The 110,234-nt window shown below is 69.1% G+C and carries 108 protein-coding genes, 1 tRNA gene and 7 pseudogenes (1 of these 116 running past the window's edge); 44 read left to right on the forward strand and 72 right to left on the reverse strand.

What is annotated here, in order from left to right; translation table 11 throughout:
• Nucleotides 1-742 precede the first annotated feature (742 nt).
• A complete protein-coding gene (locus AC1RRV_RS17105) occupies nt 743-1,174 on the forward strand; it encodes an RrF2 family transcriptional regulator (RefSeq protein WP_492860856.1) in 432 nt (143 codons plus the stop codon).
• Nucleotides 1,175-1,255: 81 nt separating this feature from the next.
• Here the strand turns inward: AC1RRV_RS17105 and AC1RRV_RS17110 are convergent, their stop codons facing one another.
• Together AC1RRV_RS17110 and AC1RRV_RS17115 are read right to left on the reverse strand one after the other, a co-directional pair.
• Nucleotides 1,256-1,687: a CBS domain-containing protein gene (locus AC1RRV_RS17110; protein ID WP_492860857.1), complete on the reverse strand. Its 432-nt coding sequence runs from the start codon at nt 1,685-1,687 to the stop codon at nt 1,256-1,258.
• A 55-nt stretch (nt 1,688-1,742) separates the two neighbouring features.
• Nucleotides 1,743-2,396, reverse strand: coding sequence for a rhomboid family intramembrane serine protease (locus AC1RRV_RS17115; protein ID WP_492860858.1), 654 nt, complete (start codon nt 2,394-2,396; stop codon nt 1,743-1,745).
• 149 nt (nt 2,397-2,545) lie between these two features.
• On the opposite strand from AC1RRV_RS17115, the gene hfaA reads away from it, so the two are divergent.
• From hfaA to hfaD, 3 genes are read left to right on the forward strand one after another with little or no spacing between them, the layout of a single operon-like run.
• Nucleotides 2,546-3,004 (forward strand): holdfast anchoring protein HfaA, encoded by a 459-nt coding sequence (gene hfaA, locus AC1RRV_RS17120; protein ID WP_492860859.1) that lies wholly within the window; start codon nt 2,546-2,548, stop codon nt 3,002-3,004.
• Nucleotides 3,001-4,014, forward strand: a complete 1,014-nt coding sequence (gene hfaB, locus AC1RRV_RS17125) for a holdfast anchoring protein HfaB (RefSeq protein WP_492860860.1) — start codon at nt 3,001-3,003, stop codon at nt 4,012-4,014. Before hfaA ends, hfaB begins: the two co-directional genes overlap by 4 nt.
• Complete coding sequence (hfaD, locus tag AC1RRV_RS17130; RefSeq protein WP_492860861.1) at nt 3,932-5,179, forward strand: holdfast anchor protein HfaD; 1,248 nt, start codon at nt 3,932-3,934, stop codon at nt 5,177-5,179. Before hfaB ends, hfaD begins: the two co-directional genes overlap by 83 nt.
• Here the strand turns inward: hfaD and AC1RRV_RS17135 are convergent.
• Nucleotides 5,176-5,502, reverse strand: coding sequence for a cupin domain-containing protein (locus AC1RRV_RS17135; RefSeq protein WP_492860862.1), 327 nt, complete (start codon nt 5,500-5,502; stop codon nt 5,176-5,178). The two genes, hfaD and AC1RRV_RS17135, sit on opposite strands and share 4 nt — an antisense overlap.
• A 377-nt stretch (nt 5,503-5,879) precedes the next feature.
• Between AC1RRV_RS17135 and AC1RRV_RS17140 the strand changes: the two genes are divergently transcribed.
• Nucleotides 5,880-6,077 carry a hypothetical protein gene (locus AC1RRV_RS17140; protein WP_492860863.1) on the forward strand — a complete coding sequence of 66 codons (198 nt, stop codon included), beginning with the start codon at nt 5,880-5,882 and terminating at the stop codon, nt 6,075-6,077.
• Between the two features lie 171 nt (nt 6,078-6,248).
• On the opposite strand, the gene AC1RRV_RS17145 is transcribed toward AC1RRV_RS17140, so the two are convergent.
• The 3 genes from AC1RRV_RS17145 to AC1RRV_RS17155 form a co-directional block, all read right to left on the reverse strand.
• Complete coding sequence (locus AC1RRV_RS17145) at nt 6,249-6,689, reverse strand: DUF1801 domain-containing protein (protein ID WP_492860864.1); 441 nt, start codon at nt 6,687-6,689, stop codon at nt 6,249-6,251.
• Between the two features lie 183 nt (nt 6,690-6,872).
• The gene (locus tag AC1RRV_RS17150) at nt 6,873-7,298 is read right to left on the reverse strand and encodes a DUF1801 domain-containing protein (protein WP_492860865.1); all 426 of its coding nucleotides are present in this window, start codon (nt 7,296-7,298) and stop codon (nt 6,873-6,875) included.
• 67 nt (nt 7,299-7,365) lie between these two features.
• On the reverse strand, nt 7,366-9,240 hold the full coding sequence (locus AC1RRV_RS17155) for an ATP-binding protein (RefSeq protein ID WP_492860866.1): 1,875 nt from the start codon (nt 9,238-9,240) through the stop codon (nt 7,366-7,368).
• A 267-nt stretch (nt 9,241-9,507) separates the two neighbouring features.
• On the opposite strand from AC1RRV_RS17155, the gene AC1RRV_RS17160 reads away from it, so the two are divergent.
• The 10 genes from AC1RRV_RS17160 to AC1RRV_RS17205 all read left to right on the forward strand — a co-directional run bounded on the left by AC1RRV_RS17160 (nt 9,508) and on the right by AC1RRV_RS17205 (nt 23,743).
• The gene (locus tag AC1RRV_RS17160) at nt 9,508-11,349 is read left to right on the forward strand and encodes an ABC-F family ATP-binding cassette domain-containing protein (RefSeq protein WP_492860867.1); all 1,842 of its coding nucleotides are present in this window, start codon (nt 9,508-9,510) and stop codon (nt 11,347-11,349) included.
• Between the two features lie 118 nt (nt 11,350-11,467).
• Nucleotides 11,468-13,549 (forward strand): ATP-binding protein, encoded by a 2,082-nt coding sequence (locus AC1RRV_RS17165; protein WP_492860868.1) that lies wholly within the window; start codon nt 11,468-11,470, stop codon nt 13,547-13,549.
• Between the two features lie 332 nt (nt 13,550-13,881).
• The gene (locus AC1RRV_RS17170; protein ID WP_492860869.1) at nt 13,882-15,957 is read left to right on the forward strand and encodes an MASE1 domain-containing protein; all 2,076 of its coding nucleotides are present in this window, start codon (nt 13,882-13,884) and stop codon (nt 15,955-15,957) included.
• A gap of 62 nt (nt 15,958-16,019) precedes the next feature.
• Nucleotides 16,020-17,009 (forward strand): ABC transporter substrate-binding protein, encoded by a 990-nt coding sequence (locus AC1RRV_RS17175; protein ID WP_492860870.1) that lies wholly within the window; start codon nt 16,020-16,022, stop codon nt 17,007-17,009.
• Nucleotides 17,010-17,017: 8 nt separating this feature from the next.
• Nucleotides 17,018-17,251, forward strand: a complete 234-nt coding sequence (locus AC1RRV_RS17180) for a hypothetical protein (RefSeq protein ID WP_492860871.1) — start codon at nt 17,018-17,020, stop codon at nt 17,249-17,251.
• A gap of 4 nt (nt 17,252-17,255) precedes the next feature.
• Nucleotides 17,256-17,996 carry an ABC transporter ATP-binding protein gene (locus tag AC1RRV_RS17185; protein ID WP_492860872.1) on the forward strand — a complete coding sequence of 247 codons (741 nt, stop codon included), beginning with the start codon at nt 17,256-17,258 and terminating at the stop codon, nt 17,994-17,996.
• A complete protein-coding gene (locus AC1RRV_RS17190; RefSeq protein WP_492860873.1) occupies nt 17,993-18,751 on the forward strand; it encodes an ABC transporter permease in 759 nt (252 codons plus the stop codon). The genes AC1RRV_RS17185 and AC1RRV_RS17190 overlap by 4 nt, the downstream gene beginning before the upstream one ends.
• Before the next feature lie 62 nt (nt 18,752-18,813).
• Entirely contained in the window at nt 18,814-19,488 is a 675-nt protein-coding gene (locus AC1RRV_RS17195) for a hypothetical protein (protein ID WP_492860874.1), read from the forward strand.
• Nucleotides 19,488-20,576 (forward strand): DUF2336 domain-containing protein, encoded by a 1,089-nt coding sequence (locus tag AC1RRV_RS17200; protein ID WP_492861132.1) that lies wholly within the window; start codon nt 19,488-19,490, stop codon nt 20,574-20,576. The genes AC1RRV_RS17195 and AC1RRV_RS17200 overlap by 1 nt, the downstream gene beginning before the upstream one ends.
• Nucleotides 20,577-20,812: 236 nt before the next feature.
• Nucleotides 20,813-23,743, forward strand: coding sequence for a M16 family metallopeptidase (locus AC1RRV_RS17205; RefSeq protein ID WP_492860875.1), 2,931 nt, complete (start codon nt 20,813-20,815; stop codon nt 23,741-23,743).
• Between the two features lie 166 nt (nt 23,744-23,909).
• Here AC1RRV_RS17205 and AC1RRV_RS17210 read toward each other — a convergent pair whose 3' ends face one another.
• A complete protein-coding gene (locus AC1RRV_RS17210; RefSeq protein WP_492860876.1) occupies nt 23,910-24,860 on the reverse strand; it encodes a hypothetical protein in 951 nt (316 codons plus the stop codon).
• 172 nt (nt 24,861-25,032) lie between these two features.
• On the opposite strand from AC1RRV_RS17210, the gene AC1RRV_RS17215 reads away from it, so the two are divergent.
• Entirely contained in the window at nt 25,033-25,578 is a 546-nt protein-coding gene (locus AC1RRV_RS17215; RefSeq protein WP_492860877.1) for a PAS domain-containing protein, read from the forward strand.
• A 56-nt stretch (nt 25,579-25,634) separates the two neighbouring features.
• On the opposite strand, the gene AC1RRV_RS17220 is transcribed toward AC1RRV_RS17215, so the two are convergent.
• Nucleotides 25,635-27,302: a choline dehydrogenase gene (locus AC1RRV_RS17220; RefSeq protein ID WP_492860878.1), complete on the reverse strand. Its 1,668-nt coding sequence runs from the start codon at nt 27,300-27,302 to the stop codon at nt 25,635-25,637.
• 305 nt (nt 27,303-27,607) lie between these two features.
• Nucleotides 27,608-28,144 carry a gamma carbonic anhydrase family protein gene (locus AC1RRV_RS17225; RefSeq protein ID WP_492860879.1) on the reverse strand — a complete coding sequence of 179 codons (537 nt, stop codon included), beginning with the start codon at nt 28,142-28,144 and terminating at the stop codon, nt 27,608-27,610.
• Between the two features lie 327 nt (nt 28,145-28,471).
• Here AC1RRV_RS17225 and AC1RRV_RS17230 point away from each other — a divergent pair, with 327 nt between their 5' ends.
• The 4 genes from AC1RRV_RS17230 (at nt 28,472) to AC1RRV_RS17245 (ending at nt 32,349) form a co-directional block, all read left to right on the forward strand.
• Nucleotides 28,472-29,275 carry a PhoH family protein gene (locus AC1RRV_RS17230; RefSeq protein ID WP_492860880.1) on the forward strand — a complete coding sequence of 268 codons (804 nt, stop codon included), beginning with the start codon at nt 28,472-28,474 and terminating at the stop codon, nt 29,273-29,275.
• Nucleotides 29,276-29,406: 131 nt separating this feature from the next.
• Entirely contained in the window at nt 29,407-29,751 is a 345-nt protein-coding gene (locus AC1RRV_RS17235) for a hypothetical protein (protein WP_492860881.1), read from the forward strand.
• A gap of 43 nt (nt 29,752-29,794) precedes the next feature.
• Nucleotides 29,795-30,118: a hypothetical protein gene (locus tag AC1RRV_RS17240; protein WP_492860882.1), complete on the forward strand. Its 324-nt coding sequence runs from the start codon at nt 29,795-29,797 to the stop codon at nt 30,116-30,118.
• Nucleotides 30,119-30,369: 251 nt separating this feature from the next.
• Nucleotides 30,370-32,349, forward strand: coding sequence for an OPT family oligopeptide transporter (locus AC1RRV_RS17245; RefSeq protein ID WP_492860883.1), 1,980 nt, complete (start codon nt 30,370-30,372; stop codon nt 32,347-32,349).
• Nucleotides 32,350-32,411: 62 nt separating this feature from the next.
• Here AC1RRV_RS17245 and AC1RRV_RS17250 read toward each other — a convergent pair whose 3' ends face one another.
• Nucleotides 32,412-33,095, reverse strand: a complete 684-nt coding sequence (locus AC1RRV_RS17250; RefSeq protein WP_492860884.1) for a GNAT family N-acetyltransferase — start codon at nt 33,093-33,095, stop codon at nt 32,412-32,414.
• A 95-nt stretch (nt 33,096-33,190) separates the two neighbouring features.
• Here AC1RRV_RS17250 and AC1RRV_RS17255 point away from each other — a divergent pair, with 95 nt between their 5' ends.
• Complete coding sequence (locus AC1RRV_RS17255) at nt 33,191-34,036, forward strand: hypothetical protein (protein ID WP_492860885.1); 846 nt, start codon at nt 33,191-33,193, stop codon at nt 34,034-34,036.
• On the opposite strand, the gene AC1RRV_RS17260 is transcribed toward AC1RRV_RS17255, so the two are convergent.
• Complete coding sequence (locus AC1RRV_RS17260) at nt 34,021-34,635, reverse strand: TetR/AcrR family transcriptional regulator (protein ID WP_492860886.1); 615 nt, start codon at nt 34,633-34,635, stop codon at nt 34,021-34,023. The two genes, AC1RRV_RS17255 and AC1RRV_RS17260, sit on opposite strands and share 16 nt — an antisense overlap.
• Nucleotides 34,636-34,732: 97 nt before the next feature.
• Here AC1RRV_RS17260 and AC1RRV_RS17265 point away from each other — a divergent pair, with 97 nt between their 5' ends.
• Entirely contained in the window at nt 34,733-36,001 is a 1,269-nt protein-coding gene (locus AC1RRV_RS17265; RefSeq protein ID WP_492860887.1) for an MFS transporter, read from the forward strand.
• Between the two features lie 25 nt (nt 36,002-36,026).
• On the opposite strand, the gene AC1RRV_RS17270 is transcribed toward AC1RRV_RS17265, so the two are convergent.
• On the reverse strand, nt 36,027-36,233 hold the full coding sequence (locus tag AC1RRV_RS17270) for a DUF3126 family protein (protein ID WP_012640547.1): 207 nt from the start codon (nt 36,231-36,233) through the stop codon (nt 36,027-36,029).
• 15 nt (nt 36,234-36,248) lie between these two features.
• On the reverse strand, nt 36,249-37,217 hold the full coding sequence (locus AC1RRV_RS17275; protein WP_492860888.1) for a LysR substrate-binding domain-containing protein: 969 nt from the start codon (nt 37,215-37,217) through the stop codon (nt 36,249-36,251).
• A gap of 72 nt (nt 37,218-37,289) precedes the next feature.
• Here AC1RRV_RS17275 and AC1RRV_RS17280 point away from each other — a divergent pair, with 72 nt between their 5' ends.
• Complete coding sequence (locus AC1RRV_RS17280; RefSeq protein ID WP_492860889.1) at nt 37,290-37,466, forward strand: hypothetical protein; 177 nt, start codon at nt 37,290-37,292, stop codon at nt 37,464-37,466.
• A 189-nt stretch (nt 37,467-37,655) separates the two neighbouring features.
• Here the strand turns inward: AC1RRV_RS17280 and AC1RRV_RS17285 are convergent, their stop codons facing one another.
• The 3 genes from AC1RRV_RS17285 to AC1RRV_RS17295 all read right to left on the reverse strand — a co-directional run bounded on the left by AC1RRV_RS17285 (nt 37,656) and on the right by AC1RRV_RS17295 (nt 40,035).
• Nucleotides 37,656-38,438 (reverse strand): glutaminyl-peptide cyclotransferase, encoded by a 783-nt coding sequence (locus AC1RRV_RS17285; RefSeq protein WP_492860890.1) that lies wholly within the window; start codon nt 38,436-38,438, stop codon nt 37,656-37,658.
• Nucleotides 38,439-38,441: 3 nt separating this feature from the next.
• Nucleotides 38,442-39,272 (reverse strand): serine O-acetyltransferase, encoded by an 831-nt coding sequence (gene cysE / locus AC1RRV_RS17290; protein ID WP_492860891.1) that lies wholly within the window; start codon nt 39,270-39,272, stop codon nt 38,442-38,444.
• 142 nt (nt 39,273-39,414) lie between these two features.
• Complete coding sequence (locus AC1RRV_RS17295; protein WP_492860892.1) at nt 39,415-40,035, reverse strand: NUDIX domain-containing protein; 621 nt, start codon at nt 40,033-40,035, stop codon at nt 39,415-39,417.
• Between the two features lie 109 nt (nt 40,036-40,144).
• Here AC1RRV_RS17295 and AC1RRV_RS17300 point away from each other — a divergent pair, with 109 nt between their 5' ends.
• Together AC1RRV_RS17300 and AC1RRV_RS17305 are read left to right on the forward strand one after the other, a co-directional pair.
• On the forward strand, nt 40,145-40,762 hold the full coding sequence (locus AC1RRV_RS17300) for a nitroreductase family protein (RefSeq protein WP_492860893.1): 618 nt from the start codon (nt 40,145-40,147) through the stop codon (nt 40,760-40,762).
• A 37-nt stretch (nt 40,763-40,799) separates the two neighbouring features.
• The gene (locus tag AC1RRV_RS17305; protein WP_492860894.1) at nt 40,800-41,102 is read left to right on the forward strand and encodes a hypothetical protein; all 303 of its coding nucleotides are present in this window, start codon (nt 40,800-40,802) and stop codon (nt 41,100-41,102) included.
• A 200-nt stretch (nt 41,103-41,302) separates the two neighbouring features.
• On the opposite strand, the gene AC1RRV_RS17310 is transcribed toward AC1RRV_RS17305, so the two are convergent.
• From AC1RRV_RS17310 to queF, 3 genes are all read right to left on the reverse strand, one after another.
• A complete protein-coding gene (locus tag AC1RRV_RS17310; protein WP_492860895.1) occupies nt 41,303-42,064 on the reverse strand; it encodes a LytR/AlgR family response regulator transcription factor in 762 nt (253 codons plus the stop codon).
• On the reverse strand, nt 42,064-43,191 hold the full coding sequence (locus AC1RRV_RS17315) for a sensor histidine kinase (RefSeq protein ID WP_492860896.1): 1,128 nt from the start codon (nt 43,189-43,191) through the stop codon (nt 42,064-42,066). Before AC1RRV_RS17315 ends, AC1RRV_RS17310 begins: the two co-directional genes overlap by 1 nt.
• 339 nt (nt 43,192-43,530) lie before the next feature.
• Entirely contained in the window at nt 43,531-43,986 is a 456-nt protein-coding gene (queF, locus tag AC1RRV_RS17320; protein ID WP_172272006.1) for a preQ(1) synthase, read from the reverse strand.
• Nucleotides 43,987-44,054: 68 nt separating this feature from the next.
• Between queF and AC1RRV_RS17325 the strand changes: the two are divergent.
• Nucleotides 44,055-44,875, forward strand: a pseudogene (locus AC1RRV_RS17325) (SDR family NAD(P)-dependent oxidoreductase).
• Between the two features lie 355 nt (nt 44,876-45,230).
• Nucleotides 45,231-45,923 carry a TorF family putative porin gene (locus tag AC1RRV_RS17330; protein ID WP_492860897.1) on the forward strand — a complete coding sequence of 231 codons (693 nt, stop codon included), beginning with the start codon at nt 45,231-45,233 and terminating at the stop codon, nt 45,921-45,923.
• 66 nt (nt 45,924-45,989) lie between these two features.
• Here the strand turns inward: AC1RRV_RS17330 and AC1RRV_RS17335 are convergent, their stop codons facing one another.
• From AC1RRV_RS17335 to AC1RRV_RS17350, 4 genes are all read right to left on the reverse strand, one after another.
• Entirely contained in the window at nt 45,990-47,267 is a 1,278-nt protein-coding gene (locus AC1RRV_RS17335; RefSeq protein ID WP_492860898.1) for an MFS transporter, read from the reverse strand.
• Between the two features lies 1 nt (nt 47,268).
• The gene (locus AC1RRV_RS17340) at nt 47,269-49,668 is read right to left on the reverse strand and encodes a TonB-dependent siderophore receptor (protein WP_492860899.1); all 2,400 of its coding nucleotides are present in this window, start codon (nt 49,666-49,668) and stop codon (nt 47,269-47,271) included.
• A gap of 272 nt (nt 49,669-49,940) precedes the next feature.
• Nucleotides 49,941-50,672 (reverse strand): GntR family transcriptional regulator, encoded by a 732-nt coding sequence (locus tag AC1RRV_RS17345; protein ID WP_492860900.1) that lies wholly within the window; start codon nt 50,670-50,672, stop codon nt 49,941-49,943.
• Nucleotides 50,673-50,852: 180 nt separating this feature from the next.
• A complete protein-coding gene (locus tag AC1RRV_RS17350) occupies nt 50,853-51,671 on the reverse strand; it encodes a MetQ/NlpA family ABC transporter substrate-binding protein (RefSeq protein ID WP_492860901.1) in 819 nt (272 codons plus the stop codon).
• A gap of 139 nt (nt 51,672-51,810) precedes the next feature.
• On the opposite strand from AC1RRV_RS17350, the gene AC1RRV_RS17355 reads away from it, so the two are divergent.
• A complete protein-coding gene (locus tag AC1RRV_RS17355; protein ID WP_082009197.1) occupies nt 51,811-52,059 on the forward strand; it encodes a hypothetical protein in 249 nt (82 codons plus the stop codon).
• A gap of 15 nt (nt 52,060-52,074) precedes the next feature.
• On the opposite strand, the gene AC1RRV_RS17360 is transcribed toward AC1RRV_RS17355, so the two are convergent.
• The 4 genes from AC1RRV_RS17360 to AC1RRV_RS17375 form a co-directional block, all read right to left on the reverse strand.
• Nucleotides 52,075-52,434 (reverse strand): hypothetical protein, encoded by a 360-nt coding sequence (locus AC1RRV_RS17360; RefSeq protein ID WP_492860902.1) that lies wholly within the window; start codon nt 52,432-52,434, stop codon nt 52,075-52,077.
• A gap of 8 nt (nt 52,435-52,442) precedes the next feature.
• Complete coding sequence (locus AC1RRV_RS17365) at nt 52,443-53,102, reverse strand: methionine ABC transporter permease (protein ID WP_492860903.1); 660 nt, start codon at nt 53,100-53,102, stop codon at nt 52,443-52,445.
• On the reverse strand, nt 53,099-54,109 hold the full coding sequence (locus tag AC1RRV_RS17370; protein WP_492860904.1) for a methionine ABC transporter ATP-binding protein: 1,011 nt from the start codon (nt 54,107-54,109) through the stop codon (nt 53,099-53,101). The genes AC1RRV_RS17365 and AC1RRV_RS17370 overlap by 4 nt, the downstream gene beginning before the upstream one ends.
• A 129-nt stretch (nt 54,110-54,238) precedes the next feature.
• On the reverse strand, nt 54,239-56,698 hold the full coding sequence (locus AC1RRV_RS17375) for an alpha/beta hydrolase family protein (RefSeq protein WP_492860905.1): 2,460 nt from the start codon (nt 56,696-56,698) through the stop codon (nt 54,239-54,241).
• A gap of 220 nt (nt 56,699-56,918) precedes the next feature.
• Between AC1RRV_RS17375 and AC1RRV_RS17380 the strand changes: the two are divergent.
• Nucleotides 56,919-57,028: pseudogene (locus AC1RRV_RS17380) on the forward strand (hypothetical protein); the annotation flags it as partial.
• Between the two features lie 26 nt (nt 57,029-57,054).
• On the opposite strand, the gene AC1RRV_RS17385 reads toward AC1RRV_RS17380, so the two are convergent.
• Complete coding sequence (locus AC1RRV_RS17385) at nt 57,055-58,335, reverse strand: Xaa-Pro dipeptidase (protein ID WP_492860906.1); 1,281 nt, start codon at nt 58,333-58,335, stop codon at nt 57,055-57,057.
• A 62-nt stretch (nt 58,336-58,397) separates the two neighbouring features.
• Complete coding sequence (locus tag AC1RRV_RS17390) at nt 58,398-58,694, reverse strand: hypothetical protein (protein WP_492860907.1); 297 nt, start codon at nt 58,692-58,694, stop codon at nt 58,398-58,400.
• 186 nt (nt 58,695-58,880) lie between these two features.
• Between AC1RRV_RS17390 and AC1RRV_RS17395 the strand changes: the two genes are divergently transcribed.
• Both AC1RRV_RS17395 and AC1RRV_RS17400 read left to right on the forward strand, forming a co-directional pair.
• A tRNA-Leu gene (locus tag AC1RRV_RS17395) sits at nt 58,881-58,967 on the forward strand.
• Between the two features lie 272 nt (nt 58,968-59,239).
• A complete protein-coding gene (locus AC1RRV_RS17400; RefSeq protein ID WP_492860908.1) occupies nt 59,240-59,638 on the forward strand; it encodes a helix-turn-helix domain-containing protein in 399 nt (132 codons plus the stop codon).
• Nucleotides 59,639-59,652: 14 nt separating this feature from the next.
• Here AC1RRV_RS17400 and AC1RRV_RS17405 read toward each other — a convergent pair whose 3' ends face one another.
• The gene (locus AC1RRV_RS17405) at nt 59,653-60,420 is read right to left on the reverse strand and encodes a competence/damage-inducible protein A (protein WP_492860909.1); all 768 of its coding nucleotides are present in this window, start codon (nt 60,418-60,420) and stop codon (nt 59,653-59,655) included.
• A 51-nt stretch (nt 60,421-60,471) separates the two neighbouring features.
• Between AC1RRV_RS17405 and sfsA the strand changes: the two genes are divergently transcribed.
• The 8 genes from sfsA (at nt 60,472) to AC1RRV_RS17445 (ending at nt 66,851) form a co-directional block, all read left to right on the forward strand.
• Entirely contained in the window at nt 60,472-61,176 is a 705-nt protein-coding gene (gene sfsA, locus AC1RRV_RS17410) for a DNA/RNA nuclease SfsA (RefSeq protein ID WP_492860910.1), read from the forward strand.
• 55 nt (nt 61,177-61,231) lie between these two features.
• Complete coding sequence (locus AC1RRV_RS17415; RefSeq protein ID WP_492860911.1) at nt 61,232-61,711, forward strand: YbjN domain-containing protein; 480 nt, start codon at nt 61,232-61,234, stop codon at nt 61,709-61,711.
• An 83-nt stretch (nt 61,712-61,794) separates the two neighbouring features.
• Entirely contained in the window at nt 61,795-62,187 is a 393-nt protein-coding gene (locus AC1RRV_RS17420; protein WP_492860912.1) for a hypothetical protein, read from the forward strand.
• Between the two features lie 104 nt (nt 62,188-62,291).
• On the forward strand, nt 62,292-63,119 hold the full coding sequence (map, locus tag AC1RRV_RS17425) for a type I methionyl aminopeptidase (protein WP_492860913.1): 828 nt from the start codon (nt 62,292-62,294) through the stop codon (nt 63,117-63,119).
• A gap of 149 nt (nt 63,120-63,268) precedes the next feature.
• Complete coding sequence (radC, locus tag AC1RRV_RS17430) at nt 63,269-64,033, forward strand: RadC family protein (RefSeq protein WP_492861133.1); 765 nt, start codon at nt 63,269-63,271, stop codon at nt 64,031-64,033.
• A 72-nt stretch (nt 64,034-64,105) separates the two neighbouring features.
• Nucleotides 64,106-65,347, forward strand: coding sequence for a dipeptidase (locus tag AC1RRV_RS17435; RefSeq protein ID WP_492860914.1), 1,242 nt, complete (start codon nt 64,106-64,108; stop codon nt 65,345-65,347).
• A gap of 154 nt (nt 65,348-65,501) precedes the next feature.
• The gene (locus tag AC1RRV_RS17440; RefSeq protein ID WP_492860915.1) at nt 65,502-66,164 is read left to right on the forward strand and encodes a lysozyme inhibitor LprI family protein; all 663 of its coding nucleotides are present in this window, start codon (nt 65,502-65,504) and stop codon (nt 66,162-66,164) included.
• A gap of 3 nt (nt 66,165-66,167) precedes the next feature.
• Nucleotides 66,168-66,851 carry a lysozyme inhibitor LprI family protein gene (locus AC1RRV_RS17445; RefSeq protein WP_492860916.1) on the forward strand — a complete coding sequence of 228 codons (684 nt, stop codon included), beginning with the start codon at nt 66,168-66,170 and terminating at the stop codon, nt 66,849-66,851.
• Here the strand turns inward: AC1RRV_RS17445 and msrQ are convergent.
• The 8 genes and pseudogenes from msrQ to AC1RRV_RS17485 form a co-directional block, all read right to left on the reverse strand.
• Complete coding sequence (gene msrQ / locus AC1RRV_RS17450; protein ID WP_492860917.1) at nt 66,848-67,468, reverse strand: protein-methionine-sulfoxide reductase heme-binding subunit MsrQ; 621 nt, start codon at nt 67,466-67,468, stop codon at nt 66,848-66,850. The genes AC1RRV_RS17445 and msrQ overlap by 4 nt on opposite strands.
• Before the next feature lie 135 nt (nt 67,469-67,603).
• On the reverse strand, nt 67,604-68,521 hold the full coding sequence (gene msrP / locus AC1RRV_RS17455) for a protein-methionine-sulfoxide reductase catalytic subunit MsrP (protein WP_492860918.1): 918 nt from the start codon (nt 68,519-68,521) through the stop codon (nt 67,604-67,606).
• Nucleotides 68,522-68,592: 71 nt separating this feature from the next.
• Nucleotides 68,593-69,270, reverse strand: coding sequence for a periplasmic heavy metal sensor (locus AC1RRV_RS17460; RefSeq protein ID WP_492860919.1), 678 nt, complete (start codon nt 69,268-69,270; stop codon nt 68,593-68,595).
• Entirely contained in the window at nt 69,267-69,704 is a 438-nt protein-coding gene (locus tag AC1RRV_RS17465; protein WP_492860920.1) for a hypothetical protein, read from the reverse strand. Before AC1RRV_RS17465 ends, AC1RRV_RS17460 begins: the two co-directional genes overlap by 4 nt.
• Before the next feature lie 13 nt (nt 69,705-69,717).
• Nucleotides 69,718-70,290, reverse strand: coding sequence for an RNA polymerase sigma factor (locus AC1RRV_RS17470; protein ID WP_492860921.1), 573 nt, complete (start codon nt 70,288-70,290; stop codon nt 69,718-69,720).
• Nucleotides 70,291-70,316: 26 nt separating this feature from the next.
• Nucleotides 70,317-70,724 carry an EF-hand domain-containing protein gene (locus tag AC1RRV_RS17475; protein WP_492860922.1) on the reverse strand — a complete coding sequence of 136 codons (408 nt, stop codon included), beginning with the start codon at nt 70,722-70,724 and terminating at the stop codon, nt 70,317-70,319.
• A gap of 95 nt (nt 70,725-70,819) precedes the next feature.
• Nucleotides 70,820-70,918: pseudogene (locus tag AC1RRV_RS17480) on the reverse strand (hypothetical protein); the annotation flags it as partial.
• Nucleotides 70,919-70,954: 36 nt separating this feature from the next.
• The gene (locus AC1RRV_RS17485) at nt 70,955-73,852 is read right to left on the reverse strand and encodes a bifunctional [glutamine synthetase] adenylyltransferase/[glutamine synthetase]-adenylyl-L-tyrosine phosphorylase (RefSeq protein WP_492860923.1); all 2,898 of its coding nucleotides are present in this window, start codon (nt 73,850-73,852) and stop codon (nt 70,955-70,957) included.
• A 176-nt stretch (nt 73,853-74,028) separates the two neighbouring features.
• Here AC1RRV_RS17485 and AC1RRV_RS17490 point away from each other — a divergent pair, with 176 nt between their 5' ends.
• Nucleotides 74,029-74,919, forward strand: a complete 891-nt coding sequence (locus AC1RRV_RS17490) for a M56 family metallopeptidase (RefSeq protein WP_492860924.1) — start codon at nt 74,029-74,031, stop codon at nt 74,917-74,919.
• 7 nt (nt 74,920-74,926) lie between these two features.
• Here the strand turns inward: AC1RRV_RS17490 and AC1RRV_RS17495 are convergent, their stop codons facing one another.
• The 18 genes and pseudogenes from AC1RRV_RS17495 to AC1RRV_RS17580 all read right to left on the reverse strand — a co-directional run bounded on the left by AC1RRV_RS17495 (nt 74,927) and on the right by AC1RRV_RS17580 (nt 97,935).
• Nucleotides 74,927-76,063, reverse strand: coding sequence for a threonine aldolase family protein (locus tag AC1RRV_RS17495; RefSeq protein WP_492860925.1), 1,137 nt, complete (start codon nt 76,061-76,063; stop codon nt 74,927-74,929).
• Nucleotides 76,064-76,202: 139 nt separating this feature from the next.
• Entirely contained in the window at nt 76,203-77,609 is a 1,407-nt protein-coding gene (gene uczS, locus AC1RRV_RS17500; protein WP_492860926.1) for a two-component system sensor histidine kinase UczS, read from the reverse strand.
• Between the two features lie 34 nt (nt 77,610-77,643).
• Nucleotides 77,644-78,315 carry a two-component system response regulator UczR gene (uczR, locus tag AC1RRV_RS17505; RefSeq protein ID WP_492860927.1) on the reverse strand — a complete coding sequence of 224 codons (672 nt, stop codon included), beginning with the start codon at nt 78,313-78,315 and terminating at the stop codon, nt 77,644-77,646.
• A gap of 194 nt (nt 78,316-78,509) precedes the next feature.
• A complete protein-coding gene (locus tag AC1RRV_RS17510; protein ID WP_492860928.1) occupies nt 78,510-80,093 on the reverse strand; it encodes a Do family serine endopeptidase in 1,584 nt (527 codons plus the stop codon).
• 183 nt (nt 80,094-80,276) lie between these two features.
• Nucleotides 80,277-80,729 (reverse strand): cytochrome c-type biogenesis protein, encoded by a 453-nt coding sequence (locus AC1RRV_RS17515; protein WP_492860929.1) that lies wholly within the window; start codon nt 80,727-80,729, stop codon nt 80,277-80,279.
• Nucleotides 80,726-82,705, reverse strand: coding sequence for a heme lyase CcmF/NrfE family subunit (locus AC1RRV_RS17520; RefSeq protein WP_492860930.1), 1,980 nt, complete (start codon nt 82,703-82,705; stop codon nt 80,726-80,728). The genes AC1RRV_RS17515 and AC1RRV_RS17520 overlap by 4 nt, the downstream gene beginning before the upstream one ends.
• A gap of 110 nt (nt 82,706-82,815) precedes the next feature.
• Nucleotides 82,816-83,292, reverse strand: a pseudogene (ccmE, locus tag AC1RRV_RS17525) (cytochrome c maturation protein CcmE); the annotation flags it as partial.
• Complete coding sequence (gene ccmI, locus AC1RRV_RS17530; RefSeq protein WP_492860931.1) at nt 83,289-84,398, reverse strand: c-type cytochrome biogenesis protein CcmI; 1,110 nt, start codon at nt 84,396-84,398, stop codon at nt 83,289-83,291. The gene ccmI and the pseudogene ccmE, both read right to left, overlap by 4 nt.
• A gap of 93 nt (nt 84,399-84,491) precedes the next feature.
• The gene (locus AC1RRV_RS17535; RefSeq protein WP_492860932.1) at nt 84,492-85,823 is read right to left on the reverse strand and encodes a hypothetical protein; all 1,332 of its coding nucleotides are present in this window, start codon (nt 85,821-85,823) and stop codon (nt 84,492-84,494) included.
• A 201-nt stretch (nt 85,824-86,024) separates the two neighbouring features.
• Entirely contained in the window at nt 86,025-87,416 is a 1,392-nt protein-coding gene (locus AC1RRV_RS17540; RefSeq protein ID WP_492860933.1) for an ATP-binding protein, read from the reverse strand.
• A 4-nt stretch (nt 87,417-87,420) separates the two neighbouring features.
• Nucleotides 87,421-88,098 (reverse strand): response regulator transcription factor, encoded by a 678-nt coding sequence (locus tag AC1RRV_RS17545; RefSeq protein ID WP_492860934.1) that lies wholly within the window; start codon nt 88,096-88,098, stop codon nt 87,421-87,423.
• 18 nt (nt 88,099-88,116) lie between these two features.
• Nucleotides 88,117-88,443 (reverse strand): PepSY domain-containing protein, encoded by a 327-nt coding sequence (locus AC1RRV_RS17550; RefSeq protein WP_492860935.1) that lies wholly within the window; start codon nt 88,441-88,443, stop codon nt 88,117-88,119.
• Nucleotides 88,444-88,568: 125 nt separating this feature from the next.
• Nucleotides 88,569-91,130, reverse strand: coding sequence for a TonB-dependent receptor (locus tag AC1RRV_RS17555; RefSeq protein ID WP_492860936.1), 2,562 nt, complete (start codon nt 91,128-91,130; stop codon nt 88,569-88,571).
• 224 nt (nt 91,131-91,354) lie between these two features.
• Complete coding sequence (locus tag AC1RRV_RS17560; RefSeq protein ID WP_492860937.1) at nt 91,355-92,290, reverse strand: DnaJ C-terminal domain-containing protein; 936 nt, start codon at nt 92,288-92,290, stop codon at nt 91,355-91,357.
• 91 nt (nt 92,291-92,381) lie between these two features.
• Nucleotides 92,382-96,107 carry a baseplate multidomain protein megatron gene (locus AC1RRV_RS17565; protein WP_492860938.1) on the reverse strand — a complete coding sequence of 1,242 codons (3,726 nt, stop codon included), beginning with the start codon at nt 96,105-96,107 and terminating at the stop codon, nt 92,382-92,384.
• Between the two features lie 9 nt (nt 96,108-96,116).
• Nucleotides 96,117-96,644 (reverse strand): C40 family peptidase, encoded by a 528-nt coding sequence (locus AC1RRV_RS17570; protein WP_492860939.1) that lies wholly within the window; start codon nt 96,642-96,644, stop codon nt 96,117-96,119.
• A gap of 26 nt (nt 96,645-96,670) precedes the next feature.
• On the reverse strand, nt 96,671-97,303 hold the full coding sequence (locus AC1RRV_RS17575; RefSeq protein WP_492860940.1) for a phage/gene transfer agent baseplate hub protein: 633 nt from the start codon (nt 97,301-97,303) through the stop codon (nt 96,671-96,673).
• Nucleotides 97,303-97,935 carry a phage distal tail protein, Rcc01695 family gene (locus tag AC1RRV_RS17580; RefSeq protein ID WP_492860941.1) on the reverse strand — a complete coding sequence of 211 codons (633 nt, stop codon included), beginning with the start codon at nt 97,933-97,935 and terminating at the stop codon, nt 97,303-97,305. The genes AC1RRV_RS17575 and AC1RRV_RS17580 overlap by 1 nt, the downstream gene beginning before the upstream one ends.
• A 148-nt stretch (nt 97,936-98,083) precedes the next feature.
• Here AC1RRV_RS17580 and AC1RRV_RS17585 point away from each other — a divergent pair, with 148 nt between their 5' ends.
• The gene (locus AC1RRV_RS17585) at nt 98,084-98,548 is read left to right on the forward strand and encodes a DUF805 domain-containing protein (protein WP_492860942.1); all 465 of its coding nucleotides are present in this window, start codon (nt 98,084-98,086) and stop codon (nt 98,546-98,548) included.
• A gap of 167 nt (nt 98,549-98,715) precedes the next feature.
• Here AC1RRV_RS17585 and AC1RRV_RS17590 read toward each other — a convergent pair whose 3' ends face one another.
• The 12 genes and pseudogenes from AC1RRV_RS17590 to AC1RRV_RS17645 all read right to left on the reverse strand — a co-directional run bounded on the left by AC1RRV_RS17590 (nt 98,716) and on the right by AC1RRV_RS17645 (nt 104,349).
• Nucleotides 98,716-99,222: a phage tail tape measure protein gene (locus tag AC1RRV_RS17590; protein ID WP_492860943.1), complete on the reverse strand. Its 507-nt coding sequence runs from the start codon at nt 99,220-99,222 to the stop codon at nt 98,716-98,718.
• A complete protein-coding gene (locus AC1RRV_RS17595; RefSeq protein WP_492860944.1) occupies nt 99,219-99,398 on the reverse strand; it encodes a phage tail assembly chaperone in 180 nt (59 codons plus the stop codon). Before AC1RRV_RS17595 ends, AC1RRV_RS17590 begins: the two co-directional genes overlap by 4 nt.
• Nucleotides 99,395-99,679, reverse strand: a complete 285-nt coding sequence (locus tag AC1RRV_RS17600; RefSeq protein ID WP_492860945.1) for a GTA-gp10 family protein — start codon at nt 99,677-99,679, stop codon at nt 99,395-99,397. The genes AC1RRV_RS17595 and AC1RRV_RS17600 overlap by 4 nt, the downstream gene beginning before the upstream one ends.
• Before the next feature lie 26 nt (nt 99,680-99,705).
• Nucleotides 99,706-99,812, reverse strand: a pseudogene (locus AC1RRV_RS17605) (NlpC/P60 family protein); the annotation flags it as partial.
• Complete coding sequence (locus AC1RRV_RS17610; RefSeq protein ID WP_492860946.1) at nt 99,811-100,227, reverse strand: phage major tail protein, TP901-1 family; 417 nt, start codon at nt 100,225-100,227, stop codon at nt 99,811-99,813. The pseudogene AC1RRV_RS17605 and the gene AC1RRV_RS17610, both read right to left, overlap by 2 nt.
• 16 nt (nt 100,228-100,243) lie before the next feature.
• Nucleotides 100,244-100,642: a DUF3168 domain-containing protein gene (locus AC1RRV_RS17615; protein WP_492860947.1), complete on the reverse strand. Its 399-nt coding sequence runs from the start codon at nt 100,640-100,642 to the stop codon at nt 100,244-100,246.
• Nucleotides 100,639-100,923, reverse strand: coding sequence for a head-tail connector protein (locus AC1RRV_RS17620; protein WP_492860948.1), 285 nt, complete (start codon nt 100,921-100,923; stop codon nt 100,639-100,641). Before AC1RRV_RS17620 ends, AC1RRV_RS17615 begins: the two co-directional genes overlap by 4 nt.
• Before the next feature lie 17 nt (nt 100,924-100,940).
• A pseudogene (locus tag AC1RRV_RS17625) lies at nt 100,941-101,067 on the reverse strand (NlpC/P60 family protein); the annotation flags it as partial.
• A 3-nt stretch (nt 101,068-101,070) separates the two neighbouring features.
• Nucleotides 101,071-102,294, reverse strand: a complete 1,224-nt coding sequence (locus AC1RRV_RS17630; RefSeq protein WP_492860949.1) for a phage major capsid protein — start codon at nt 102,292-102,294, stop codon at nt 101,071-101,073.
• A gap of 138 nt (nt 102,295-102,432) precedes the next feature.
• Nucleotides 102,433-102,843 (reverse strand): HK97 family phage prohead protease, encoded by a 411-nt coding sequence (locus tag AC1RRV_RS17635; protein ID WP_492860950.1) that lies wholly within the window; start codon nt 102,841-102,843, stop codon nt 102,433-102,435.
• Nucleotides 102,833-103,084, reverse strand: coding sequence for a hypothetical protein (locus AC1RRV_RS17640; protein WP_492860951.1), 252 nt, complete (start codon nt 103,082-103,084; stop codon nt 102,833-102,835). Before AC1RRV_RS17640 ends, AC1RRV_RS17635 begins: the two co-directional genes overlap by 11 nt.
• A 125-nt stretch (nt 103,085-103,209) precedes the next feature.
• Nucleotides 103,210-104,349, reverse strand: a complete 1,140-nt coding sequence (locus AC1RRV_RS17645; RefSeq protein ID WP_492860952.1) for a phage portal protein — start codon at nt 104,347-104,349, stop codon at nt 103,210-103,212.
• Between the two features lie 149 nt (nt 104,350-104,498).
• Here AC1RRV_RS17645 and AC1RRV_RS17650 point away from each other — a divergent pair, with 149 nt between their 5' ends.
• On the forward strand, nt 104,499-104,900 hold the full coding sequence (locus AC1RRV_RS17650; protein ID WP_492860953.1) for an endonuclease domain-containing protein: 402 nt from the start codon (nt 104,499-104,501) through the stop codon (nt 104,898-104,900).
• Here the strand turns inward: AC1RRV_RS17650 and AC1RRV_RS17655 are convergent.
• The 3 genes and pseudogenes from AC1RRV_RS17655 to AC1RRV_RS17665 all read right to left on the reverse strand — a co-directional run.
• A pseudogene (locus tag AC1RRV_RS17655) lies at nt 104,863-104,984 on the reverse strand (NlpC/P60 family protein); the annotation flags it as partial. The gene AC1RRV_RS17650 and the pseudogene AC1RRV_RS17655 sit on opposite strands and share 38 nt — an antisense overlap.
• Nucleotides 104,985-104,987: 3 nt before the next feature.
• On the reverse strand, nt 104,988-106,235 hold the full coding sequence (locus AC1RRV_RS17660; protein WP_492860954.1) for a DNA-packaging protein: 1,248 nt from the start codon (nt 106,233-106,235) through the stop codon (nt 104,988-104,990).
• Entirely contained in the window at nt 106,123-106,572 is a 450-nt protein-coding gene (locus AC1RRV_RS17665; protein ID WP_492860955.1) for a hypothetical protein, read from the reverse strand. Before AC1RRV_RS17665 ends, AC1RRV_RS17660 begins: the two co-directional genes overlap by 113 nt.
• Nucleotides 106,573-106,761: 189 nt before the next feature.
• On the opposite strand from AC1RRV_RS17665, the gene AC1RRV_RS17670 reads away from it, so the two are divergent.
• Nucleotides 106,762-107,520 (forward strand): SDR family NAD(P)-dependent oxidoreductase, encoded by a 759-nt coding sequence (locus tag AC1RRV_RS17670; protein ID WP_492860956.1) that lies wholly within the window; start codon nt 106,762-106,764, stop codon nt 107,518-107,520.
• 142 nt (nt 107,521-107,662) lie between these two features.
• Here the strand turns inward: AC1RRV_RS17670 and AC1RRV_RS17675 are convergent, their stop codons facing one another.
• Complete coding sequence (locus tag AC1RRV_RS17675) at nt 107,663-108,550, reverse strand: oxygenase MpaB family protein (protein ID WP_492860957.1); 888 nt, start codon at nt 108,548-108,550, stop codon at nt 107,663-107,665.
• A 115-nt stretch (nt 108,551-108,665) separates the two neighbouring features.
• Between AC1RRV_RS17675 and AC1RRV_RS17680 the strand changes: the two genes are divergently transcribed.
• Nucleotides 108,666-110,234, forward strand: partial view of an aldehyde dehydrogenase (NADP(+)) gene (locus AC1RRV_RS17680; RefSeq protein WP_492860958.1) — the 5' portion only. It continues 24 nt past the right edge of the window; 1,569 of the gene's 1,593 nt are visible here — the first part of the coding sequence; it begins with the start codon at nt 108,666-108,668; its stop codon lies off the right edge, out of view.

Raw genomic sequence — 110,234 nt, forward strand, 5'->3', positions numbered from 1 at the left:
GGCCAGCCCATCGTTTAGCGCCCGATGTCGGCGGAGGCGGCTATCTATCCAACCTCGTTTTCCGTGTCAAATCGTTTCTGCAAGAAACTTTCTGACCCAGTCCAGCAAACCCGGGAAATCCCGGAGCCGCCAGAGCCGGCAGCTTCTAGAGAAGCCACCGAACCCAGTCAAGCGTCTTTTTCAAAAGAAAGAGAAGCTTTCCTGGAGTGAAATACTTGGAAACTCTTGCGAGCCTCTTTGTATTTCTGGGAGCGCGGCTTCTAACGAAGCAGACTTCCCGGGTCAACCGCCCTTTTCATTTTTGTTTTCTTGGCGACCAAGGCCGCTTCAGAGCGCAAAAACCGACCGAGGCGCGCCGCTTGGGAGCGCCGTAAGTCAGAAGAGATTCGATTGAGGCTGCGGAACTTAGCGATCCACTTTCCAAAACGCAAGCCCGAAGGCCAAGGTTTTGTCCGGCGGGCCGTGGCCCCGAAGCGAGGGGCGGCTTCTAGAGGCCCAATCCCGACCTCGCAAGCGGGGAATCGCGATTTCATCCCCAGCCCGGCCATTCCTCTGTGCACGAACGGCGTGACGCGGGCCAACCAGGCCTTCCGCCTCTGATATTAAGGGCCCGATCGGTGGTCTCGGATCTCCGGTCGAAACGGACAAGCCCTTGCACGACGCCCTCGCCTCGCTCAGAAGGCTGAGCACTTCGAAAGCGCGGCCTCATGGGATCCGCGCTTATATAAGGTGACCAGCGTCCATGTTGTCCCAGAAGGCCCGTTACGCCCTGCGCGCGATGATCGAGCTGGCGCGCGCCGAAAACCAGGTGACGGCCGGCGAACTGGCCGAGCGCGCCGATGCGCCGCGCAAGTTCCTGGAGGCCATTCTTCTATCCCTGTCGCGCGAGGGGCTGGTCACCAGCCGGCGCGGCAAGTTCGGCGGCTATGTGCTGGGCCGTTCGCCGCGGGACATCAGCTTCGCCGAGATCATCCGCTTGGTCGACGGCCCCCTGGCCCTGACCCCATGCGTCAGCCGCACGGCCTTCCGCCGCTGCGAGGATTGCCGGGACCTGGCCACCTGCGCCCTGCGCGAGGCCCTGCTGCGCGCCCGCGACGCCACCGCCGCGGTGCTGGAAGGCTACAGCCTGGCCGACGCCGCCCAGGGCGTCGGCGCCGAGCTGATCGGGAGCTGAGCCTCTCTTGTATATATGGAGAGCCCTCGCTACCGCTTCGCTGCTTGAGCGAGGCTTCTCCTAGTATAGAGCGCCCGCTCCTCAGCCGGCGGCGATATAGGCCTTGAGGCCGTCGGCCTCGGCCTGGGCCTCATTGATCTTGTACTTCACCAGATCGCCGATCGAGATGATCCCCGCCAGACGCTCGCCCTTCACCACCGGCAGGTGGCGGATCCTGCGATCGGTCATCCGCTCCAGCAGGGCGTCGATCGTCTCGTCGGGCTGGGCGAAGATCACATTGGTGCTCATGCAGCCGCTGATGGGCTTGGACAGGGCGCCGGCCCCCTCCTTGGCGATCATCCGGACGATGTCCCGCTCCGAAAGGATGCCGACCACGGCTTCCTTGTCGTCGACCACCACCATGGCCCCGACTCGCCGGGTGTGCAGAAGCGCCGCCGCGGCGCCGACGGTCTCCTGCGGGGAGGCCGTGAACACGAGATCGCCCTTGTCTTTGAGGATCTGAGAAACCAGCACTGCGCGTTCTCCCTTGTTCTTCAGGAACCAAGGGTCTCGCAAAGCGGCGAAGGGATCAATGGGGATCGGCGGCTTCGGCGCCGGCGCCGGCCCAGCGAGCGCACGGTCCGATCAGCAGAACGCCGGCGGCGAAGCCGATCAGGTGCGCCTCCCAGGCGATCTCGCCCGCCCCCAGGGTCAGCAGCCCCCCGGTGACGGCCATGATCAGATTGACGATCAGCCAGCCCAGTCCCAGCGACAGGACGCGCGGACCGAACATTGGCCCCACCTGTCCTGGCGGGCTGTCCATGCCGCGGGCCGCCGCGCCCATCAGGCCCGAAATCGCGCCCGAGGCGCCGACGACCGGGCCCATCGAGTCCGGGTGGATCGCCGCGAAGCCGATTGCCGAGACCACGCCGCAAGCCAGGTAGAACAGGCAGAAGATTCCCCCTCCCCGGCTGTTCAGTCCCAGCGTCCGCGCCACGGGTGCGCCAAACGCCAGGGCGAAGGCGGTGTTCAGCAGGGCGTGCAGCCAGCCGCCATGCACGAAAAGCATGGTCACCGCGCCGGTCCAGGCGCCGTTCCAGAAGTCCTTGGGGACCAGGGCGAGGCTGTACGCCGCCTCGGGTCCGGCCTTCAGCAGAAGGAGGTAAGGGACAATAACCGCCGCCGCGACCAGCAGGGCCGGCCAGGGGGCGTTGAAGACGGGCTCGGGGCGCGGGTCGCTCATGTCCTTCTATTTAGGGCGTTCCGCGACGATTCGAACCAATGGCGGGCGCTTAACCATTTTTTCTCGACCTTCGCGCTAGACCTGAGGCTGTACCTTTCTGGCACGAGGGTTGCTTGCCCTTCCGTGTCGACAGTTCGCGGAGCCGTTTTATGGCCTGGCATCGGAAAAAACCTCGCAGCGTCGTGGCGGCTCTCGCTGTCGTCGCGCTGGGCGCCTCTTGGACTCTGGGAGGCGGCTCGGCCGCGGCCCAGTCGATGTCGACCAACTCGGCTTCGTTCAACGCGGGCTATGGCCGCTCGGCCGGCCAGGAGAGCCGCATGGTCGAGTATTCGACCCGCGACGTGAACGGCAACCGGGTGGTGGTCGACGGCGTCATGCTGACCGGCGCCGATCAGAGCGTTTATTCGTCGAGCCGCAGCTCGGGTTCGCTGGACGCCTATTCGGGCGTCGGCGGGATCGGCGGCTATGCCGGCTCGACCGCGATCGGCAACAACCTGACGGTCATTACCCAAGGCAACAACAACACGGTCATCGTCAATTCCAGCCAGGTGAACAACGGCAACGTCACCGCGGGCGCGAATGTGGTGAAGGCGGGGACGCCGCAATGATGCTCAAACGAACAGCTCTGGTTCTGGCCCTGCTGAGCACGGCCGCCCTGAGCGCCTGCGGCAGCGTTCCGACGGCCTCGACGGCCGGGAACTACGCCACGCCGATCGGCACGGCGCCGGTCACGGCCAATCCCACCGACTATTCGGCCGCCCTGGTCTGCCTGAACCAGTATGCCCGCGCCAACCGCGTGGCCGCCCCGCGCATCGCGATCGGCCGTATCGCCGACTACACCGGCAAGGAAGAGTCCGACGGCTCGGGCCGCAAGGTCACGCAAGGCGCCTCGCTGATGGCCTTCTCGGCCTTCGCCAAGGCCGGCATGCCCATGGTCGAGCGCTTCGACACCTCGGTGTCGGAGTTCGAGCTGAAATACGCCAACAACAAGCTGATCTCGGACCGTCCCAACGCCGCGCCCGACGCGCCGGCGGACTACCGCAAGATCCTGGCCGGCCAGGTGCCGGGTTCGGACTTCTATGTGGTCGGCGGCATTACCGAGCTGAACTACAACATCCGTTCGTCGGGCGTGGACGCCTATGCGGGCGACAAGGACACCGACGGGCTGAAGGGCAACTTCCGCCGCCGCGTCTTCGTCATGAACATCGCCCTGGACCTGCGGCTGGTGAACACCCGCACGCTCGAGGTTGTCGACGTCATTTCGTACCAGAAGCAGGTCGTCGGCCGTGAGGTCAGCCTGGGCGTCTTCGATTTCCTGAACGGCAACCTGTTCGACATCTCGGCCGGCCGCGGGGCGCTGGAGCCCATGCAGCTGGCGGTGCGCGCCCTGATCGAGCGCGCCACCGTCGAAATGTCCGCCAACCTCTATGGCATGCCCGGTCCGCAAAGCTGCCTGCGCTACGACCCGTTCGGCGACGCCACGGTCGGTCAGACGGGCGCCTTCGTGCCGGCCTACAACAACCTGGGAACCAACAATGCGCAAACCCGCGATGACCCGTCTCGCTGGAACGCTAAGCGTGATCCCGATATTCGCGATGCTCAGCGGGGTCGCTACTAGCCAGACGCTCACGCCGAGTCCGGTTCTCAACAACCAGATCAATCTCGGCGAGATCTTCTCGGAGCAGACCCTGAACGTCCAGACGGTGTCCGAGGGCGTCACGGCGAGCACGACGGCCCAGGCCAATGGCGTCTCGGTCGGCGTGACCAACGCCGACGCCGCCGTGACCTCGTACCAGGACAACCAGGGCAAGGTTTACGGCCACACCATCATCGACGTCGGCGCCAACGCCGGCGCGACCAGCGCCGTGCGCAGCACCGCGGTCGGCAATTCCGCTTCGCTCTCGGCCTCCAACGGCACGATCTCGGCCTTCGCCGTCCAGGCCAATTCGGCCGAGGTCACGGCGCGCGGCCAGGTCGAGGCGGCCAACGCCGAAGCCAATGACCTGACGGTCTCGACCCTGGCCATGGGCAACAGCGCCGGCGTCAATCTGGACAACAGCTCGGCCGGCGCCCGGATCAGCCAGTCGACCACGGCCAATGTCCTGGCCGACGGAGGGGCCATCGTCGGCCACGTCACCGGGACCAGCGCGATCACCGCGACCACGGCGGGCAACAACATCAATATCGAGGGCGCCAACCAGTCGGCGGGCCGCTACATCACCGACCAGGCCAACACCGCCCAGGTGACCCAGGCCAGCAAGTTCACCGCCTATGGCAACAGCTACCTGACGGCGACGACCGCGACGGCCACCGGCAACAACCTGTCGGTCCAGAACGAAGGCCCGCTGGCGGACGTGAAGTCGAACCAGTGGAACGACTCCTATGTACGCGGGCAGGCTGAGGGGACCTCGTACCTGTTCGGCGCGGCCCAGACCAACGCCTACGCGGCCGGCAACTCGTCGCAGGTCGTCAATGTCGGGACCGAGATCGTGCTCGACAACCTGCAGACCAATACCGGCGGCGGCGTCGAGGCCACGGCCAGCTTCTCCGGCAATGACGGCTATGACGCGGTGACCACCGCCACGGCCATGGGCAACGCGGTGACCGGCTCGGTCTGCGCGCAATGCAACGGTCGGATGACGGTGACCAACAACCAGTCCAACAACGCCGACGTCGGCGCCCGGTCCAGCACCACGATCGCGGCCGGCGGCCGCCAGGTCACGGGCGTCTCGACCGCGATCGGCAACAACGCCAGCTTCAACGTCAGCGCGCCGGGCTACTAAGGACCCTTGGCCGGGCTGGCTTTCAGCTCGACGGCGATCACCCGTAGCTCACCATCGCCCACATTCTCCACGTAGTGGGGCGGAAGCGGCGGAGACCACAGGGCCGAGCCGGCCGTCGGCCGACTGGCCATCTCCCGGGAATCGACCAGGACGTTCCCGTCGGCGTCGTACCGCACGAAGTCGCTCCAGCTGACCACATAGAGCGTGCTTGGCCACTCGTGCGCATGCACCTGCGTGCGCTGGCCGGGTCCGATCCAGGTGTCGAGCACCCTGACGGCCTCGTTCTCCAACATGACGGCATGGTTGTCCTTGGACGCGCTCATGGCGTCGAGGGGATGGTCCGCTGTCTTCCCTGTGAACGGTTCGGCTGTCGCTCGCACAATGTCCCCCTGCCCCACGGCCGGCGCCTACTCTCGCCCGAAAAGCGTCCGCTTTCGAGCCAAAGCCGACGTTTGATCGGTTTGCAAATCGATCAGGAGTTAGACGTTCAAGCTCGGACTTGACCTGGATCACCTGACGACGCCCCGCCGCGGACGTTGATCATCGTCAGAAGGGCTGGCTCGGCGGCTGGGAGGACCGAACACTCAACGGAATCCGCCGGTCTCGCGTCACCAGCCTCCACAGCAACCGCCACGCTCCGCTCGCGTTAAGGTCAAGCTCGTAGCCGGCCTTCGCCGGGTGGGGCCTAAGGATATTCCCCATGGCTGTTCGTCGCGTCGGTCTGCCCCTTACCGCTCCCTCCGTACCCCTGTTCGCCATCGCGGTGGTGCTGGCTGTTCTGGCCATGCTGGTCCAGTACGGCGGCATCGACATCCCGTTCGTCAGCAAGCACGTGTTCAACACCCTCGCCGTGGCCTTCGCGATCCTGACCGCCGGCGTCCTGCTGCGCGGAGCCTGATGGAGCGCGGCTGCTGAAAGCCCGTCCTACTGCAACTCGACCGAGGGCTCTGTCAGCGCAACCTGATGGCCGATGCCGCCTGGGCGACCAGCCTCGTCGGCATGGCAGTGTCCGCTCTTAGGGCGAAGGCAAATGATCGTTTTCCACCCCAGCCGACGTCTGGACGCTTCCCTAGGACGACGCGCTCACCGCCCCCAAGGCCAGGGCGTCCGCGACGAGTTCCTCGAGCACGCCCAGATCCACGTCCTTCGTGGATTTGAAGCTGATGCAATAGCCGGTGACCTTGGCCTTCCCGAGCCGTGATCCATAGGTCTCGGACAGGTATTTCTTGTCCTTGAGACCCATGACGTAGACCGATAGCCCGGACGTATTGGCGCTCAGGCCGATCTTGTAGAACGCTCTGGAATCCCCGGAGGCATAGCTGAGCGTCTCCACGCCATATCCAATGTTCGGATTGGAAACGACCTTGCCGTCATCGTTCCGGCCATCCAGGAACCACAGTTGGGCGTCGGGCGAGATCTCCAGGAAGCGCCGGTGGAGATCCCGCAATTCCTCGCGCTTCGCCGGAGGCTGATCGCCGATGTATTTGTCGATCTGCTCGCGCACGCTCATGCCACAGGCCTCCCTCTTCGTTGTCACGAGGCCGCGACGCGCACCGCGAACGTCAGCCTCTCATCAGGAGGACGATCGAACTTGCCTGAACCCTACAAGGTCGGCTGACTTTCTTCGATTTTCGGGGCCGCGCCAGCCCTGGCGGGTCTTTCCACCCAAGTCGACATCTCGAGGGCCTAACCCTCAGCAGACCGGGCAGTGGTCGGCGTTCTCGGTCGTCGCATAGGTGCGCCGGACAATCTCTTCCAGCACGTCCAGGTCCACGTCGGCCAGCTTGTTCAGATAGAGGCAGGCCTTGGAACACTTGTGCTTGCCGAGCTTGGCGAGCAGCGCCTCGTAGTCCGGAAAACCGCCGACATAGAGCACCAGATTGGCCGAGCGCGGCGAGAAGCCGATCCGGCACATGTCGCCCTCGTGGCCGCTGTCGTAGCGGTAGTGATACGCGCCGAAGCCGACGATCGTAGGTCCCCACATCACCGCGGGCTCGCCGGTGACGCGCTGCATCATCGCGCGGATCGTCTGGCCGTCGGCGCGACGGACGGGATGCTCGACGGCCTCCAGAAAGGCGTCGACGCTGACATCGGTGGGCTTGGTCTTGGTCTCGGCCACGCTCTATCCCCAGCTTCCGCGATCGCCTGAACGTCGATGCCGTTCTTACCACCGCTCAGCCGGGCCGTCAGGCCTGCGCGCCGTCCGTTGCGCGCCCTGCCTGCTCATCCTCGCGGCTCTCGCCCCACAGCGCGATCTTCGCCACCAGCTCGCGAGGGCTGATCGGCTTGCCGACGTGGTCGTCCATGCCGCTGGCGCGGTAGAAGGCGATCTGGTCGGGGAGGACGTTGGCGGTCAGGGCGATGATCGGCGTCAGCGCCGCCTCGCCCTCCATGGCGCGGATCGCCCGGGTGGCCGACAGGCCGTCCATGCGCGGCATCTGGACGTCCATCAGCACCAGATCATAGCCGCCCGAGCCCACGGCCTCGACCGCCGCGCAGCCGTCGGCGACGACATCGACCTCGTGGCCCATGGCGCGCACCAGCGTCCCGATCAGCTCGCGATTGGCCTCGTTGTCGTCGGCGACCAGCAGTTTCAGCGATCGGGCCGACGTCCGCGAGGCCTCGGGCTCAAGGCGCTCGGGCGCGGCGATCACCGGCAGCTCCAGCACGCACCAGAAGCGCGAGCCATGGCCATCGACGCTGTCGACGCCGATCTCGCCGCCCATCAGCTCGACGATCTCCTTGCTGATCGCCAGGCCCAGCCCCGTGCCGCCGAACTTGCGCGACACCTCGGGCCCGGCCTGGGCGTAGCGCTCGAAGACGGTGTCCAGCATGGCGGCCGGAACGCCGACACCGGTATCAGAGACGGCCAGTTCGAGGCGCGCCACGCCGGGCCGATCGCCCTCCTGGCAGGTCGCGCTCAGCGTCACGGAACCCGCGCCGGTGAACTTCACGGCGTTGCCCAGGAAGTTGACCAGAACCTGGCGCAGGCGCTCGCCGTCGCCCTCAAGCCATTCCGGGCAGGCGGGGTCGACACTCAGAGTCAGCTCCAGCCCCTTGGCCAGGGCCTGGGCCTCGACCATGCCCGCCGCCTTGGCCAGCAGGGCCCGCAGCTCGAACGGCCGCAGCTCCAGGTCCACGCCGCCCGCTTCCAGCTTAGAGAAGTCCAGGACGTCGTTGAGCGTCTCCAGCAGCACCGTCCCGGCGTCGCGGATGCGCGCCAGGCGGCGACGCTGCTCTCCATCCAGCGTCGAAGACCCCAGGAGGTCCGTGAAGCCCAGGATGCTGGTCAGCGGCGTGCGCAGCTCGTGACTCATATTGGCCAGGAAGTCCTGGCGCGCGGCCATGGCGCTCTCCGCCCGCTCGCGCGCATCGGCCAGGGCGGACTGGGCCTCGACCTCTTCAGTAATGTCGGTCTCGTTGACGAGGACGCAGGGCTCGCCGGTCACCGGGTCGGGCGTGCGGCGAGCGGCCAGGCCGTGCCAGCGCTCACCCTGGGCCGTGATCACCCGATAGGCCCCCTCCACCGGCTCGCCGTCCTGGACCGAGGCCCAGAGCGCGCCGCCGGCGTCACCCTCTGCAAAGATCTCGGCGAAGCGCACACCGGCCCCCGGATAGCTGGCCAGGGCCGCGGGGTTGCCGAAGACGCGGAAGCCATCGGCGTCGTACAGCGAGACCAGCGCGCTGGTGTGGCGCAAGGCCTCAATCGCCCGCTGCTCGTCGGCTGCGGCGGCGACCAGCACGCCCTCGAACAACAAAGCGTCGCGGCCATCGGGCAGGACAATGCGCGAGATCGTGGTGTTCACCGCGACGGGCGCGCCGTTCGGATAGAAGGTCCAGCGCTCCTCGACGGCGGCGCCGTGCTCGACCCTGGCGGCGATGTCCTCCATGCGCACGCGCACGGCCGGGGACTGGTCGGAGAAGTCGCGGGCCAGCAAGTCTTCCAGCGTCGCCGCGCCCCATAGCTCCAGGGCGGCGCGGTTCGCATAGACCTTGCGCTTGCGCGTATCGTCGAACACCCAGATCGGGCGGCGCAAACGGTCGAAACCCAGGCCGAGCAACGCGGGAACATCAGAAGCAGCAATGTTTTCCGCGTACGACGTCAAGGCGAGTACTTGTGCTCCGTAAGGCCAGGTTCGTAGCAAGGTCAGGCTTGGCGCCCCGTTAACACGCAAATTTGTCGCGCCCGCGACGGGCCTGTCCTTGACCCAGCGCAACCGCACTGTGGTTGGAGATTTTGACGTTTCCTCGGCGCCTTGCCTGCTATACGCCCCTCACCTCCGCGACATTCCGCCGCCCCAGATCCGACGACAGTATCCAAGAACGACATGGCTTCTCCGACCCGCGCGCCCGTACTCGCCCTCAAGGACGTCCGTCTCGCCGACGGCGCCAAGCCGCTGTTCGACGGTGTCGACCTGGCCCTGGAGCCGCGCGTGCGCGCCTGCCTCGTCGGCCGCAACGGCGCGGGCAAGTCCACGCTCCTGAAGATCCTGGCCGGCCAGGGCGTCGAGGCCGACAGCGGCGAACGCGCGGTGCAGCCCGGCGCCAAGATCATCTTCGTCAGCCAGGAGCCGGAGATCACCGGCGACACCCTGCTGGACTATTGCACCGCCGGCGGCGCCGAGGACTACGAGGCCCAGGCCGCCCTGGCCGACTTCGGACTGGATCCCGAAAAGAGCTCGCAAGGCCTGTCGGGCGGTGAGAAGCGCCGCGCGGCGCTCGCCAGGGCCTTCGCCGAGCAGCCCGACGTGCTGCTGCTGGACGAGCCGACCAACCACCTGGACATCTTCGCGATCCAGACCCTGGAAGAGGAGTTGGCGAACTCCAAGTGCGCGGCCCTGATCGTCAGCCACGATCGCGCCTTCCTGAACCGGGTCACCCAGCGCACCTTCTGGCTGGAGCACCGCAAGGTGCGGCGTCTGGACAAGGGGTTCGGCGAGTTCGAGATCTGGAGCGAGCAGGTGCTGGCCGCCGAGGCCGACGAAGAGCGCCGCCTCAACAAGGTGCTGGAGCGCGAGAACGCCTGGCTGGCGCGCGGCGTCCAGGGCCGTCGCGCCCGCAACGAAGGCCGCCGCCGCGCCCTGATGGACCTGCGCGCCCAGAAGAAGGACCTGCAAGGCGACAAGCGCGGGTCGATCTACATGGCCGTCGAGACCGCCGCGACCTCGGGCAAGAAGGTGATCGAGGCCAAGCATCTGTCCAAGGCGTTCGGCGATCGCACGATCGTCCAGGACTTCTCGACCCGCATCCTGCGTGGCGACCGCGTGGCCCTGGTGGGTCCCAACGGCGCCGGCAAGACCACCCTGGTCCGGCTGCTGCTGGGGGAACTCGAGGCCGACGCCGGCACGGTGAAGCTCGGCACCAACCTGGAAGTTTCCCATATCGACCAGGGCCGCATGGCGCTGTCGGACAAGATCACCCTGTGGGACTTCCTGACCCCCGGCGGCGGCGACTCCATCCTCGTGCGCGGCCAGCCCAAGCACGTGGCCGGCTACGCCAAGGACTTCCTGTTTACCGAGGCCCAGCTGCGCCAGCCGGTGACCAGCCTGTCGGGCGGCGAGCGCAACCGCCTGCTACTGGCCCGGGCCCTGGCCAACCCCACCAACCTGATGGTGCTGGACGAACCGACCAATGACCTGGACATGGACACGCTGGACCTCCTGGAGGACCTGCTGGCCGACTTTGACGGCACCCTGATCCTGGTCAGCCACGACCGCGACTTCATCGATCGCCTGGCGACCTCGACCATCGCCATGAACGGTCATGGCAAGGTGCTGGAAACCCCGGGCGGCTGGAGCGACCTGATCGACCAGAGCCCCGATTTCTTCAAGGGCGCGCGCGGCGCCTCGGTCGGCGCCTCTTTCACGCCGGTGGCCCGCGCCACCAAGGCCGCACCCACGCCAGCTCCCGCCCCGCCTCCACCGAAGAAGACCGGCAAGCTGACCTTCAAGGACCAGCGCCGTCTGGAAGAGTGCGAGGCCCTGATCGCCAAGAGCCCGGCGATCATCGCCAAGTTCGAGCAGACCCTGGCCGATCCGAACCTCTACAGCCGCGACCCGGCGGCCTTCGACAAGACCATGAAGGCGCTCGACAAGGCCCGCGCCGATCTGGAGCAGGCCGAGATGGAGTGGCTGGAGCTGGAAGAGAAGAAGGAAGGTCTGGCCGGCTGATCCCGCCAGGCCCGCCTTTGCGGCGCAATGTCACATGGCGCTTCGGCTTGGCCCGCTCTTAACCGTTGCGGGCGTCAGGCTCCGCCCTTGCGCGTGAAAACGCGAGAGCTTGGGGACCATGACAGCAGCGACGGACGCCATATCGCCGGCGACGCGCGACGACCGCAGGCAGAACGGGCTGCTGGTCGGCCTGACCGTGGCCTATATCGCCTGCCTCTTCTTCAGCGACCAGTTGACCCGCGACGCCCAGGGCATGCCCGCGTTCTGGCCGGTCAACGCCATCGCCGCCGCTGGTCTTCTGCACCTGAACCGCGCCCGCCAGACCACATTCTGGCTCTTCTGCATCGCGGCGCGTCTGATCAGCCATCGCCTGGCCGGAGACGCCTGGCCGCAGGTGCTGATCTATCTCCTCATCGACTCAACCGAGGTGGTGCTGATCTCGATGATCGTCCACCGGGCCACCCGGGGGCGGGCGACCGTCCGCAGCGTACGCCAGGCCCTGGTTCTGATCGCCTCGGTGTTCCCCGCCACCCTGTCCACGGCGCTGATCGGGGCGGGCCTGAGTAACTTGATGGAGGGGGTCGCCTTCGTCCCCTTCTTCCTCAGCTGGCTGTTCTGCACCACGCTAGGGATGGCCATCGCATTGCCCGCGACCCTGCTCATCATCGAGCCGGTCCGGCGCTCGTACTTCCGCGAGCCGCCCCTGGCGGGCCGGGTAGCGCTCTATGGCCTGGTGGCCGGGGTGGCCGCCCTGGCCTTCTCGGCCCGCACGACGCCGATGCCGTTCCTGATCTTCCCGGCGGGCATGCTGCTGGCCTTCCAACTGGGCCCGCGCGGGGCCGCCTGGAGCGCGGCGATCGTCATCGCCGTGGCCGCGCCCCTGACCGTCGCCGGCTACGGCCCCACCACCATCAACCCGGCCTGGAGCGACGCCGAGCGCATCCGCATGGTCCAGGCCTTCGTCACGACCCTGTTCATGACCTGCCTGGCCTCGGCCCTGTCGCTGTATCGGCTGAACCGCCTGCGCCAGCTGATGGCCAGGCGCAGCGCCCACGCCCGCGCCGCCCGCGCCCGCGCCCAGGCGGCCAGCCAGGCCAAGAGCGAATTCCTGGCCACCATGAGCCATGAGATCCGTACGCCGCTGAACAGTATCCTCGGCTTCGCCAGCCTGCTCGGCGTGACCGAGACCCTGTCGCCCGATGGCAGCCGCAAGCTGGACCTGATCGCCGGCGCCGGCCAGTCGCTGGTCACCCTGGTCAACGACATCCTCGATTTCTCGCGCCTGGAAGCGGGAAGCATCCAGCTGGATCCGCATCCGATCTCGCCCGCCGCCCTGCTGCGCGAGACCGTCGCCATCGTCGCCCCCGACGCCGAGGCCAAGGGTCTCTCGCTGACCGTCGAGATCGAGGCCGACGACGCCGCGCTCCACGCGCTGGACGAAAACCGGCTGCGCCAGGTGCTGCTGAACCTGCTGAACAACGCGGTGAAGTTCACGCCTTCGGGCCTGATCGTCGCGCGGCTGACGACACAGGCGGGCGATGTCCTGCGGTTCGAGGTGACCGACAGCGGGATCGGGATCTCGCCCGACCATCAGGCCAAGCTTTTCCAGCGCTTCACCCAGGCCGACGGCTCGATCAGCCGCAGCTTCGGCGGCGCGGGCCTGGGCCTGGCGATCTGCAAGGCGTTGGTCACCCTGATGGACGGCGAGATCGGCCTGATCAGCGCCGCGGGCCGGGGTTCGACCTTCTGGCTGACCCTGCCGGCTCCCGCCATGCCGGCCCCCGCCATGCCCGAGACCCGGGACGAGCGGACCACCGCCGCCCGCGTGCTGCTGGTCGACGACCATCCGATGAACCGCGAGCTAGGCGAGGCCATGCTGGTCCTGGCGGGCTGCGAGGTCACCGTGGCCGAGGACGGCGACGAGGCCGTGCGCCTGGCCGCCGAATACGACTTCGATGTGATCCTGATGGACGTGCACATGCCGCGCATGGACGGGCTGGCCGCCACCCGGGCCATTCGCGCCCTGGACGGCCCGCGTGGCGCGACGCCCATCATCGCCCTGACCGCCGACGTCATGCCCCAGCAGATCGAGCGGTGCCGTCGGGCGGGCATGGTCGACCACATCGCCAAGCCCATCGATCGCGACACCCTCTACCGGGTCGTCGATCACTGGCTGTCGCGCGACAGCGTCGCGGCCTGAGGCGAATGCAACCCTGAGCCCGGCGGCGCCCTCTTGAATTGTGGGCGAGGCCATGCATTGTCTGCGCCCGTCCGACCTTGAAGCCTGCTGAAAAAACAAGTGTTTAGGGCTCGTTTCGCCTGGTGGGCGTCCTGCGGCGAAACGACACATCGAGCAGTATGCGGGCAACTCGGGAGCTCGCGGGCGTATTGATGGTAACGCTGTTCTTCGTCGCTTCCGGGCGCGCGGACAGACGAAAGTCTTGGCGCGGTCTCCCGAACCCAGTTCGGCCGCCCGTCGCCTGACCGGTCACGTCGCACAACGAAGTGCGACTGAATGGGGGACGGAAAACGATGCCGCACGGGCTGGCCCTGCACGAGGAAAGACGACAGACCGCCCTGCTCCTGGGCCTGTCGATCGCTGTCGCGGCCAGCATGCTGTTCAGCGAGTATTTGACCCGCACCGTCCTGGGCGTCGCCGCCTTCTGGCCCGCCAACGCCCTGCTGGCGGCCGGGCTGATCGCGCTGAACGGTTCACGCCGCATTTCCCTCGCGATCGTCTTCGGCGTCTTCCACTTCTCGATCGCCCTGCTGGTCGGTGACAGCCCGGTTCGCGCCCTGCTCTACACGGCGGTCGACGCGCTGGAGGCGGTGGCGATCTGGACCGTGTGCCTGCGTATCTGGCGCGGCGCGCCGCGCATCCGGTCCCTCCGCTCGCTGGCCTTGCTGCCGGCGGTCACCACGCCGGTCGCGGCGGCCGCCAGCCTGCTCTGCGCCGGCGTGCTGGCCGTCGGCTTCTCCGAGCCCTTCTGGCCCAGCCTGCTGGACTGGTTCCTGCGCGGAGCCCTGGGCCTGGCCATCGCCCTGCCCGCGACCCTGGTGCTGATCGACGCCGAGCACCGCCGCTCGTTCCATCGGTCCTGGCGCGAACGTTCTCTGCTGATGTTCGCCATCGCCACCATCACCCTGCTGTGCGCGCATCCCGCCTCTAGCGCGCCGCCGTTCCTGATCTTCCCCGTCGCCCTGGCCATCGCCTATCGCCTGGGCGCGCGCGGCGCCGCCATGGCTTCACTGATCGTGGCCGTCGTCACCCTGCCGCTCGCGATCTCCGGGACCTCGCCGCGCTTCAACGGCGTCATGGGCGCCGTCGCCCAGACGCGGACGATCCAGGTCTTCATCGTCACGCTGTTCTACACCTGCCTGGCGACCGGCCTGGCCCTGGCCCAGCAGGACCGCCTCAAGCGGCTGCTTCTCCGCCGCGAACAACTGACCCGCGCCGCCCGCGGCCGGGCCCTGGCCGCCACCGAGGCCAAGACCGAGTTCCTGGCCACCATGAGCCACGAGATCCGCACGCCGCTGAACAGCGTGCTTGGCTTTGCTCAGCTGCTGGCGACGCGAGAGGATCTGCCGCCCGACGCCCGCCGGCAGGTCAATCTGATCGACAGCGCCGGCGCGGCCCTGCTGACCGTGGTCAATGACATCCTCGACTTCTCGCGGGTCGAGGCTGGCCAGATCGAGCTCCTGCCCCAGCCGACCTCGGCGGCGGCCTTGATCCGCGACACCGTGGCGATCATGGCGCCCGAGGCCCGCGCCAAGGGGCTCACTCTGGATCTGGAGATCATCGACCCGGTCGACGCCCTGCACGACCTGGACGCCGATCGCCTGCGCCAGGTGCTGATCAACCTGCTCAACAACGCCGTGAAGTTCACCGAGGAGGGCCGCATCGACGCGCGGCTGATCGTCGAGCCCGGCGACGTCGAGGATCGCCTGCGCTTCGAGATCATCGACACCGGCGTCGGCATCGAACTGGACAAGCAGGCCCTGCTGTTCCAGCGGTTCTCGCAGGCCGACAGCTCGATGAGCCGGCTGCATGGCGGGGCCGGCCTGGGCCTGGCCATCTGCCGCGCGCTGGTCGACGTGATGGGCGGCAAGATCGGCGTCGACAGCGTGGCTGGGCGCGGCTCGTGCTTCTGGGTCGAGTTGAATGCCCCGACCGCCGAGCCGATCGCCGTCCCCGAGCGACCCAAGACCACCACACCCGGCGCGGCCAGGATCCTGATCGTCGACGACCACCCAATCAATCTGGAGATCGGCGCGGCCCTGCTGACCCTGGTCGGCTGCGAGGTCGACGTGGCCGAGAACGGCAAGCAGGCTGTCGAGCGGGCCGAGTCCGGCGACTACGACATGATCCTGATGGACATCCACATGCCGCAGATGGACGGGCTGCAGGCGACCCGGGCGATCAAGGCCCTGCGCACGCCGGCCGGCAAGGTCCCGATCATCGCCATGAGCGCCGATGCCCTGCCCCGCCAGGTCGAGCGCTGCTACGCCGCCGGCATGGTCGACCATATCGCCAAGCCCATCCAGCGCGAGGTGCTCTACGCCAAGGTCGAGCGCTGGCTGAACCACCGCGCGACGGCGGAAGCGTAACCGGGCTAGCGGTTCACCGAACTCCTGCTTAACTTCCCCGCGAACAACCGGGGAGTTCCTCCATGCAGCGCCGTGCCTTTGCCGCCTTGAGCTTCATGGCCCTCTTGGCCGCCTGTTCGCCCGCGAAGAAGGAAACCGCCGCCCCGGCCGGCGAGACCAAGCTGAAGCTGGCCACCGACTGGCGGGGCGAGGCCGAGCTCGGCGGCTACTACCAGGCGCTGGCGACCGGCGAGTACAAGAAGCGCGGCCTGGACGTCACCCTGATCCAGGGCGGCCCGGCGGTAAACGTGCCCCAGCTCTTGGCCACCGGCGCGGTCGATGTCGGCGTCGGCTCCAACAGCTTCATCGTCATGAACCTGGCCAAGGAGAACGCGCCGGTGAAGGCCGTGGCGGCCTTCATGCAGAAGGACCCCCAGGTCCTGATCGCCCATCCCGACCAGGGCATCAACGGCATCGCCGACATGAAGGGCCGGCCGATTCTGCTGTCGGACGCCTCGATCACCGCCTTCTGGGTCTGGCTGAAGGCCAAGTACCAGTTCACCGACGACCAGGTGCGCAAGTACAACTATTCCAGCGCCCCGTTCCTGGCCGACAAGCGCGTGGTCCAGCAGGGCTATGCCACTAGCGAGCCCTACCTCATCGAGAAGGAAGGCAAGATCAAGCCGGCGGTCTTTCTGCTGGCCGACAGCGGCTATCCCGCCTACGCCTCGATGGCCCTGGTCCCCGACAGCCTGATCGCCAAGAACCCCGCGGCCGTGCAGGCCTTCGTCGAAGCCACGGCGGCGGGCTGGAAGTCCTATCTCTACGGCGATCCCAAGCCGGGCGACGCCGCGATCCTCAAGGACAATCCGGAGATGACCCAGGACGTCCTCGACCAGGCTCGGGAGAAGATGCGCGGCTACGGCATCGTCGGGAAGGACGGCGAGATCGGCCAGATGAGCGACGCCCGGTGGGCCGAGTTCTTCAAGGTCGCCTCGGAACAGGGCGTCTATCCGAAGGACATGGACTTCCGGAAGGCCTACACGCTGCAGTTCCTGCCTAAGGGCCAGTAGCCGTCGTCATGGACGTCAAACCCCCGCACGATTACAACGCCCCTTGGTACGAGATGGCCATGTCCATGGTCCTCTGGGCGTTGTTCTTCGCCGCGCTGCGGACCGGCGCCGTCTGGCTGCCAGTCGCGGGTGTGGTTCGGCGGAGAGAGCGGCCTTGGGCGTTCTGGAGCGTCAGCGGCGTCCTGCTGTTACTGGCCCTGTACAAGCTGAACCTCTTCTTCGAAATGCAGCCTCGGATCTGATGTCGTGATCGCCAGCCTGTCCGGCGTCGAGGTCGACTACGCGCGGGGCCGCGCCCTGGGGCCGGTCGACCTGAGCCTCGCGTCCGGCGAGATCGTCGCCCTGGTCGGTCCATCGGGTTGCGGCAAGTCCACGGCGCTGCGCCTGCTGGCGGGCCTCGAGGTGCCGACGCGCGGGACCGTGACCCGCGCCGCCGGCAAGGGCCAGACGTCCGTCGTCTTCCAGTCCCACACCCTGGCGCCATGGCTGTCGGCGCGGGACAATGTCGCCCTGCCGCTGGAGCTGGCCGGCGTTTCAAAGGGGGAGGCCCGCGCCGCCGCCGAGGAGGCGTTGCGCAGGGTCGGCCTTGGCCAGGCCCTCGCCGCCCGTCCCGCCCAGCTGTCGGGCGGCATGGCCATGCGCGCGTCGCTGGCCCGCGCCCTGGTCACCCGTCCGCGCCTGCTGCTGCTGGACGAGCCGTTCGCCGCCCTCGACGAGATCACACGCCGGGCCCTGGCCGACGACGTCCTGGCTCTGGCCGCCGAGCTTTCGCCCGCCGTCGTCTTCGTGACCCACAATGTCGAGGAGGCCGTCTACATGGCCCGCCGCGTCGTGGTCATGACCCCTGGGCCCGGGCGCATCGCTGGCGAGATCGCCATCGACGGTCCGATCATCCGTCCGCCCGGCTTCCGCACCACCGAGTCCTTCCGCGCCGCCGCCGAGACGGTCTCGACACTGCTGGCGACCGCGACGGAGCGCGCGGCGTGAAACGGATCCTCGCGCCCTTGATCCTGATCGCCGTCCTGCTGGGCGGCTGGGAGATCGCCTGCCGCGTCCTGGCGGTTCCGTCCTATCTGCTGCCCGCGCCCAGCGGCGTCTGGACCGCTTTGCTGCAGGCCTGGCCACTGCTGCTGGCCTCGGCCTGGGCGACGCTGTCGACCGCCCTGCTGGCCCTGGTGATTTCCAGCCTCGTCGCCTGCGCCCTGGCGCTGGCCGTCAGCCTGAACGGCCTCCTGGAAGACGCCGTCCGCCCGATCGCGGTGACCCTGCAAGTCACACCGCTGGTCGCGATCGCGCCGCTGGTCACCATCTGGGCCGGTATCGATCATCCAGAGCGCGCGGTGATCGGCCTCGCCGCCGTGGTCGCCTTCTTTCCGATCTTCTCGGGCGCCCTGACCGGACTGAAGGCCGTCGATCCCGACCTCGCGCGGCTCTTTGACCTCTATGGCGCGACGCCGCTTCAGCGCCTGGTCCGGCTGCGCCTGCCATCCGCCGTCCCGGCCCTGCTGGAAGGACACAAGGTCGCAGCGGGCCTGGCGGTGATCGGCGCCGTGGTGGCCGAGTTCGTGGCCGGCTCCGGCGGCGCCCAGGGCCTGGCCTGGCGCATTCTCGAAGCCTACAACCGGCTGCAGACGGCCAAAGTTTTCGCCGCCCTTCTGACCCTGGCCATCCTCGGCGTCGTCCTCCACACGGCCATGGAGTGGTTGGAGCGTCGACTTCTGGACTCTTGGCGCGGTCGTTAGCCCAAGATTAAGCGGCGCAGCCTAGGACAGAAGATCAACAGGTTTCCGTCCGGATCGGCCCCATGCGTTCCGCCGCCTTTATCGTCGCCCTGACCTGCGCCACCGCCGCGCATGCGGACGGCGTGCGCGAGAGCCGCTACGGCCCCCAACCCGATCGACCGCCGACGCCGTTGGCCAGCGGCGCCCCCGGTTTCGCCGGCGCGACCTATGACGGCCGCCTGCTCGGCTGGGGCGGCAAACGCGAGACGATCATCGCGCCGCAGGACCAGGTCCAAGCCGTGCAGCAGCCCTGGTGGGCGCAGCAGCAGGCGCCTCAGCCTGTCGCGCAGCAAGCTCCCCGCTACGCGCCCCAGCCGCGGGCCGAGCAGATCCAGCCCCAGCCTGCCCACGCTGAACCAGCCTACGCCCCGGCGACCTATGCCCCGGCGCCGCGCGCCGTGCAGCGCAGCCTCTACGAGGCCGCCCCCCCGCAAGCGGCCGCGCCCGCGCCGATCCAGGCCGCCTATGCCGCGCCCGTCCAGCCCGCGCCCCAGCCGGCCAGGCTGCAGCCCGGCCAGGTCGGGGCTCGCACCTATTCCGTCGGCCGCCAGTTCGGCATGCAGCCCGACCCCATTCCCGCCGCCGGTCCGCCGCGCATGGTCCTGATCGCTCCGCCGGCCTCCGCGCCCGAGGATGAGGACAAGCCGCGCGAAGACGGCGAATGGTCCGCCAAGCCTGAAAAGGAAGGCGCTCAATGATGCAGTCGCGTCTCAACGACCTGATCGCCCTCGCCAACGAGCCTTCAAGCACCAAGCGCCGCGAGCTGTTGCGGGGCGTCACCGACATGTTCTTCGAGGGCGAAGGCCATAGCGGCGTCGAGATGGGCCTGTTCGACGACGTCATGAGCCAGCTGGCCGGCGACATGGAAGAGGCCGTGAAGGCCGAGCTGGCGGAGCGCCTGAGCGATGCCGCCGCCCCGCCGCGCGGCCTGTCGCGCGCCCTGGCCTCGGACTCGATCACCGTGGCCGCCCCGATCCTGCGCAACTCCAGCGCCCTCACCGACGAGGACCTGCTGCACGTGGCCCGCACCCAGGGCCAGGACCACCTGCGCGCCATCTCACAGCGGACCAGCGTCTCCAGCGCCGTCTCGGACGCCATCGTGGCGCGCGGCGACGACGACACCCTGGGCGTCCTGCTGCGCAACGACGGCGCGGTGCTGTCGCGCGAGGCGCACGAGACGGTGGTCGACCGCGCCGCCGCCAACCCGGCCCTGCACGAGGCCGTAATCGACCGTCAGAGCCTGCCGGTCGACCTGCTGAACGAGATGTATTTCGTGGTCGAGGCGCGCCTGCGCGACCGCATCATGGAGCGCAACGCCGACGTCGATCCGGCCATGCTGGAGGCCGCCCTGGCCGCCGGCCGCAAGCGGGTCGCGACCGAGGACGGGGCCCTGCCCCCCGACCACGCCCAGGCCGAGAAGGAATTCCGCACCCTGCGCGGCAAGGGTCAGGTCTCGCCGCAGGTGTTGGCGAACATGCTGCGCAACAAGAAGACGACGCTCTTCCTGGTGGCCCTGTCCGACATGGCCGACGTCGACTTCCACACCGCCCGCAAGATCCTGGAGCGGCGCGAGATGGACGCCCTGGCGGTCATCTGCAAGGCGGCCGATTTCGACCGTTCGCTGTTCCTGACCTTCGCCCTGCTGATCCTCGACCCGTCGGACGAGGTGATGCTGCGGGCCAAGGCCTATGGCGAGCTCTATGCCGCCCTGCCCCGCGAGTCGGCCCTGCGCACGATCCGCTTCTGGCGCCTGCGCCGCCAGACCGGCGACGTCGCCGCGGCCTAAACCACTCCTGCCTTCCTAGGCCTTGTGCCTAGGACCCATGGAAGCGCCAGGCTCGGAATCCACGCTTGGGGCCGAGAAGGCCGCGCCAGGCGCTCTACCTCATAGACGGCCGTGCCGTGGGTCCTGGGTACGAGACCCAGGACGGCGATGGGCCTAGAACGGCCTCATCGCCGCCTTGCATGCGCCATGCGGGACAGCCAAGGTGCGCGCCTCTTTTCTCCTGCCTTGGATTCTCGATGATCAGCGCTTCGCGCTTGGCGCTCGTCGCCGCCGCCGGCCTCTCGGTCGCCGCCTGCTCGCACCTGCCCGCGCCTTCCATGCCCTTCGCGAAGAAGAACGAGGCCTCCGCGCCCAAGATCGCCGAGGCCCCCGCGCTGGGCGGTCCCAAGGTCAGCGATCTCAAGCCGGGCCAGTGGGCCCAGGAAATCTCGGACGTCGCGCCCGATCCGGCCTGGCGCTTCGGCGTGCTGCCGAACGGCATGCGCTACGCCCTGCGCAAGAACGCCACCCCACCGGGTCAGGCCTCGGTCCGCCTGTGGTTCGACGCCGGCTCGCTGATGGAAGCCGACGATCAGCAGGGCCTGGCCCACTTCCTCGAGCACATGGCCTTCAACGGCTCCAAGAACGTGCCCGAAGGCGAGATGATCAAGATCCTGGAGCGTCACGGCCTGGCCTTCGGGGCCGACACCAACGCCCAGACCGGCTTCAACGAGACCATCTACCAGCTGGACCTGCCCAAGACCGACGACGGCACCGTAGACACCTCGCTGATGCTGCTGCGCGAAGCCGCCGGCGAGCTGACCATCGCCCCCGAGGCCGTCGATCGTGAGCGCGGCGTGGTGCTGTCGGAGGAGCGCACCCGCGACACCCCCGGCTACCGCGTCGCCATCAAGACCCTGTCGGCCCAGATGGAAGGCCAGCTGCCGCCCAAGCGGATCCCGATCGGTAAGACGGACGTCCTGAAGACCGCCCCGGCCCAGCGCATCCGCGACTTCTACGAGGCCTATTACCGCCCCGAACGCGCGGTGCTGGTGATGGTCGGCGACTTCGACGTCGACGCCATGGAAGCCAAGATCAAGGGCAAGTTCGGCGACTGGGCCGCCAAGGGTCCGAACGGCAAGAACCCCGATGTCGGCCCGGTGGCCAAGCGCGGCCCGACCGCCAAGCTGATCGTCGAGGCCGGTTCGCCCTGGTCGGTGCAGATGACCTGGATGCGCAAGCCCGACGGCCTGCTGGAGACCAAGGCCGTCGACGAGCGCGACATGCTCGAGAACCTGGCCTTCGCGGTCATCAACCGTCGCATGCAAGCCATCGGTCGCTCCGCCGAGCCCCCGTTCATCGCCGGCGGCGCCTTCAAAGGCGATCAGTACGACGCCGTGCGCGTGACCACCTTCGGCGCGACCGCCCAGGCTGGTCGCTGGCGCGAGGCCATGACCGCCCTGGACGCCGAACAGCGTCGCGCGGTTCAGTACGGCGTTCGCCAGGACGAACTGGATCGCGAGATCGCCAACATGCGCTCGGCCCTGGTCGCCGCGGTCTCGGGCGAGGCCACTCAACGCACGCCCGCCCTGGCCAACCAGCTGGTCGGCACCCTGGGCGACGGCGAGGTCATTACTTCCCCGGCCCAGAACCTGGCGGCCTTCGACGCCCTGGTGAAGGGCCTGACGGCCGATCGCGTCAACACGATGCTGAAGACCGCCTTCGCCGGCAACGGTCCGCTGGTGGTCATCGCCGCCCCGACCAATGTCGAGGGCGGTGAGCCGGCGATCCTCAAGGCCTATGAGGACATGAAGGCCCAGCCCGTCACGCCGCCGGCCGCGCCCGGCGTGACCGTCTGGCCGTATTCCAGCTTCGGCCCGATCGGCAAGGTCGCCGAGCAGAAGGACGTCACCGACCTCGACACCGTCTTCGTGCGCTTCGAGAACGGCGTGAAACTGACGATCAAGCCGACCAAGTTCCGCAACGACCAGGTGCTGGTGAAGGTGCGCTCTGGCCGTGGCCTGCTGGACATGGCCTCCGACAAGCAGAGCCCGCTGTGGTCGGCCTCGGCCTTCATCGAAGGCGGCCTCAAGCAGATCACCGCTCAGGACATGGAGCGGGTGCTGACCGGCAAGATCTGGAACGCCACCCTGGGCGTCGAGGACGACGCCTTCACCCTGAACGGCCGCACGCGCCCCGAGGACCTGTCGACCGAGCTGCAGGTGCTCGCCGCCTTCGCCAGCGAACCCGGCTGGCGTCCGGAACCGTTCAGCCGCATCAAGACCGCCTACGCCACGGCCCACGATCAGCTGCAGAGCACGACCGGCGGCGTCTTCAGCCGTGACCTGGGCGGGCTGATGCACGGCGGCGACCAGCGCTGGACCTTCCCCTCGCGCGAACAGATCGCCGCCTCCTCGCTCGCCGAGCTGAAAGCCGCCGTGGCCAATCCGCTGGCCAAGGGCGACCTGGAGATCGTGATCGTCGGCGACACCACGGTCGACAAGGCCATCGCCGCCGTCGCCGAGACCTTCGGGGCCTTGCCCGCCCGCCCGGGCGATCCCGCCCTGCCGGGCGCGGAGAAGGCGCCCTTCCCGGCCCCGGTCGCCGAGCCCGTCATCCGCACCCACAAGGGCCGCGCCGACCAGGCCTCGCTGTTCATGGCCTGGCGGACGGACGACCTGTTCTCGAACCTGCAGCGCTCGCGCGACGTCTCGATCCTGGGCCAGGTCGTGCAACTGCGCCTGATCGACGAACTGCGCGAAAAGCAGGGCGCGACCTACTCGCCCAACGCCTCGTCGACGGCCAGCGTCGTCTTCAAGAACTGGGGCTACCTGGCGGTCAGCATGGAGGTGCCGCCCGAGAAGCTTGACGGCGTCGTGGCCTCGATCCGCAAGATCGCCGCCGACCTGCGCGACAAGCCGATCACCGACGACGAGCTGGAGCGGGCCAAGAAGCCGCGCATCGACGCCATCGAGAAGTCGCGGGTGACCAACGAATACTGGGTCAGCACCCTGTCGGGCGCCCAGAACGATCCGCGCCTGCTCGACGCCACCCGCTCGGTCGTGGCGGGCCTCACGCGCGTCACCCCGGCCGACGTGCAGAAGGCCGCCAAGACCTACCTCGCCGACGATCAGTCATGGCTGCTGCTGGTGAAGCCGGAAGCGACGGCGCCGGCGGCCGCGAAGTAAGGCGCAACAAAAAGGCCCCGGCGAAAACCGGGGCCTTTCTTCGCATCAATTCTCGTCATCCCGGCCGTAGCGAAGCGGAGGGCCGGGCCCCAGGACAACCGCACCGCGCTTGGCCCCTGGGTCCCGGATCGGCCTGCGGCCGTCCGGGATGACGAGCGTTATTGGCTCAATACACGACGCCGCCGACGCCGCCGTCCAGGCTGAAGCTGGTCGACAGGGTCTGGCGTTCCTGCACCACTTCCTCGCGGTAGGCGGTGTACTTCTCGGTCGTCACGATCGTCAGGATCTTCACGCCGGCGCCGAAGCGACGCAGCAGCGAGCGCTCGTTGCAGTCGCGAGCAGGACGTTGCGGACGGCAGGACAGGCTGCCGGCCTGGCCTTGGCCGCCGTTCACGCCAGCGCCGCCGCCCATGCCGGGGATGTGGTAGAGCGACTCGTTCTTCTGACAGACGTAGGTCTGGCCGCCGCCGCTGGTCGAGATGTCGATCCGACCTTCATAGTCGGCGATCACGTACTGCATGCGCGAGCCGGCGATGCAGCGGTAGAGCTCACCATCATAGAAGTCGTCGATGTCGCGGTCGGGCGTGACCTGTGAGGCCGGGTGCGGCACGTCGCGGTCATCCAGGCAGACCGCGCGGATGATCACGCGGCGCGTCTTGGTGCGGGTGGCCTCGTAGGCCTGACGACGGCGGGCTTCGCCGCCCTCGACGTTCAGGCCCTGGATGTAGCCGCTGGCCATCGGGCCGGAATAGTAGCCGCCGTGGCCGCCGCCGCCGAAATAGTTGACGACCCCGGCGCCCGCGCCCGCTCCAGCCACGGCGCCCGAACCCGCGGCCGCGCCACTGGTCGCCGAAGCGCTGGCATTGGCGTTCACGATCACGGTCGCGCCGATGTTCACGTTCACGCCCGGAATATTGACCTTGTGACCGCCGCCGCAGCAGTTCGTCGGCGGCGTCGGGGGCTTGGGCGGAGGCGGCGGCGGCTTGCAGCACACCGGCGGGGGCGGCGGACACGAGTTGGTGCATCCGGCATAGGCCACGCCGCCGACCAGCAGGCCGCCCAGGAGCGCGCCCAGAGCGATCATCCAGCCGCGCGTGTTCAATTTCGGCGCCTTCATAGGCGGTTCCCTTCGCATCGGGTCGTTCCGCTCGGTTAAGCAAGAATCGGGCCGAAACCCTCCGTTCCGCCTGGTTTGCGCCAGAATGGGACGGTCGAGGCCTTGGCCCGGTTCTCCCAGCAAGCTCCGTGCGGTCGAAAAACAGCCGCGCGGGACCCGCAAGGGGACGACGATGTTCCATCCAAGCACGGAACGGTTGATAGACTATTGGCGTGACAAGAAAGGTGACGAGGCCTTGCCGCGTCGCGCCGACATCAATCCGGGCGATTTCCTCGAGCTTTTGCCGCAGGTCTTCATCCTGGGCCGGGACGGCGGCAGGCTGCCTTTCCGCCTTGCGGGGGGCTTTGTCACCGACCTGCACGCCCGTGATCTGCGCGGCCAGGACGCCCTGTCCATGTGGGCCCTGGCTCATCGCCTGGAGCTAAAGAGCGCCCTGGACGTCGCCCGCAAGCGCCGCACGCCCGTGGTGGTCACCGCCGATATCCGCGCCCACGGCGTGCCGTCGGTCGGCATGGAAGTGCTGTTCGCCCCGCTGCAGGGGGCCAGCGGCGAGACCGACCGCTTCCTGGGGCTCTACCAGCCGATCGCCATGCTGGCCCGCCTGATGGGTCGCCCCGCCTACGAACTGGGCCTGCGCGAAATCAAGCCGCTCGGCGACGACAACCAGGACATGCCCCGCCTGCGCCTGGCCACCCTGGACGGGCGAGCCATCGCCTAGAGCGCGGTAATTTCGACCTAGCCGCCCGCCTAAAGTCCCCTCCCGGGGAAACGGATCTATTCCGCCGCCACGGCCCGACCGTCCTCGAACACCGGCACGTCCAGCGCGGGCAGCGCGGCCTTGCCGCGGATCAGGTCGGCCGCGCGCTCGGCGATCATCAGCGTCGGTGCGTTGGTGTTGCCGCCGACCAGGGTCGGCATGACCGAGGCGTCGATCACCCGCAACCCCTGCAGGCCTTGAACGCGAAGCTGGTCGTCGACCACCGCCAGCGGATCGCCGGCCGCGCCCATGCGGCAGGTGCCGACCGGGTGGTAGATGGTCTCGGCCTTGGCGCGGATCCAGGCGTCGAGGTCGGCGTCGCTGCGGACGTCCGCGCCCGGCGCGTATTCGGCGTCGCGATAGGGATCGAAAGCCGCCTGGGCCACCGTCTCGCGAGCGATGCGCACGCCTTCGCGAATGGCGCGGCGGTCCTCGTCGGTGGCCAGGTAGTTGGCGCGGATGGCCGGATCGTCGAAAGGATCGGCCGAGCGCAGGCCGACATGGCCCCGGCTCTCGGGGCGCAGCTGGCAGACGTGCAGGGTGAAGCCGTCCTTCTCCACCACGACCTTGCCGTGGTCCTGCATGATGGCCAGCACCCCGTGGATCTGCAGGTCGGGGCGGTCCAGATCGGGCCGCGACTTCAGGAACGCGCCGCTCTCCAGGAACTGCTGGCGGCCCAGGCCCTTGCCGAAGAACATGTAGTTGAGGCCGACGCCCAGCTTGTTCAGGCCCTTGTTGGCCGAATAGGCGGTCTTGAGGTTCTTGGTCGTCCACGAGACGCAGACGTCCAGGTGGTCCTGCAGATTGGCGCCGACGCCCTTGGACTCGTGGACGACCGAGATCCCGTGCGCTTTCAGATCATCCGGCGCGCCGATGCCCGACAGCTGCAGGATGTGGGGCGACTGCACCGCGCCGGCGCTGAGCAGCACCTCGGCGTCGGCATAGGCGGTCTTCTTCTCGGCGGCCTTGCCGACCACGTATTCGACGCCGACCGCCCGGCCCTTCTCGACGAGGATCCGGGTCGTGCGGGCCTCGGTGACACAGGTCAGGTTCGGGCGCGACAGGGCCTGGCTCAGATAGGCCATGGCGGCGCTCCAGCGCTGACCGTCGCGGATGGTCAGGTCGTAGGGCCCGAAGCCCTCCTGCTGGTAGCCGTTGAAGTCCTTGGTCGTCTTATGGCCCGCCTGGCGGCCGGCCTCGATCAGGGTCGAATAGAACGGACTGTCGGACTCGCCCTTCGATACGTGCAGCGGCCCCTTGTCGCCGTGATAGGCGTCACCGCCGGCGTGGTGATGCTCCGAACGTTTGAAGTAGGGCAGAACCTCCGAATACGACCAGCCCGACAGGCCCATCTGCCGCCACTGGTCGTAGTCGCGCGCGTGACCGCGAATGTAGATCATGCCGTTGATGGCCGAGCTGCCGCCCAGGCCCTTGCCGCGCGGCCACCAGAGCTTGCGATTGTCCAGGTGCGGCTCGGCCTCGGTCCAGAAGCCCCAGTTCTGGTCGCCCTTGTCCTTGATCAGCTGGCCGACACCCGCCGGCATCTTGACCAGGATGGAGCTGTTCTTGCCGCCGGCCTCCAGCAGCAGGACCTTGATGTTGGGGTCCTCGGTCAGGCGCGCGGCCAGGACGCAACCAGCCGAACCGGCGCCGATCACGACATAATCAAAGCGTTCGCTGGCCATGGCCCCGACGCCCTCCCTCGAAGGTTATCATTGTTAAGCCAGAGATTGGTCCGGCTTCGGCCGGCGCGCAAGGCTCTCGGAAACTTCGTGCCGGCAAAGGCGAGTTGACCGTTCCAACTCAACGCGATCCGCGCTACATACTACCTATAGACGAAATCGGGCATGACTCGCCCGGACCAGCTTGCCGCGAAGACGACGCCTCCTCGCGGTGAGCCCCTCGCGCCCACGTGCCTTGCGCGAGGAGCGGGAGCGCCGCCCTGCATCCCCCAAGCAGCGGGCGGCGCTCCCCAAGCTCCCTTGGCCGCCTAGTTCTCGCCGACCGCCTTCAGGTCGCGGGCGTAGCGCTTCCAGTTCTCGACATAGTGCAAGGCCGAGCCCTGCAGGATCATGGTGTGGTGTTCGCTGACCTCGCGCACCACCTTGCCCGGCGCGCCCATGACCATGGAATTGTCAGGGATCTCCTTGCCCTCGGTGATCAAGGCCCCAGCGCCGATCAGGCAGTTCCTTCCGATCTTCGCGCCGTTCAGGACGATCGCGCCGATCCCGATCAACGAACCATCGCCGATCGTGCAGCCATGAAGCATCACCATGTGCCCGATGGTCACGTTGGCGCCGATGGTCAGGGGAACGCCAAGATCAGTGTGGAGAACCGAGCCGTCCTGGACGTTGCTGTTCTCGCCGATGGTGATCGGATCGTTGTCGCCGCGCGCGATGGCGCCCCACCAAATACTGGCGTTATTCTTGAGAATAACGTTGCCCATCACACTCGCTGTTGGCGCGATCCAGTATTCACCTTGGGCGGGTAGCGTGGGCGTCACGGCGCCTAGGGAATAGACAGTCATCCGTATGCCTCGTTTTCTTGGGGACGATCTTCAGATTAACGACCCGGAAACCATGTTCCCCCATTGTAGTCAGGCGATTCGAGGGGGAACATTCCTCAAGTGGGAATCATTTTTCTCTCGTTACGGGTCGGGGGCGACCACCGCCAACGGCCCACCCGCTGACGAAGACGAGGTGTCGCTCTTGGCGTTTCGGCGTAACTCTCCGCCACCCCAAACTTCTAATGGGGGAAGCTCTCCCGAGCCGCCTCGCCGCGCATGCGGCTTCGTTGCAATCCAGCTCACAGCCAAGGACGACGCCTCACGGCCTCGTCCTTTTTTCATGCCTGAATGGAGGCTTTGATGACCAAGCGAGCCCTGAAGCGAATGGCGCGTGAAGGCGCGTACGAGACCGGCCAATACGGTGATGACGCCAAGGTGCGTCGCCTGCCGATCGATGTTCGCGACCGTGGGAACGGTTGGTCGCCCTTGGGGCACGATGGCGCGCCGAACAATCCAGAGCGCGATCAGAGTTACCTCAAAACCATAAAACCCAAATCGCCAGGCCAGGCCCAGTTGATGGAAGCCATCGACGAGAAGAACCTGGTCATGGCGCTCGGCCCCGCCGGCACCGGCAAGACCTACATCGCCATCTCCAAGGCCGTGGAGGCCCTGGAGGCCGGCCGGGTCAGCCGCATCGTCCTGTCGCGCCCCGCCGTCGAGGCCGGGGAATCGATCGGCTACCTGCCGGGCGACATGGAGGACAAGCTGGCCCCCTATCTGCGCCCGCTCTACGACGCCCTGACCGACCGCCTGTCGGTCAAGCGCATGCGGGCCCTGATGGCCGAAGGCGCCATCGAGATCGCTCCGGTCGGCTTCATGCGCGGCCGCACCCTGAACAACGCCTTCGTGGTGATCGACGAGGCCCAGAACTGCACCTACATGCAGCTGAAGATGCTGCTGACGCGCCTGGGCTGGCACTCGACCATGGTCGTCACCGGCGACCCGAACCAGTCGGACTTGCTGCCCGGCATTTCGGGCCTGGCGGATGTGGCCGCCCGCTTCGAGGCGGTCACCAACATCGCCGTGGTCCGTCTGGCCGACCGCGACATCGTCCGTCACCCCCTGGTCGCGGAGATGCTCGGCGTTCTCTGATCCATACCTTCAAAGAAAACGGGAAGCGCTCCGCTCGCGGAGCGCTTTCTTTTTACTGGTGGTCGTCAAACATGTTGACCGCGCGCGAAAGTTGAGCCCCAATCTCCAACGAACAAGGGAGACTATCGACGATGAACAAGCTCTCCACCCTGGTGCTGGTCGGTCTGGCCGGCGCCGCGCTCGCCACCGCCGCAAACGCCCAGTCCGCGCCCAGCGCGCCGGCCTGGACCCCGCCGCCGGGCAGCAGCACGGGCATGCCCATCACCGGCTACAACTACGATCTCTGGTCGTACATGTCGGTGAAGAAGATGGACGAGAACGTCCTCAAGATCGTCGACAAGCCGGGCTGGGATCGCGCCCGCCAGGCCGCCGCCGCCATCAACGGCGGTCGCTGCGGCGAGGCCGCCGTCATCGCCGCCAAGGCCAACGACGCTCGCCTGATGCAGGGCGTCAAGCGCGCCTGCAAGGTGGTCTAGGCCCTCCGCGCCCATTCCGCCCGCCCCTGATAGAGGACATCGCATGCGCAAGATCATCATCGCCGGTCTCCTGACGCTGGCCGCCGCCTCCACGGCCCAGGCCCAGTCCGTCACCACCATCCAAAGCGTGCCGACCAGCTATTCGTCGCTGAACAATCCTTCGCCCCGCAACGACAACTGGTTCGAGACCTTGAACAAGGTCGACCGGGAACAGCTCCAGGGCGTCGACAAGGACAGCTGGTCACGCGCTCGCCGCGCCGCGGCCGCCATCAACGCCAATCGCTGCGGCGACGCGGCCGCGATCGCCGTCGAGGCCAAGGACGAACACCTGCTGGAAGGCGTCAAGCGCGCCTGCAAGGTCGCCTAGAACGCGTTGGGCAAAGGTGTGAGCGGCTCTGCCCGCCAGAACGCGCTCCAGACCTTCACGGTTAGAGCCTGTTTGTCGTGTTCAGATGATTCCGTCTGAACACGACAGGCCCTAGGCGAAACATCCCCCGGAGCGTTCGTTCCCGCCCGATAAACGGCGAAGAACAGCCCTTTGGGGACCAAATCCGAGCTTGAGTTCGGGGCGGTCGGACGTGCAAGGTCCGACCGCCTTAACTTTATCCGGACCCGTTCATGGCCGACACCGAAGCGCCCCGCACAGAATTGACCCTTCGAGGGATCATACTGGGCGTTCTGATCACCCTCGTCTTCACCGTCGCCCAGGTCTATCTGGGCCTGAAGGTCGGCCTGACCTTCGCCACCTCGATCCCCGCCGCCGTCATCTCGATGGCCCTGCTGCGGGCGTTCAAGACGTCGACCATTCAAGAAAACAACATCGTCCAGACCATCGCCTCGTCGGCGGGCACGCTGTCGTCGGTGATCTTCGTGCTGCCCGGCCTGCTGATGATCGGCTGGTGGGCGAACTTCCCGTACTGGCAAGTGTTCGGCGTCTGCGCCGCCGGCGGCGTGCTGGGCGTGGCCTATTCGATCCCGCTGCGCCGGGCCCTGGTCACTCAATCCGACCTCCCCTACCCCGAAGGCGTCGCCGCCGCCGAGGTGCTGAAGGTCGGCTCCAGCTCGCGCGAAGGCGCCGAGGAGGGCAAGGCGGGCCTGTTCGCCGTGACCGTCGGCGCGATCACCTCGGCGCTGTTCGCCGCCCTGGCCGCCGCCAAGCTGTTCGCCGCCGAAGTGGCCGGCTTCTTCAAGGTCGGCGCGGGCGCGACCGGCCTGGGCGCCTCGGCCTCGATGGCCCTGATCGGCGCGGGCCACATCATGGGCATCACCGTGGGCGTGGCCTTCATCGTCGGCCTGATCATCGCCTGGGGCATCGCCACCCCGATCCTGACCTCGCTGGCCCCCTGGACCGGCGACGTCGCCACCCACGCCACGACCGTCTGGCGCAGCCAGGTCCGCTTCATCGGCGCCGGCGCCATCGGAGCCTCGGCGATCTGGACTCTCGGCAAGCTGGCCGTGCCCGTCTGGCGTGGCCTGATGGCCGCCCTGGCCGCCAGCGCCGCCCGCAAGACGGGCGAAGGCGCCATTCCCCGCGTCGAGCAGGACATCCCGATCGGCATCGTCGGCCTGATCGTCCTGATCGTCCTGGCTCCGGCCGGTTGGCTGCTTTACGACTTCCTGGCTGGCGGTCCGCTGGCCGGCCTGGCCGTGCCCCTGGTGCTGGCCGGCGTGGCCTTCATGGTCGTGGCGGGTCTCTTCGCCGCCGCCGTCTGCGGCTACATGGCCGGCCTGATCGGCGCCTCCAACAGCCCGGTCAGCGGCATCGCCATCCTGTCGATCCTCGGCGCCTCGGCGATGATCGGCGCGATCGGCCACGCGGCCATCGGTCCGAACGTCGACACCGCCATGATCGCCTTCGCCCTGTACGTCACGACGCTGATCATGGCCGTGGCCGTGATCGCCAACGACAACCTGCAGGACCTGAAGACCGGCCAGCTGGTCGACGCCACGCCGTGGAAGCAGCAGGTCGCCCTGATCATCGGCGTCGCCGCCGGCTCGGCCGTCATCCCGCCGGCCCTGGAGCTGATGAACCGCGCCTGGGGCTTCGCCGGCGCGGCGAACCTGCAAGCGGTCGCCGCCAACCCGCTGCCCGCCCCGCAGGCCACCCTGATCTCGACCCTGGCCAAGGGCGTGATCGGCGGGCAGCTGGAGCTGCCGATGCTGACCGTCGGCGTCCTGGTCGGCATCGTTCTGGTGATCATCGACGAGAGCCTGCGCAAGTTCAGCGCCAACAAGTACGCCCTGCCGCCGCTCGGCGTGGGTCTGGCCATCTACCTGCCCAGCGCCGTGACCGCCCCCGTGGTGATCGGCGCGGTCGGCGGCTGGCTGTACGAGAAGTGGGTCCGCAAGGGTCCGAACGCCGAGGGCGCCGAACGCCTGGGCGTGCTGGCCGCCTCGGGCTTCATCGTCGGCGAGAGCCTGTTCAACGTCGCCTATGCCGGCCTGATCGTCGCCACCAACAAGGACGCGCCCCTGGCCGTCCCGTTCGCCCCGTCCGAGGGCGTCGGCATGATCTTCGCGGCCATCGCCGGGATCGGCCTGCTGGTCTGGCACTATGTCTGGGCCAAGGGCGCGGCGGCGCGGTCGGCGAAGGCGTAGGCGCTTTCTCCCAGCCGGATACGAAGGGCGGGCGGTCGCAGGACCTCCCGCCCTTTTTCGTTTCAGCCGGCCGGCGTCAGGATCGTGAACACCACTTCGCGGCGACCACGATAGCCCAGCGACTCATAGAGGCCGATCGCCGTGGCGTTGTCGGCGTAGCTGTGCAGGAAGGCCTTTTCGCCGCGCGCCAGGATCTTGGCGGTCACTTCGCGCAGCAGGCGGGCGGCATAGCCCTTGCCGCGATGGTCGGGATGGACGCAGACGCCGCTGGCCTCGGTATAGCCATCGGGCCGCATCCGCTCGCCGGCCATGGCGACCAGCTGGCCGTCGACGCGGACGCCGATGAAGTCGCCCAGCTGGTGAGTGCGGCCGAAGAACGGACCGGGCTTGGTCAGGGTGGCCAGGGCCAGCATCTCCGCCGCATCGGCGTCGCCGAGGGCCAGCATGTCGAAGGCGACGTCCCAGGCGGGCGCGACCTCGACGGCCTCCATCTGCAGGCACAGGGCGCTGGAGACCCTCTCCGTTCCAGGCACCGGCGGCGGCGCGGCTGGCTCGACGAGACCGACAGTCCCTTGCGCCCGCACCAACTCGCCCAAGGCGGCCAGGCTCTCGGGGCTCTCGTCCACCATCCCGGCGAAGAGGCCGAAGTCCGGGTGCATCCGCAGCGCTCCGCCGTGATGGACGGCCAAGTGGCTCTGGCGGCCGGTCAGGGTCGAATAGGCGGGGCGGTCGAGGGGATGGTCCATGAGGTCCTATTTAGGGTGATCGCTCGCTGGTCGCCACGTTGCGAGAGCGGGACGTATCAGGCAAGTTCGCGGCCTTACTCAACCGGGAGACGCCGATGAGGCTCGCCGCGACCGTCGTCCTTCTGGTTCTGTCCGCCGCTTCGGGCGCCTGGGGCCAAGGCCCGCCGCCACCCGTCCTGACGCCCCCGGAACTCGAAAAGATCTATGACGGCTACGACCTGAGCACGCCCTATCAGCTCTGGCGCTATTGGGTCGAAAACCAGAAGGGTCCCGTGATCGAAGCGTTGATCGCCGCCCCGGATCCCTCCCCTGACGCCCCGGTCGTCGGCCAGCCGCTCATCCGGTTCAAGGGGTCCGGGGACATGGGCCTGGTGGTGGCCGGCGATCTGCGGGCCTATTGCCGCCGCAAGCTTCCCTATGGGTTCGACACCTGCCGCCACGTGATGCGGCGGGTCACCATCCCGATCGATGCGGCCAGCTACGGGACCGAAAACTCGCTGTCGACATGGACCCGCCAGAACTTCGGCCCCGAGCGGCTGGCCGCTCGCCTGAAGGCCGCCGGCTTCGCGCCCAATACCGACTGGTGGACGGCCGATCGGACCCGGATGTTCGACGGTCAGCCCTCGCCGAACGAGGTCCTGCGTCGCGCGGCCATGGTCGAGCGCGTCGACACGCGCGACTGTCCGGCCCTGGCCAAGGCGATCGACGAGATGGAGACCAAGCGGATCGAGGCGGCCGTCGATTTCTGGACCGTCGGTCCAGAAGCCAAGCTGGTCCCGCCTCGCCCACACGCCACGCGCTGGCGCTTTACGCTAGAGATGCTGGTGGGCGGCCGTCCGGTCACGCTCGAGAGCGACGGCGCCATGGTCGATCCCATCGTCGGCCCCGTCCTGGATGCCGGGGAAGCCTGCATGCGGGCCAAGGCTCAGTCCGGGCAGTAGGCGGCGATCAACGCCTTCACGGCGCCGACCACGGCCTTGGCGGGCTTGTCCTCGCCGGCGAACATCTGGCTGGAGGTGAAGACGCCCTCGACCAGCAGCATCATCGCATCGCCCAGCCCCTTGGGATCGGACGCGCCCATCTGCGCGGCCTTGGCCTGGAGACGCTCGCGCAGCTGCTGCTTGTGCGCCTGGGCGACCTGGCGGCCGGCGTGCTGGCGGTCGGGATACTCGACCACCGCGTTGGACAGGTTGCAGCCGCGATAGTCGTCGCCGCCCGAGCGGTCGGCCAGCCCCTGGAAATAGGCGACCATCTGAGCCTTGGGATCGTCCGGGTGCAGGGCCTCTGCCGCCTCGAACCGGTCCCAGAAGCCGACCTCGACCTCGCGCAGCACCGCGGCGACCAGCTCGTCCTTGGACTTGTAGCTGCGATAGAGGCTGGGCTTGGTCACGCCCGCGCGGGTGACGATCTCGTCGACCCCGACGGCGCGGATGCCCTCGCGATAGAACAGCTCGCGGGCCGTCTCGAAGATGCGGTCGGCGGCGCGAAGGCCGGGGCTGTACGGCCCGGCGAGGATCTCTTCTGGCGTTCTCTTGGACATTTTCGGATATCGATCTTGACGATGTTACTTACCGGTACGTATACAGCCAATCAAGCCCGTACCGATCGGTTACATACCTGCAACTCCGAGACACGACATGCTGATCGCACGCCGCCCCTTCGGGCAGAACTACGCCTTCGTGGTCGCCGCCGCGATCTTTCTCGCCCTCTTGGCGGCCGCCGGTCTTCGAGCCGCGCCGGGCGTCCTGATCCTGCCGCTTGAGAAGGCGTTCGGCTGGGACCGCGCCTCGATCTCGCTGGCCGCCGGCGTCGGCATCTTCCTCTATGGCCTGACCGGCCCCTTCGCGGCGGCGCTGATGCAGTCGTTCGGGCTGCGCAAGACCGTCACCCTGGCCCTGCTGCTGATGTCGGTCTCGACCGGTCTCTCGGCCTTCATGACCACCTCCTGGCAGTATGTCGCCACCTGGGGCGTGATGGCGGGGGTCGGCAGCGGCGCGGTGGCCATGGTGCTGGGGGCGACGGTGGTGAACCGCTGGTTCGTCGCCCGGCGCGGCGTGATGATGGGTCTGCTGGCGGCCTCGACCGCGACCGGCTCGCTGATCTTCCTGCCCGGCATGGCCCTGATCGCCGAGCATGGCGGCTGGAGGCCGGTGGTGCTCACCGTCTCCCTGGTGGCCCTGATCCTGGCCCCGCTGATGTGGCTGCTGATCCCCGAGCGTCCCTCGGACGTGGGCCTCAAGCCCTATGGCGCGCCCGACGACTATGTGGCCCCGGCCCCGGTCAGCGGCGGCAGCGCCCTGGCCTATGCGTTCGGGGCCCTGGGCCGCGCGGCCAAGACCCGGACCTTCTGGCTGCTGTTCCTGGGCTTCTTCATCTGCGGCCTGACCACCAACGGCCTGGTCGGCGTCCACATGATCGCCTTCTGCGGCGACCGGGGCATGCCCGAGGTGCGCGCCGCCGGCCTGCTGGCGCTGATGGGCCTGTTCGACCTGTTCGGCACCACGGCCTCGGGCTGGCTGAGCGACCGCTACGACGCCCGCAAGCTGCTGTTCGTCTACTACGTGCTGCGCGGGCTCTCGCTGATCTACCTGCCCTTCTCGGACTTCTCGGTGGTCAGTCTGTCGGCGTTCGCGGTGTTTTATGGGCTGGATTGGCTGGCGACCGTGCCGCCGACCGTGCGCTTGGCCAGCGAGGCGTTCGGGGACCGCGACGGCCCCATCGTGTTCGGCTGGATCGCGGCGGGCCACCAACTGGGCGCGGCCACGGCGGCCGTCGGGGCCGGCGTCATCCGCGCCAGCCAAGGCCAGTATGTCGAGGCCTTCATCATCGCGGGGACCGCGGGCCTGGTGGCCGGCGTCGCCTCGCTGATGATCCGCCGCGCGGTCCCCAAGCCAGTCCTGGCTTGAGGCGCGCGGCGATCATGGAAGATCGTTAGTCGAGGTCCTCGCCGAGGATGGCCATCTCGAACATGAACGAGCCGTCCTCGTCCTCGTCCTGGAAGACCACGCCGATGAACTCACCGGCGACTTCGACCTCGGCCGAGTCCTTCTGCTTCGGGCGCGGCTTCACCTGGATGTGCGGGTTGCCGAAGGTGCGCTTCAGGTGCTTTTCGAGCTTGGCGACGGTCGTGGCGTCCACGGGGGGCCTCTTGTTCTAGCTGAGCGCCCGGGAGCGCGTTATCGGGGCGAAACTAGCGCCCGGGGCGGGCGGCGCAAGCGCTTCCGGCGGATGAGGTGTGGACGCTCCTTCCGCCAGCAACCAATCGCGGAACAGAACAGCCCCTTCACAAGCGCCGTTGGGCGGCGTCACGGCGACGATCGTGGCCCGTCCATGCGCGAATCCCAGAGGCGCGACGAGGCGGCCGCTGGCCAGATCCCCCTGAACGAAGGCCCAAGGCCCGATCGCCACGCCTAGCCCGGCGGCGGCGGCTTCCAGCATGTAGAAGTAGTGATCGAATTCCTGCTCGCTGACCGGCGCCGGCAGTTCGACGAGGTCCAGATTATAGGCCCAGTCCGACCAGCTTTCCCGAAAGGTGCGCGTCAGCAGGCGCGGCATGGCGCAGACTCGCGCCAGCGTCATCGGCTCTCCCGCCGCCAGTTCCGGGGCCATCACTGGGCCATGGAAATGCTCCATGAACGGCGTCACCTCGGCCTCATAGGACGCGGGTTGGCCGAGTACGCGCATCCGAATGGCGAGATCGATCCCGTCATCCTGAAAGTCGAACGGCCCATTGGACTCGGCCACCCGAACCGGAATGTCGGGATGCGCCGCCTGGAAGATGGGCAGGCGCGGGATCAGCCACTTCATCGCGAAGGTCGGCAGGCACGAGATCACCAGCGACCGGGGCCCCGCCTGAACCGGACGCGGCACGGCGGCCTCGATCTGGTCGAAGGCCGGCGACAGGGCCTGGGCCAGCTTCAGACCGGCCTCGGTCATGCGCAGGCGCGAGCGGGGCCCCTCGGTGAGGGCGACGCCCAGGTGTTCCTCCAGCTGGCGGATCTGGCGGCTGACCGCCCCGTGAGTGACGCAGAGTTCGTCGGCAGCCAGTGTCATGCGCCCATGCCGGCCGAAAGCCTCGAAGGCGCGCAAGGCGTTCAGCGACGGCAGCTGGCGGCGAGTCATGTGAAGAAACCTCACAGAAGGCCGACCGATAAGTCGTTATTCGGCGAAGCGCAACCGGGGGATAAGGAGGCCATGCCTCCCGCCGCTCCCCGCCCTGATGGTCGAAAAATCACCCTCCCCCAGGTCCTGGCCCTGATGACGATCTGGACCGCCGTGATCTACGGCCTCACGGCCCAGCGTCCGGCGGACGCGGAACAGATCTCACTGAAGGGAAAGCCCGCCCTCGTCGCCTGCGCCAAGCAAGGCTGATCTCGGCGGAAGTTGGGGCCCAGACAAGGGGGAGCCCCGGCGGCGCTTCGCGACCGGGGAGCTTGGCTATGGACAAGGGTGGGCCCCGGCGGCGCTTCGCGACCGGGGCCCGGGTCCGCCCACTAGGTCGGGGGGGCGTAGAGGGGCGGACGAAAAATAAACGCCATCCCCCAAACCCGGTTCCGCTCGCTACTTGGGCGGCAGCAATTTTATTTCGAACAGCTTCGGCCACAGCTTTCCGGTCACGAACAGCCGGTCCTTGGCCGCGTCATAGGCGATGCCGTTCAGGACGTCGTCGCGCTTTCCGGTGACCCCGGCCTCCTTCAAAAGGCCGGCCAGTTCGACCCAGCCGATGACGTTGCCGGTCTTGGGATCGATGCGGGCGATGCGGGTGGTCTGCCAGACATTGGCCAGCAGCTCACCCTTGACGAATTCCAGCTCGTTGAGGCTGCGCACCGGCACGCCGTGATCCGTGACTTCGATGCGTCCCGTCTCCTTCAGGGTCTCGGGATCCAGGAAGCGGATGAACGAGGTGCCGTCGCTCATCATCAGCCGCTTATCGTCCCGGGTCAGGGCCCAGCCCTCGCCCGAATAGCTGAACTCGCCGACCTTCTCGAAGGTGTTGATGTCGTAGATGAAGCCGATCTCGTTGGTCCAGGTCAGCTCGTAGAGCTTGTCCCCCCAGTCGACGACGCCCTCGCCGAAATAGCGGGAGTCGACGATGCGCTCCTGCTCGGAAGCGCCAGTCTCCAGGTTCCATTTGCGGATGAACGAGCGACCGGCCAGGCCGGTGCTCTCGAACATGAAGCCGTCGCGATAGAACAGCCCCTCGGTGAAGGCGTTGGCGTCGTGCGAATAGGCCTTCACGACCGTGTAGCCGCCGACGGGCGCGGTCTGGGCCCAGGCCGGCGCGCCAACGACGAGGGCGGCCGCGACCGCTAGCCCGCCCAGGTTACGCAGAAGGGTCCGCACGCGTCAGATTTCGTACGAATAGACGGTCTCGGCCAGGGTGTGGTCCATGGTCTTGGCCGGTTCCTCGCAGGTCGGGCAGTTGACCAGGCGCGCGGGCACGCCGGCCGCTGTGCAGTGGGCCGGCACAGGCCGCAGCACCACCGAGCCCGAAGCGATCTTGGCGTAGTCGCCGATCTCGATATTGCCCAGCACCTTGGCGCCGGCGCCCAGCAGGACGCCCTTGCCGATCTTGGGGTGACGGTCGCCACGATCCGCGCCGGTGCCGCCCAGGGTCACGCCATGCAGCATCGAGACATCGTCGCCGACCACCGCGGTCTCGCCGATGACGATGCCGGTGCCGTGGTCGATGAACACGCCCTTGCCGATCCTGGCGGCCGGGTTGATGTCGACCTGGAAGACCTCGCTGGACCGGCTCTGCAGATAGAAGGCCAGGGTCTCGCGGCCCTCGCTCCACAGCCAGTGCGACACGCGGTGGGTCTGCAGGGCCAGGAAGCCCTTGAAGAACAGGAACGGCTGGACATAGCCCTTGCAGGCCGGGTCGCGCTCGAACACCGCCTTGAGGTCGGCCTCGGCCGCCTCGACGATCGACGGGTCGCTTTGAAAGGCGTCGGCGGCGAATTCGCGCGCCGTCATCGCCCGCATCTCCTGGTCGCCCAGCTTGCGGGCCAACTGGAAGGTCAGGGCGTCGGCCAGATTGTCGTGACTCAGGATCACCGCATTGAGCAGCGAGGCCAGGGCCGGTTCATCCTTGGCGGCGTGTTCGGCCTGGTTGCGCAAGGCCACCCACACGGGGGTGTCGGTGTCGGGGGTCACCACTTCGAGATGCTTAGCCATCGGGCTCTCCCTTCCCCGAGCGCGTGGGCGAAAGCCCAAAGCGCGCTCTGACCTCTAACACAGGGCCCGCCAAGGCAGGCCTGGCCAGCGCTACACATAGAGCATCTTGTTAAAAAATGCTCCAATCCGCGACGAACGCCGGTTATCCGAGGATGAGAGCCGCCAGAGCGTCCGGCAGTTCCCCTCGGACCGCCATATGGTGCGTCCTGAGCAATAGCGCCACTGTCATTGAGTCAGGCATATGGCCGGAGACCGCCGCGTCCAGCGCTTCGCGGAACGGAACGCGGGCCACGGCCAAGTCCTCGGTCTCGTCCGGCGCCCGCTCCGTGGCCGACAGATCCATGGCCAGGAAGCCATGGGCGACCTCGTCGGTGACCGAGTTGGAAAGCTCCATCCTCAGGATCATCCGCCAGTCGGCGGCCTGCAGCCCGACCTCCTCGGCCAGTTCGCGCCTGGCCCCGTCCAGCGGATCCTCGCCATGCGGCGCGCCCCCCTCGGGCAGCTCCCAGCTGTAGTTGGCGAGCGAGAAGCGGTTCTGGCCGACCAGGGTCACCGTGCCGTCCTCATGCAGGGGCACGACCCCGATCGCCTGGTTCTTGAACCCGACCTTGCCATAGAGGGCCGGACGTCCCGTGGGCGCGATGGCCTGGTATTCGGTCAGGGTGATCCACGGATTGTCGTAGACGACCTGGCTGGACGAGACGCCCCAGGGCTTGCCGTGCGGCTTCAACCAGGCGGGCTTTTGGTTGGGCGTATCGGACATGGGGCTCCGAACTTATAGGTTTGGCGCGGTATTTATCGGGCGCGGACGGTTCCATCCTGTCCGACTAGGCCCTACCTGATCGGGCTTACTTAGTCTCGGAGACATCGTCTTGGCCGGTTCCGTTCCCACCGCTCCCGAATTTGGCCAGGCCCTGCCGATCGAGGCCTCGCCCGAGGTCGTGGCCTTCCTGGCCAAGCGGCGCTCGGCCAGCGCCATGAGCCTGACCGCGCCGGGGCCGGACGACGCCCAGCTGGCCGAACTCCTGCGCATCGCCGCCCGCGTTCCCGACCATGGCAAGCTGTCGCCCTGGCGCTTCGTCATCCTGAAAGGCGCGGCCAAGGACGCCTTCGCCGAGAAGATCACCGCTCTGGCCGACAGCCAGGCCAATCCGACCAAGGCCAACGCCGCCCTGCGCAAGCTGACCCGCCCGCCGGTCGCGGTAGCCGTCATCTCGCGCTTCATCGAGGGCGAGATCCCCGAATGGGAGCAGCGCCAGAGCGCCTCGGCCGTCTGCCATCAGATGTTGCTGACCGCCGCCGCCCTGGGCTGGGGGGCCAACTGGATCACCGACTGGTACAGCTACGACCCGCGCGCCCAGGCGATCCTCGGCCTCTCGGACGACGAGAAGGTCGCCGGCTTCCTCTATCTGGGCACCTCCAGCGAAGATCCGCAGGAGCGCGTGCGCCCCGACGTGGCGGCGATCACCAGCGAATGGAGCCCGGCCTAGTTCGACGCGTTGGGTCAGGGAGAGTGAGGACACCCCGATGCCGCGACGCAAGGATGCTTGGACGACCTTGGGGACCAGACTGGTCTTCGACACCTGGTCGCTGGGGCTGGAAGCCTCTTCGGTCATCGGCCTGCGGATGATGAAACTCGCCGCCGGCGGGGCCGCCGCCCAGGCCGAGGCCGAGTTGATGATCAGCGAGAAGATGACCGCCAGCATGACCCTGCCGATGCTGGCCATGACCGGCCGGCTGGGCGCCTCGGGCCCCGCGATCGCCGCGGGCTCGCTGACGCATCTGCGCAAGAAGGTGCGAGCCAACCGGCGACGGCTGGCGAAGGGCTAGCAATTCTCTTCCCACGCAAAGATCTCCGCCTTCCTCGCCCTTGTGGCGAGGACCCATGGCGGCGCCAGGCTCGGAATTGATCAGCGGTTACCGCCAGCGTGGACGCGCAGTTGTCCCATCCGCTGCCTTCTGAACGCTGGGCCCTAGGCACGAGGCCTAGGGAGGCGGTGTCTAATGTGAATGGCGCTTAGAAGCCGCCCCTAAGCCTCCTCGAGGTAGGCCAGCCCCAGTCGCGTCTGCACCGCCTTCACATAGGTCGGCCCGACCGGCACGGCCACGCCGTCACGCAGGACCAGGGCGATCAGGCCCTTGCCCAGGCGATTGACCGCCTCGACCCGATCGGGGCTCACGAAGGCCGAGCGGTGGACGCGGATCATCTTGCCCGGGTCCAGGGCCTGCTCCAGCGCGCTCATGGTGATGCGGTGGATATGGCTGCGGGTGGCCGTGTGCAGCAGGACATAGTCCTTGGCGGCCTCGATCCAGTCGATGTCGGCGACCGCCACGCGCACGTGGCCCTGGCGGGTCGCCACCCAGATGCCATCCAGGTCGTTGTCGCGGACCGGAGCGGCCTCGGCCTGCTGCTCGAAGACCCTCTGCAAGGTCCGGCGGCGGCGCGCCCGCTCGACGGCCTGGCGCAGGCGGTCGAAGCGCACCGGCTTCAACAGATAGTCGGCCGCCTCCACGGCGAAGGCGTCCGCGGCATAGACCTCGAAGGCGGTGACGAAGACGATCTCGGGACGCGCCTCGGGCGGCAACTCTGACGCCAGGGCCAGGCCGCTCAACTCGGGCATCTGGATGTCCAGCATGACCAGGTCGGGCGACAGCTCGGCGATCGCCTCGCCGGCCTCGCGGCCGTTGCGGGCCACGCCGACCAGCTTGGTGTCGGGGATCTGGGCGAACAGGGCCGACAACCGCTCCAGCGCCGCCGGCTCGTCGTCGACGAGCAGGACCTTCAGCTCCATTACGCCGCCCTCGCCTTGGAGGTCAGCACGGCCTCGAGTTTCAGCGGGATGCGCAGCAGGACCAGGAAGCCCCGCTCGCGCGGCGCCGCCTGCAGCACGCCTCGGGCGCCGTACAGGACTTCCAGCCGCTGGCGGACATTGGTCAGGCCGACCCCCATGCCGCTCGCCGTTTGGCCGCACGGCTCGCCGTCGTCCTCGATGATCACCACCAGGTCGTCGCCGTCGCGCGAGGCTTCCAGGCGAATGGTGACCGGCCGGCTGGTCTGGGCCACGCCGTGCTTGATGGCGTTCTCGATCAGCGGCTGCAGCACGAAGCTGGGGACCAGGGCGCCCCGCAGCTCGTTGGGGCACGAGAATTCGACGCCCAGGCGGTCGCGGAATCGCTCGCTCTCGATCTCGAGATAGACCTGGAGCGTGGCCAGCTCGTCCTCCAGCGGGATGATCGCCTCGGGATCGGCCGCCAGGGTCAGGCGCAGGAAGTCGGCCAGGCGGGCCAGCATCGACTCGGCCTCGTCATTGCGGCCGGTGATCACCGAGGACGACACCGCGTTCAGGGTGTTGAACAGGAAATGCGGATTGAGCTGATAGCGCAGGGCCGCCAGGCGCGCGGCGCTGGCCTGGGCCTCGGCGGCCAGGGCGGCGGCGCGCGCATCGGCCAGCTGGCGCTCGCCTTCACGGGTCACCCGGACGGCGATCATCATCAGATAGAGCGCGCCCAACAGGGCGTACATCCAGCCCGCGAGCAGGAACTGGCTGGCGGCGCGGGCCGCCACCACGCGCGGCGCCGGATGAGCGTCGTTCAGGATCTCGCGCAGGTAGCCGCCGATCAGCAGGTCCACGGTCGCCATGACCAGGGCTAGGCCGATCACCGTCGGCAGCAGCGCCGCGAAGCCCACCGGCCGCTCATCGCGCGGCGTACGCGCCGCCCGGGCATAGACGAGGCCCGAGCATAGAGCGCCGAGGCCCATGAACAGGAAGTGGCTAGCCAGCGTGCCCGGCAACGGCCCCTTGCCGCTGGCCAGGTAGGGCAAGGCGAACAACAGCGTATCCAGCCCCCAAACGCCCAGCGTGAGGAGGAGAGCTTGCCTGAAAAGGTCCGACTTCAGCCCGACGTCGATATCTTTCATGGGCGCAGTCTAGCCGAAACGACGCGAGACGCAGCCCTCGCCGGACGCACCAGCGACCGGTTTCGTCGCTCCGCCGATGGTTCGCGCGGCCCGGTCGCACGAGGCCTGACGTCAGGTCTGGGACCAGCGATGAAGAGACGGTCCTTCCGGACGACGAGGAACGTGTTTCCCTCATTCGCGCTCCGCCCATCCCTGGCGACGTCTGGAAGGCCACTCTCTGACTGAAGGCCGTCGCGCCCTGAACCCTCGTGGGCGCGGCGGCGTTTTCATCGCCGAAAACGAAGAAGGGCGCGCCCCAGCCGGACGCGCCCTTCCTTTCGTGATCGGACCTTGGAGCGATCAGCCGCGGCCGCGATAGGGCGCCACGCCCTGGTCCGGAACCCACAGGCCCTCGGGCGCCGGGCCCGTCTGCCAGAAGACGTCGATCGGGATGCCGCCGCGCGGATACCAGTAGCCGCCAATGCGCAGCCAGCGCGGCTGGGCGATCTCGACGATCTTGCGCGCCACCTTGACCGTGCAGTCCTCGTGGAACGAGCCGTGGTTGCGGAAGCTGGTCAGATAGAGCTTCAGCGACTTGCTCTCGATCAGCCACTCGCCCGGGGCATAGTCGATCACGAGATGGGCGAAGTCCGGCTGGCCGGTGACGGGGCACAGGGAGGTGAACTCCGGCGCGACGAAGCGGGCCAGGTACAGCACATCGTGCTGCGGATTGGGCACGCGCTCGAGGACGGCGGCCTCGGGGTTCTCGGGCGCATCGACGACGCGGCCCAGCTGGGTGACGTTCAGATCGGTCATCGCCGCGATTTAGGCCTCCTGGCTCCGCGAGACAAGCCGCCTGACCCCGGCTACAACGTCGCGAACAAGTGTTTGGGAGAGAAACATGTCGGGACGGGACTTCGACGGCTTCACGGTGGTGATCACCGGAGCCTCCACGGGGCTGGGTCGCGCGATCGCCGTCGAGACCGCCCGGCGCGGCGCGGGCCTGATCGTCGTCAACTACGCCCGCAGCGTCGAGGAGGCCGAAGAGACCGCTCGCCTGGTCGAGGCCGAAGGCGCCAAGGCGGCGCTGGTCCAGGGCGACGTCGCCAGCGACGAGGACTGCCGCAAGATCGCGGCGGCCGCCGATCCCTCGGGCCGGATCGACGCCCTGTTCAACAACGCCGGCGTCACCAAGTTCGCGCCGAACCATGCCGACCTCGACGCGGTGAACGCCGAGGACTTTCTACGGCTCTATTCGGTCAATGTGGTCGGCGCCTTCCAGATGGTGCGGGCGGCCCGCTCCCTGCTGGAGGCCGCGCCGTCGCCGGGCGCGGTGGTGAACACCTCATCGATCGCGGGCGTGGTCGGCAACGGCTCCTCGGTGCCCTATGCCGCCTCGAAGGGCGCGATGACCACCATGACCCTGTCGCTGGCCCGGGCCCTGGCCCCACGCATCCGCGTCAACGCCGTCTGCCCCGGCTTCATCGACACGCCGTGGTTCGGCAAGGCCATGGACGCCGAGCGGGTCGACCGCCTGCGCGCCGGCGCGGCGGCCGCCACGCCGCTGAAGGTGGCCTCGACGGCCGAGGACATCGCCGGAGCCGCGGTCTTCCTGGCTTCGCCGGCGTCGCGCCATGTCACCGGCGAGACTCTGCTGGTCGACGGCGGCCTGCACCTCGGGGGCGCAAGCCTTTCCATGCGGTAGAGCGCGATCGCCGAAAATCTGGGCATTCGGCGACAATCGCGCTCGAATTTCATGGAAATGAGCCCGATTGGGCGGTTTTGGATGGTCCAGTCGCGGCAAAACCGGCGCTAAAGGCACAGCCAAGCCGAATTCGCTTTTCAGGCGCCTGTTGCCTGGCTGCGCATGTTCTGAAGCAAAATCGTCACACTCGGCTCAAAGTTTAGGCGCCGGGCGCCCTTCTCGCTGGCGTTCGGAGTCCCCGGATTGCAACTAAGGGCGGGTCCCCGACTAATCGGCCGGGGACGCAATGCGCTTGCAGGCGCTGCCGGACCTCGGGAACCAACCCGGGAGACGGCGCAGATAAGGGGATAGAACCATGAAAGCCATGAAGATCGCGCTGGCCGCCGCCACCGCCACCGTCGCCCTCTCCGGCGCCGCGATGGCCCAAGAGCTGAAGCTCTCGTACAACGTCGGCGTCACCAGCGACTACGTTTTCCGCGGCGTCAGCCAGACCCAGGAAGATCCGGCCATCCAAGGCGGCATCGACCTGTCGTCGGGCATCGTCTACGCTGGCGTCTGGGCTTCGAACGTCGACTTCGGCGCCACCGACCCGACCGCTGAAATCGACCTGTACGCCGGCATCAAGCCGACGGTCGGCGACGCCTCGTTCGACTTCGGCGCCTACTACTACGGCTACGTCGAAGACAAGGGCCTGACCCCCGGTTCGTTCAGCTACTTCGAACTGAAGGGCGCCGTCTCGAAGGCCTTCGGCCCGGCCACCCTGGGTGCCGCCGTCTACTGGTCGCCGGAATATCCGGGCAAGGGCGGCGCTTCGACCTACTTCGAAGCCAACGCCGCCGTGCCGGTCGCCGAAAAGCTGACCCTGTCGGGTGCCATCGGCCACCAGGCCATCAAGAACTACGGCGACTACAACACCTGGAACGTCGGCCTGGCTTACGCCCTGACGCCCCAGCTGACCGCCGACCTGCGCTATCACGACACCGACGAACACAACTACGGCAAGATCTACGACAGCCGTATCGTCGTCGGCCTGAAGGCCGCTTTCTAAGCGACTTTCTCGTAGAGTAGACGTTGAAGCCGCTCCGGTTCGCCGGGGCGGCTTTTTCGTTGGGCGCTAGGGCGTGGGGACCCTCGGCGGCCGCATCGCCAGCACGGCGAAGAACACCACCGCCGTGACCGCCGCGAACAGCTGGAAGGTCGGGGCGAAGCTCCCCAGGCGATCGCGCATGGCCCCGGCGATGAACGGTCCCGCCGCCGAGACCGCGCCGACCAGGCAGGTCAGGGAGAAGAGCTCCAGATTGCTCTGGCGGCCGTAATAGTTCAGCAGCAGCACGGTCACCGCCAGCACGGTCAGGCCGAAGCCCACGCCCGTGCCGATGGCGTAGACCAGCATCAGGGCCGGACTCGTCGCCTTGGCCAGGGCCAGCAGGCCGATCACCAGCATCCCTTGGGCGAAGACCAGCAGCCAGCGCGGATCGACCCGGTCGCCCAGGGCGCCACCGGCCAGGCGGGCCAGGGTCTGCATCAGCGATTCCAGGCTCAGCATCTTGGCGGCCAGGGCGCCGGCGGCCACGACGGCGATCCCGGCCGCGACACCCAGCTCGGTCAGGTGGGTGACGGAGACGCTGGCCACGGTCACGCCGACCAGCAGGTGGCTGAAATAGGCGGCGACCAAGATGTAGAACTGCGGCGTCCGCAGCGCCTGAGCCACGGTCCATTCGTGGGCGGTGCGATAGACGCGGGCGTCGGCGGGCGCCGCACGGGCCTCCTGCTCGACCTCGAGGTCGACCTCATGCGCGGCCTGCGCCAGCCACTTGGTCCCGCCGACCATCAGGGCGCAGACCAGGCCGACGATCGCGGCCAGCGCCGCCTGGACGATCCAGTAAAGCCGCCAGTCGTCGCCGCTGCCGCCCATCAGGGCCAGGGCCATCCACGGCCCGGCGGCCCCGCCCAGCGAACCGAAGGTGAAATAGATCCCGAACGGCAGGGCGCGCTTGCGGAACAGCGACGACAGCACGTGGGTCCCAGGGATCAGGGCCGCCATCTGGAAGCCGACCCCGCACGCGGCCGCGCCGACATAGTAGCTGAGCAGGCTCTCCGAATTGGCAAGCCCCAGGAAGCCGCCGGCCAGCACTGCCGCGCCCAATAGTAGGGTCCCGCGCACGCCGATCCGACGGATCAGAATGGCCGGCAGCCACGACGAGGCCCCGGTGAAGACGCCCAGCACCGAAAAGCCCAGGAAAGCCTTCTCGAAGCTCCAGTTCAGCTCGCCGATCATAGCCGGCAGCACCACGCCCAGCGACCCGTAGGTCGAGGCGGTGATCAGGAACAGCAGCAGGCTGAACCCCGCCAGAAGGACCCAGGGGCGGAAGCGGTCGTCAGTTTGGGTCAAGTCATAACGTCCGCTTCAGGGTGGCCCGCCACTCCCTCCCCTTGCCCGGCAAGGCGCCGAGATTGGCGTAGGTGTCGGCGTCGGGGGTGAAATAGAACTTGTCGAACAGGTTATCGACATTGACCGACAGAGTGTAAGGCCCCCGCTGCACAAAAGCTGAAGCATTGACCAGGCTGTAGGCGGGATAGCGCACGGCGTTCTGCACCGTGCCCGCCGTGCGGCTGACATGGCTGACGCCGAGCGTCGCCCCGGCCTGGCCCCAGTCGTAGCCCTTGCTAGTGTAGGTCCCATACAGGCTGACCACCGACTTAGGGGTCAGGGTATAGGCGTAGTCGCCGCTGCGGCCGGGCAGGCCCGCGAAGCTCCAGACCACATAGGAGCCACCGTAGCCCTGCGCCCCGGGCACGCCCGCCGTATAGGCCGGGATGTACTGGAACGAGGTGTCGGGACCCTTCACCGTCGTGCGCTGGCTGTTGCCGGCGAAGGTGAAGGACAGGCGCTCCGAGGCCAGCCAACGGACCTCGACCTCGACGCCCTTGGCGCGCGTGCCCTGCACGGTCGGCGGAGCAATGGCGCCGGCGATCTGGGTGCGGTTCTGCTTGTAGGCCGCGACCGAGCCGATCAGCGTCCCGCGCAGCAGCTGGAACTTCACGCCCGCCTCGGTCAGGTCCGAGCTCGACAGCCACGAGCCGTCGGCCACCAGGTTCGGGGCGACATCGCCGGCCTGGCTCATCTCCAGGGCGGCGGCCTTGGCGTAGCTGACATAGGGCATCAGGCCCATCGGCAGCTTGTAGGTCAGGCTGGCGCTGTAGGTCGCCTTGTCGCGGTCGTCCGCCTGACGTCCGGCGACGACATAGCTGAGGAAGCCCGTGTCCTGGCTGTCGACGCCGTAGTGGTCCCAGCGCCCGCCCAGGACCAGGTTCAGGCGACCGACGTCGATGTCGGAGGTGACGAAGACGCCCGTCTGCTTCCAGGTCGAACGGTTGTCGTTTTCCCACTTCAGGCCGATGCCGCCGGGCTCCTCGCCGAACGGGCTGTCGATGGTGTCGGTGGGCGTGGCGCCGAAGGCGATGTCGCGGCGGTCCAGGGCGATCAGGCCGCTGTTGTAGCTCTCGCGCCGACGGCCCTCGAACCAGCGGTGCGAACCACCGACCAGGGTGCGGGCGCGGGCAGCGCCGAGGTCGGTCGGGAAAGCGTAGGTCAGGCGGATCTCGCTGACCTCGGCGTCGACCGCCGAGGGGTAGCCGTAGGAGACGAAGCGCCGGTTGTCCTGGCGATCATGGAACAGCTGCAGCTTGATCGAACGGTCGTCGCCCAGGTCCTTGGCCAGGTCGAAATAGAAGGTCTGGGTGTTGGTCTTCGAGAAGTCGGCCGGGCTGATATAGACCGTGCGACGGTCCAGCTTGGTCGTGCCGACGCCGACGTCCAGCGTGTGGGCCGCGTCGCTGCCCGGGAAGCCGTAGTACGGAATGTAGAGCGCGCTGGCATAGGGGTAGAAGCCGACCTCGTTGGGCGTCAGCTTGCCGTTGCCGTCGGTGTCCTTCAGCGTCGTGTCGCGACCGGTGATGTAGGTGCGGTTGTCGATCAGGTCCTGGGTCAGCCGGTTCCAGCCCGGCGTCTGCACATCGCCGTCCGAATGGAACACCATGCCGCCGAAGGCCGTGCTCCAGCCGTTCCCGAGGTCGAGATCGGACGAGACCTCCAGCGTCTGGTGACGCGGATAGACGCCTTTGTAGTAGCTGTGGCTGTCCTCGATCTCGCCATAGACATAGACGCCGCCCTCGGCCTTGCCGAGGCTGACCGGCGCGCCGAACTGGCCGGTGACCAGCTTCTTGTTGTAGCTGCCGAAGGTGGCGGCGATCTCGCCTTCCGGCTCGACCAGGAAGCGGCCCTCGTCGCGGGCCGACTTGGGGATGAAGTTGACCAGACCGCCGACCTTGCCGGCGCCATAGACCGGCGTCGGCGGACCACGCAGGATCTCGATGCGCGCCGCCCCGCCGATCGGGGTCGAATAGGTGCCGCGGTTCTCCACCCGCTTGAAGCCGCGGAAGTAATTCTCGGCCAGGGTGCCGCGGATGTTGAGCGCCCCCGGCACGCCGTAGAAGCTGGCGGTGTGGGTTCCCGGCGCGACCTTGGTGGCGCCGTCCAGGGTCAGGACGCCATAGCGCTCCAGGGTCAGGTCGCTGACGAGGCTGGCCGAGCGGGGGGTCTCGATCAGCGGCTTGGCGATGCCGAACACGGTCTGGCTCGGCTGCTTTTCGAGCAGGCCCGCCTTGTCGCGCGCCACGATCACCACCGCGTCGACCTGGTCGGCGACTTGGGCCTCGGCAAGCGCCGGCAGCGCGATCATGCTCGAAAGAGCCAAGACGCTGGCGGACAGGAGAGCGCTTCTGGATGGCATTACGGAAGAAACCTTCACGCCGTCGGGCGGGGAGTTCCCGGCGGTCTAGGTTCCGATATCTGGGGATGACCTAGCGTTCGTCAAAATGCCTTCTGACATTTCAGTTTGGATTGCGAAGCGGCTGTGGCGGGAAAGTCGCAATGATGGCGATCCTCCCCCTGGCGGGGGAGGTGTCGGCTCGAAGAGGCGACGGAGGGGGAAGAGACCAGGCCAGGGCAACTTCCCCCTCCGGTCCTTCGGACCACCTCCCCCGCTAGGGGGAGGATGGGGGCCTAAGCCGCGCCGACGTGCGGCCGCGTCTGAGCCTCAGGCTGAACATTGAGGATCTTGAGCATCGCCTGGCGTGAGGCCTCGGCGTCGCCGCTAGCGATCACCCGGGCGACCTGGCGGTGCTCCTCGATCTCGTCCAGCAGCTCTTGCTCCGTGGCCCCGTTGAACGAGAACACCCAGAAGCGGGCCGCCTTGTGTTGCAGCGGGATCAGGATCCGGGCCAGGGCCAGATTGCCCGAGGCGCGCGCCACGTGGGCATGGAAGCGCAGATCCATCGCCACCAGGGTCGGCAGGTCGCAGGTCCGCGCGGCCTCCTCGCCCTCGGCGAAGACGTCGTACATCGCCTGGGCCTCGGCCTTGCTGGCGTGCCTGGCGGCCAGGGAGGCGCAGTGCGGTTCGATCAGCACGCGGGCCTCATAGCCCTGGCGCAATTCGACGAGGTCCAGCGGCGCGACCGTCGTGCCCGAGCGGGCGCGGCGGATGACCAGCCCCTCCAGCGCCAGCCGGCCCAGGGCGTCGCGCACGCCGGCCAGGCCGGTGTCGTAGTGCGCCGCCAGCGACTGTTCATCCAGGCGCGCGCCGGCCGACAGCTCGCCCAGGATCAGGTCCAGCAGGATCCGCTCGTAGACCTTGGTCTTCTGCAGGTCCGGCGACCAGTCCTCGAGGCCCGAGGAATTGGCGACGTCCAGCACCAGCGTGCGGGAGCCAGGCGATTTCAGCGACGGCGAGGCCATGGAAGATCCGTGAGCGGCGGTCGCTGATAGGTAGTGTGAAATGTTAGAGGTGACTAGGCGCCAGATCCTCCCCTTTCGGGGGAGGTGGCCCAGAGGGCCGGAGGGGGCAGCTCGGCCTAGGCCGCACTAGCCCCCTCAGTCGCTTCGCGACAGCTCCCCCGGAAGGGGAGCATCTCCGCCCTAGAACGCCGGCACCACCGCGCCAGCGTACTTCTTCTCCATGAACGCCTTGACCTCGGGCGTGGTCAGCGCGGCCGCCAGCTTCTTCACGCGGGGGTCGTCCTTGTTGTCCGGACGGCCGACCAGGTAGTTCACGTACGGGCTGGTCTTATCCTCGATGATCAGGGCGTCCTTCGACGGGTTCAACTTGGCGTCGAGGGCGTAGTTGGTGTTGATCACCGCCAGGTCGACCTGGTTCAGCACGCGCGGCAAGGCCGGCGCTTCCAGCTCCTTGAACTTCAGGTTCTTCGGATTGCTGGTGATGTCCTTCAGGCTCGAAAGCTCGTTCTTGATGTCCTTCAGCCCGATCACGCCATTCTTGGCCAGCAGGATCAGGGCCCGGGCCTCGGTGCTGGCGTCGTTGGGGATGGCGATGGTGGCGCCGTTCGGCACCTCGGCGATCGACTTCCACTTGGCCGAATAGGTCCCGATCGGCTCGACGTGCACGCCCTGCAGCGGGATCAGGTTCGTACCCTTGTCGTGGTTGAAGCTCAGCAGGTACGGCAGCGTCTCGAAATAGCTGACGTCGATGCGCTTTTCGGCCACCTGGGTGTTGGGCTGGACGTAGTCGTTGAACACCTTGATCTCGATGTTCAGGCCCTGGGCGGCCAGCTTCGGCTTGATGAACTCCAGCACCTCGGCGTGCGGCACGGCGGTGGCGGCCACGGTCAGGGTGTCGGGCGCGCTGGCCTTGGGCGCCTTCGGCCCGCAGGCGGCAAGGGCCATGGCGGCGAGGCCGGGAACGAGAATAGCGCGGCGGGCGACCATGAACGGCTCCATAAGGCGATCTGACAGGTAGGGTTTTGCCCGGTTCAGCGCGGTTGAGGAAATCAGATTTCCTGAGAGGCCGTCGAGCACTTGCCGCCCCGCCGCCCCGAGATCGCTTGACCCCGCTCTCGAACAGGTCGCTTGGATGGAGATGGCCAAGGAAACCGTCCACATCGTGCAAGCCTATGTCGCCGGGCGCGGCAAGGGCCTGAAGGCCGAGCAGCAGATCGGCTGCAAGACGGCGGAAGAGGCGCGCCGCAAGGCCGAGCGGCTGGCGCCGCTGCGCGAAGGCGTCGTCGCCTTCTCCGCGAGCGCGGACGTCGAACTCGGCGACTACGACGAGAACCCGGACATCCTGTTCAAGGCCGGCCGGCTGCCACACCCGTTCGACCAGGCCTAGCGAGCCGCCCGCGCTTTAGTCGATGTCGTTCGCGGCTTCCGGCACGTCCGGCAGGCCGTGGATGATCCAGCTGACCACGAAGTCGGGCTTGTCGCCGGCCAGGCTGGTCACGCCCGCTTCGGCCGGCGCGATCGCCGAGGTCTGGGGCGGCAGGGTGTAGGTGTCGCCGTCGTGCTCGCCCAACAGGTCCAGCACGATGCCCTCCGCCTCGGTCGCGTCGATGACCACGCCGAAGAACTGCTGGCGCTCGATCAACTCGCCATCGTCGTCGAGGAAGGTCAGGTTCATCAGAAGGGTCTTGCCGATCAGGCTCTCGGCCAGGGCGGCGTCCCAGTGGGAGGCGTCGGGGATGTCGAGGTCGGTGTCGTTGCTCATCTTGTCCCCTATCTGTGCGAGACGCGGCGCACCACCGCGTCGCCGACCATCTGCAGCGCCTGGACCAGCACCAGCAGCAGCACCACGGTCACGATCATCACATCGGTCTGGAAGCGCTGATAGCCGAAGCGGATCGCCAGGTCGCCCAGACCGCCCGCCCCGACCACGCCAGCCATGGCGGTGTAGGAGACCAGGGCGACGGCGGTCACGGTCGCGGCGGCGATCAGGCCCGGCAGGGCCTCCGGCAGCAGCGCGCCCAGCACCACCTGTCGCCGCTTGGCGCCCATGGCGAAGCTGGCCTCGATCACGCCCTTGTCGACCTCGCGCAGGGCCGTCTCAACCAGGCGGGCGAAGAACGGCGCGGCCCCGACGACCAGTGGCGGAATCGCTCCGGCCACGCCCAGCGACGTGCCGACCAGGGCGACGGTCAGCGGGATCATCACGATCAGCAGGATCACGAACGGCACCGAGCGCAGCACATTGACCAGCAGCGACAGCGCGCCGTTGGCCAGGCGGTTCTCCAGCATCTGGCCCTTGCCGGTCAGGAACAGGACGACGCCCAGCGGCAGGCCCAGGGCGATGGTCAGCACCATCGAGCCGCCCAGCATGGCCAGGGTGTCGGCCGTGGCCTGGCCGATCTCGGACCAGTCGATGTTCGAGACGCTCATCGGGCGGTCTCCCCGGTCAGTTCGTCGACACGCACGCCGGCCGCCTGGAACTGGGCGATGGCGGCGGCCACGTCGCCGCCGGTCAGGGCCAGGGTCAGCTGGCCGTAGGGCGTCTCGCGCAGGCGATGGATGCGTCCGCCCAGGATCGAATAGTCGACGCCGGTGGCGCGGGCCACCTCGCCCAGCACGGGCTTGTAGGTCGCCTCGCCCTTGAACGTCAGGCGCACCACGCGGCCCGACAGGGCGGCGTCGGCGGCCGGCTCGCCATCGGCCTCGCGCACGAAGCGGCGGGCGGTGTCGCTGGTCGGATGCAGGAAGACCGCCTCGACGGCGCCCTCCTCCACCACACGGCCGGCCTCCAGCACCGCGACGCGGTCGCAGACGCGGCGGACCACGTCCATCTCGTGGGTGATCAGCACGATGGTCAGGCCCAGCTCGCGGTTCAGGCCCGAGATCAGGTCGAGGATCTGTTCGGTGGTCTCCGGATCCAGCGCGCTGGTGGCCTCGTCGCAGAGCAGGATCTTGGGGCCGGTGGCCAGGGCGCGGGCGATGCCGACGCGCTGCTTCTGGCCGCCCGACAGCTGGGCCGGATACTTGTCGGCGTGGTCGGTCAGGCCGACCCGTTCCAGGAGCTCGGTCGTCCGCGCCTTGACCTCGCTGGCCGGACGGCCAGCCAGCCTCAAAGGAAAACTGACGTTCTGGGCGACGGTCTTGCCCGACAGCAGGTTGAAGTGCTGGAAGATCATCCCGACCCGACGACGCAGGGCGCGCAGGCCGTCGACGCCTAAAGCCGCGACGTCGTCGCCGTCCACGACCACGCGGCCGCCGCTCGGAGTCTCAAGGCCGTTGATCAGGCGGATGAGGGTCGACTTCCCCGCGCCCGAAGCGCCGATCACGCCGAACACCTCGCCGGCCCCGACGGACAGGGAGACGTCGCGCAAGGCGGCATGGCCTCCAAGCCCCTTGGCGGCCGCATAGGTCTTGGAAACAGCCTCGAAGGCGATCACGGGCTCAAGGATCCTCTGGAAGCGGGGCTGGGTGATCGCTCACGCGGCCCAACGGGTCAAGCCAACGTAAGAAGGGCGGGCGATCATTGAAGACCGCCCGCCCCTCCAAGGTTCAACCCGTGCGCCCGATTACTTGCCGGCGCGCGGCGGGGCGTTCTTCACGTACTTGTCCATCCACTGGGACATCTCCCAGAGGGTGTGCATGGTCGACTCCCGCGCGCGATAGCCGTGCGCTTCGTTGGGCAGGGTCACGTAGCGCACCGTGGCGCCGGCGCCCTTCAGCGCGGCGTAGAAGCGCTCGCTCTGGACCGGGAAGGTGCCGGAGTTGTCGTCCGCCTCGCCGTGGATCAGCAGGATCGGCTCCTTGATGTTCGGCGCGTAGGTGAACGGGCTCATCTTCGTATAGGTGTCGGTCGCCTCCCAGTAGGTCCGCTGCTCGGCCTGGAAGCCGAACGGCGTCAGGGTGCGGTTGTAGGCGCCCGAGCGCGCGATGCCGGTCCGGAAAAGGTCGGTGTGGGCCAGCAGGTTGGCGGTCATGAAGGCGCCGTAGCTGTGGCCGCCGACGGCGATCTTGTCGCGATCGGCCACGCCCATCGCCACCACCGCGTCCACCGCCGCCTTGGCGTCGGCGGTCAGCTGCTCGATATAGGTGTCGTTCGGCTCGGCCCCGTTCTGGCCGATGATCGGGAACGCGGGATTGTCGAGGATCGCGTAGCCCTGGGTCAGCAGGAACAGGTGGCTGATGCCGCCGGGACGGGTGAAGCGATTGCCCTCGTCCACCGTCTGGCCGGCCACGGCGGCGTCGGTGAACTCGGCCGGATAGGCCCACATCAGGAGCGGCAGCGGACCGTCCTTGGCCTTGTCATAGCCGGCCGGCAGGTAGAGCACGCCCGACAGGGTCACGCCGTCGGCGCGCTTGTAGGTGATGGTCTGCTTGGAGACCCCGGCGAACTGCGGCGCCCGGTCAGGGAAGGTCGTCAGGGCCTTGGCCTTGGCGCCCTTGGCCGTGGCGTGGATGTAGTAGTTGGGCTGTTCCTTGGCGCTTTCGCGGCGGGTGATCACCGACTTGCCGGCTTCATCGGCCAGGGCGATCGGCATCTCATAGTACGGGCCTTCGGCCTGCCACAGCTTGGTGCTCTTGCCGTCGGCCAGCTCCATGCGGCCGATGAACGGGAACTCGCCCTTGGCCGAAGCGCCCGCGCCGCTCACGAACACCGCCTTGCCGTCCGGCGTGAAGTGCAGGACGTCCTCGCCCTGGGCGTTGCGACGGCTGAGCGCCGCGCCGGGATCGCTGTAGCGGTCCTGATAGTTGCGATCGACGATCACGCGGCCCGCGCCCGGCTTGGACGGATCGACGACGATGAGCTTCTGGTTGCGGGTCTGCCACCAGCGGCTGGTCACCAGGGCGACATCGCCCTTGCCCCAGTCGACGCCGCGATAGCGCTGGTCGAGGTCGATCAGCTTGGTCGGGGCGGCGCTGAACGGCGCGGCCAGGGTGAAGACGCTGTCGTGCACCGCCACCTTCTTGCGCGGATCGCCGCCGTCCTGGGCCTCGGCCCAGGCCAGGGTCGCCGGAGCGTCGGCGCGCCAGCTGACCGAGCGCACGCCCGCCGACACGGCGTCGAACGCCGCCGGCAGGTTGTCGGCCAGCGGACGGTCGACCAGGGTCTTCACCGGCTGGCCGTCGATGGTCGAGACGGCGATCTCGGTCGGGAACAGACCCGCCGGCACCAGGTAGCTGTAGGGGCGCTTCAGGCGGCTGGTCAGCACGTACTTGCCGTCCGGCGAGATCGTGGCGCTGGAGATCACGCCCGGCTTGCCGATCGCCGTGGTCTTGCCGTCGGCCAGGTCCACGCGGGTCAGCTGCGAGGTGAAGTAGTAGTCGAACAGCGCCTCGTCATGGGCGTTGGACAGCAGATCCTGATAGGTGCGGATCGCGGCGACGCGGCCCTTGGACTCCTGGATCGTCGGGCCGGTGGGTGTCGTCGCCTCGACCGGCGGCGCGCCGCGACCGGCGACCACCGTCTGAACCATCAGGGCCGAGCCGTCCGGCAGCCAGTCATAGCCGGCGCCGAACACGGCGTTGACCACCGCCTCGGTCACCTTGCGGGCCGTGGCGGTCTTTACGTCGACCACCCACAGCTCCAGGCCGGTCTTGGCGTCCATGATGACGGCCATCTTCGAGCTGTCCGGCGACCAGCTCGGCGCGAAGAAGCGAGCGCCGGCCGGCAGGGCCACGGCGCGAACCTTGCCCGTCGCCACATCCTCGAACGACAGGCTGTTCAGCCACTGGGCGCGGGCCTCGATCGGACCGTTGGTGCGCGGATTGATGCGGGCGCCGCCCAGGCGAAGGATCGGCTCGGAAACGGCGGCGATCGAGGGCAGGTTTTCGCGGCCCAGCAGGGCCAGGGTCTTGTGGTCCGAGCTGACCGTCACGCCCGGCGTCGGGGCGGCGTCCAGGATCTGGGCGATCGGCGCGGGCGGGGTCTGGTAGCCATCGACGGCCCAGGCCGCGTTGGCGGAAAGCGCCGAGAAGGCGACCGAAGCGGCCAGCGCGAGCGCGCGGCGCCGGAAGGAAGTCTGGAACATGGAAAGGCCCCTCACCTGAAACGCGCTCATGAGCCGGCGCGCCGTACGGGAGGCAGGATTATGCGCCCCCACTAGATAAGGGAACCGATTTTAGTCGCAAATTCCGGCTATGACCCGAAATCGCGCACCATTTTTAGCGAAAGACGGCGGAAATCGATTTCCCGCTCGCAACATCATGTCGAGCGGGAAATTCTGCGGCCCACGGCAATCTCGACAATCTAAACCAACTCGTCATCCCGGCCGCAGCGAAGCGGAGAGCCAGGACCCAGGGCAACCGCGCCGCGCCGGCCCCGGGGTCCCGGATCGGCCCTGCGGGCCGTCCGGGATGACGAGGAAAGTGAGCGTCAGTGTGAGGGTTACGGCTGGCGCACGACCTCGCCGCCCTTCATCACGAAGACCGGCTTTTCCAGCGTCGTCACGTCGGCCAGCGGATCGCCCGCCACCGCGACCATGTCGCCGTAGAGGCCGACGGCGACCTGGCCGACATCCTTTGAGCGACCCAGGGCCTCGGCGGCGGTGATGGTCGCCGACTGGATCGCCTGCAGGGGCGTGGCGCCATAGCGGACCATGACCGCGAACTGCTTGGCGTTGTCGCCGTGCGGATAGACCCCGGCGTCGGTGCCGTAGACCATCTTCACCCCGGCCTTCAGCGCCTTCCTGTAGTTCTGACGCTGGACCTCTCCGATGTCGCGATCCTTGCGAAGGTTGTCCTCCAGCACGCCGTTCTTCTTGCCCTCGGCCTGGGTGTAGTCGGTGTTGTAGATGTCCATCGAGAAGTAGGTCCCCTTCTGGACCGCCAGCTTGATGCCCTCGTCATCGACGAGACTGACATGCTCGATGGTGTCGATGCCGGCCTTGATCGCCTCGCGCACGCCTGGCGCGCCGTGGGCGTGGGCGGCGACCTTCAGCCCGGCCATGTGGGCCTCCTCGGCCACGGCCTGCATCTCAACCAAGGTCAGCTGCTGGGCGCCCGGTTCGGAACCCCGGGAGAACACCCCGCCGGTCGCGCAGATCTTGATCACCTGCGCGCCATACTTCTTCAGGGTGCGGACCGCCTTCCGCGCCGCTTCCGGACCGTCGATGTTGTACGGCGCCTTCTCGTCCATCGAGGGCGGGAAGAAGGTCGAGTCGCAATGGCCGCCGGTGGCACCGATCGACCAGGCCGCCGTGACGACGCGCGGGCCCGGCACATAGCCGGCGTCGATCGCCTCGCGCAGGCCCACGTCATCGAAGTCGGCCGAGCCGACGTTGCGAACGGTGGTGAAGCCGGCCAGCAGCGTCTTCCTCGCATTGGCCGCCTGGACCACGCTCCAGAAGCGGTCGCTGTATTCGAGGCTGTTGTAGCCGCCGATCTCGGCCAGGCTGTCCAGGTGGACGTGCATGTCGATCAGGCCCGGCAGCAGGGTCGCGCCCGGCAGATCGATGACCTTGGCGCCGGCCGGAACGGCGTCGCCCTTCTTGCCGATGCTGGTGATCCGCCCGTCGGTGACGATCACCAGCGGATTGTCGACATACTTGCCGGCGGCCACGTCCAGCAGGCGCGCCGCGCTGACGGCCTCCACCTGGGCCGCGCTCGCGGCGCCGGCCATCAACAGGCCGACCGCCGTCATCGCCGCGGTCCTGATCCCCTTACCCATGCGTCCCGTCCCCGTTCAAACTCGAGCACGGACGCTAGCACGGGAAACGGGGTCGTCGAGCCTTACTGGGGAACAACTTCCCTGGGCGCCTGCATCGTTTCCTGGGCGGTCTGGGCGGAGCTCCGCTGAGCCTTGCGTTGCTCGGCCGTCGTGCAGACCTTGACCGGGAAGTGGCTGCCGGTCGGGATCTCCCGGCGACAGACCACGCCGTCCTTCTTCTTGTCGGCGGTCGAGGCCGGGGCCGGCGCGGGCGGTTCGTTCGCCGTGGGCTGGGCGGTGGGCTGGCCGGAAACCGGCTGAGCCGAAACAGATGTCGCCAAGGCTAGGGACAGGACGGCGACGGACACAAGGAAACGCATGACACCCTCTGGTTCACTGAATGCCCGCTGATTGAGGCGGGCCAGACCAGACAGGTCAAGTTACGACGTCTCCATCCGCGACCAAACCAGACGTTGAGGGTACGAAGCGACCAACGCCCGCGCTCGAACGCGAACGGGATGCGCTCGACGCCCTACCGCCGATCGGCTAAGGCTCGCGGCTTCCGGGCGGGCGTGGCGGAACTGGTAGACGCACCGGACTTAAAATCCGTTGGGCTTCGGCCCGTGCCGGTTCGATTCCGGCCGCCCGCACCAGACGCCTTCCACCACCGGGAGAGCCGTCAAACCTGTCACCCGCAGTGAGTGAATAAACGCTTAGGGGCGGAATTGGCGTTCCTCTGCGCGTCGACTCCGGTCACGATTGCCGTCGCGATATGTGTGAGATGCAGGCCCTCGATGTTCGAACGACTCGGGGCCCGGTTCTGGCGCAAATCGCGCGCGGCGGGGGGCCGCGGCGGGGCGGAATTTTCCGACGCCTGGCCGGGGCCGAGCACGACCTCCATACCCTTGTGTTCCAGTGAGTGAGCATGGCTGACGACAAGACCCCCGATCCCGTCGATATCCACGTGGGCCGCCGCCTGCGCATGCGGCGCAAGGACCTGGGCTATTCCCAACAGGCCCTGGCCGACGCCTTGGGCCTGACTTTCCAGCAGGTGCAGAAGTACGAGGGCGGATCGAACCGGATCAGCGCCAGCAAGCTGCACGCCACCGCCATGTTCCTGAAGACGCCGATCGGCTTCTTCTTCGAAGGCCTGGACGATCCGGAAAGCGCCGACAGCACCGCCGCCGAACTCGCCAACGAGATGGCGCAGTTCTGGTCCCTGCCCGGGGCCCCCGACATGGCTCGCGCCTTCGTCACCATTCAGTCGACCGGCATGCGCAAGCACCTCGTCGACCTGGCCAAGGCGGTCGCCGGCGAGGAGTAGGCTCGCCCGCCTCCCTAGGAGGCTTCCGGCGCCAGCAGCTCGATATTGTTGGCTCCCGCCTCGGTCAGGGCGGTGATCAGCTCGGCCACGGCCGCGTCGAGCTCCTCGGCGTCGCGGCCGCGCAGCACCAGGTTGGCGCCATAGACGTCCGGCGGCGCGAAGAACGGATAGCTGCCCAGCGACATGTCCGGATGGGCCTTGGCCACCGCTTCCAGCGGCGCGGCGATCGTGCCCTCGCCGGTGCCGGTGACCCGGACGGTCTTGGCCAGCACCACCGCCCCGGTCCGCAGGCGCGGGCCGACGTCCTCCAGCATGCCGCGCATGATCGCCGGCACCCCCGCCAGCACGAAGACATTGTCCTTCTGAAAGCCGGGCGGCCCCTGGACCGGGTTCTTTACCAGGCTGCCGCCTTCGGGCACGTGGGCCATGCGCCGGCGGGCGGCGTTGGGCTCGCCCCAGCGCTCGCGCAGCATCGCCATGATCTCGGGATGCTCGGGAGCGGTGACGCCGAACGCCTTGGCGATCGAGTCGGCGGTGATGTCGTCGTGGGTCGGGCCGATGCCGCCGGTGGTGATGACGTAGTCGTAGCGGGTCCGCAGGGCGTTGACCGCGTCGATGATCTCCTGCTCGACGTCCGGCACCACGCGGGCCTCGCAAAGGTCGACGCCGTAGGTCGCCAGGTACTTGGCGATGGCCGAGAGGTTCACGTCCTGGGTGCGCCCGGAGAGGATCTCGTCGCCGATGATCATCACGGCGGCCGTCACGCGCTCGCTGGTCGTCATCGCCTCGATCCCTTATGTCGCTTCGTTCTTAGCTTCCGACTTAGGCTCAGCATGCTGCTCCCGCAACCGCTCGTTCATGGCCGGCTGGTCAGTCGCTACAAGCGCTTCTTCGCGGACCTGGTGCTGGATGACGGCCGCGAGATCACCGCCCACTGCCCCAATCCCGGCGCCATGCTGGGCGTGCGCGAGCCGGGCCAAGGGGCCTGGGTGTCGTGGTCGGACGATCCCAAGCGCAAGCTCGCCTGGACCCTGCAACTGGTCGAGCAGGGCAACGCCCTCGTGGGCATCAACACCCTGCTGCCCAACCGGCTGGTCGCCGAGGCGCTGGCCCAGGACCTGATCCCCGAACTATCCGGCTACGAGACCATCCGCCCCGAGGTGAAGTACGCCCAGGCCAGCCGGGTCGACTTCCTGCTGACCCACCCCGACCGCCCGCCGTGCTGGCTGGAGGTCAAGAACTGCCACTTCTCGCGCACGCCGGGCCTGGCCGAGTTTCCCGACTGCAAGGCCGAGCGGTCGACCCGGCATCTTGGCGCTCTCGCCGCCCAGGTCGCGGAGGGCCATCGCGCGGTGGTGCTGTTCGTCGTCCAGCGCGAGGATTGCGAGACCTTCAGCGCCTGCGCCGACCTGGACCCGGCCTTCGCGCGCGGCCTCGACGCGGCGGCCCAGGCGGGGGTGGAGGTGCTGGTCTATGCCTGTCGCATGGGGATGGAGACGGTCAAGCTCCACCATCGCATCGACTGGCGCCGGCGCTAGCTTTACCGAGCGGCGAGGCATAGCCTCCTTCGCGGGTGACGCAGGGGAGGCCCGCATGAGCAAGCCGATGGCCGCGTTGCTGGGCGGACTTCTGGTGACCATGGCGCCCATGGCGCGGGCCGCGCCCGTCACGATGCTGGATCCCGGCGGCATGACCGGCGCGGAGGTGGCCAAATGGCTGCAGGACGCCGGCTACAAGGCCGAACTGAAGACCGACACCGTTGGCGATCCGATGATCAAGAGCGCGGCCAATGGCGTCAGCTTCGAGATCTACTTCTATGATTGCGTCGCCAAGCGATGCAAGGCGATCCAGTTCTCGGCGAGCTTCGACCTCACCACGCCGCTGACCGCCGACAAGATCAACGAATGGAACCGGAAGAACCGCTATCTGAAGGCCTATATCGACGATGAGGGCGACCCCTTCGTCCAGTATGACGTCAATCTCAACGCGGGCCGGACCAAGGAAGGTCTGGACGACGACTTCGGCGTCTGGACCTCGATGGTCAAGGACTTCAAGACGTTCATCGACTTCTGACAACGCTCACCTAACACCGATTTAAGCTGCAATCGCCCGCGCGTCGGTTACCCATTCGCGTCCGCGCGAACTGAGGGGATCGCATGACGAAGACTATCCTGGCCGTCGCCGTCATGGCGCTCGCCCTCTCGGGCTGCGGCCGCACCGATCCGGGCAAGCCGGAGACCGGTTTCATGACCGGCCTGCGCGCCGTGTTCGCCTTCAAGGCCTGCACCGGCAAGCTGGAGGATCGCTTCGGCCTGAAGGAGATCTCGGGCGTCACCTCCAACGACATGAAGCCCGTCTCCACGGGCCGGCAGGGCGAATGGGACGTAAGCTTCACCGCCGACGTCACCGAGAAGGAGAGCGGCCGGGTCACGCGCTACAAGGGAGTCTGCCACGTGCGCCGCGACAAGCCGACGACCCTGGACGCCACCTTCGTCAAGGAAGTGCGCCCGGCCACCGACACCGTGCGACGCATCAACCCAGCCAAATAGGCGTTGAAATGGGGTCTAGGGTTGAAATCTGTGCTAGGATCAGCAGATACGCCCCTTCCCGCCAGATCGCCGCCCCCTGCGCGGCAGCGACCGCTGAGTAGAGCATGACCTTGGACAACACCCTCGAGATCGAAGCCGAGACCCGCACGGGTCAGATCAAGATCCACAAGTCGGAAGACTTCGAGGGCATGCGCAAGGCCGGCAAACTGGCCGCCGAGTGTCTGGACATGCTGATCCCGCACGTACAGCCGGGCGTCTCGTCGGACCACCTGGACACCCTGGCCCGCGAGTTCATCCTGGACCACAAGGCCCTGCCCGCCTGCCTCTATTATCGCGGCTATCCCAAGACGGTCTGCATCTCGCGCAACCACGTGGTCTGCCACGGCATCCCGGGCGAGTGGAACGTCAAGGAAGGCGACATCGTCAATATCGACGTCACCGTCATCGTCGACGGCTGGCACGGCGACACCTCGCGGATGTACGGCGTCGGCGAAGTCGGCCCGCGCGCCCGTCGCCTGGTCGAGATCACCTATGAAGGCATGAAGCGCGGCCTGGACGCGGTGAAGCCCGGCGCCACGCTCGGCGACATCGGCCACGCCATCCAGTCCTATGTCGAGGCCCAGCGCTGCAGCGTCGTCCGCGACTTCTGCGGCCACGGCCTGGGCAAGGTGTTCCACGACGCCCCGAACATCCTGCACTTCGGCCGTCCTGGCCAAGGCGCGGTGCTGAAGCCGGGCATGTTCTTCACCGTCGAACCGATGGTGAACCTGGGCAAGCCTGCCGTGAAGGTGCTGAACGACGGCTGGACCGCCGTCACCCGCGACAAGTCGCTGTCGGCCCAGTGCGAACACTCGATCGGCGTGACCGAAGACGGCTATGAGGTCTTCACCGCCTCGCCGGCCGGCCTGTTCCAGCCGCCGATCCAGGGGTGATCTGAGTTCCCAATCCTCCCCCTAGCGGGGGAGGTGTCGGCTCGAAGAGACGACGGAGGGGGAAGAGGCGGACGCTCAAGTCCTTCCCCCTCCGGCGCTTCGCGCCACCTCCCCCGCTGGGGGAGGATTTCATATAGACAACCCAGACGATACATCGCCAAGATAGTCGCCTAGAGTCGAGGGCGGCATGGTCAGCGCCGCCCCTGCTCGCGCCGCTCGCCAAGACCACCCGCAAATCCGCCCACGCCCATCACGCCGGCCACCGCGAGCGCTTGCGCCAGCGCGCCAAGGTCGGCGGCTTCGTCGCCCTGCCCGACTATGAGCTCTTGGAGCTCTATCTCTTCCGCACCTATCCGCGCGGCGACGTCAAACCCTTGGCGAAAGCCCTGCTGACCCGGTTCGGCTCCCTCGGCGCGGTTCTGGGCGCGACGATCGAGGAGCTGGCCACCGTTCCCGGCGTCGGCGAGGCCGCGGCGATGGACATCAAACTGCTGCACGAGGCCACGCTGCGAGCCGGTCGCGACAAGATCGTCAAGCGGCCGGTGATCAGCTCGTGGAGCGCCCTGCTCGGCTATGTCCGCGTCGCCCTGGCCAACGAGTCGCGCGAGCAGTTCCGGGTGCTGTTCCTGGACAAGAAGAACCAGCTGATCGCCGACGAGGTGATGAACCGCGGCACCGTCGACCACGCCCCGGTCTATCCGCGCGAGGTGATGCGCCGGGCGCTGGAGCTTTCCAGCAGCAACATCATCATCCTGCACAATCACCCGTCCGGCGACCCGACGCCGTCGCGCCCCGACATCGACATGACCAAGCAGATCGTCGAGGCCGGAAAAGCCCTGAAGATCGCGGTCCACGACCACTTGGTGGTCGGCCGTGAGGGCGTGGCCAGCTTTAAGGCGCTGGGGCTGATGTAAGGACGGAAGATGGGTTGACGGGCCGAGGGACTGCCCCGAGCTTGGCCGCGCACAATTCTCCGGAGTTCCCGCATGCGTCGCTTGCTTACCGTCCTTCTCGGCTCGGCCGCCCTGCTGACGGGCGTCGCTCACGCCGCCGACGCCAAGAAGCCCGTGGAAAAGCCCGGCGACGTGCCCAAGGCGATCAAGACGCTGCATGACGGCTTCCTGACCCTGGACACCCACCTCGACACGCCCGAGCACTTCTCGCGCCCCGGCTGGTCGATGCTCGACAAGCACGCCGTCATCGAGGATGGCAGCCAGGTGGACCTGCCGCGCATGAAGGCCGGCGGCCTGGATGGCGGCTTCTACGTGATCTACACCGGCCAGGGCGCCCTGACCGCCGAGGGCTACCGCTTCGCCCGCGACTTCGCCCTGGAGCGCGCGACCGAGATCCGCGAGATGGTCGCCGCCCATCCCGACCAGTTCGAACTGGCCTATACCGCCGACGACGCCGTGCGGATCAACAAGGCCGGCAAGAGCTACGTCTTCCAGAGCATCGAGAACTCCTGGCCGGTCGGCGAGGACCTGACCCTGGTCCAGACCTTCTACCAGACCGGCGTGCGCATGGCCGGGCCGGTCCACTTCCGCAACAACCAGCTGGCCGACAGCTCGACCGATAAGCCGATCTGGCATGGCTACTCGCCGCTGGGCTTGCGCTGGCTGGCCGAGGCCAACCGCCTGGGCATCCTGATCGACGTCAGCCACGCCAGCGACGACGTCGTCGACCAGTCCGTGCAGCTGTCCAAGGCCCCGATCATCGCCTCGCACACGGGCGCCAAGGCCATCTACGACCACCCGCGCAATCTGGACGACGCCCGCATCAAGAAGATCGCCGACAGCGGCGGCGCGGTCTGCATCAACTCGGTCTATCTGCGCGCCAACGCCGTCCCCAGCCCCGAACGCAAGGCCGCTCTGGACGCCATCGGCAAGGCGCCGGGCGACGAGGCCTCCCAGGCCGAGGTCGTCGCCTGGACCGCCAAGCGCGTCGCGGTCGACAAGCAATACCCGCCGGTCCGCGCCAATTTCGAAATCTTCATGGGCAGCATGCTGCACACCCTGAAGATCGCCGGTCCCAAGGGCGTTTGCGTCGGCGCCGATTGGGACGGCGGTGGCGGCGTCGAAGGCCTGGAGGACGTGGCCGACCTGCCCAAGATCACCGCCCGCCTGAAGGCCGAGGGCTACAGCGACGCCGACATCCAGGCGATCTGGAGCGGCAACGTGCTGCGCCTGGTCGCGGGCGCCCAGGCCTATGCGAAGAGCGTGGCGAAGTAGGCAGCTCCAAAACACCTCGTCATCCCGGAAGCGCGCAGCGCCGGCTCCACGCTTCGCTGCGGCCGGGATGACGATTGATTAGAGGTCCTCCGCCACCTACCCGCGAACGCCGTTCTCGGTTAGGTTGCCCAGGCATCGCCTGGGAGATCCTCCGATGGGTCGCGTTTTCGGTCTGGCCGCCCTGATACTCCTCGCGAGCTTGGCGCTCATCCCCAGCGCCCAGGCCGCCAGCTTCGATTGCGCCAAGGCCGCCACGGCGACCGAAAAGGCCATCTGCCGCGATCCGGCGCTCTCCAAACAAGACGAGGCGGTGGCCGCCGCCTACAAGGCCGCCCTCACCCTGTGGCCCGCCGGGAATTGGGCGACCTATCTCCGCACCGAACAGCGCAACTGGCTGCGAGACCGCGACACGATCTGCAAGGGCGGCGATGTCGCCTGCCTGAAGCGCGACTACGAACTGCGCCTGGGCTACCTGCAGCGCAAGAGCCTGAAGTGGACGGGCCGCTATGTCGCCGGCAATTGCCCCAAGGACGGCATCTTCGTCGACGTCTCGCCCAGCTATCCCAAGGACGAGCTGTCGATCGACATCTATTACTGTCCCAACTCGGCGGGAAACATGCTGCAGCAGGCTCGCGGCATGCCCGACGCGGCGGGGCGACTGGACTACAAGAGCGACGCCGACTGCCCGATCATCCTGGCGTTCACCCAGGACACCGTCACCGTCTCGGGCCCGAGCACGGGAAACTGCAAGCTGCTGTTCGCCGACCGCGTGTTCCGTCGCGACCCGGCCCGCTCGCCCTTCCTCAACGAGAACTAGCCGATGGCCCGCCTGATCGCCGCCCTTCTGGGCCTGATGGCCCTCGCCTTGGCAGGCCCGGCCGCCGCCGCCAGCTTCGACTGCGGCAAGGCGCGGACCAAGGTCGAGAAGCTGATCTGCGCCGATCCCCAGCTGTCGCGCCAGGATAGCGAACTGGCCGCCGCCTATGGCGAGGCGCTGAAGGTCTGGGACGGCAAGATCGCGGCCTATGTGAAGATGACCCAGCGGGGTTGGGTCGGCAGCCGGACCCTGCTGCCCCCTGGCCAGGACATGGGCGGGGTCTATTGCAACGACGACGACAGCCGCCTGTCCTGCCTGCGCGACATCCACGCCGAGCGCATCGCCGTGCTCAAGAGCCCGGGCTTCCGGCTGAGCGGGATCTATGTCCGCGGCCAGGACTTCCTGGCCGTCAAGGCCGCATCGGCGGGGCTGAGGGCGGGCTTCGCCCTGGCCGACCCAAACGCGACCGGAGGCGCCACCGACGAGGACAAGCCGGCGCGCGTGGCCCCAAGCCAGACCGCCGTGACCTTCCCCCTAGCCGGCACGGGTCCCGACGCCTGCCGGCTCGATGCGGTCTTCACCGCCGATGCGGTGGTCCTGACCCAGAAGGGGCCATGCTCGGGTTCAAAGCTCTCCGGACGCTGGACGCGGGATCAGACCCGCGATCCCGAGGCCGAGCTGTTCTAGCGCGCCGGACGCCGACTCCAGGCGTCCCAGGCCCGCCAGCCCATCAGCAGCATGAAGATCCCGCCGTAGATCAGCGGCGGCCGATGGTCGGCCTTCACCAGCAGGTAGTAGTGGATCACCCCCAGCGGGACGATCAGGTAGATCAGCCTGTGCAGCCGGGTCCACGCCGCCCGTCCCATCCGGACTGCCCAGCCGTTGGTCGAGGTCACCGCCAGTGGGATCAGCAGCGTGAAGCCCAGCATCCCCAGGGTGATGAAGGGCCGCTTGAGGATGTCCTTCCACAGCTGCTTGAAGTCGAAGAACAGGTCGACGCCGATGTAGCTGCACAGGTGCAGCACGATGTAGCTGAAGGCGAACAGGCCGATGGTTCGCCGGAAACGGACCAGGCGCGGCATCTTCAGGATCCGGGCCGCCGGCGTGATGGCCAGGCCGACCAGCAGCAGCCGCAGCCCCCAGACACCGAGTTGCCGGATCAGCTTCTCGATCGGATTGGCGCCCAGCTCGCCGGCGAAGCCCTTCCACGCCAGCCAGACCAGCGGCGCGAAACAGGCCAGCCAGACCAGGGCGTAGACGAGGTTGTCCTGGGGCTTTGAAGGACGCTTGCGGGGTGTGCTCACCTCACGCTCCCCCTCTCGTCATCCCGGCCGCGGCGCGCAGCGCGAAGAGCCGGGACCCAGGGGCGGTGCGCACGGCCCCTGGGTCCCGGATCGCCCCTTCGGGCCGTCCGGGATGACGAGAAGAGTGAAGCGCCATCAGAAGTTCTTCTTCAGGTCCATGCCCCGGTACAGATCGGCGACATACTCGCCGTAGCCGTTGAACGGCAGGGTCTCGCGCCGCTTGAACTCGCCGATGCGGCGCTCGGAGCCTTGCGACCAGCGGGGGTGGTCCACGGCCGGATTGACGTTGGAATAGAAGCCGTACTCGCGGGGAGCCAGCTTGTTCCAGGCGGTGACCGGCTGCTTCTCGACCAGGCTGATCCGGACGATCGACTTGATGCCCTTGAAGCCGTACTTCCACGGCACGACCAGCCGCAGCGGCGCGCCGTTCTGGTTGGGCAGGACGTCGCCATAGAGGCCGACCGCCATCAAGGTCAGCGGGTGCATGGCCTCGTCGATCCGCAGGCCTTCGCGGTAGGGCCAGTCCAGGGTGTTCCAGCCCTGGCCGGGCATTTCCGAGGGCCGCATCACCGTCTCGAAGGCGACGAACTTGGCCTTGGAGGTCGGCTTGACCGAGGCGATCAGGTCCTTCAGCGGAAAGCCGACCCAGGGGATGACCATCGACCAGCCCTCGACGCAGCGCATGCGATAGATGCGCTCCTCCAGCTTGTTCCCGTTGATCAGATCCTCGATGCCGACCGTGCGCGGGGACTCGCAGGCGCCGTCGATCCGCACCGTCCAGGGACGCGGCTTGAATTTGCCGGAGTTCTCGGCCGGATCGCCCTTGTCGACGCCGAACTCATAGAAGTTGTTGTAGCTGGTGATGTCCTCTCTCGAGGTCGCTTTCTCGGTGGTCGAGAAGCCCTTGCTGAAGGCCAGGCCCGCCTGGGCCTCCCCCGCCGCGCCGGCCAGGCCGACCCCCGCCAGGCCCGCCATCAGCGTCCGGCGCTTCAGATAGAGCCCCTGGTCGGTGACGTCGTTGTCGGTCAGGTCGGGGGCGTGGCGGATCAGCATGGGAATGCTCCGAAGCGGCTACGTCACTGATACGTCGCCGCATGCCGTTTGGTTACGCGCGAACCGAAAAATCAGTTCGGACCGTCCATCCGCCGGGATGCCGGGGCGTAGACCCGCGCCAGACCGTCGGCCAGAGCCGCTCGCTCTTGCGACGAAAGCGAGGCGGTGAACGACGCCAGGGTCGCCTCGACATTGCCGCGCGCCTGCTGGTCCAGGGCGCGCGCCGAGGCCAGCCGACGGGCCACCTCGCCGGCGTCGTAGCCCGGAGCGCCCAGGGCGGCCAGGGCGGCCTGCCGTTCGGCGCGCGCCTGCTGGGTCAGCGGCTTGTTGCGCTTGTTGGTCTCGTTCAGCGCTCGGCGGAAGGCCCGGCGGCTTTCCGGGGAAAGCCCGTCGCCCGCCGAGATCAGGGGCGGTCGAGGCAAGGCGCCGCGCGGCGAGTCCGCCTCGACAGGCGGCGCGGCCACGGGCGGCGGCGGGCGCTCGACGACCGGCGACGACGGGCGGGTCGGGGCGTGGCGCGGGGGCTTCGGCGTCTCGTCGCTCGTCGCCACGGGAGCCTGCGGCTGGAGCACGGGCGGCGGGCTGGAGGCCGCGACCACGGGGCGTGCGGGCGCGGACGCGCTCGCGACGGGCGCCGGCGGCGGATCGGTCAGCCGCACATAGGCCATGCCCGCCAGCCCGCCGATCAGGAAGACATTGACCACCGCCGAGGCGGCCAGGGCGATCATCCACGGACGCGAACCGCTCATAGTTCGGAAGGCTCCGCGATGGCGTCCTGCAAGGCGGCCGAGGTGTCGACCGCCGTGACCACGGACTCGACCGGCGCCGCGACCGGGGCCGTGACCGGGCTTGGACGACTGATCACGACGCCCACGACCACGCCCGCCAAGGCGGCGGCGGAAAGGCCCAGGGCCGCGCCGAGGCCCGCGACCCAGCGGCGCGCGGTATTGGCGGGCTGCGGCGCGGCGGCGATCAACCGACCCAGCAGGGCCGCGTCGACGCTCTGGGCCGGGGCGAGATCGAGCAGGCGGTCCAATTGCGCGGCGGCGGCCAGCACGGGCGCGGTGCGCTCCGGGTCGGCGGACAGCAAGGCGCGGGCGGTCTCGCGCTCACCCTCGGGCCAGCGCGCGATCTCGCCGCCATAGGTCTCGGCCAGCACCTCGAACCGTTCGAGAGACATCATGACCACGCCTCCTTCATTCCCTTGCCCCCGCCCCATGGCCGGCCAGATCGGCCAGCGCCGCCTTCAGCGACCGGCGGCCGCGTCCGAGCAGGCTTTCCAGAGCCTCGACACTGATCGCCATCAACCCCGCGGCCTCGATATTGCCCAAGCCTTGGTGATGGCAAAGCACGATCGCCTCGCGCTGGCGCGGCGGCAGAGCGGCCAGGGCCGTCTCGACGCGCCGGGTCAGGTCCGCGCCCAGCAGGCCCGCGTCCGGCGCCGGGCCGGTGTCGACCTGCTCGGGCGGCGTATCGGTCGCGATCTCGCGCCGGCGCCTCAGGCGGTCGTAGCAGAGGTTCAGGGCCACGCGGTGCAGCCAGGTGTCGAACCGCGCGCCGCCCGGTTTCCAGCCCCGCGCCTGTTTCCAGGCCCGCAGGAAGGTCTCCTGGGCCACGTCCTCGGCCTCGCCGGGATCGTTCAGCATGCGCCTCGCCAGGGCGAGAATGCGCGGCAGGCGTCGGTCCAGCAGCGTGCGGACAGCGGTCGGGTCGCCCCGGCCCACTCCCGCCAGCAAGGCTTCGTCGGGATCGTTCCCGTCGGACGCCAACCGTCAACCTACCGCGCACGTCGCCATCAGACCCCGACCTTGGCCTTGCCCGGTTTGGCCTGCAACTCCTCGAGCGTCAGGACGCCGTCGTTGTTGGCGTCCATCCGTTTGAAGCGCCAGGCCAGCACGCCGTTGGCCTCGGTCCGCGACAGGGCGCCGTCCTTGTCGGCGTCGAAGCGCGAGAACAGCTTCTGTCCGCGCTTGCCGGCCTTTTCCGCCTTGGCGTCGGCCTCGGCGTTCTGCTTGCGGAAGGCGACGAATTCGTCGGGCGAGATCTTGCCGTCCTTGTTGGTGTCCAGGCGGGCGAACATCTTGTCGCCGTTCGAGGCCTGGAACTGTTGCAGGGTCATGCCAGAGGGCGCTGTGGTCTGCGCCAGAGCGGGCGCCACGACGGCGAACACGGCGCCGGCGGCGATCAAGGTGCGTAGGATCATCGTTCAGAGGTCTCCATGGCTGGAAGGCCGTCCCATGCAGAGTTGAACGCGTGGCGAGGGGGATTCCGTCGTGAGTGTTCCGCAAAATGTCCTCGTCATCCCGGAAGCCTCGCAGAGGCTATCCGGGACCCAGGGGCCAATGGCCGTGCGGTTGCCCCTGGGTCCCGGCTCTCCGCTACGCTGCGGCCGGGATGACGATGGACAAAGGGTTCGTTGAGAGCTTTGCCGTCCTACCCCGGCGCCTGCACGATCGCCTCGTACGCCGCCCGCGCGTCGGCCTTGGCCTTGGCCAGCTTGGGTTTCAGCGACTTGAACTGACCGACATGGCCCGCCTTGGCCAGCAGGGCCTTGAAGGCCTTGGGTTCGGCCTCGGGGTCGCCACCGTCCTCCAGGGCGACCTTGATCAGCTGGGAGAGGTCCTGTTCCAGCCGCCAGGCGACCTCCAGCCGGGCCAGGGCGCCGTCGTCGGCCAGACCCGCCGCGCGCAGGGCCGCCAGGGCTTCGCCGGTGTTCTGAGCCAGCGGACCGCCCTTGGCCGCGTGGGCCAGCTGCAGGAACTGGGCGGCGAACTCGATGTCGACCAGGCCGCCGGGGTCGAGCTTCAGGTCCCAGTCGCCCTTGCCGGGCCGCTCGCGTTCCATCAGCTCACGCATCTCGATGACGTCGGCGGCGGTCTTCTTCCATTCGCGCGGACGGCGCAGGGCCGCCTCGATCGCGCCCTCGGCGCGGGCCTTGAACTCCGGGGAGCTGGCCCAGACCACCCGGGCCCGGGTCAGGGCCAGCAGTTCCCAGGTCTCGGCCTCGCGGTCGTAATAGTCCTCGAAAGCGGCGAAGCTGACCGCCACCGGCCCCTTGGTCCCCGAGGGCCGGAGCTTGAGGTCGACCTCGTACAGCGTCCCCTCCCCGGTCGGCGCCGACAGGGCCGAGGCCAGGCGCTGGGTGAAGCGGGCGTAGAAGACGTCGGCGCTCCACTCCTTGACCGCCGACACGCTGGTGGGCGCGTCGGCGACATAGAGGGTCATGAGGTCGAGATCCGACTTGGCGGTCATCTCGCGCGAGCCGGCCTTGCCCAGGGCCACCACCGCCACCTGTCCGGGGAAGGCGCCGCCCAGGCGCTCGGCCTCCGACAGGGCCGCCGGCGCGAGGCCGCCGATGATCAGGTCGCCCAGCTCGGCGAAGGCCCGCCCGATGTCGCGGGCGTCGGCGCTGCCGCTCATCACCCGCACGCCGATCCGGAAGCTCTGGTCACGGAACAGGCGGCGGGCGGCGTTCATCGCGCCCTCGAAGTCCTCGGGATCCCAGGGCGCGACGGCGGGCGTCTCGATCGGTCCGAAGAAGGCCGGATCCAGCAGGGCGTCCAAGGCCGTCGGTCGCCGCGCCAGGGTCGTGGCCAGGCGCGGCGCGAAGGCCATGACCTCGACGATCAGCTCGAACAGGCGCGGCTGAGCCAGGAACAAAGACTGGATCTGCACCCCCGACGACAACCCGCCGAAGAAGTCGGCGAAACGGTTGAAGGCCTGGTCCGGCGCGCCCGTGGCGTTGGCCGCGTCCAGCAGGCGCGGGGCCAGGCGGGTGAACAGCTCTCGCCCCCGCTCGGTGCGGGTGGCGGCGATGTGGCCATGGTGCCAGCCGCGAATGGTGGCGGCGACGCGCTCGGGACTGGAAAAGCCCATGCGCTTCAGCGTGGCCAGGGTCTCGGGATCGTCCTCGACCCCGGTGAAGACCAGGCTGCCGAAACGCGACGACAGCTCTTCCTCGCCCGCGAACAGCCGGCCATAGCGCTGGTTGACGCCCTTGAGGATCTTGCCCACGGCGGCGTCGAAGCTGCGCAGATTGTCATGGTTCCAGAGGGCGGCGACCTTCTTGCGCTCGGCGTCCGACTCCGGGAGCTTGTGGGTCTGGTCGTCGGCGATCATCTGGGCGCGGTGCTCCAGCGCGCGCAGGTCCTGATAGGCCTTGGAGAGCCAGCCGGCGTCCTCCAGGGTGACGTGGCCGGCGCTGGCCAGGGCCAGAAGGGCGTCCAGCGTGCGTGGGCTGCGCAGATCCGGCTGGCGGCCGCCCAGGATCAGCTGCTGGGTCTGGACGAAGAACTCGATCTCACGGATGCCGCCACGCCCCAGTTTCAGGTCCGCGCCCTTGGCGGTCAGGCGGTCGTCGACCTTGTAGGTATGGATCTGGCGCTTGATCGAGTGGATGTCGGCGATGGCCGCGAAATCGAGGTTCCGGCGCCAGATGAAGGGCTGCAGCCCCTCCAGGAACGCCGCGCCTTCCTGGAAATCGCCAGCCGCGATCCTGGCCTTGATGTGGGCCGCGCGCTCCCAGTTCTGGCCGACGCTCTCATAGTAGTCCATGGCCGCGTCGACCGGGATGGCCGGCGGGGTCGAGGACGGATCGGGGCGCAGGCGCAGGTCGATGCGGAAGACATAGCCGTCGCCGGTCCGCTCCTGCAGCACCCGGCCCAGGTGGTTGGCGATCCGCACTGCCACGGCCTGAGGCTCGACACCCTCGGCCACCTGCAGCTTTTCCGGCGCGTAGAAGATCGAGAAGTCGATGTCGCTGGAATAGTTCAGCTCGAACGCGCCGTGCTTGCCCATGGCGATGCAGAACAGGCCCGGCGCGGGTCCGGCCTCGCCTTCGCCGACGTGGGTCAGCGCGCCGCGCGCCACCTCCTGCCGCACGGCCTGGGCCAGGGCGGCCTTCAGGGTCGCGTCGGCGAAGCGGGTCAGGGCGCCGGTCACCGCGTCCAGGTCCCAGACGCCACCCAGGTCGCACAGGGCGGTCAGCAGGTGCAGGTCGGCCTTGAGCTCACGCAGCACACGGCGGGCGGTTTCGAAATCCGGCTCGGCGGCGACGGCCTCGGCGGCGGCCAGGATCATGGTCAAGTTTTCGCCGGGATCGCCGCCCAGGATCATCGGCAAGCGTCCGCCGGTGCGACGGGCGAGACCGGCCAGATAGGGCGAAGCCGCGAACACCGGAGCCAGGGCGCTCCAGGCCGCGTCGACCCCGCCCATGGCCTCTCCCGCCCGCTTGGCGATCGCCTCGTGCGCCCGTTCGGCGGCCTTGGCGTCGATGACGGGGCCGCAGGGGGTGAGGCGGTCGCCGAGGGGGCCGGGAGTGAGACGAGTCATGCGGGCAAACTGGCCCGCCTTGGACGGTGGAACAAGCAGCGGAACGAGTCGGGGCGTGGCGTCCGGCGGGCGCTACCGGTGAGCGTGCCAGAGAACTATTCGCAACAGGCGCTTGACGTGGGAAATTACAGTTGTAACCATTGAGTCCAAGAAACGGCCAGGAACCGCATCCGACGATGATCGAGCTCTTCGCCCTCGCCCTAGTCCGGGCCCAGATCGCCGCCGCGGCCGCCGTGCTGCTGGTCATCTTGCTGCGCCCGTCGGTTCGGCAGCTGTTCGGCCCCCGCCGCGGCTATGGCCTGTGGGCCATCGTGCCCGCCGCCGCGGCCGCCGCCTTCCTGCCCAGCCTGGCCGAAACCATGGACATCGGCTCGCCCGCCCGTCCGCTGGGGGCCTGGGCGCCGAAGCTGGTCCTGCTGTGGCTGGCCGGCTGCGCCATCGCCACCGCCATCCTGGTTCTGCGCGAGCACCTGTTCCGTCGCCGCGTCGAGCAGGGCGTCGCCGGTCCGGCCGTCATGGGCGCCCTGTGGCCCCGCATCGTGCTGCCATCCGATTTCGCCGAGCGCTTCGACGCCCGCGAGCGCCAGATGATCCAGCTGCACGAGCGCACCCACATCAATCGCGGCGACCCGATCGCCAACCTGGTCATCGCCGGGGCCGGCGTGCTCGGCTGGTGCAACCCGATGATCGCCCTGGCCTCGCGCCTGGTTCGCATCGACCAGGAACTGGCCTGCGACGCCACCGTCGTGGCGCTGCGCTCGGACATCCGCGCCGACTACGCCAGGGCGCTGATGAAGGCGCAGATGAGCGTCTCGGTCTCGCCCCTGGCCTGCGGCTGGGCCACCCATCCGCTGATCCTGCGCGTCTCGCTGCTGAACCGCCGCGAGCCCAGCCTGGTGCGCGACGTCACCGGCTTCCTGACCATGACCTTCCTGGCGATCGCCGCCATGCTCCTGGTCTGGAGCGTCGCCCCGCGCGGCCCGGACGCGGGCGACCTGCGCCCCGGCATGGCGGCGCAGATGGACCCCTATACCGGCGCCATCACCTGGGTTCAGGCGGAGCGATAGCGCTCGGCTAGCCCAGGAACAGCTTGGCGTAGTCCTCGACCGGCCGACGCCTGATCGTGTCGTTGATCCAGATATCGACCGCGCCGTCCGCGCCGGGTTTGGCCAGCCGCACGCCGGCCTGGCGCATGCGGTCGAAGACGCCCTCTGCGAGCTTGGGCTTCAAGACCAGCTGACGGATGTTCGAGGCGTTCGGGGCGGGCTTCAGCTTGGCCGCGCCGGCTTTTTCCAACAGCGCGAACAACTGGTCGGCGACGGCGAAGGCGGCCTTGTGGCGAGCGTCGAAATCGTCCAGCGCGGCGAGCGCCAGCACCGCGCACGGCCAGGCCTGGTAGATCGTTCCCCCGAACTGGTGGCGCAGGGCCCGGGCCTCGGCGATGTCGGCCTTGGAGCCCGCCAGCACCGCCCCGAACGGCGCTTCCAGATACTTGTAGAGCGAGACATAGACGGTATCGAACAGCGCCGCCGTCCCGGCGATGTCATAGCCGGGCGGGGCCAACAGCAGGCGCGCGCCGTCCAGGTGCATCCGGATCCCCTTGCCCTTGGCGTAGGCGGCGATCGCGGCCAGCGCCGCCGGGTCCAGCATCTCGCCCTTGGCGCGGCGCACCGGGCTCTCCAGCGAGATCGCGCCAATCTTCAGCGGATAGGGACCGTTCTCGGCCTCGTCGACGGCGGCCTTGATCTCGTCCAGCGTCGGCCCGGCGCGTCCTGGAGCCAGGTTTACCAGGTTCAGGCCCGACAACAGCTGGGTCGCGTCGCTCTCGTCGCGATAGAGATGGCTTTCGTGCTGCACGATCGCCCGCGTGGCGTCGCCCGCCAGGATGCGGACCGCGACGTGGTTGGCCAGGGTTCCAGTCGGCAGGAAGGCGCAGTCCTCCTTGCCCATCAGGGTCGCGAACCGCTGCTCGAGCTCGGTCACGGCGCCGCCCGAGAGGTAGCTGTCGCGCGGCTTGCCCTTCTGGACCAACTCGGCGAGACGCGCGGCGCTCCTGACCGGATCCGTCGGGGCGCTGTCGCCGACCAGCCAGACGCTTTTGGCGTCGACAGGCGGAAACGGCGGTGGCGCGGGCTGCGCTTGGGCCAGCGCGCCGGCCGGCGTGAACGCGGCGGCCAACAGCGAGGCGGTCAGGAATTGGCGACGGTGCATTGGCTGCTCCTTCCAGATCCTCCCCCGCGACGCGGGGGAGGTGGCCCAGGGGGCCGGAGGGGGCTAATGCGGCCGACCTCCAGCTAGCCCCCTCAGTCGCTCCGCGACAGCTCCCCCGCATCGCGGGGGAGCATCTACCCTACTCCACCCGTGGCAGCAGCAGCGCCACGCGCAGGCCCGGACCCGAGCCGTTGTATTCCCCCGGCCCCTCGGCCAGTTCCAGGCGGCCGCCGTGCGAGGCGGCCACGGCCTGGACCAGCGACAGGCCAAGACCCGCGCCCGGCTCGCTGCGGCTGTTCTCCAGGCGGACGAAGCGCTGGATCACGCGGGCGCGGTCGGCCTCGGGCACGCCTGGGCCGGTGTCGGTGACCGAGAACTCCAGCTCGCCCGACGAGGTGCGACGGGCGCGCAGCATGATCGCCCCGCCTTCCGGCGTATATTTGATGGCGTTGTCGAGGATGTTGGCCAGGGCCTGGGCCAGGAACTCGCGATTGCCCTTGATCGGCAGGGCCGGGACGATCTCGGCCTTGAAATCCAGGCCCTTGTCCTCGCACGACAGCTCGTAGAGCTCGGCCATGTCGGTGGCCAGCTCCGAGGCGTCGAAATTGCGCTGATCGGGAGCCGAGCCGGCGGCCTGCAGGCGGGCGATGGCCAGCACGGCGTTGAAGGTCTTCAGCACGCCATCGGCGTCCATCAGCGCCGTCTCCAGCGCGGCCACCGGGTCGCCCTTGCCGTTCTCGGCGTCGATCAGGGCGACTTCCATGCGGGCGCGCAGGCGGGTCAGGGGCGAGCGCAGATCGTGGGCGATGGCGTCGCCGGCGTGGCGCAGGCCGCCCATCAGGCGCTCGATCCGGTCGAGCATGTCGTTCAGGCCCTCGGCCAGCTCGTCATACTCGTCGCGGGCGCCGCGGATCTTGGCCCGCGCATGCAGGTCTCCCGCGCGCACGTCGTTGACCACGTCCACCAGCCCCTGCATCGAGCGGCTGACATTGCGGCTGATCAGCACCCCGCCCGACATGCCCAGCAGGATGACCAAGGCCCCGGCGCCCCACAGGGCCCGGACGATCTTGCGGACATAGGCTTCCGAAGCGTCGACATCGGCGCCGACGAACAGGATCTCGCCGTGTTCCAGCCGCTGCTGCACCCCGCGCGCGGCGGCCTTGACCTCGGCGCCGTCCAGGTCGGTCTCGGTGACCTTGAAGCTGGCCCATTCGGGTCCGTCGCCGCTGAAATTGGCGACCGGCGACTCCTCGATAGAGCCGGAGATGCGCTTGCCGTTCGGATCGGCCAGGAAATAGAGGAACGGCCGCTCGCCCGTGGCCCGCTCGACGATCGTCTGGTTCAGGGCGTCGACGCCGCCCTGGCGGTAGGCCGCCTCCAGGCTCTCGAACTCGCGGCTGATCTCGGCCTGGGCGCGCCGGTTCACCTCGCCCGCCGTGGCGACGTAGATATAGCCCAGGAAAGCGCTGGCGGCCGCCGCGAACAGGGCCAGGAACAGCAGGGTCAGCCGGAACGGCGTGGTGCGAAGAAGACGCGGCAGACGCATGTCAGTTCCCGGTGGCTAGGCCGCCGCCCGTCTCCTACGGATCGAGCCGATAGCCGGCGCCGCGCACCGTCTGCAGCATCGGACGATCGAAGCCCTTGTCGATCTTGCTGCGCAGGCGCGAGATGTGGACGTCGATGACGTTGGTCTGCGGGTCGAAGTGGTATTCCCAGACCTTCTCCAGCAGCATGGTGCGGGTCACCGACTGGCCGGCGTGGCGCATCATGAACTCCAGCAGCTGGAATTCGCGCGGCTGCAGGTCGATCTCCTTGCCCTGGCGATGAACCGTCCGGTTGATCAGGTTCATTTCCAGTTCGCCGACCTTCAGGGTCGTGGCCACGGCGCCGGTTTCGCGACGGCGCGACAGGGCCTCGACCCGGGCCATCAGCTCGGGGAAGGCGTAGGGTTTGACGAGATAGTCGTCGGCGCCGGCGCGCAGGCCGGTGACGCGGTCGCCCACCTCGCCCAAGGCCGAGAGGAACAGCACCGGCGTCTGGTCGCCTTCGCGACGCAGGGTCTCGACCACGGTGACGCCATCCATCTTGGGCATCATGCGGTCGACGATCAGGACGTCGAAGCCGCCCTTCTGGGCCTCGCCGAGCCCCGCCTCGCCGTCGGGCGCGTGCTGGACGTCATAGCCGGCCTCCTTCAGGCCGTGCGCCATGGCGCCGGCGGCCTCCAGATCGTCTTCAATAATCAGAATACGCATCAGTGAGCCCCTCATGCGCCGGACACGGTGGTGGAACGACAGACGTTCTCCCGATTCTGGCCTAGCGCGCGATAGTCGAGGCGCTTGATAGCGTTTTCGGAGACCGACGTAACTTAAACCTTGGACAGATACGAAAAAGCCCCGCTCCGGCGGACCGGAACGGGGCTGGTTCGTTCAGCGGGTCGCTGATCGGCCTACGGCGCGATCTTCAGCGGCACGAAGACCGGGCGGTTCTGGCGGATCACCTTGACCAGCACGCTGGTGCGGCCGGCCTTCTTGGCGTTGGCCACGGCGTTGGTGACGTCGGCGAAAGCGGTCACCGGAGCGCCGTTGATGTTGGCCAGGACGTCGCCCTTGGCCAGGCCCTTCTCGCCGGCGTCGCTGTCGCCGATCACGCCCGTGATCAGCAGACCCTTGATCTCGCTGTCGATCTTGTAGGTCTGGCGCGAGGCCGGATCGATCGGCGCCAGGGTCAGACCCAGGGCGTCGACCTTCTGGCTGGCGGGTTTGTCCGGGGTCGGTGCGGCGCCGCCGCCCTGATCCGGGTCATCGTTGAGGTCCAGGGAGCCTTCGGCCGGACGGGTGCCCGACTTGACGTCGACCGTGCGCGTCTTGCCGTCGCGGATGACCGTCATCTTGATCGACTCACCCGGGCGAGCCTTGGCGACCTCGCGGGTCAGCTCCGAACGGTTGGCGACCTTGACGCCGTTGACGGCGACCAGGATGTCGTCCGGCAGCAGGCCGGCCTTGGCGGCGGGGCCGCCCGGAACCAGCTCGGCGACGATCGCGCCCTTCACGTCCTTCAGGCCCAGGGCCTCGGCCGACTCGGCGCTGAAGTCCTGGATGGTCACGCCGATATAGCCGCGCACCACCTTGCCGCCCGAGATCAGCTGCTTGGCGACGGCCTCGGCGATATCCGCGGGAATGGCGAAGCCGATGCCGACCGAGCCGCCCGACGGCGAGTAGATGGCGCTGTTGACGCCGATCACCCGGCCATAGATGTCGAAGCTGGGACCGCCCGAATTGCCCCGATTGATCGGCGCGTCGATCTGGATGTAGTTCACGAACGACGAGGTCTGGTCGTTCAGGTCGCGGCCATAGGCCGAGATGATGCCGGCCGTGGCCGTGCCGCCCAGGCCGAACGGATTGCCGATCGTGATGACCCAGTCGCCGACCCGCGGCTTGGCCTGGTTCTCGAAGTCGACATACGGGAAGTCGGCGCCCTTGGCCTTGGGATCGACGACCTTGACGACGGCCAGGTCGGTGCCTTCGTCGCGGCCGACCAGGGTGGCCTTCAGCTCGCGGCCGTCCTTCATCACCACCTGGATGTCGTCGGCGTCGGCCACGACGTGGTTGTTGGTGACGATGTAGCCGTCGGCCGAGATGAAGAAGCCCGAACCGGCGGACTGCTGCTTCGGCGTCGCGGGCGTGTCGCCGTCATCGGCGTCCGGCTGGCCGGGCTGACCCGGACGCTTCTGGCCGCGGGGCACGATGTCGAAACCTTCGAGGCCCGGGATGCGCAGCGACTGCGGCGAGGCCTTGGACGTGACATTGATCTGGACGACCGCGGGGGAAACCTTCTCGAAGATGTCGGCGAACGACATCGGGGCGCCCGGCGGCGGGGCGAAGGCCGGCGCGCCGGCCATCGGGGCGCGGATCGCGGGGGCCTCGGCGGCGCCCGCCGTTCCCATGCGCATCCCGACCCCGGCCAGAGCCGCGCAAGCGACGCCCGCGCCAGCGATGGCGCCAACAATGAAACCCGACTTCCTAGCGGTCATTCTCGTCTTTCCTCACCCGCGCGGCGCGCGCGCGGTCCCTTTAGGCTCGACCAGCGCGCTCCCCGCGCGCGATCGCTTTCAATCTGAGAACCTAGCCCTGGCGACAAAAGGTGCAATGGTCCTCGAATTATCTTTCCGTCATCCGGAAGGTGCTTCTTGCGGCCCCATTTCGGCGCAATCGTGTCATTCGTCCTGGAGCAGACGCTCCAGACGGGCCTCTTCGTCCTGCGAAAGCTCTGCCTCCGCCGTCTCGCGACGCCGCAACAGGCCGAACATCAGAAGTCCGCCCACCGACAACACGCCCAGCGGAGCCAACCACAACACCGCGTTGCCGGCCGAGAACCTGGGCTTCAGCAGCACGAACTCCCCGTAGCGCTGCACCAGGAACGCGCGGATCTCGCCGTCGCTGCGGCCGGCCTTGACCTGTTCGCGGACAATTCGCCGCAAGTCACCGGCCAGCTGGGCTTCGGAATCGTCGATCGACTCGTTCTGGCAGACCAGGCAGCGGACCTCGCGGAACAGCTCGCGGGCGCGAGCCTCCTGGGCGGGATCGGCCAGGCGCTCGGACGGCTCCGAAGCGCTGGCCATCAGGGCGACGGCGGCGAGGGCCGTCAGGACCGCCTTGAACCGCTTCACGCCGCCTCCCCCACTCGCCGCCCGACGCCCAGGCGCACGCGGCGGTCCGACAGCGACGCGACGCCGCCGAGGGCCATGATCAGCGGGCCGAGGAAGATCAGCCGCACCCAGGGGTTCACATAGGCGCGGACCAGCCAGGCCGGCTTGCCGCCCTCGCCCGCCCGGCGCTCGCCCAGCACGACATAGATATCGTCCAGCCCGCGCGCGCAGATGGCGACTTCCGAGGTCGTCTGGGCGCCGGTCGGATAGAAGCGGCGCTCGGGCTCGGCGTGGCAGATCTCGGCGCCGGACGCGTCGGTGATCCTGACGACGCCGCGCTCGGCCAGGTAGTTGGGCCCCTCGACCGTGCCGACATCGCTGAGGGTCATGGTGTAGGCGCCCAGCGCGTGGCTCTCGTTCAGGCTCAGGGCCTGGGCCGCCTCGACGCGCCAGGCGGTCTCGAACGAGGCTCCCAGCACGAAGATCCCGAGGCCCGCATGGGCCAGGGTCATGCCCCAGGCGCCGCGCGGCAGGCCCTTGGCCCGGCGGACGCTCTCGACGGCGGGGACGCGGAACAACTTCAGCCGGTCGGCCAGTTCCAGCATCGCCCCGCCCAGCAGCCAGAAGCCGACGACGAGGCCGCCGCTGGCCAGCGCCTTGCGCGGCTGGATGAGGCCATAGGCGACCAGGCCGAGCGTCGCCGCGACCGCCAGGACGACCCACAGCTTGCGGGCCACGCCGGCGGCGTCGCCGCGCTTCCAGGCCAGCAGCGGGCCGGCGGGCAGGACGCAGAACGCCAGCAGCATCAGCGGCGTGAAGGTCAGGTTGAAGAACGGCGCGCCGACCGAGACGGCCTCACCGTCCATCGCCTCGCGGATCAGCGGATAGAGCGTCCCCAGCAGCACCACCGCCGTCGCCGTCGACAGCAGGATGTTGTTGAGCACGATGGCGCTCTCGCGGCTGATCGGACGGAACTGGCCGCCCTTGTTCAGGCTGGGCGCGCGGATGCCGAACAGCAGGAAACCCGCCCCCGCCGCCAGGCCCATCATGATCAGCAGCAGCACCCCGCGCGTCGGATCGACGGCGAAGGCATGGACGCTGGTCAGCACGCCCGAACGCACCAGGAAGGCGCCCAGCATCGAGAAGGTGAAGGCCGCCAGGGCCAGGAACGCCGTCCAGCCCGGCAGGGCGCCGCGCTTCTCGGTGACGATGGCCGAGTGCAGCAGGGCCGCGCCGATCAGCCAGGGCATGAAGCTGGCGTTCTCGACCGGGTCCCAGAACCACCAGCCCCCCCAGCCCAGCTCGTAGTAGGCCCAGAAGGCGCCGAGCGTGATGCCGACGGTCAGCAGGCTCCAGGCCGCAAGGGTCCAGGGCCGCACCCAGCGGGCCCAGGCCGCGTCGATCCGGCCCTCGATCAGCGCCGCCAGGGACAGGGAATAGACCACCGAGAAGCCGACATAGCCGCTGTAGAGGAACGGCGGATGCACCGCGAGCGCCCAGTCCTGCAGCAGCGGATTGAGCGAGCGCCCCTCGACCGGGACCTCCAGCAGGCGGGTCAGCGGGTTCGAGGCGAAGACCGTGTAGGCCAGGAAGAGCACGCCCAGGCTCCCCTGCACGGCGAGGGCGTAGGCGCGCAGGCGCGGCGGCAGGCTGTCGCCGAACAGGGCCATGGCCGCGCCGTAGCCGGTCAGGACCAGGCACCACAGCAGCATCGAGCCCTCGTGGCTGCCCCAGGCGCCGGCCACCTTGAACAGCAGTGGCTTGGCCGTGTGCGAGTTGGCCGCGACGTTGGCGACCGAGAAGTCCGAAGTGACGAAGGCGTGGATCAGGGCCGCGAAGGCGGCCAGCACCGCCACGAAGGTCGCCATCGCCGCGCCGCGCCCGGCGCCGGCCAGCACGACCGAGCGCCGCGCGCCGCCGACGGCCGAGAGCCCGGTCTGGGCGATCGACAGCATCAGCGACAGGATCAGGGCGAAGGCGCCCAGCTCGACGATCATCGAGAAACCTCCCCCTGTGGGGGAGGAGGCCGAAGGCCGGAGGGGGGCGTGGCCGGGGCGGCAGAACTTCCCCCTCCGTCGCCTGCGGCGACACCTCCCCCCTGGGGGGAGGATTTGTAAGCCGGGGTGCCGGCCCCGTCGCCGCGCCATTCACCCTGCTTCTTCAGCGCCTTGGCGACATCGCGCGGCATATAGCGTTCGTCGTGCTTGGCCAGCACCTGCTTGGCGACGAAGGTTCCGTTGGCGTCGAAGCTGCCGTCGGCCACGATCCCCTGCCCCTCGCGGAACAGGTCCGGCAGGTCACCGTGATAGACCACCTTGGCCGCGGCCCTCTGGTCGGCGACCACGAACTCGACGTCGCCGCCCGGGTGCTTGACCACGCTGCCGGGCTGGACGAGGCCGCCCAGCTGGACCTTGCGGCCGGGGGCGACGTGCGCCTCCCGCGCCTGGGCCGGGGTGTAGAACAGCGAGATGCTGTCACGCAGACCATACAGCGCCAGGCCGACCGCCAGGGCCAGGACCGGGGCGATGGCCAGCAGGATGGTCAGGCGGCGACGCGCCTTGCGAGATTTTGGCCAGAAACTCATGGCGTGGCGACTTTGGCTTGAGCGGGTGTGTCGGCGGCCTGGCGAAGGGCCGACAGCACCTTGGGCTGGTCCTTGAAGCGGGTCCGGGCCGAGGCGAGCGCCGCATCGCGCTTGGCGGTCTCGCCCAGCACGGCATAGGCGCGGACCAGGCGGATCCAGCCATCCGGATCGTCGGGCGATTGGGCCAGGCGCGCGGCCAGGCCCTCGACCATGCCGGCGATCATGCCCTGGACCTGCGGGTTCTCTTCGGCGGCGGGTTCGGCGCTGGCCAGGCCGCCCGAGGCCTCGACCTGGGCGATCTCCTGGGCGAGGGCCGCGCGGCCGGGGTCCGAGGCCGGCAGACCGGACATCAGCGCCCGCCAGTCGGCCAGGCCGCCGGCCGTGTCGCCATCGGCGATCTTGCCGCGCCCCAGGTAGTAGCGGGCGCGCAGGTCGGCCGGATCGATCTTCAGGGCTTCACCAAAGGCCAGCTTGGCGTCGGCGCCGACCTGGCCCTTGGCCTCCATGACGAAGGTCTCGCCCAGCAGGCTCCAGATGTCGCCGCGCTTGGGCTCGAGGCGCACGGCCTTGCGCAGGGCGGCCTCGGCGCCGGTCAGGTCCCCGGCGGCGGCGCGCGCCTTGGACAGGAACACCAGCGGCTCGGCCTCGGTCGGCCGTTCGGCGGCGACGTCCTGCAGCACGGCGGCCAGCTGTTCGGGGCTCAGGGACGCCGGGTCGGAGGCCTTCCACGCGGCCACGCGCTGGGCGTAGGGCTGGTCAGGCGCTCCCGGACGCCCTTGGAAGATATAGAGGCCGGCGGCGGCCACGCAGACCGCGCCGATAACGGCCACGACGGCCTTGCGCGGTCCGGTCCCCTCGCCGACCCAGCTTTCGGTCTGGTCGGCGGCGGCCAGCAGGCTCCGCCCGGCCTCGGCGCGGGCGGCCTTCAGCTCGTCATGCGCCAACAGGCCGTCAGCGGCCAGGCGCTCGACCTCGGCAAGACGTCGGCGATGCGGCTCCAGCCGGGTCTGGGCGTCGTCGACGGGCCGGGCCTTCGCCGCGCCGCGCAGCACCAGCCCCGCCGTCGCGGCCGACAGCCCCGCCGCAGCGATCCAGAAAGCGATCATAGCCGCGTGTTAGCTTGTTACGGCCTCGGCTGTTAGCGGAAAAAGCGCTTAAGGACGGCCGCCGCCCGCCTTGGAGAGCGGGTCCTTGGGACCCTAGGCCGCGATCGCGGCGGCCGCGCGGCGGCGGACGATCTCGGCGGTCTTCTCGTCGCGGGTGTAGGTGATGAAGCCGGCGGCGACGTCCAGGTACTTCACGGCCAGGCCGGCGTCCCCGCCTTCGCCGGTGCGGGCGACATACAGCACGTCCTCGATATAGGGGTCGAGGCGCGCGTTCAGCTTCTCGAGGATCTTGTTGCGCGAGCTGCCATAGCCGGCCTTGTCGGCGCAGGTGCGTAGTTCGGCCACGAACGCCAAGGCGCCTTCAGCGCGGCGGATCATCGCCACGTCCGGCTCGTCGACCAGCTTGGCGACGCCCCGGCTGCCCTTCTTGGCCATCATCGAGATCGGCCGGGTCGGCAGGGCCTTTTCCAGTTCCTTGTCGGCCTGGTCCATGCGGTGCTCGCAAGCCTTGGCCATGGCCTGCTTGTGGCGCGCCAGGCGCTTGCCCCACGGACCGTCCTTGGCGACCTCGACCGACTGTTGGAACTCGGCGATCTGCAGCTGAACCTTGTGGGCGCCCTGCGCGGCCTCACGGCCGGCCTTTTCGCCGTCGGCGAAGTTGAAGGTTTCGACCCGGAGGATCGAGGCGTCGATGTCGGCCAGGATGCGCTCGCCGAAGCCCTTGACCTCGGACGAGGCCAGGTAGCGATCGTTCGGGCGATCCATGACCGCCGAGATGACGCGCAGGATCCGCCACTCGTCGGGCAGGTGGGCCGACAGGATGTCCAGCAGCAACGGGCCGGCGTCCTCGCTGATCCGGCAGGCGTCGCGATAGGCCAGGCGCGCGGCGAAGGCCCGCTCGTCCGACATGCGGCTGACCCATTCCGAAAGCTTGGGCAGGCACGAGCGGGTGATGGTCGAGAGCTGCAGGCACAGGGCCAGATGTTCGGGATCGCACAGTGAACGAACGCTGTCGAAGGAGGCGTTCTCGGGATCGCGCAGGCCCGCGGCGGCGGTCTTGCACAGGTCGTCGAACACCTCGGGGACGCCGTGTTCGAGATCCCACGGATTGCACTTGGCCGCGGCGTCCTCGACGCGAGAGGGCGCGACCACCTTCAGGGCCTTCCAGAGGCGCGGCAGCACCGACGGCGGGAACGACATGCAGCCTTCGGCGCGCGTGGCGCACAGCGGCACGATCGGCGCCAGAATGTTGTTGCGGACGAAGCGGTTGGCGGTCTCGTCCTCGACTAGGCCGCGCACGGAGCCGAGCGCGCCCTGGGTTCCGACCCCAGCCAGCGCGAGCTCCAGACTGCGCAGAGCGGCGTCCGGCGCGGTTTCCACCAGCGTCCGGATGATCTGCAATTTCTGCGCGGCGATAACGGCCATGGTCCCCCGTGTCGGAGAAACGGAATCCGACAGGCGTCAACCATGTTCTCAACGAGGTTAAGGATTTCCGAAATCCCGGAAAAATCTCGATCGCCGGAGCGAGATGTCGCGGGCGGAAAGTTGTTACCTACTAGAGGTTTAGGCAACCGGTGTCGGCGGCCGCCAAAGGCCGCGTCCGTGACGGTTAGCCGCAACCATGAGTTATGTTTCGGCGCGCGGCAGGTCCAATGTCACCCGCAATCCGCCCAGCGGCGATTCACCAAGCTGGACCGTACCGCCGTAGGCGCGGGCCAATTCGTCGACGATCGACAGGCCCAGGCCCGAACCGGGCGCGTTCTCGTCGAGGCGCTGGCCGCGCTTCAAAGCTTGGGCGCGCTCCTCGGGCGGCAGGCCGGGGCCGTCATCGTCGACGGTCAGCATCATGCGCCCCTCGCCGGACGCGACGGCCTGGACACGGATCTTGCCCTTGCACCACTTGCCGGCGTTTTCCATGACGTTGCCGGCCAGCTCCATCAGGTCCTGCTTCTCGCCCTGGAAGCAGAGTTCATCGGGGCAGCGCCAGTCGATTTCGACGCCCCGCCCCCCCGCCTTGTCCTGGAAAATGCGCTCCAGGGTCACGGCCAGTTCGTCCAGGATCGGCTCGACCTGGGTGCGCTCGCCGCTGGTCTGGGAGCGGGCGGCGGCGCGGGCCCGGCGCAGATGGTGGTCTACCTGCTCGCGCATGGTCTGGGCCTGGCGCTCGACCACCTCGGCCAGCTGGCCCGGCTGCTGGCTGGCCTCGGTCAGCATCACCGACAGCGGGGTCTTCAACGCGTGAGCCAGGTTGCCGACGTGGGTGCGCTGGCGCTCGACGACTTCCTGGTTGTGCGCCAGCAGGGCGTTGAGCTCGCCGGCCAAGGGCTCCAGCTCCTCGGGATACTCCCCGTCCACCCGCTCGGCCTTTCCGCGACGCACGGCGGCCACCTCGCGGCGCAGGCGGAACAGCGGCTGCAGGCCGAACCGCACCTGCACCACCACCGCGAGCAGCAGGCCGCCGCCCAGGATCAGCAGGGCGATGGCGGTGATGCCGGCGAAGCGGTCGGCGTCAGCGTCGATCGGCGAGCGGTCCTCGGCGGCCAGGAACACCACCGGCGTCGCGTAGCCAGGCAGGCGGGTCAGGATGGCGGCGGCGCGCAGCGGCTTGTCCTGCGGTCCGCGCAGGTCGAAGTACTGGGTCTTGCCCGGGGCGGCGTCCAGCTGGTCGATCTGGGCCGAGGCCAGCATCAGGTCGCTGTCGAACAGCGAGCGCGAGCGCACGATCGGCCGGATCGAGCCGTCGGCCAGCCGGTCTAGGATCACCCAGTAGCGGCCGGAATAGGCGCGGGTGGCGCGGATGTCGGTCAGGACCGGCGCGCGCAGCTGGCCGTCCTCGACGGTCGAGCCCGCATAGAGGTCGTCGGTCAACACCGCCAGCGACGAGTCGAACCGCCGGATGGCCGCGCCACGGAACTGGGCGGTCAGGAAGATCCCGGCGATCAGCACGACCAGCAGGGTCCAGGCCCCGGCGATCAGGACCAGGCGGCGGACCAGCGAACGGCGGCGCAGGTCCAGCAAGGGGTTAGCTAGCGTCTTCGCCTTCCAGCGGCGTCAGGCGATAGCCCAGGCCCCGGACGGTTTCGATGCGGTCGGCGCCCAGCTTCTTGCGCAGGCGGCCGATGAACACCTCGATGGTGTTTGAGTCGCGGTCGAAGTCCTGGTCGTACAGGTGCTCGACCAGCTCGGTGCGGCCGATCACCCGGCCCTGGTGCATCATCATGTAGTGCAGCAGGCGGTATTCCAGCGAGGTCAGGCGCAGCGGCTCGCCATTGACGCTGGCGCGGGCGGCGCGCGGGTCCAGGCGCAAGGCGCCGCACGACAGCGACGGCGCGGCGTGGCCGGCCGAGCGGCGCAGCAGCGCACGCAGGCGAGCCAGCAGCTCCTCGGTGTGGAACGGCTTGGCCAGGTAGTCGTCGGCCCCGGCGTCGAAGCCGGCGACCTTGTCGCTCCAGGCGCCGCGGGCGGTCAGGATCAGCACCGGCGTGGCGACATTGCCGCGCCGCCAGCGCTCCAGCACCGAAACCCCGTCCACCTTGGGCAGGCCCAGGTCGAGGATCACGGCGTCATAGGGCTCGGTCTCGCCCAGGAACTGGGCTTCCTCGCCGTCCGGAGCGTGGTCGACGGCATAGCCGGCGTCGGCCAGGGCCAGCTTCAGCTGGCGCGACAGGTCGGGATCGTCCTCGACGAGCAGGATACGCATGGAAACTCCTGAGCCTGGTTAGCCGCCGCTGAGGATCTGGCCGGTGCGCGCGTCGACGATGAAGTCGATGCGCCGGCCGTCGGCCGTGGCCCAGCGGACCCGGTAGTTGGAGCCTTCGAGGCCCGCGTCCAGCACCCGGCCCGGCGTGCGGCGACCGATCATCTCGATCACGCGCGACAGCGGCACCAGCTGACCCGATTGCACGCCGCCCCGCGCCTGGTCCGACTGGGCGCGCCAGTCGGCGCCGAGCGAGTCGGGGCTTCGGCCATGACGCTGCGCCGAGGCCACGCCCGGAAGGGCGGCGGCCAGCGCGACGACGACAAGAATGGCGCGGATCGTTTTCATGCTCTCCGGTCTAAAGGACCTCGGCTGAATGGAGACTGAACGCAGGGGTTATGAACGGGCTGTGTCGTTCTGTCACGGTTGGTTCCGCTTTGAACGCACGCGAGGCCAAGTTCCGGCGCTACCGATCACATCGCGATCAGGCTTTTCCTCAGCGTCAGGCGAACCGTGCGGCCCAGCGGATCGAGATAGTCGGACTGGTAGGCCTGGGGCGTGACGCCCTTGGCGTCCTTCACGATCGGGCGGCTGTAGAACAGGTTGTCGGCCGCCAGGGTGACGCGGGCGCCGGCCAGGAGCTTGGAGGCCTTGCCCGCCTTCACGTCGCGCGGGACCTCGTAGAAGGCCGACAGGTTGATCGTCGTCTGGGGCGCGAAACGCAGGGCGCCGCCGTTGATGGGACCGGCGTCGATGACGCTGCCGCCGCGCCAGTTTCCGTTCAGGTTCAAGCCCAGGCCCTGCTTGAAGGCGTTCAGGCGGAAGTTCAGCTCGCGCTTGGGCTGGCCCCGACGGCTGGTGCTGCCCCCGTTCAGGAGGTCCAGCGGCGCCAGGCCGTCGCGCAGGGTGGTCTCGTCGCGCAGGCGCCAGACATAGTTGACCGACAGCTGCACCTGGCCGGTCTGCTTGCGCTGGCTGGCCTTGGCGCCCTTCAGGCCGGCGGGCGGCTTGGAGCCGGGCGGCGGTCCCAGGAAGCGCGTCAGATTGATGCCGCCGCGCAGCTCTTCGCGATCGATGGCGTCGAAGTTCAGCGGGCGGCTGTCGATCGCCGTCAGCACGCCGTCGGCGTTGCGGGTGAAGCGCTCGGGGAAGGCCGCTTCCAGGGCCGGGGTGATCAGCGGGAAGTTGGAGATCGGGTCGTCGATGCGGGTGCGGACGTAGTTGGCGTTCAGGGTCAGACGCGTCGAGCCGCCGTCGCGTCCCAGGGGCCGCAGGTTGACGCCCGCCCGCAGCACGCGGCGGCGGTCGTTCATCAGGTCGGTGTTGCCGCCCTCCAGCCGGCTGACCGTGACGCTCTGGCCAGTGGCGAAGTCGAAGATCGTGACGCTGGGCGTCAGCACCACCGGATCGGCGATCTGGTTGGAGTTCGGCGCCGACTGTTCCTGGCTGACATTCAGATTGAACGAGATCAGCTTGTCCGGCGACCAGTGCAGACCCGCGCCGAAGGCCAGGCGGTCCTTGAAGGTCTGGATGTCGTAGCCGGCGTTGACGCTGGCGCTCAGCTCGCCCAGGGCCGGCATCACCTCGCGGGCGCGGCTGGCCAGGGGCACGTCGATGTCGCCCTGCACCGAGACCGTCCGGCGCGCATAGTTGCTCTCGGTCGGAACGCCGGCGCGGAGGGCCTCGGAGCTCTGCTTGACCCGCTCGCCCCCGACCTTGACCGTCGAGGAGATGCGGCCGGCCGGGATCTCGGCGACATCGCCGTTCAGGACAAGCTCGGCCTTGGCCATCTTGGACTTCGACTTGGCGGTGTCGCGGGTATTGGCCTTGAGCAGGGCGCGGGGGACCGGGCCGAACGGATTGACCGCCGGATCGCGGGCGGCGATGGCGGCCTTCCAGGCGCTGGAGTCGACACCCCGGCCGGTCACGGTCTCGGTGGTGTTGTGGTCGTAGTTGCCGGTCAGCGACCAGCGCCACTCGCGGATATAGCCGTTGGCGGCCATGGCCACCTGGCCCTTGAAGGCGTCGGCTTCGCGCAGTTGCGCCCACTGGGCGTCGAGATAGCGATAGAGCGTCACGTCCTTGGCGAACGGCGAGAACGGGCTGCCGACCGGCAGCTTCACCGACGTGCCGGGCAGGCCCAGGAAGCTGGTGCGATGGCTGTCGTCCAGATTGACGCTCAGGGTCAGGCTGACCTTGCGGGCCAGGTCGCGGGTGATGGCGGCCTTGAAGGTCCCCTGCCCCAGCGACGGCAGCAGGCTGCGGTTGGCGATCGTGCCCGAGAGCTCCGCATCGCCCGCCCCGGCGAAGGCCGAGAGGCCCACGGCGCCGGTCGCCGCCGCCTCGGGCGCGCGGACCAGGGTGACCAGGCGGCCGGCCAGGGCCGAGAGGGCCGGATCGATCTCGCTCCCGAACGGCGAGCCGGCGATATTGCCGACCAGGCCGTAGGGCGAGGTGGCCGACGGCGCGCGGACGATGTCGCGCTCATTCTCGAACAGGGTCGATTCCTGACGCCAGTCGACGCCGATGGTGCTGCGCTCCTCGCCGGCCAGGCGGAAGAGGTCGCCATCGAAGCGCTCGATCGTGCGCCCGCCGCCCGTGGCGCTGGCCTCCTCGACCTCCAGGGCCGCCGAGGCGAAGCGCTTGCGCAGGACGAAGTTCACGACCCGCTGGTTGGGCCGGTAGCCGTAGGACAGGGCCGCGGCGGGCGACAGCACGTCCATGCGCTGGATCGCCTGGGCCGGCAGGCCGCTGATTTCCTGGAAGCCCGAGATGCGACGGCCGTTGGCCAGGAAGATCGGCGGCGGGGCGTCCGGCTCGCCCGTGCTGATCTCGGTTTCCAGCAGGGTCACCAGGTCCTGGACCGTGGTGGCGCCGGTGCCCTCGATCTCGGCGGCGTCCAGGGTCAGGTCGGGCTGGATGGGGCCTTCGGTCTTGCCGCGCAGCGGAGGCGTAATCAGCACGCTCTCGACCAGGCCGGTCTGCTCGCTCTCGGCCACCGGCGGCTGCGGGTTGGTAACCGGTGTCTCTTGCAAGGGAGACGCCGCCTGCAGGAGCGCCAAAACGCTGACCAGAACCATCAAACCCGCCCGACGCCGTTCCCTGAACCCTTGAGTTCCCTACGGGGAGGTTCGGTTGGTGGCAAGTAGATCCTCCCCCTCTGGGGAGGTGGCCCAGCGGGCCGGAGGGGGCAGCGCGGCCTAGGCCGCATTAGCCCCTTCAGTCGCTTTCGCGACAGCTCCCCCGGGAGGGGAGCATCCTACTTCCGCTTCGGCGAATACGGCTTCTGGTCGCGCCAGGCTTCGGCGAACTTTTCCAGGTCCTGGTCGACGGTGTCAGGCAGGGTCACCACCAGACGGGCCAGCAGGTCGCCGCGCTTGCCCTTGGCGTCGGGCATGCCTCGCCCCTTGAGGCGCAGCGTCTGGCCGCTGTTGCTGGCCTTGGGCACCGCCAGCATGACGGCGCCGTCGGGCGTCGGGGCCTCGACCTTGCCGCCCAGCACCGCGTCGGGGATCGAGATCGGCAGGTCCATGACCAGGGCGTCGCCCTCGCGGCGATAGATCGGGTGCGGCTTGATGGCCAGCTCGATCAGGGCGTCGCCGGGGCCGCCGCGGCCGGGGCTGCCCTGGCCCTTCAGGCGCAGGGTCTGGCCTTCCTGGGCGCCCGCCGGGATGGTGACGTCGATCGTGCGGCCGTCCGAGAAGGCCACGCGCTTCTTGCCGCCCTTGATGGCGTCTTCCAGGTCGATGTCGAGCCGGGCCCGCACGTCGCCGCCCTTGGGCGAGAAACCGCCGGCCTGGCCGCCGCCGCCGAACGGGCCGCGCCCGCCGCCGCCCTGGCCGAACATGCCGCCGAACAGGTCCGACAGGTCGATCTCCGGGCTGTCATCGGGACGGAAGCCGCCACGACCGAAGCCGCCGGCGTTGAACGGACCGTTGCCGGGCTGGCCGCCGAAGCCGCGCGACGTCTCGCGACCGTCGGCGTCGATCTGGCCCAGGTCGAACTTCTTGCGCTTCTCGGCGTCACCGACGATGTCGAAGGCGGCGCTGACCTGCTTGAACTTCTCCTCGGCCTTCTTGTCCCCCGGATTGGCGTCCGGATGGTGCTGTTTGGCGAGCTTGCGGAACGCCTTGCGGATCTCGTCCGCCGTCGCGGTCCGGGAAACGCCGAGTTCCTGATAGGGGTCGCGCGCCAAGGAAGGTCCTCTGGGAAAAGTGGGCCGTGTGGATACAGCCCTCCATCTAGAGCCTCCAGAGCGGCGCGCAAGCCTGCCCGTGGCCCCGCGGTCACAGACCTGTCGTCGCAGGGGCGCCCCAGCCGTACAGCGAGGAGCCCTGGCTGACCTCGATCCGCGCCGCCCCCGAGGGCGCGTCGGCGGCGCGCTGAGCGGCGGTGTAGTCGAAGACGGGCGCGTCGAGTTCGGCCTCCCGCAGCACCGTCGTCCCGTCCACGATCCGCACGCGATAACGCTCGGCGGCCTCGCCCAGCGGGACCTCGCCCTCCCAGACGTCACCGCCCAGGCGGGCGCGGCGGATCCAGGAGAACAGCAGGTCGCCGCCCGTCATCCGCTTGCGCAGGTGGGCCGGGGCCAGGGGGCGCAGGGCTCGCCCGCTCCAGATCGTCGACAGTTCGGTCATCGCCGAACCAGATGGCGGACCGCCCGCCGGCGCGGCGCGGACCCGCAGCGGCGTTCCGCGCTCGAAGGCCGCGACGCTCATCGGGACCACCGCCGCGTCCAGCAGCACCACCGGCGCGCCGGCCGGGAGCGTCGCCGCGCCGGCCATCCCGTCCCGCTGGCCACGCAGCAGGCCCGAGAGCCGCCAGACATCCGGCTCGACCAGTTCGGCGGTCGTGAAGGCCAGCACCTCCCATTCCCCCGAGGCCGCCTGGATCGCCACCGCGTTCTCGCCGGCCAGGACGGCGGCCAGGGGCGCGGAGGCCAGGGCGGCGCCCTCCATCCGCACCATCAAGCCGGCGGCGCGGTCCAGGCGATGCGGCGAGGCGGGCGCGAGATCGGTCAGGGTCTCGCCCAGGGTGGCCGGCCCGCCGATCCGGGCGCGGACCGTCAGGGCCTCGACGCTGGCCCCGGCGTGGACGTCCAGCGGCCGCCAAGGCTCGCTCGCCGCCGCGACCAGGGGCCTTGAGTCGTCGGTCAGGCCGCCGTCCGACGGCAGGTCCAGCACATGCAGCACCGGCGGCGCGGCCGGGTCGCGCGGCGGGGCGGGCGTCCAGTCGATGCCGCTCCCGACCCCGAAACCGGCCAGGACCGGAACCAGGGTGGCGCGGGGGCGCTCGGCGAGGTCGAGCCGCTGCAGCCGCCAGACCTCGCCGTCCAGGGCCAGGCGGTCGCCGGTCTCCAGCAGGTGGGCGGCGGAGGGCGACAGGTGGACGATCCGCGTCCGCCGCGCCGCCTCGTCGGCGGCCAGCATCCGGCGGGCCACGGCCTGGGCCTCGGCGGCGACCAGCACGATCGGCGCGTCGGCGTCGCGCGTCCCCTCGCCCGCCTCGCGCCGGACAATCAGCGCCCCGGCCTGGTAGTCGCGGGCGGCGTCGATGAAGCGCAGGCGCAGCGCCTCGGCGGCGGGGTCGAGGGCGCGGGTCTCGGTCTCGCGCGGCGCATCCTCGGGCCAGGCCAGGTCGTCGCCGTCCAGCATCCCGACGGGACGCCCGGAGCGCGACATCATCCGCACGCGGTCACCGCGCTCGACCGGATCCAGGGCGAAAGCCTCGGTCAGGGGCGAGAGGGCGTCGCGCAGCCGCATCGGTCGGTCGACGACATAGCCGCCCACCGAGCCGCCGGCCTCGCCAGGATCGATGGTCACCCCGGCTCGCGCCCCCAGGGCCTGGATCAGCTCGGGCAGCGGCGCGCCGCCGGCTCGGCCCGTCAACCAGTGGCCCAGCACCCAGTTGCCGCCGTCGTTCCAGACGTCCGAGCGGGCCGGAAAGTCCGGATAGGGCCGCGCGTCCCAGCACCAGGCGCTGGCCCCGTCGATCATCGGCCCGCCATAGAGCGGCGAGACCGGATTGGCCTCCGGCTCGTCCAGCCAGGCCAGGACGGCCTCCAGATACCGCCGCTGGCCGAAGTCGTCGCGCTCGCCCGTCGAATAGGGCGGCAGGAAGCTCTCCGAGCTCTTGGGATCGATGAAGAGGTTCGGTGAATTGGCCCCCTTGTCGACGGCCGGACAGCCGAACTCGGTCAGGCGGATCGGCTTGGACCTGGGGACCCAGGCCGTGGGCGTCGCCGACCGCACGCCGCCAGGCCGGTCGTGGTGCGGGTTGCTCCACCAGGACTTGAGGTCCTTGGCCCGGAACATCCAGGGCTCGCCATGGGCGCCGTCGGTGATCGGAGTGCGAGCTTGCGCGTCGCGGTCGGCCGGGCTGGCGTAGAACCAGTCGAAGTCCGCGCCTCCGGTCAAACCCGCGCGCAGATAGGCCGGCTGGTGCGGCCCCAGGAAACCGGCGGCGGCGTCCAGGTGGTCGTCGCCCTCGCGCCAGTCGGTGACCGGCGGATACCAGTCGACGCCGACGAAATCGATGTTGGGATCGGCCCACAGCGGGTCGAGATGAAAGACGGCATGGCCGGTTCCGTCGGCCGGCTGATGGCCGAAATATTCGCTCCAGTCGGCGGCGTAGCCGATCTCGGTCGCGCCCCCGAGGACGCCCCGGACCTCGGCGGCCAGGCTCTTCAGCCTGGCGACGGTCGGATAGGCTCCACCGTCGCCGCGCACCGTGGTCAGGCCGATCAGCTCCGAGCCGATGACGAAGCCGTCCACCCCGCCCGCCCGGACCGCCAGGCTGGCCTGGTGCAGCACCATGCGGCGCAGCCCCCAGGTCCCGTTGAAGAAGGCCTCGACCTGGGCGTCGGCGACGAAGGTCCCGTCGGGTGAGCCCGGCCGGCCCGGCGCGGGATCGCAGGTGATCCGGCCGCGCCACGGATAGGCCGCCTGGCCCTCCGGCGGGTCCATCAGGATGAAGGGGTACAGCGTCACCTTCAGCCCGCGCCGCTTCAGCTCGGCGATAGCCTGCAGCACCACCGCGTCGGCCGGCGTGCCGCCATAGGCCGGGAAGCCGTCCTTGGGCGAGATCAGGTGAGCGGCGCCGCGCGAAACGCCTGCGACCTCCCAGCTGATCGGGAAGGTGGTCTTGACCCTATGCTCGACGCCGGGCCGGATCTGGCACTGGCCGCAACGCAGGTCGGTCCCGAACCAGGCGACCACCAGGGTCACGTGGTTCACGTTCGGCAACTGGGCCTGCAGCTGGTCCAGGGCCACCATGATGTCGGGCCGGCCCTCGGTGTTGTGGACGCTCTCGCTGGACGAGCGGGTCAGGCCGTCGCGGCGCAGGACCGCCTCGGTCGCATAGACGAACTCGCCCGCGCCGGGGATCAGGCAGATACCCGTCAGCCGCTCCTCCAGCCCCGGCGGGGCGCCGGGCGGGCGCGGACGGCGGAAGACCTCGAACGACAGCTGCGGCGGCCGATTGCCGTAGGTTTCCAGCGGCAGGTCCTCGAACACCACATAGGCCACGCCGCGATAGGCCGGCGCCTGGCCCTCGATGGCGGCGATCAGGGGGTCGGGCAGCTGGTCCTCGGTCCCGCGATGGACGCGCATCGTGAAGCCGGTCGGGTCCATGACCTTGCCGTCGGCCCAGACCCGGCCGATGCCGTCGATCGGCCCCTCGGCCACCGCCACGGCGAACGACAGGCTGTAGGCGTAGCTGGTGGTCTTCTGGCCCTTCGAGCCGCCGACCCGGCCCTCGACCCGCTTCTCGCGGAAGCGCGCGGCCCAGATCACCTGGCCGCCGACCCGGGCTCGGCCAAAGACGCAAGGCAGCGGGCCGCCCTCGGCCGCCCCGGTCAGGCGCAGCTCGGGGATGCGCGGACCGACCTGGCGCGCGGGCGTCAGGGCGCTGATCGCCGCCTGGTCGACCATGGCCCCGATCGCCGCCCCGGCCACGGCCCCGATGGGCCCGCCGATCGCCGCGCCGACGCTGGAGAGGATCACCTGGGCCATGCGGCCTCCTTAGCTTGGGGGAAAGCGGAAGGCGCCGACCAGCCGCTCACGCCACCAGCGGCCCAGCGCGCTCTCGACGCAGGCGCGGCCCCAATAGGCGTGGATGATGCGGTCGGGCGCGGAGAGGATCGCGCAGTGCTTGGCCGCCGAGCCGGGCGCCATGCGGAAGACGACGACGTCGCCGAGCCGGGCCTCGGCCAGCGGAACGGGCGTCAGCCAGCGGCCGAACGCCTCCAGCAACAGCTCGCGCCCGCCGGTCTCGGCCCAATCGGCGCGATAGGGCGGCGGAGCCTCGGGTTCGACGCCGTGCAGGCCCCGCCAGACGCCCCGGACCAGACCCAGGCAGTCGCAGCCCGCGCCGAGGGTCGAGGCCTGGTGGCGATAGGGGGTCCCGAGCCAGAGGCGGGTTTGGGCGAGGATGGTCGCTGCGAGATCCTCCCCCGCGATGCGGGGGAGGTGGCCCAGAGGGCCGGAGGGGGCCAGCTGGGCGGATGCCGCGTTGGCCCCCTCAGTCGCTTCGCGACAGCTCCCCCGCATCGCGGTGGAGCATCTTTCGGCGCCCCTCACCGCCGCCCCCCATCATTCCGCTCACCCTCCACCGGATACAGCGTCAGGAAGTCCTCGCCGGGCGCGGTCGGGAAGCCTCGGAAGTTGACGCCGTTCTCGAACGTCCCGACGCAGGTCGCCCAGCGCTTGTCGCAGCTCGTGTCCGAATGGGCGGAGAGATCGACGCCGCAGCGCGCGTCGCCGAACCGGGCGTCGCATGTCCGGGTGAAGGTTCGTCCCGCCACCCGCTCGAGCTCGGCCAGCGGACCGGCCAGGGCGGCCTTGAACGCCTCGCCCTCGCGGGTCACGGCGGCGATGGTCGCGGTCCAAAGGCGGACGAGACGGCTCGGCGCGGTCCAGTCGACGCGCAGGGCCTCGACCCTGGCGCCGTCATAGAGGCCGGCGGCCAGGTCGGCCTCGGTGATCCCCGCGTCGTCCAGCACGCCCAAGGCGGCGGCCTGGCCCGGCGCATAGCCGGCGGCGGTCTCGGCCGCGCCAGGACTCCAGCCGGCGGCGGCGCGGCAGCTCACGCCCTCGACGACCAGGTCGCGGTCATGGTCGGTGAAACCCAGCCGCTCGCCGTCCGTCCGGGTGACGAGCCAGGCATGGGCCAGGCGCGCGTCGTTCAGGTCCTCGGGCAGCGCGCGCATCAGACCCGCACCTCGACCAGGCCGCAGGCGACCACCCGCGCGGCGGCGAAGCCCTCCAGGGTCACGTCCAGCCGGTCGAGGTCGAAGCGCACCGGGGTGTCGAACTCGAAGCCCGCCGTCACCGCCGCTCCGGGCGGCGGCGCGACGGTCAGGGTGACCAGCCCCGTGACCGTATCGACGACAAAGGCGCCGGCCGCGAGCGTCGCGCCGGCCACCGCGACCTTGACCGAGCCGGCCACAGGCTTGGCGATCGGCCGGACCACCGCCTCGGGGCCTGTTCCGTAGGCCTTGCTCAGCGGGAAGGTCTTGCGACCGCCGTCGCCCGTGCCGATCGTCTGGTCGCCGGCCGCCGGCTGGGCCGAGGGCGCGCACGACTTGAAGTCGGCCGGGTCGCGGAACCGGAAGCCCGCCAGCCGGCCGCGCCGGGCCTCGAAGAAGGCGACCAGCTCGGCGACCTCGTCCAGCGGACGGGTGGCGGTGGCGATCAGGTAGCGGCGGCGCCCCAGGGCCCACGGACTGGCGCGACGCTCGAATCCCGAGGCCAGGGTGACGACCTCGGTCCGCCGCTCGACCCCGCCCGTGCAGCCGAACGCCAGGCGCGCGGGCAGGCGCGCCTCATGGAACTCGCTCATGGCGATCCTCGCGAAAAGGGATGGGAAATGGGCGGCGCGGAACGCAGCGTTCCGAGGCGAAACCCGATTAAGTCTGCGTCATGACCCGCTTTTCACTTCTTGCGCGGGTCGTCGGGCCGTAGTTATGGGTCCGAGATTGGAGACCAAGATGGATTGGAAGACCCTGTTCCTCTCGCCGGAAGGCCGCATCGGGCGGCAGGCGTTCTGGATCGGCTGGCTGTGCCTGCTGGGCGCCAGCGCGGTGCTGAACGTGATCCCGGGGATCGGACACCTGCTGATGCTGGGCGTGATCTATTCCAGCGTCTGCATCCACACCAAGCGCCTGCACGACATGGGACAGACCGGCTGGTGGCAGGTGCTGCCCTGGATCGTCGGCCCTTCGCTGGTGTTCGGCGCCGGCGTCTCGATCGGCATCTCCGCGATCAACGCCTCCATCCACGGGGGCGAGCCCGAGATGGCGGCGCTGGCCAACCTGGGCGGCCTGGCCATGTCGGTCTTCCTGTTCTTCGCCATCTGGCTGGCCTTCACCCTGTGGGTCGGCTGCAGCACGGGCCAGGTCGGCGACAACAAGTACGGCGCGCCCCCGCCGAACACGGAGGCCGTGGCGCTGTAATCTTCCTTCTCCCCTTGCGGGAGAAGGTGGCCCAAAGGGTCGGATGAGGGGTCGATAGACCTGTCGGCTCGACGTCCGGTTCCACCACCGTCGCAGCGGATCCGGCTTTCAACCCCTCACCCGACCCGCTTCGCGGGCCACCCTCTCCCGCAAGGGGAGAGGGGTTTTCATAGGTTTCGGGCTCCCAGACCGACGGCCCGCGCCAAGGCTTGAGCCAGCTGCGCGTCCGATCTAACGAGACCGCCGACCTCCCCACCTTGAACATTGACCGTCACCGACACGCCGCCGCTTCCGGTCGGCTCGATGGTTCCCGCGCCGTGCGGGCGAAACACCTCCGGTCCGCGCTCGCCGACCAGATAGGCGCCGCCCGGCAGCACCGGGCCGCCATCGGCCCTCGCGCCGGCAAAGCCCTTCGACAGGGCCTCCGAGAGACCTCCGCCCTTCAGCGCCGCCCCGGCCGCGCCCAGCACCGCACGGGCCAGTTCGCCCAGCGACAGCTGGCCGTCGGACGCGGCGCGGGCCAGCGACCTGACCAGGGACGCCCCGGCGCGGGCGAAGGCGTCGTCGATCGCGCGGGCGGCGCGCTCGGCCGGGGCCTTCAGGGCCTCCAGCGAGGCGGCGGCCTCGGCGGCGCGGGCGGGCACGGCTTCGAGACCGTTCTGTTCAAAACTCATCGGATCTCCTCGTCGGGATAGCGGGCGATCAGGGCGGAAAGGCCCGTTCGGGAGAGCACCGGCGTCGGCGGCGCCTCGGTCAGGGCCCGCCACTCAGCCAGCGACAGCCGCCAGAAGGTTTCGGGCGAGAGGCCCAGCCGCACGGCCAGGCGCAGAGCGTCGGCCCAGGGGCTCACGCGCAGGCCGCCAGGGCGGCGGCCAGGGCGCCGGCGGCCTCGGGGACCGTGGCGCGGGCGGCGATCTCGGGGGCCTCGCCACCGCCGTCCAGCAGGGCGGCGAGCACGGCGGCCAGGTCCTGGGCGCTGAGCGTGGCGATGCGGTCGGGCAGTTGCGACCAGTCGGACAGGCCCAGGGCGGCCTCGATCCGGGCCAGCGCGCCGAGCGTCAGGCACAGGCGACGCGGCGCGCCGGCCAGGGTGACGATGACCTCGCCGCGGGCGGGGTTAGGCGGGAGCATGGAGTTTCCTTCAAATCCTCCCCCTAGCGGGGGAGGTGTCGGACCGAAGGGACGACGGAGGGGGAAGAGACCGGGCCAGGAGGGCTTCCCCCTCCGGCCCTTTGGGCCACCTCCCCCTCTGGGGGGAGGATTTACAGCGCCGTGAACGTCACCGCCCCGGCGCTGGCCAAGCTCAGCGCGAACGCCGCCTCGCCGTCGTGTTCGCCGGCATATTCCAGGGCCGCGACCAGGAACGGCCCTTCCAGCTGGCCGAAGTCGGGCACGATCAGCCGCCAAGTCCGGGCCGACTGGTCGAAGAAGCTCTGGCGCACCGCCTCGTCCGACGCGGTGTCGCGGAACACGCCCGAGCCCGACACGGCGACCGAGCGTACCCCCGCCCCGGCCAAGAGCTCGCGCCAGCGGCCGGCGCTGTCGCTGTCGGTGGCGTCGATGGTCTTGGCGTTGAGGCTGATGGTCCGGGCGCGCAGGCCCGCGACGCTGACGAAGCTCTGGGGCGAGCCTCCGTCGCCGATCTTCAAGAGGATGTCCTTGCCGGCTTGGGCGGCCATGTGAATCTCCGTTGTCTCAGAGGGCTTCGGTCACCGCCCGCACGCGGACGATCCCGAGGGTGGTCTCGCGGTCGGCGCCGGCGAACACGTCGGCATAGGGGACACGCAGGTTGACGAGCCGGCGGCCGGCCAGGGTCGGCCGCGCGTCGTGCAGGGCCGCGCGGACGGCGGCGACCAGGGCGCGGGCCTCCTCCGGCCCGCCGAAGCGGCTGGCGCAGGTCAGGGTGAGGAGGTGCTCGATCCCCTCTCCCTCAACGCCGCCCACCGGCCGGTTCTCGGACCGGGTGACGACGACGCAGGGATAGGTCGGCAGGCGCGGGGCCGTGGCGTGGATCCGCTGGCCGGCCACCACGGTGACGGCGGGCGTGGCCTTGAGCCGCGCGACCAGGGCGTCGATCAGGGGCTTGTCGCTCATAGCCGCGCCTTTCGGTACGGGGCCAGCCACGGCTCGACGAGGGCGAGGGACGGTTCTCCCCCGTTCTCGCTCAGGAAGGCGCGGTGCTCGTAGGCCTGGGCGGCCAGGGTCAGGACCGCCAGGCGCAGCGGCGCGGGGCTGGTCGGGGTCAGGACCACGCCGGCCGCCGCCGCGACACGCGCCTCCGCGGCGTCGATCAGCAGGGTCAGCAAGCCATCCTCGGCGCCGTCCGGCACGCGCAGGAACGCCCCGGCCTCGGCCAGGGTGAGGGATTGGGGCATGGGGGGTCTTTCGGGAAATCCTCCCCCCAAGGGGGAGGTGTCGGCCCATGGGGACGACGGAGGGGGAAGAGGCCGGGCCAGGAGGACTTCCCCCTCCGGCGCTTCGCGCCACCTCCCCCGTAAGGGGGAGGATTTACTGACGCCGAACTAGCTCGCCGCGAACTTCAGCAGTTTGATCGCGTCGAAGTTCTGCACCCCGCCGCCGACGCGCTTGGTGGTGTAGAACAGCACGTGCGGCTTGGCCGAATACGGGTCGCGCAGCACCCGCACCCCGGCGCGGTCGACGATCAGATAGCCCTTCTCGAAGTCGCCGAAGGCCAGGGCGCAGGCGTTGGCGGCGACGTCCGGCATGGCCTCGATCTCGGTGACCGGGAAGCCGAGCAGGCTGGCCGACTGGCCCGGCTGCAGGGCCGCGTTCCAGATGTAGTTGCCCTGCGCGTCCTTGAACTTGCGCACGGCGCTGACCGTGCGGCGGTTCATCACGAAGCGGCCGTTCTGGCGATACTGGGTCTTGGCCGCGTAGATCAGGTCGATCAGCTTGTCGGTCGGGTTGCTGGCCGGCCAGGCGCCGGCGACGCCGGTGGCCAGATAGCCGACCTGACCCCACGTGTAGGAGGCGTCGGGCGCGGCGGTGTAGGCCAGCAGGCCCTTGGGCTTGTTGACGCCGTCACCGGTCACGAAGGCCGTGGTCTCCTGGGCGGCGAAGGCGTCCTGCACCTCCTCGGCCAGCCACTCGTCGATGCTGACATAGGCGTCGTCCAGCAGGGCCTGGGTGGCGGCCGGGCTGGCGTAGAGCTCGCCGGCCGGGAAGTCGATCACGTCGAGCGTGGGCGCGGTGGTCTCCGGCCGCGCGGCGGTCTCGGCCACCCAGGCGGCGGCCAGGCCCGTCGGCGACACCGGCTTGCGGAAGGTCCCCGAGCCGATGGTGCGGACCTGGCAGATCTCGCGCATCGGCGAGGTGGCCGCCAGGCGACGCAGGATCAGCCGCTCCAGCTCCGGCGGGGCGACATAGCCGCCGGCCGTGGCCGTGCCTTCCGACAGGCCCTTGGCTTCCAGCAGCGCCGCCGGGGTCTCGCCGGTCTTCACATAGCGGTCGAAGGCGGCCTTGCGCTCGTCCACCCGCGCCAGCGGCGCGTCGGCGGCGAGAGAGGGCCTGCGCAGGTCGGACATCAGGCGATCCAGGCGCGTCTGGGCTTGGGCGACCGCCTCGTCGATGCGGCCGACCTTCTCTTCCAGCAGCACATCGGCCCGCTTGGTCTCGATGGCCTCCAGCCGCTGGTCATTGGCGGCCTTGAAGCTCTCGAACGCGGTCAGGACGTCCGCCAGCGCCGCGCGAGCCTCGGGCGAGGCCGCGTGTTTGGTTTCCTTCATGGGGATCTCCGGTTTGGGGGCAGAAGAAAATCCTCCCCCTAGCGGGGGAGGTGTCGGCCCGAAGGGACGACGGAGGGGGAAGGGGCAGGCGTCGGGGATGAACGCTTCCCCCTCCGGCCCTTCGGGCCACCTCCCCCGCTAGGGGGAGGATCTTTGGAGCCGCGCCGCCGGCAGCATCGGGAAGGTCACGATCGACACCTCCCACAACTCCACGCGGCTGAGCACGCGCAGGCGCCCCTGCGAACGCGCCTTGACCTGCCGGAAGCCGATCGAGAGGCCGTCCAAGGCGCCGGCCTCGACCAGCGCGGCGACAAGCCGTCCACGCGGCGTGGTCCGCAGGATCCGCCCCCGCACGAATAGGCCCTTGGCGTCCTCGACCACCGTGTCCCAGACGCCGATCGGTTCGGCCTCGTCGTGCTGGTGCAGCATCTTCACGGGCGCGCCGGCGGACAGGCTCTCGGCGAAGGCGCCGGCGGCGGTGACGTCGTCGTTGAGGTCACGGGTCCAGAACAGGGACGCGTAGCCTTCGATCTTCAGCTCATCGGTCATGGGCGCGCTCCAGTCGGGCTTCGATGCGGGCCAGGCTCTGGCGGCTGGCGTCGGCCTGGGCCTCCAGCCGCGCGAGGCGTTCGGCCACGGGCGCTTGCGCCTCCAGGCGGCGCTGGACCTCGTCGATCCGCGCCGAGGCCTTGCCGGCCCACAGCAGGGCGGCGGCGGCCTGCACGAACACCGCGACCAGGACCGCGGCCGAGACCTGGCGGTCCAGCCGCCAACGGTTGGGAGTCGTCATGGGGATCTCCAGATCCTCCCCCCAGCGGGGGAGGTGTCGGCGCAGCCGACGGAGGGGGAAGCGGCCAGCGCCAGGAGGACTTCCCCCTCCGGCCTTCGGCCACCTCCCCCGCTTGGGGGAGGATTTTAGTGCTCCAGCCCCGCCAGCCGCCGGCGCTCGGCGTCGGTGAGGAAGCTCGCGGCCTGCAGCCGCCCCCACAGGGCGTCGCGCTCGGCCGACAGGGCCGGGACGGCGTCGAGGTCGGGGGCGATGCGCGCGCCGGGGAACTTCGCCCCCAGCCAGCCAGTCAGGGCCCGCGCCGCGCGCTCGGCCAGCGGGACCACCGTCCCGCGCCAGAAGGCGGCGTTGGCCTCGCGATAGTTGGCGTAGGTGTTGTCGCCGGGGATGCCGAGCAGCTGTGGCGGCACCCCGAACGCCAGGGCGATCTCGCGGGCGGCGGCGTGCTTGCCCTGCGTGAAGTCCATCTCGGCCGGGGTCAGGGACATGGCCCGCCAGTCGAGCCCGCCCTCCAGCAGCAGGGGCCGACCGGCGTTGGCCTGGCCCGAATGGGCGTTGGCCAGCTCGGTCTTCAGCCGGTCGAACTGCTCGTCGGACAGGCGGTCGCCGGCGTCCTTGCTGGAATAGACCAGGGCCCCGGACGGTCGCGCCGAATTGTCCAGCAGCGCCTTGTTCCAGGCGCTCGACGCGTTGTGGACGTCGATCGCGAAGGCGGCGGCCTCGAGCGGCGAGAAGCCGTAGTGGTCGTTGGTCGGGTTGAACAGCTTCAGGTGCAGCACCGGCAACCAGCCGTCGGCGTCGCGGGCGATGCGAACGGTGCGCCCCGCCGCCTGGTAGTCATAGGCCAGCGGCCAGCCGCGCGGCCCGGGGACGAGCGTCATCCGGTCGGGGCGCAGGGCGTAGAGCTCGCTGGGCTGTGTATCTCCGGCCGCCTCCAGATAGGCGTTGCCGGCCGTCTGCAGGCTCCCGAAGAACGCCTCCATCAAGTCGGGCCCGCCCTGCTCGGGATTGGGCCGGTCCAGCAGGCGTTTCAGCGGGTGATCGTCGGCGCGGCGACCGTCGATGAAGACGGCCAGCGGCGTTGACGCGGCCGCCTCGGCGATCATGCGCACACAGCGATAAGCGACCGGGTTCTTGGCGAACCCTTCGGCCGCGAGGGCGCCGTAGTCGCGCGGCGTCCACTGGGGACGGCCGCCCGTGGTCAGGGCGATCAGGCGCGCGGCGCGGGAGTCTTTCACTTCCGGCGGGCGGGGTTTGAAGAGGGGCATCGGGATGGGCTCCGGGGTTCGGAGTTGAGAACAAAACGTGAACAATGTAGGGTTGTGGGGAAGGCGAAACGTGAAGACATCCTCTCCTCCCCCTCCGGGGGAGGGGGACCGGCGAACGCCGGTGGAGGGGCCAGCCGAAGGAGCCGCGCGTGGAAACGGAACGGAGAGAGAAGCCACGCATCGCCCGCGCCCGAGCGCTGCGTCGCAAAATGTCGCTGCCGGAGGTGCTACTTTGGACGGCGCTACGAGGCGGGCGCCTGGACGGTCTCAGGTTCCGTCGTCAGCACCCTATTGGGCCGTACGTGCTCGATTTTTACTGCCCGTCGGCTCATTTGGCTGTCGAGGTCGACGGCTGGTCACATGCGACTGAGCAACGACCCGAAGAGGACGCAATCCGCGATGTGCGATTGGCGGAGCGCGGGATTTTCACGTTGCGGATACCGGCGGCGGAGGTTCTTCGTTCAATGGATGACACGCTGGCGACTATCCTGGAGACAGCGCGGCCATGGCGCCCAGATCCTCCCCCCAGCGGGGGAGGTGTCGGCCCGTAGGGACGACGGAGGGGGAAGAGGCCGGGCCAGGAGAACTTCCCCCTCCGGCCCTTCGGGCCACCTCCCCCGCTGGGGGGAGGATTTGTCTCACAACGCCCTCAGCCTCGGCCTCCGCGCCGCTCCCAGCATCAGCTCGCTCACCGCCCAGACCAGGGCGTCCGCGCGGTCGGGGCTGTGTTCCAGGTCGCCGGAGCCCAGGGCCATCAGCTCCTCCTCCAGCATCGGAAAGGCGCCGCAGTGAACCACCCGGCCCTGCTCGTACAGGGCCGCCACCGGCTCGGCGCGGGCGCGTTTGCCGATGCTGGCGCGGACCAGTTTGATCCGGCACGGCGGGTCGGCCTGGGCCAGGACCGAGCGGACCATGTCGCCGCCCTGGTTGGCCTCGGCCACGAGGGCGTCGGCGGCCCAGGTCCTCGCGGCCGCCACGGCCTTCTTGGCCCAGCCGGCCGGCGACAGGCCTCGGGCGGTCTCGTCGGCCAGAACGAAGGCGCGGTCGTCGCGGCGGCCCACGACCACGATCCCGCAGGCGTCGCCGGTCGCGGTGGCGGGCGGGTCGACGGCCACGACCACGCGGTCGAAGCGCGCCGGCCGCGCGGCCCGGCACCGCGCCAGGTCCTCGGCCCGGAACAGGCCGCCGTCGGTCTCGACGATGATCCCGTCCAGCTCCTGGGCGGCCAGGCGCGTGCCGCCATAGAGGCTCTCCAAGGTCCGCAGGAACGCGGGCGCCAGGTTGCCGGCATTGGCGCTGGTGCCGGCGCGGGTCAGCTCGACGCCGGGTTCGGCGATCAAGGCCTTGAGCGCCCGGATCGGGCGCGGCGTGGATGTCACGACCAGGCGCGGGTCCTGCCCCAGCCGCAGGCCGAAGCGCAGCATGGCCAGGGTCTCGGCGGGCTTGGGCCAGGCGCAGAACTCGTCGGCCCAGGCGGCGTGGAACTGGGGCCCGCGCAGGCTGTCGGGGTCCTCGGCCGAGAAGGCGTAGGCCACCGCGCCATTGGGCCAGACCAGCCGCCGGCGCGAGGCTTCCCAGCGGGGGCGCGCGTCGGGCGGCGAGAGCGCTCGAAGACCGGACGGGCCTTCGATCATCACTTCACGCACGTCGTGGAAGGTCGGGCCGATCAAGGCCAACCGCCCGCCCGTCTCGGCCTGCTCGATCATCCAGGCCGCGCCCGCGAAGGTCTTGCCGGCGCCGCGTCCGCCGAGGAACAGCCAGGTCGACCAGGCCTCAGCCGGCGGGACCTGGTGGTCTTCCCTCGGCCGCAGCGTCGTCAGGCACCGTTCGACCAGACTGGGCGAGCTCCCGTTCAGCCAAGTGCTTAAATTCTCGGGATCCAGCAAACTTCGCCAGTCGCTCGCGCACCCTGGCGTGAAGCTCGGCGATACTTTCGGGGGTCCATCGAGAGTCATCGTCATTCATCGCGGTCTCCTGATCGTCCGGGACGGCTTGGGTGCGTTGAAGGCCACCGATGGCCTTGGCGACGCGCCGGCCGTTTCCACGGAAAAGCTTCACGGCCCGACCGGCCTTGGCGGCCTCGGCGGCCGCCTTCAGGCGGGCCTCGGCCGACTTGCCTTCAGCCTCCTCGAGCGCCTCGGACGCGGCCTTCGCGTAGACACGCGCCACCAGGTCCTCGACTTCGCTCAGCAGGACTTCGATGTCTTCGCTTCTTCCGGCCATGACACAAAGATACGGGACAAGCGGGCGCGGATGATCCGGGGCCGCATAAAAGTGACAAGCCGTTGATCCGGCGGCCTTTCGCCTCGGCAATTCAGAGCATCCAGCCGCGCCAATCCCCGTGCTTGACGCCAGGGGCGGCTCGACAGGCCCGCCCGGCCTCGCCACCCTGGCGAAAAAGGGGAGCAAGCCATGACCGACCAGAGCCTTTCGGGACGGACCGTGCTGATCACCGGGGCCTCGTCCGGCATAGGGGCGCATCTGGCGCGCCAGGCCGCCGCCGCTGGGGCGAGGGTCGCCCTGGCCGCTCGCCGGGCCGACCGGCTGGAGAGCCTGGTCGCCGAACTGGGTCCCAACGCGGCCGCCTTCGCCATGGACGTCGAGGACGAGGCCTCGATCATCGCCGCCTATGACGCCATCGAGGCCAAGCTGGGCGCGCCCGACGCGGTGATCGCCAACGCCGGCATCAGCATCCAGGGCATGGCCTTGGACATCGCCGCCGAGGACTTCGACAAGGTCATGGGGGTCAACACCCGCGGCGTCTTCCTGACCGCCCGCGAGGGCGCGCGGCGGATGATCAAGGCCGGCTCGGAGCAGACGGGCAGAGGCCGGGTGCTGCTGGTGGCCTCGATCGGGGCGCACAAGGTGCTGCCGGGCCTGACCGCCTACTGCACGTCCAAGGCCGCCACGGCCATGCTGGGCAAGGCCCTGGCCCGCGAGTGGATCCGCAAGGGGATCAACGTCAACGTCCTCTGCCCCGGCTACATCAAGACCGAGCTGAACAGCGACTGGTTCGACAGCGAAGGCGGGCAGAAGCTGGTGGCGGGCTTCCCCAGGCGCCGGCTGATGGCCGAGGACGACCTGACGGCGACGGCGCTGTACCTGTGCTCCGACGCGGCGCGGGCGGTGACGGGCAGCGTGTTCACGGTAGACGACGGGCAGTCGCTGTAGGGGGGCGCTGACAGACAAATCCTCACCCTAGCGGGGGAGGTGGCGGCTCGAAGAGACGACGGAGGGGGAAGAGGCAGGATCAGCAAGCACTTCCCCCTCCGGCGCTGCGCGCCACCTCCCCCGCTGGGGGGAGGATTTGACCTCACCGCCGATAAAGCCACCCGCCCGGCAACCCCATCCGCTCGCAGGCCTCCCAGGGCGGCGCGCCGGGGATGGCCGTCCGGTCGGCGAGCCTGGCCGCCGCGCGGATCACCGGCAGTTCGAACGGTCTCGGCGACCACTCCCGCCCAAGCCCCAGCACCGCCCTCACCTCACCCGGGACCAGCTCCACCGCCGCCCGGATCAGCGGATGCTGCAGGCGGCTGAGCGGCCCCGCGATCCGCACCGCCCGCATCAGGGCCAGGAACTCCAGCACGATCTCGGAGCGCTCCAGCTTGGGCAGCATGGTCGCCAGCTGGGTCCGCCATTCGGCCTCTGAGGTCGGCGCGCCCAAGGCGCCGTAGAGCCGCGCGGCGGGCGCCGCCTCGCCATAGAACTGGTCCCGCTGGGCCTGGGACAGCGGCTCGACCAGGGCGTGATAGGCCTCCAGGAAGCCGAAGCTGGCCGTGGCCTGCACCCAGTCCAGGAGCTCGACCTCGTCGGCGCGATAGGCCATGCCGTCCGGGGTCACGCCGCTGATCCGCGCGTGCTGGCGCCCCACCCCGGCGATCATCGCCTCGGCCGTCGAGCGGGCGCCATAGACCGTGACCATGGCCGCCAGCCCGGTGCGCTTCAGCCGGCCCAGCGGGTCGGTCTTGAAGCTGGAATGGTCCCAGACGCCTGAGCGCACGCGCGGCTCGGCCAGCTCCAGCAACACCGCCGTCACCCCGCCGACGAACAGGGCCACCGGGTTCTTGAACACTCGCCACGACACCGAATCCGGCGCCGCCAGCGCCGGCTCGCCGAGCGGCCGGGTGAAATCGACGCGGGGGCCGTCGGCGGGGCTGGTCAGGTCTCGAACCAGGCGGGTGAGCGCCGAGCGGGCGTTCATGCGGCATCCCTTCGCGGCGCCATTGGGCGGCGTCGAAAATACAATAGATCAATCCGCCAATCGTATTGGACTTGTCACCGTCCGGCGCCCATCTAAGCCGACCTTTTGAACCAACTTGCGGACGACCAAAGTGCATCTGACGGGCGAGCTTCTGATCGGCGGCGAAAGCCGCCTGGGGACCAACGGCGAGATCAAGGGGGTGAACCCCGCGACCGGCGAGACCCTGGAGCCCGCGTTCGGCGGCGCGACCAAGGCGGATGTCGACCAGGCCGCTGCTCTGGCCGCCGAGGCGTTCGGCCCCTACCGGTCCCTGCCCTATGAGACCCGCGCCACCTTCCTTGAAGCCATTGCCGAGCACATCGAGGCGATCGGCGATGACCTGATCGTCCGGGTGATGGCCGAGACCGGCCTGCCCCGCGCGCGCCTCGAAGGCGAGCGGGGCCGCACCACCGGCCAGCTGCGCCTGTTCGCCAGCGTGCTGCGCGACGGCGGCTTCCTGGAGGCCCGCATCGACCCGGCCCTGCCGGAGCGCAAGCCGCTGCCGCGTCCGGACCTGCGCCTGCGCAACGTGCCGCTGGGCCCGGTGGCGGTGTTCGGGGCGAGCAACTTCCCCCTGGCCTTCTCGGTGGCCGGCGGCGACACCGCCAGCGCCCTGGCGGCCGGCTGCCCGGTCATCGTCAAGGCGCACCCGGCGCACCCTGGCACGTCAGAGCTGGTCGGCCGCGCCATCCAGGCCGCAGTGGCCTCGGTCGGCCTGCATCCGGGCGTGTTCTCGATGATCCACGACAGCGGCTACGAGGTCAGCCAGGCCCTGGTCGCCGATCCGCGCGTCAAGGCCGCCGGCTTCACCGGTTCGCGCCGTGGCGGCCTGGCCCTGGCCGCGATCGCCCAGGGCCGTCCCGAGCCGATCCCGTTCTACGCCGAGATGAGCAGCATCAACCCGGTGATCCTGCTGCCTTCTGCTCTTAAGCAAAGAGGCGCCCAGATCGCCCCGGACTTCGTGGCCGCCTTGACCCTGGGCGCGGGCCAGTTCTGCACCAATCCGGGCCTGATCCTGGCCATCGAGGGCCCCGAGCTGGACGCCTTCGTCGAAGCCGCCGGCAAGGCGGTCGAGGCCGCTCCAGCCGCCGTCATGCTGACGCCGGGCATCTGCAAGGCCTTCGCCCACGGCGTCGCGGCTCTGTCGGAGGACAAGGCGGTGACCACCGTCGCGCGCGGCCTTGAAGGCCAGGGCCACACCGGCCGCGCGGCCCTGTTCAGCGTCGCGGCCCAGGACTTCCTGGCCAATCCGCACCTGCACGAGGAGGTCTTCGGGGCTGCCTCAGTGGTGGTGCGCTGCGCCGACCAGGCCGAGCTGTCCAAGGTCATCGACGCCCTGGAAGGCCAGCTGACCATCGCCCTCCACCTGGAAGAGGCCGACCACGCTATCGCCGCCGACCTGCTGCCGGCGCTCGAGTTGAAGGCCGGCCGCATCCTGGTCAACGGCTTCGGCACCGGCGTGGAAGTGGCCCACGCCATGGTCCACGGCGGCCCCTTCCCGGCCACGAGCGACGCCAAGGCGACCTCGGTCGGGACCCTGGCCATCGCGCGGTTCCTGCGGCCAGTGAGCTACCAGAACCTGCCCGAGGCGCTGCTGCCGGCCGAGCTGCGCGGGGAGAATCCGCTGGGCATCGCGCGGCGGGTC

The organism is Caulobacter sp. GW821-FHT11E10 (genome assembly GCF_058808375.1).

Coding starts and splice junctions, on each gene's coding strand:
- AC1RRV_RS17420 (WP_492860912.1), top strand. CDS start 61,795: ATGACGAAGACTATCCTGGCCGTCGCCGTCATGGCGCTCGCCCTCTCG.
- queF (WP_172272006.1), bottom strand. CDS start 43,986: ATGACCGATCTGAACGTCACCCAGCTGGGCCGCGTCGTCGATGCGCCC.
- AC1RRV_RS17305 (WP_492860894.1), top strand. CDS start 40,800: ATGCCGCGACGCAAGGATGCTTGGACGACCTTGGGGACCAGACTGGTC.
- AC1RRV_RS17675 (WP_492860957.1), bottom strand. CDS start 108,550: ATGAACGCCCGCTCGGCGCTCACCCGCCTGGTTCGAGACCTGACCAGC.
- AC1RRV_RS17405 (WP_492860909.1), bottom strand. CDS start 60,420: ATGACGACCAGCGAGCGCGTGACGGCCGCCGTGATGATCATCGGCGAC.
- AC1RRV_RS17255 (WP_492860885.1), top strand. CDS start 33,191: ATGAGGCTCGCCGCGACCGTCGTCCTTCTGGTTCTGTCCGCCGCTTCG.
- AC1RRV_RS17145 (WP_492860864.1), bottom strand. CDS start 6,689: ATGAGCGTGCGCGAGCAGATCGACAAATACATCGGCGATCAGCCTCCG.
- AC1RRV_RS17510 (WP_492860928.1), bottom strand. CDS start 80,093: ATGACCGCTAGGAAGTCGGGTTTCATTGTTGGCGCCATCGCTGGCGCG.
- AC1RRV_RS17140 (WP_492860863.1), top strand. CDS start 5,880: ATGGCTGTTCGTCGCGTCGGTCTGCCCCTTACCGCTCCCTCCGTACCC.
- AC1RRV_RS17175 (WP_492860870.1), top strand. CDS start 16,020: ATGCAGCGCCGTGCCTTTGCCGCCTTGAGCTTCATGGCCCTCTTGGCC.
- AC1RRV_RS17575 (WP_492860940.1), bottom strand. CDS start 97,303: ATGCGCGCGCTGCCCGAGGACCTGAACGACGCGCGCCTGGCCCATGCC.
- AC1RRV_RS17115 (WP_492860858.1), bottom strand. CDS start 2,396: ATGAGCGACCCGCGCCCCGAGCCCGTCTTCAACGCCCCCTGGCCGGCC.
- AC1RRV_RS17460 (WP_492860919.1), bottom strand. CDS start 69,270: ATGAGCGGTTCGCGTCCGTGGATGATCGCCCTGGCCGCCTCGGCGGTG.
- AC1RRV_RS17585 (WP_492860942.1), top strand. CDS start 98,084: ATGGATTGGAAGACCCTGTTCCTCTCGCCGGAAGGCCGCATCGGGCGG.
- AC1RRV_RS17620 (WP_492860948.1), bottom strand. CDS start 100,923: ATGCCCCAATCCCTCACCCTGGCCGAGGCCGGGGCGTTCCTGCGCGTG.
- sfsA (WP_492860910.1), top strand. CDS start 60,472: ATGCTGCTCCCGCAACCGCTCGTTCATGGCCGGCTGGTCAGTCGCTAC.
- AC1RRV_RS17315 (WP_492860896.1), bottom strand. CDS start 43,191: ATGAAAGATATCGACGTCGGGCTGAAGTCGGACCTTTTCAGGCAAGCT.
- AC1RRV_RS17545 (WP_492860934.1), bottom strand. CDS start 88,098: ATGCGTATCCTGCTCGTCGAGGACGATCCCGACCTGTCGCGCCAGCTG.
- AC1RRV_RS17390 (WP_492860907.1), bottom strand. CDS start 58,694: ATGCGTTTCCTTGTGTCCGTCGCCGTCCTGTCCCTAGCCTTGGCGACA.
- AC1RRV_RS17165 (WP_492860868.1), top strand. CDS start 11,468: ATGACAGCAGCGACGGACGCCATATCGCCGGCGACGCGCGACGACCGC.
- AC1RRV_RS17240 (WP_492860882.1), top strand. CDS start 29,795: ATGCGCAAGATCATCATCGCCGGTCTCCTGACGCTGGCCGCCGCCTCC.
- map (WP_492860913.1), top strand. CDS start 62,292: ATGACCTTGGACAACACCCTCGAGATCGAAGCCGAGACCCGCACGGGT.
- AC1RRV_RS17375 (WP_492860905.1), bottom strand. CDS start 56,698: ATGTTCCAGACTTCCTTCCGGCGCCGCGCGCTCGCGCTGGCCGCTTCG.
- AC1RRV_RS17385 (WP_492860906.1), bottom strand. CDS start 58,335: ATGGGTAAGGGGATCAGGACCGCGGCGATGACGGCGGTCGGCCTGTTG.
- AC1RRV_RS17475 (WP_492860922.1), bottom strand. CDS start 70,724: ATGATCCTACGCACCTTGATCGCCGCCGGCGCCGTGTTCGCCGTCGTG.
- AC1RRV_RS17310 (WP_492860895.1), bottom strand. CDS start 42,064: ATGGAGCTGAAGGTCCTGCTCGTCGACGACGAGCCGGCGGCGCTGGAG.
- AC1RRV_RS17215 (WP_492860877.1), top strand. CDS start 25,033: ATGTTCCATCCAAGCACGGAACGGTTGATAGACTATTGGCGTGACAAG.
- AC1RRV_RS17445 (WP_492860916.1), top strand. CDS start 66,168: ATGGCCCGCCTGATCGCCGCCCTTCTGGGCCTGATGGCCCTCGCCTTG.
- AC1RRV_RS17345 (WP_492860900.1), bottom strand. CDS start 50,672: ATGGCCTCGCCGTCGCTGAAATCGCCTGGCTCCCGCACGCTGGTGCTG.
- AC1RRV_RS17280 (WP_492860889.1), top strand. CDS start 37,290: ATGCCTCCCGCCGCTCCCCGCCCTGATGGTCGAAAAATCACCCTCCCC.
- AC1RRV_RS17665 (WP_492860955.1), bottom strand. CDS start 106,572: ATGGCCGGAAGAAGCGAAGACATCGAAGTCCTGCTGAGCGAAGTCGAG.
- AC1RRV_RS17590 (WP_492860943.1), bottom strand. CDS start 99,222: ATGAGTTTTGAACAGAACGGTCTCGAAGCCGTGCCCGCCCGCGCCGCC.
- AC1RRV_RS17670 (WP_492860956.1), top strand. CDS start 106,762: ATGACCGACCAGAGCCTTTCGGGACGGACCGTGCTGATCACCGGGGCC.
- AC1RRV_RS17195 (WP_492860874.1), top strand. CDS start 18,814: ATGCGTTCCGCCGCCTTTATCGTCGCCCTGACCTGCGCCACCGCCGCG.
- AC1RRV_RS17225 (WP_492860879.1), bottom strand. CDS start 28,144: ATGACTGTCTATTCCCTAGGCGCCGTGACGCCCACGCTACCCGCCCAA.
- AC1RRV_RS17205 (WP_492860875.1), top strand. CDS start 20,813: ATGATCAGCGCTTCGCGCTTGGCGCTCGTCGCCGCCGCCGGCCTCTCG.
- AC1RRV_RS17355 (WP_082009197.1), top strand. CDS start 51,811: ATGGCCAAGGAAACCGTCCACATCGTGCAAGCCTATGTCGCCGGGCGC.
- AC1RRV_RS17570 (WP_492860939.1), bottom strand. CDS start 96,644: ATGCGGGGGAGCTGTCGCGAAGCGACTGAGGGGGCCAACGCGGCATCC.
- AC1RRV_RS17220 (WP_492860878.1), bottom strand. CDS start 27,302: ATGGCCAGCGAACGCTTTGATTATGTCGTGATCGGCGCCGGTTCGGCT.
- AC1RRV_RS17245 (WP_492860883.1), top strand. CDS start 30,370: ATGGCCGACACCGAAGCGCCCCGCACAGAATTGACCCTTCGAGGGATC.
- AC1RRV_RS17600 (WP_492860945.1), bottom strand. CDS start 99,679: ATGCTCCCGCCTAACCCCGCCCGCGGCGAGGTCATCGTCACCCTGGCC.
- AC1RRV_RS17485 (WP_492860923.1), bottom strand. CDS start 73,852: ATGACTCGTCTCACTCCCGGCCCCCTCGGCGACCGCCTCACCCCCTGC.
- AC1RRV_RS17490 (WP_492860924.1), top strand. CDS start 74,029: ATGATCGAGCTCTTCGCCCTCGCCCTAGTCCGGGCCCAGATCGCCGCC.
- AC1RRV_RS17615 (WP_492860947.1), bottom strand. CDS start 100,642: ATGAGCGACAAGCCCCTGATCGACGCCCTGGTCGCGCGGCTCAAGGCC.
- uczR (WP_492860927.1), bottom strand. CDS start 78,315: ATGCGTATTCTGATTATTGAAGACGATCTGGAGGCCGCCGGCGCCATG.
- AC1RRV_RS17365 (WP_492860903.1), bottom strand. CDS start 53,102: ATGAGCGTCTCGAACATCGACTGGTCCGAGATCGGCCAGGCCACGGCC.
- AC1RRV_RS17550 (WP_492860935.1), bottom strand. CDS start 88,443: ATGAAAACGATCCGCGCCATTCTTGTCGTCGTCGCGCTGGCCGCCGCC.
- uczS (WP_492860926.1), bottom strand. CDS start 77,609: ATGCGTCTGCCGCGTCTTCTTCGCACCACGCCGTTCCGGCTGACCCTG.
- AC1RRV_RS17200 (WP_492861132.1), top strand. CDS start 19,488: ATGCAGTCGCGTCTCAACGACCTGATCGCCCTCGCCAACGAGCCTTCA.
- AC1RRV_RS17135 (WP_492860862.1), bottom strand. CDS start 5,502: ATGAGCGCGTCCAAGGACAACCATGCCGTCATGTTGGAGAACGAGGCC.
- AC1RRV_RS17465 (WP_492860920.1), bottom strand. CDS start 69,704: ATGATGTCTCTCGAACGGTTCGAGGTGCTGGCCGAGACCTATGGCGGC.
- AC1RRV_RS17180 (WP_492860871.1), top strand. CDS start 17,018: ATGGACGTCAAACCCCCGCACGATTACAACGCCCCTTGGTACGAGATG.
- AC1RRV_RS17170 (WP_492860869.1), top strand. CDS start 13,882: ATGCCGCACGGGCTGGCCCTGCACGAGGAAAGACGACAGACCGCCCTG.
- AC1RRV_RS17440 (WP_492860915.1), top strand. CDS start 65,502: ATGGGTCGCGTTTTCGGTCTGGCCGCCCTGATACTCCTCGCGAGCTTG.
- AC1RRV_RS17230 (WP_492860880.1), top strand. CDS start 28,472: ATGGAGGCTTTGATGACCAAGCGAGCCCTGAAGCGAATGGCGCGTGAA.
- AC1RRV_RS17645 (WP_492860952.1), bottom strand. CDS start 104,349: ATGCCCCTCTTCAAACCCCGCCCGCCGGAAGTGAAAGACTCCCGCGCC.
- cysE (WP_492860891.1), bottom strand. CDS start 39,272: ATGGCTAAGCATCTCGAAGTGGTGACCCCCGACACCGACACCCCCGTG.
- AC1RRV_RS17160 (WP_492860867.1), top strand. CDS start 9,508: ATGGCTTCTCCGACCCGCGCGCCCGTACTCGCCCTCAAGGACGTCCGT.
- AC1RRV_RS17565 (WP_492860938.1), bottom strand. CDS start 96,107: ATGGCCCAGGTGATCCTCTCCAGCGTCGGCGCGGCGATCGGCGGGCCC.
- AC1RRV_RS17340 (WP_492860899.1), bottom strand. CDS start 49,668: ATGCCATCCAGAAGCGCTCTCCTGTCCGCCAGCGTCTTGGCTCTTTCG.
- AC1RRV_RS17400 (WP_492860908.1), top strand. CDS start 59,240: ATGGCTGACGACAAGACCCCCGATCCCGTCGATATCCACGTGGGCCGC.
- AC1RRV_RS17610 (WP_492860946.1), bottom strand. CDS start 100,227: ATGGCCGCCCAAGCCGGCAAGGACATCCTCTTGAAGATCGGCGACGGA.
- AC1RRV_RS17495 (WP_492860925.1), bottom strand. CDS start 76,063: ATGCACCGTCGCCAATTCCTGACCGCCTCGCTGTTGGCCGCCGCGTTC.
- ccmI (WP_492860931.1), bottom strand. CDS start 84,398: ATGATCGCTTTCTGGATCGCTGCGGCGGGGCTGTCGGCCGCGACGGCG.
- AC1RRV_RS17105 (WP_492860856.1), top strand. CDS start 743: ATGTTGTCCCAGAAGGCCCGTTACGCCCTGCGCGCGATGATCGAGCTG.
- AC1RRV_RS17535 (WP_492860932.1), bottom strand. CDS start 85,823: ATGGCCGTTATCGCCGCGCAGAAATTGCAGATCATCCGGACGCTGGTG.
- AC1RRV_RS17235 (WP_492860881.1), top strand. CDS start 29,407: ATGAACAAGCTCTCCACCCTGGTGCTGGTCGGTCTGGCCGGCGCCGCG.
- AC1RRV_RS17275 (WP_492860888.1), bottom strand. CDS start 37,217: ATGACTCGCCGCCAGCTGCCGTCGCTGAACGCCTTGCGCGCCTTCGAG.
- AC1RRV_RS17640 (WP_492860951.1), bottom strand. CDS start 103,084: ATGACGACTCCCAACCGTTGGCGGCTGGACCGCCAGGTCTCGGCCGCG.
- AC1RRV_RS17630 (WP_492860949.1), bottom strand. CDS start 102,294: ATGAAGGAAACCAAACACGCGGCCTCGCCCGAGGCTCGCGCGGCGCTG.
- AC1RRV_RS17350 (WP_492860901.1), bottom strand. CDS start 51,671: ATGGAGCCGTTCATGGTCGCCCGCCGCGCTATTCTCGTTCCCGGCCTC.
- AC1RRV_RS17435 (WP_492860914.1), top strand. CDS start 64,106: ATGCGTCGCTTGCTTACCGTCCTTCTCGGCTCGGCCGCCCTGCTGACG.
- hfaB (WP_492860860.1), top strand. CDS start 3,001: ATGATGCTCAAACGAACAGCTCTGGTTCTGGCCCTGCTGAGCACGGCC.
- msrP (WP_492860918.1), bottom strand. CDS start 68,521: ATGCTGATCCGCCACGCCCCCGACCTGACCGACAACGACGTCACCGAC.
- AC1RRV_RS17330 (WP_492860897.1), top strand. CDS start 45,231: ATGAAAGCCATGAAGATCGCGCTGGCCGCCGCCACCGCCACCGTCGCC.
- AC1RRV_RS17295 (WP_492860892.1), bottom strand. CDS start 40,035: ATGTCCGATACGCCCAACCAAAAGCCCGCCTGGTTGAAGCCGCACGGC.
- hfaA (WP_492860859.1), top strand. CDS start 2,546: ATGGCCTGGCATCGGAAAAAACCTCGCAGCGTCGTGGCGGCTCTCGCT.
- AC1RRV_RS17635 (WP_492860950.1), bottom strand. CDS start 102,843: ATGACCGATGAGCTGAAGATCGAAGGCTACGCGTCCCTGTTCTGGACC.
- AC1RRV_RS17250 (WP_492860884.1), bottom strand. CDS start 33,095: ATGGACCATCCCCTCGACCGCCCCGCCTATTCGACCCTGACCGGCCGC.
- AC1RRV_RS17415 (WP_492860911.1), top strand. CDS start 61,232: ATGAGCAAGCCGATGGCCGCGTTGCTGGGCGGACTTCTGGTGACCATG.
- AC1RRV_RS17210 (WP_492860876.1), bottom strand. CDS start 24,860: ATGAAGGCGCCGAAATTGAACACGCGCGGCTGGATGATCGCTCTGGGC.
- AC1RRV_RS17260 (WP_492860886.1), bottom strand. CDS start 34,635: ATGTCCAAGAGAACGCCAGAAGAGATCCTCGCCGGGCCGTACAGCCCC.
- AC1RRV_RS17580 (WP_492860941.1), bottom strand. CDS start 97,935: ATGAGCGAGTTCCATGAGGCGCGCCTGCCCGCGCGCCTGGCGTTCGGC.
- hfaD (WP_492860861.1), top strand. CDS start 3,932: ATGCGCAAACCCGCGATGACCCGTCTCGCTGGAACGCTAAGCGTGATC.
- AC1RRV_RS17265 (WP_492860887.1), top strand. CDS start 34,733: ATGCTGATCGCACGCCGCCCCTTCGGGCAGAACTACGCCTTCGTGGTC.
- AC1RRV_RS17360 (WP_492860902.1), bottom strand. CDS start 52,434: ATGAGCAACGACACCGACCTCGACATCCCCGACGCCTCCCACTGGGAC.
- AC1RRV_RS17520 (WP_492860930.1), bottom strand. CDS start 82,705: ATGATCGTCGAGCTGGGCGCCTTCGCCCTGATCCTGTCGCTGATGCTG.